The organism is Bacillus sp. FJAT-28004, from assembly GCF_001280845.1.
Lineage (GTDB): Bacteria > Bacillota > Bacilli > Paenibacillales > Paenibacillaceae > Pristimantibacillus.
The window spans coordinates 2,541,660-2,657,002 of the sequence record NZ_LGHP01000001.1 but is presented as its reverse complement, the minus strand read 5'-3'; the positions used below and the strand labels follow the sequence as shown (position 1 = coordinate 2,657,002).

At 41.4% G+C, this 115,343-nt stretch carries 117 protein-coding genes, 1 riboswitch and 1 other annotated feature (2 of these 119 cut by a window edge); of the genes, 34 read left to right on the top strand and 83 right to left on the bottom strand.

From position 1 onward, the window contains the following. The 19 genes from AC787_RS11460 to AC787_RS11375 all read left to right on the top strand — a co-directional run. Positions 1–1,003 carry the 3' portion of an NADH:flavin oxidoreductase gene (locus AC787_RS11460; RefSeq protein ID WP_054024906.1) on the top strand. It extends 107 nt beyond the left edge of the window, so the window shows 1,003 of its 1,110 coding nt (coding positions 108–1,110); the start codon falls outside the window, past its left edge; it ends in the stop codon at positions 1,001–1,003. Between the two features lie 219 nt (positions 1,004–1,222). Continuing rightward, positions 1,223–2,293, top strand: coding sequence for a hypothetical protein (locus AC787_RS11455; RefSeq protein WP_054024905.1), 1,071 nt, complete (start codon positions 1,223–1,225; stop codon positions 2,291–2,293). A gap of 165 nt (positions 2,294–2,458) precedes the next feature. Next, on the top strand, positions 2,459–2,974 hold the full coding sequence (locus AC787_RS11450) for an NUDIX domain-containing protein (RefSeq protein ID WP_054024904.1): 516 nt from the start codon (positions 2,459–2,461) through the stop codon (positions 2,972–2,974). Positions 2,975–3,151: 177 nt separating this feature from the next. Further along, the gene (locus tag AC787_RS11445; RefSeq protein ID WP_054024903.1) at positions 3,152–3,619 is read left to right on the top strand and encodes an NUDIX hydrolase; all 468 of its coding nucleotides are present in this window, start codon (positions 3,152–3,154) and stop codon (positions 3,617–3,619) included. 262 nt (positions 3,620–3,881) lie between these two features. Beyond that, a complete protein-coding gene (locus tag AC787_RS11440; RefSeq protein WP_054024902.1) occupies positions 3,882–4,277 on the top strand; it encodes a hypothetical protein in 396 nt (131 codons plus the stop codon). Between the two features lie 216 nt (positions 4,278–4,493). Further along, positions 4,494–4,756, top strand: a binding site (T-box leader). Between the two features lie 79 nt (positions 4,757–4,835). Further along, complete coding sequence (locus AC787_RS11435) at positions 4,836–5,642, top strand: class I SAM-dependent methyltransferase (protein WP_054024901.1); 807 nt, start codon at positions 4,836–4,838, stop codon at positions 5,640–5,642. Between the two features lie 156 nt (positions 5,643–5,798). Next, the gene (locus AC787_RS11430) at positions 5,799–6,215 is read left to right on the top strand and encodes a hypothetical protein (protein WP_054024900.1); all 417 of its coding nucleotides are present in this window, start codon (positions 5,799–5,801) and stop codon (positions 6,213–6,215) included. A 141-nt stretch (positions 6,216–6,356) separates the two neighbouring features. Continuing rightward, positions 6,357–8,465 carry a hypothetical protein gene (locus AC787_RS11425; RefSeq protein WP_054024899.1) on the top strand — a complete coding sequence of 703 codons (2,109 nt, stop codon included), beginning with the start codon at positions 6,357–6,359 and terminating at the stop codon, positions 8,463–8,465. A gap of 191 nt (positions 8,466–8,656) precedes the next feature. Further along, positions 8,657–9,109 (top strand): hypothetical protein, encoded by a 453-nt coding sequence (locus AC787_RS11420; RefSeq protein ID WP_054022911.1) that lies wholly within the window; start codon positions 8,657–8,659, stop codon positions 9,107–9,109. Between the two features lie 141 nt (positions 9,110–9,250). Beyond that, positions 9,251–9,490, top strand: a complete 240-nt coding sequence (locus AC787_RS11415) for a hypothetical protein (protein ID WP_054024898.1) — start codon at positions 9,251–9,253, stop codon at positions 9,488–9,490. A gap of 93 nt (positions 9,491–9,583) precedes the next feature. Next, the gene (locus AC787_RS11410) at positions 9,584–10,219 is read left to right on the top strand and encodes a hypothetical protein (RefSeq protein WP_235560953.1); all 636 of its coding nucleotides are present in this window, start codon (positions 9,584–9,586) and stop codon (positions 10,217–10,219) included. Then, entirely contained in the window at positions 10,216–10,389 is a 174-nt protein-coding gene (locus tag AC787_RS33210) for a WecB/TagA/CpsF family glycosyltransferase (protein WP_082360974.1), read from the top strand. Before AC787_RS11410 ends, AC787_RS33210 begins: the two co-directional genes overlap by 4 nt. Before the next feature lie 74 nt (positions 10,390–10,463). Beyond that, a complete protein-coding gene (locus AC787_RS11405; RefSeq protein ID WP_054024896.1) occupies positions 10,464–10,865 on the top strand; it encodes a hypothetical protein in 402 nt (133 codons plus the stop codon). Positions 10,866–11,065: 200 nt separating this feature from the next. Continuing rightward, positions 11,066–11,794 carry a hypothetical protein gene (locus tag AC787_RS11400; protein ID WP_054024895.1) on the top strand — a complete coding sequence of 243 codons (729 nt, stop codon included), beginning with the start codon at positions 11,066–11,068 and terminating at the stop codon, positions 11,792–11,794. Positions 11,795–11,926: 132 nt separating this feature from the next. After that, the gene (locus AC787_RS11395) at positions 11,927–12,193 is read left to right on the top strand and encodes a hypothetical protein (protein WP_054024894.1); all 267 of its coding nucleotides are present in this window, start codon (positions 11,927–11,929) and stop codon (positions 12,191–12,193) included. Positions 12,194–12,477: 284 nt separating this feature from the next. Next, positions 12,478–13,074 (top strand): hypothetical protein, encoded by a 597-nt coding sequence (locus tag AC787_RS11390; protein WP_054024893.1) that lies wholly within the window; start codon positions 12,478–12,480, stop codon positions 13,072–13,074. A 142-nt stretch (positions 13,075–13,216) separates the two neighbouring features. Beyond that, a complete protein-coding gene (locus AC787_RS11385; RefSeq protein WP_054022964.1) occupies positions 13,217–13,894 on the top strand; it encodes a helix-turn-helix domain-containing protein in 678 nt (225 codons plus the stop codon). Continuing rightward, positions 13,852–14,772: an IS3 family transposase gene (locus tag AC787_RS11380; protein ID WP_152970554.1), complete on the top strand. Its 921-nt coding sequence runs from the start codon at positions 13,852–13,854 to the stop codon at positions 14,770–14,772. The genes AC787_RS11385 and AC787_RS11380 overlap by 43 nt, the downstream gene beginning before the upstream one ends. A gap of 151 nt (positions 14,773–14,923) precedes the next feature. Next, on the top strand, positions 14,924–15,364 hold the full coding sequence (locus AC787_RS11375; protein ID WP_054024892.1) for an ATP-binding protein: 441 nt from the start codon (positions 14,924–14,926) through the stop codon (positions 15,362–15,364). 855 nt (positions 15,365–16,219) lie between these two features. Here AC787_RS11375 and AC787_RS11370 read toward each other — a convergent pair. The 4 genes from AC787_RS11370 to AC787_RS11360 form a co-directional block, all read right to left on the bottom strand. Beyond that, positions 16,220–17,161, bottom strand: a complete 942-nt coding sequence (locus AC787_RS11370; protein WP_054024891.1) for an alpha/beta fold hydrolase — start codon at positions 17,159–17,161, stop codon at positions 16,220–16,222. 463 nt (positions 17,162–17,624) lie between these two features. Continuing rightward, on the bottom strand, positions 17,625–17,921 hold the full coding sequence (locus AC787_RS11365; protein ID WP_054024890.1) for a hypothetical protein: 297 nt from the start codon (positions 17,919–17,921) through the stop codon (positions 17,625–17,627). 89 nt (positions 17,922–18,010) lie between these two features. Next, on the bottom strand, positions 18,011–18,130 hold the full coding sequence (locus tag AC787_RS33205; RefSeq protein WP_082360712.1) for a phosphatase PAP2 family protein: 120 nt from the start codon (positions 18,128–18,130) through the stop codon (positions 18,011–18,013). A gap of 7 nt (positions 18,131–18,137) precedes the next feature. Beyond that, positions 18,138–18,791: a phosphatase PAP2 family protein gene (locus AC787_RS11360; RefSeq protein WP_235560952.1), complete on the bottom strand. Its 654-nt coding sequence runs from the start codon at positions 18,789–18,791 to the stop codon at positions 18,138–18,140. Between the two features lie 162 nt (positions 18,792–18,953). On the opposite strand from AC787_RS11360, the gene AC787_RS35065 reads away from it, so the two are divergent. Continuing rightward, positions 18,954–19,082: a hypothetical protein gene (locus tag AC787_RS35065; protein WP_268760168.1), complete on the top strand. Its 129-nt coding sequence runs from the start codon at positions 18,954–18,956 to the stop codon at positions 19,080–19,082. Positions 19,083–19,546: 464 nt separating this feature from the next. On the opposite strand, the gene AC787_RS11355 is transcribed toward AC787_RS35065, so the two are convergent. The 14 genes from AC787_RS11355 to AC787_RS11290 all read right to left on the bottom strand — a co-directional run bounded on the left by AC787_RS11355 (position 19,547) and on the right by AC787_RS11290 (position 31,828). Then, positions 19,547–20,059, bottom strand: coding sequence for an acyl-CoA thioesterase (locus AC787_RS11355; protein ID WP_054024889.1), 513 nt, complete (start codon positions 20,057–20,059; stop codon positions 19,547–19,549). 3 nt (positions 20,060–20,062) lie between these two features. Next, the gene (locus AC787_RS11350; RefSeq protein ID WP_054024888.1) at positions 20,063–21,025 is read right to left on the bottom strand and encodes a nucleoside hydrolase; all 963 of its coding nucleotides are present in this window, start codon (positions 21,023–21,025) and stop codon (positions 20,063–20,065) included. Positions 21,026–21,136: 111 nt separating this feature from the next. Continuing rightward, entirely contained in the window at positions 21,137–21,868 is a 732-nt protein-coding gene (locus AC787_RS11345) for a ZIP family metal transporter (protein WP_054024887.1), read from the bottom strand. 81 nt (positions 21,869–21,949) lie between these two features. Then, the gene (locus tag AC787_RS11340; protein ID WP_054024886.1) at positions 21,950–22,753 is read right to left on the bottom strand and encodes an inositol monophosphatase family protein; all 804 of its coding nucleotides are present in this window, start codon (positions 22,751–22,753) and stop codon (positions 21,950–21,952) included. 38 nt (positions 22,754–22,791) lie between these two features. After that, positions 22,792–23,166, bottom strand: a complete 375-nt coding sequence (locus AC787_RS11335) for a glyoxalase superfamily protein (RefSeq protein WP_054024885.1) — start codon at positions 23,164–23,166, stop codon at positions 22,792–22,794. 146 nt (positions 23,167–23,312) lie between these two features. Continuing rightward, on the bottom strand, positions 23,313–24,281 hold the full coding sequence (locus AC787_RS11330) for an iron-hydroxamate ABC transporter substrate-binding protein (RefSeq protein ID WP_054024884.1): 969 nt from the start codon (positions 24,279–24,281) through the stop codon (positions 23,313–23,315). A gap of 221 nt (positions 24,282–24,502) precedes the next feature. Beyond that, on the bottom strand, positions 24,503–24,898 hold the full coding sequence (locus AC787_RS11325) for a GNAT family N-acetyltransferase (RefSeq protein WP_054024883.1): 396 nt from the start codon (positions 24,896–24,898) through the stop codon (positions 24,503–24,505). Between the two features lie 221 nt (positions 24,899–25,119). Further along, complete coding sequence (locus AC787_RS11320) at positions 25,120–25,542, bottom strand: hypothetical protein (RefSeq protein WP_054024882.1); 423 nt, start codon at positions 25,540–25,542, stop codon at positions 25,120–25,122. Next, positions 25,539–26,474, bottom strand: a complete 936-nt coding sequence (locus AC787_RS11315) for an aminoglycoside phosphotransferase family protein (protein WP_054024881.1) — start codon at positions 26,472–26,474, stop codon at positions 25,539–25,541. Before AC787_RS11315 ends, AC787_RS11320 begins: the two co-directional genes overlap by 4 nt. 41 nt (positions 26,475–26,515) lie before the next feature. Then, complete coding sequence (locus tag AC787_RS11310) at positions 26,516–28,303, bottom strand: SgrR family transcriptional regulator (RefSeq protein ID WP_054024880.1); 1,788 nt, start codon at positions 28,301–28,303, stop codon at positions 26,516–26,518. A gap of 58 nt (positions 28,304–28,361) precedes the next feature. Then, positions 28,362–29,111, bottom strand: a complete 750-nt coding sequence (gene hisA, locus AC787_RS11305) for a phosphoribosylformimino-5-aminoimidazole carboxamide ribotide isomerase (RefSeq protein WP_054024879.1) — start codon at positions 29,109–29,111, stop codon at positions 28,362–28,364. 108 nt (positions 29,112–29,219) lie between these two features. Further along, positions 29,220–29,906 carry an HAD family hydrolase gene (locus tag AC787_RS11300; RefSeq protein ID WP_054024878.1) on the bottom strand — a complete coding sequence of 229 codons (687 nt, stop codon included), beginning with the start codon at positions 29,904–29,906 and terminating at the stop codon, positions 29,220–29,222. A gap of 28 nt (positions 29,907–29,934) precedes the next feature. Beyond that, positions 29,935–30,483 carry an NUDIX hydrolase gene (locus AC787_RS11295; protein WP_054024877.1) on the bottom strand — a complete coding sequence of 183 codons (549 nt, stop codon included), beginning with the start codon at positions 30,481–30,483 and terminating at the stop codon, positions 29,935–29,937. 145 nt (positions 30,484–30,628) lie between these two features. Beyond that, complete coding sequence (locus AC787_RS11290; protein ID WP_054024876.1) at positions 30,629–31,828, bottom strand: oxalate decarboxylase family bicupin; 1,200 nt, start codon at positions 31,826–31,828, stop codon at positions 30,629–30,631. Positions 31,829–31,970: 142 nt separating this feature from the next. Between AC787_RS11290 and nagZ the strand changes: the two genes are divergently transcribed. Next, on the top strand, positions 31,971–33,227 hold the full coding sequence (gene nagZ, locus AC787_RS11285) for a beta-N-acetylhexosaminidase (protein WP_054024875.1): 1,257 nt from the start codon (positions 31,971–31,973) through the stop codon (positions 33,225–33,227). A gap of 77 nt (positions 33,228–33,304) precedes the next feature. On the opposite strand, the gene fabI is transcribed toward nagZ, so the two are convergent. From fabI to AC787_RS11255, 6 genes are all read right to left on the bottom strand, one after another. Then, positions 33,305–34,081 (bottom strand): enoyl-ACP reductase FabI, encoded by a 777-nt coding sequence (gene fabI / locus AC787_RS11280; protein ID WP_054024874.1) that lies wholly within the window; start codon positions 34,079–34,081, stop codon positions 33,305–33,307. A 34-nt stretch (positions 34,082–34,115) separates the two neighbouring features. After that, on the bottom strand, positions 34,116–34,706 hold the full coding sequence (locus AC787_RS11275) for an AAA family ATPase (RefSeq protein ID WP_054027027.1): 591 nt from the start codon (positions 34,704–34,706) through the stop codon (positions 34,116–34,118). 74 nt (positions 34,707–34,780) lie between these two features. Further along, the gene (locus AC787_RS33200; protein ID WP_054024873.1) at positions 34,781–35,668 is read right to left on the bottom strand and encodes a DinB family protein; all 888 of its coding nucleotides are present in this window, start codon (positions 35,666–35,668) and stop codon (positions 34,781–34,783) included. A 274-nt stretch (positions 35,669–35,942) separates the two neighbouring features. Further along, positions 35,943–36,218: a hypothetical protein gene (locus tag AC787_RS11265; RefSeq protein ID WP_054024872.1), complete on the bottom strand. Its 276-nt coding sequence runs from the start codon at positions 36,216–36,218 to the stop codon at positions 35,943–35,945. A gap of 19 nt (positions 36,219–36,237) precedes the next feature. After that, positions 36,238–36,777, bottom strand: coding sequence for a hypothetical protein (locus AC787_RS11260; RefSeq protein ID WP_054024871.1), 540 nt, complete (start codon positions 36,775–36,777; stop codon positions 36,238–36,240). A gap of 75 nt (positions 36,778–36,852) precedes the next feature. Next, complete coding sequence (locus AC787_RS11255) at positions 36,853–37,749, bottom strand: AraC family transcriptional regulator (RefSeq protein WP_054024870.1); 897 nt, start codon at positions 37,747–37,749, stop codon at positions 36,853–36,855. Positions 37,750–37,881: 132 nt separating this feature from the next. On the opposite strand from AC787_RS11255, the gene AC787_RS11250 reads away from it, so the two are divergent. Both AC787_RS11250 and AC787_RS11245 read left to right on the top strand, forming a co-directional pair. Then, on the top strand, positions 37,882–38,724 hold the full coding sequence (locus AC787_RS11250; RefSeq protein ID WP_054024869.1) for a phytanoyl-CoA dioxygenase family protein: 843 nt from the start codon (positions 37,882–37,884) through the stop codon (positions 38,722–38,724). Positions 38,725–39,390: 666 nt separating this feature from the next. Beyond that, positions 39,391–40,740 (top strand): lytic polysaccharide monooxygenase, encoded by a 1,350-nt coding sequence (locus AC787_RS11245; protein ID WP_054024868.1) that lies wholly within the window; start codon positions 39,391–39,393, stop codon positions 40,738–40,740. Positions 40,741–40,860: 120 nt separating this feature from the next. Here AC787_RS11245 and AC787_RS11240 read toward each other — a convergent pair whose 3' ends face one another. From AC787_RS11240 to AC787_RS11155, 18 genes are all read right to left on the bottom strand, one after another. Further along, the gene (locus AC787_RS11240) at positions 40,861–42,681 is read right to left on the bottom strand and encodes an ABC transporter ATP-binding protein (protein ID WP_268760167.1); all 1,821 of its coding nucleotides are present in this window, start codon (positions 42,679–42,681) and stop codon (positions 40,861–40,863) included. 307 nt (positions 42,682–42,988) lie between these two features. Further along, complete coding sequence (gene add, locus AC787_RS11235) at positions 42,989–44,050, bottom strand: adenosine deaminase (protein WP_235560951.1); 1,062 nt, start codon at positions 44,048–44,050, stop codon at positions 42,989–42,991. A gap of 66 nt (positions 44,051–44,116) precedes the next feature. After that, on the bottom strand, positions 44,117–44,500 hold the full coding sequence (gene uraH / locus AC787_RS11230; RefSeq protein WP_054024866.1) for a hydroxyisourate hydrolase: 384 nt from the start codon (positions 44,498–44,500) through the stop codon (positions 44,117–44,119). A gap of 6 nt (positions 44,501–44,506) precedes the next feature. Continuing rightward, positions 44,507–45,457, bottom strand: coding sequence for a factor-independent urate hydroxylase (gene pucL, locus AC787_RS11225; protein WP_054024865.1), 951 nt, complete (start codon positions 45,455–45,457; stop codon positions 44,507–44,509). A 17-nt stretch (positions 45,458–45,474) separates the two neighbouring features. Next, the gene (uraD, locus tag AC787_RS11220; RefSeq protein WP_054024864.1) at positions 45,475–45,975 is read right to left on the bottom strand and encodes a 2-oxo-4-hydroxy-4-carboxy-5-ureidoimidazoline decarboxylase; all 501 of its coding nucleotides are present in this window, start codon (positions 45,973–45,975) and stop codon (positions 45,475–45,477) included. Continuing rightward, on the bottom strand, positions 45,972–46,457 hold the full coding sequence (locus AC787_RS11215; RefSeq protein WP_054024863.1) for a nucleoside deaminase: 486 nt from the start codon (positions 46,455–46,457) through the stop codon (positions 45,972–45,974). Before AC787_RS11215 ends, uraD begins: the two co-directional genes overlap by 4 nt. Continuing rightward, positions 46,454–46,954: a (2Fe-2S)-binding protein gene (locus AC787_RS11210; protein ID WP_054024862.1), complete on the bottom strand. Its 501-nt coding sequence runs from the start codon at positions 46,952–46,954 to the stop codon at positions 46,454–46,456. Before AC787_RS11210 ends, AC787_RS11215 begins: the two co-directional genes overlap by 4 nt. Before the next feature lie 6 nt (positions 46,955–46,960). Next, entirely contained in the window at positions 46,961–49,237 is a 2,277-nt protein-coding gene (pucD, locus tag AC787_RS11205) for a xanthine dehydrogenase subunit D (RefSeq protein ID WP_054024861.1), read from the bottom strand. Positions 49,238–49,261: 24 nt separating this feature from the next. Then, positions 49,262–50,194 carry an FAD binding domain-containing protein gene (locus AC787_RS11200; RefSeq protein WP_054024860.1) on the bottom strand — a complete coding sequence of 311 codons (933 nt, stop codon included), beginning with the start codon at positions 50,192–50,194 and terminating at the stop codon, positions 49,262–49,264. 21 nt (positions 50,195–50,215) lie between these two features. Next, on the bottom strand, positions 50,216–51,145 hold the full coding sequence (locus AC787_RS11195; RefSeq protein WP_054024859.1) for an ABC transporter permease: 930 nt from the start codon (positions 51,143–51,145) through the stop codon (positions 50,216–50,218). Positions 51,146–51,162: 17 nt separating this feature from the next. Continuing rightward, positions 51,163–52,248 (bottom strand): ABC transporter permease, encoded by a 1,086-nt coding sequence (locus AC787_RS11190; protein WP_152970698.1) that lies wholly within the window; start codon positions 52,246–52,248, stop codon positions 51,163–51,165. A gap of 41 nt (positions 52,249–52,289) precedes the next feature. Beyond that, entirely contained in the window at positions 52,290–53,825 is a 1,536-nt protein-coding gene (locus AC787_RS11185) for an ABC transporter ATP-binding protein (protein WP_054024857.1), read from the bottom strand. 106 nt (positions 53,826–53,931) lie between these two features. Next, a complete protein-coding gene (locus tag AC787_RS11180) occupies positions 53,932–55,086 on the bottom strand; it encodes a BMP family ABC transporter substrate-binding protein (protein ID WP_054024856.1) in 1,155 nt (384 codons plus the stop codon). Positions 55,087–55,248: 162 nt separating this feature from the next. Next, entirely contained in the window at positions 55,249–55,866 is a 618-nt protein-coding gene (locus tag AC787_RS11175; RefSeq protein WP_161807528.1) for a nucleotidyltransferase family protein, read from the bottom strand. Beyond that, positions 55,784–56,881 carry an XdhC family protein gene (locus AC787_RS11170; RefSeq protein WP_054024854.1) on the bottom strand — a complete coding sequence of 366 codons (1,098 nt, stop codon included), beginning with the start codon at positions 56,879–56,881 and terminating at the stop codon, positions 55,784–55,786. Before AC787_RS11170 ends, AC787_RS11175 begins: the two co-directional genes overlap by 83 nt. Positions 56,882–56,957: 76 nt before the next feature. Then, positions 56,958–58,283 (bottom strand): 5'-deoxyadenosine deaminase, encoded by a 1,326-nt coding sequence (locus AC787_RS11165; RefSeq protein ID WP_054024853.1) that lies wholly within the window; start codon positions 58,281–58,283, stop codon positions 56,958–56,960. A gap of 344 nt (positions 58,284–58,627) precedes the next feature. Continuing rightward, a complete protein-coding gene (locus tag AC787_RS11160; RefSeq protein ID WP_054024852.1) occupies positions 58,628–59,566 on the bottom strand; it encodes a serine hydrolase domain-containing protein in 939 nt (312 codons plus the stop codon). Positions 59,567–59,583: 17 nt separating this feature from the next. Further along, complete coding sequence (locus AC787_RS11155; RefSeq protein WP_054024851.1) at positions 59,584–60,987, bottom strand: MDR family MFS transporter; 1,404 nt, start codon at positions 60,985–60,987, stop codon at positions 59,584–59,586. Positions 60,988–61,537: 550 nt separating this feature from the next. On the opposite strand from AC787_RS11155, the gene AC787_RS11150 reads away from it, so the two are divergent. Together AC787_RS11150 and AC787_RS11145 are read left to right on the top strand one after the other, a co-directional pair. After that, the gene (locus AC787_RS11150) at positions 61,538–62,155 is read left to right on the top strand and encodes a DedA family protein (RefSeq protein ID WP_054024850.1); all 618 of its coding nucleotides are present in this window, start codon (positions 61,538–61,540) and stop codon (positions 62,153–62,155) included. A 280-nt stretch (positions 62,156–62,435) separates the two neighbouring features. Next, positions 62,436–63,887: a SulP family inorganic anion transporter gene (locus tag AC787_RS11145; RefSeq protein ID WP_054024849.1), complete on the top strand. Its 1,452-nt coding sequence runs from the start codon at positions 62,436–62,438 to the stop codon at positions 63,885–63,887. 61 nt (positions 63,888–63,948) lie between these two features. Here the strand turns inward: AC787_RS11145 and AC787_RS11140 are convergent, their stop codons facing one another. Together AC787_RS11140 and AC787_RS11135 are read right to left on the bottom strand one after the other, a co-directional pair. Further along, positions 63,949–64,248 (bottom strand): hypothetical protein, encoded by a 300-nt coding sequence (locus tag AC787_RS11140; protein WP_321166114.1) that lies wholly within the window; start codon positions 64,246–64,248, stop codon positions 63,949–63,951. Between the two features lie 26 nt (positions 64,249–64,274). Continuing rightward, entirely contained in the window at positions 64,275–64,715 is a 441-nt protein-coding gene (locus AC787_RS11135) for a DUF6376 family protein (protein ID WP_054024848.1), read from the bottom strand. Positions 64,716–64,838: 123 nt separating this feature from the next. Between AC787_RS11135 and AC787_RS11130 the strand changes: the two genes are divergently transcribed. Beyond that, complete coding sequence (locus tag AC787_RS11130) at positions 64,839–66,251, top strand: hypothetical protein (protein WP_054024847.1); 1,413 nt, start codon at positions 64,839–64,841, stop codon at positions 66,249–66,251. Here AC787_RS11130 and AC787_RS11125 read toward each other — a convergent pair. Both AC787_RS11125 and AC787_RS11120 read right to left on the bottom strand, forming a co-directional pair. After that, positions 66,235–66,822 (bottom strand): hypothetical protein, encoded by a 588-nt coding sequence (locus tag AC787_RS11125; RefSeq protein WP_054024846.1) that lies wholly within the window; start codon positions 66,820–66,822, stop codon positions 66,235–66,237. The genes AC787_RS11130 and AC787_RS11125 overlap by 17 nt on opposite strands. Positions 66,823–66,961: 139 nt before the next feature. Then, complete coding sequence (locus AC787_RS11120) at positions 66,962–69,184, bottom strand: MMPL family transporter (RefSeq protein WP_054024845.1); 2,223 nt, start codon at positions 69,182–69,184, stop codon at positions 66,962–66,964. A 133-nt stretch (positions 69,185–69,317) separates the two neighbouring features. Here AC787_RS11120 and AC787_RS11115 point away from each other — a divergent pair, with 133 nt between their 5' ends. Then, positions 69,318–69,935: a TetR/AcrR family transcriptional regulator gene (locus tag AC787_RS11115; RefSeq protein WP_054024844.1), complete on the top strand. Its 618-nt coding sequence runs from the start codon at positions 69,318–69,320 to the stop codon at positions 69,933–69,935. A 23-nt stretch (positions 69,936–69,958) separates the two neighbouring features. Further along, positions 69,959–70,252 carry a DUF3817 domain-containing protein gene (locus AC787_RS11110; protein ID WP_054024843.1) on the top strand — a complete coding sequence of 98 codons (294 nt, stop codon included), beginning with the start codon at positions 69,959–69,961 and terminating at the stop codon, positions 70,250–70,252. A 253-nt stretch (positions 70,253–70,505) separates the two neighbouring features. Here the strand turns inward: AC787_RS11110 and AC787_RS11105 are convergent, their stop codons facing one another. The 5 genes from AC787_RS11105 to zwf all read right to left on the bottom strand — a co-directional run bounded on the left by AC787_RS11105 (position 70,506) and on the right by zwf (position 78,155). Next, positions 70,506–71,984 carry an Lsa family ABC-F type ribosomal protection protein gene (locus AC787_RS11105; protein WP_054024842.1) on the bottom strand — a complete coding sequence of 493 codons (1,479 nt, stop codon included), beginning with the start codon at positions 71,982–71,984 and terminating at the stop codon, positions 70,506–70,508. A gap of 290 nt (positions 71,985–72,274) precedes the next feature. Beyond that, complete coding sequence (gene gndA / locus AC787_RS11100; RefSeq protein ID WP_054024841.1) at positions 72,275–73,693, bottom strand: NADP-dependent phosphogluconate dehydrogenase; 1,419 nt, start codon at positions 73,691–73,693, stop codon at positions 72,275–72,277. Between the two features lie 183 nt (positions 73,694–73,876). Beyond that, positions 73,877–74,545 carry a fructose-6-phosphate aldolase gene (gene fsa, locus AC787_RS11095; protein ID WP_054024840.1) on the bottom strand — a complete coding sequence of 223 codons (669 nt, stop codon included), beginning with the start codon at positions 74,543–74,545 and terminating at the stop codon, positions 73,877–73,879. A 117-nt stretch (positions 74,546–74,662) separates the two neighbouring features. Beyond that, entirely contained in the window at positions 74,663–76,654 is a 1,992-nt protein-coding gene (tkt, locus tag AC787_RS11090; protein WP_054024839.1) for a transketolase, read from the bottom strand. Then, positions 76,647–78,155: a glucose-6-phosphate dehydrogenase gene (gene zwf / locus AC787_RS11085; protein ID WP_054024838.1), complete on the bottom strand. Its 1,509-nt coding sequence runs from the start codon at positions 78,153–78,155 to the stop codon at positions 76,647–76,649. Before zwf ends, tkt begins: the two co-directional genes overlap by 8 nt. Before the next feature lie 123 nt (positions 78,156–78,278). On the opposite strand from zwf, the gene AC787_RS11080 reads away from it, so the two are divergent. Next, positions 78,279–79,154 carry a LysR family transcriptional regulator gene (locus AC787_RS11080; RefSeq protein WP_054024837.1) on the top strand — a complete coding sequence of 292 codons (876 nt, stop codon included), beginning with the start codon at positions 78,279–78,281 and terminating at the stop codon, positions 79,152–79,154. Positions 79,155–79,292: 138 nt separating this feature from the next. Here the strand turns inward: AC787_RS11080 and AC787_RS11075 are convergent, their stop codons facing one another. From AC787_RS11075 to AC787_RS35060, 4 genes are all read right to left on the bottom strand, one after another. Then, the gene (locus tag AC787_RS11075; protein ID WP_054024836.1) at positions 79,293–81,677 is read right to left on the bottom strand and encodes a polyprenyl synthetase family protein; all 2,385 of its coding nucleotides are present in this window, start codon (positions 81,675–81,677) and stop codon (positions 79,293–79,295) included. Between the two features lie 432 nt (positions 81,678–82,109). Continuing rightward, on the bottom strand, positions 82,110–82,598 hold the full coding sequence (locus tag AC787_RS11070) for an SRPBCC family protein (RefSeq protein ID WP_054024835.1): 489 nt from the start codon (positions 82,596–82,598) through the stop codon (positions 82,110–82,112). 75 nt (positions 82,599–82,673) lie between these two features. Next, positions 82,674–83,216 carry a dihydrofolate reductase family protein gene (locus AC787_RS11065; RefSeq protein ID WP_054024834.1) on the bottom strand — a complete coding sequence of 181 codons (543 nt, stop codon included), beginning with the start codon at positions 83,214–83,216 and terminating at the stop codon, positions 82,674–82,676. Positions 83,217–83,707: 491 nt separating this feature from the next. Next, entirely contained in the window at positions 83,708–83,842 is a 135-nt protein-coding gene (locus AC787_RS35060) for a hypothetical protein (protein ID WP_268760166.1), read from the bottom strand. Positions 83,843–84,128: 286 nt separating this feature from the next. Between AC787_RS35060 and AC787_RS11055 the strand changes: the two genes are divergently transcribed. Beyond that, a complete protein-coding gene (locus tag AC787_RS11055) occupies positions 84,129–85,568 on the top strand; it encodes a PLP-dependent aminotransferase family protein (RefSeq protein ID WP_054024832.1) in 1,440 nt (479 codons plus the stop codon). A 108-nt stretch (positions 85,569–85,676) separates the two neighbouring features. Here the strand turns inward: AC787_RS11055 and AC787_RS11050 are convergent, their stop codons facing one another. Further along, a complete protein-coding gene (locus AC787_RS11050) occupies positions 85,677–86,321 on the bottom strand; it encodes a formylglycine-generating enzyme family protein (protein WP_414730979.1) in 645 nt (214 codons plus the stop codon). 447 nt (positions 86,322–86,768) lie between these two features. On the opposite strand from AC787_RS11050, the gene AC787_RS11045 reads away from it, so the two are divergent. Next, on the top strand, positions 86,769–87,206 hold the full coding sequence (locus AC787_RS11045) for a MarR family winged helix-turn-helix transcriptional regulator (RefSeq protein WP_200930740.1): 438 nt from the start codon (positions 86,769–86,771) through the stop codon (positions 87,204–87,206). 143 nt (positions 87,207–87,349) lie between these two features. Here AC787_RS11045 and AC787_RS11040 read toward each other — a convergent pair whose 3' ends face one another. The 13 genes from AC787_RS11040 to AC787_RS10980 form a co-directional block, all read right to left on the bottom strand. Next, positions 87,350–88,423, bottom strand: a complete 1,074-nt coding sequence (locus AC787_RS11040; RefSeq protein ID WP_054024829.1) for a Gfo/Idh/MocA family protein — start codon at positions 88,421–88,423, stop codon at positions 87,350–87,352. 4 nt (positions 88,424–88,427) lie between these two features. Beyond that, positions 88,428–89,426: a Gfo/Idh/MocA family protein gene (locus tag AC787_RS11035; RefSeq protein ID WP_054024828.1), complete on the bottom strand. Its 999-nt coding sequence runs from the start codon at positions 89,424–89,426 to the stop codon at positions 88,428–88,430. A gap of 44 nt (positions 89,427–89,470) precedes the next feature. Next, a complete protein-coding gene (locus AC787_RS11030; protein ID WP_054024827.1) occupies positions 89,471–90,277 on the bottom strand; it encodes a phytanoyl-CoA dioxygenase family protein in 807 nt (268 codons plus the stop codon). A 450-nt stretch (positions 90,278–90,727) separates the two neighbouring features. Beyond that, the gene (locus AC787_RS11025; protein WP_054024826.1) at positions 90,728–91,279 is read right to left on the bottom strand and encodes a YdhK family protein; all 552 of its coding nucleotides are present in this window, start codon (positions 91,277–91,279) and stop codon (positions 90,728–90,730) included. Positions 91,280–91,544: 265 nt separating this feature from the next. Then, positions 91,545–92,210, bottom strand: a complete 666-nt coding sequence (locus tag AC787_RS11020) for a FusB/FusC family EF-G-binding protein (protein ID WP_054024825.1) — start codon at positions 92,208–92,210, stop codon at positions 91,545–91,547. Positions 92,211–92,631: 421 nt separating this feature from the next. Next, on the bottom strand, positions 92,632–93,588 hold the full coding sequence (gene murB / locus AC787_RS11015; RefSeq protein ID WP_414730936.1) for a UDP-N-acetylmuramate dehydrogenase: 957 nt from the start codon (positions 93,586–93,588) through the stop codon (positions 92,632–92,634). Between the two features lie 282 nt (positions 93,589–93,870). Beyond that, complete coding sequence (locus AC787_RS11010; protein ID WP_054024824.1) at positions 93,871–94,332, bottom strand: putative immunity protein; 462 nt, start codon at positions 94,330–94,332, stop codon at positions 93,871–93,873. A gap of 47 nt (positions 94,333–94,379) precedes the next feature. Next, on the bottom strand, positions 94,380–95,492 hold the full coding sequence (locus tag AC787_RS11005; RefSeq protein ID WP_054027023.1) for a DUF4179 domain-containing protein: 1,113 nt from the start codon (positions 95,490–95,492) through the stop codon (positions 94,380–94,382). Next, positions 95,492–96,055: a sigma-70 family RNA polymerase sigma factor gene (locus AC787_RS11000; RefSeq protein ID WP_054024823.1), complete on the bottom strand. Its 564-nt coding sequence runs from the start codon at positions 96,053–96,055 to the stop codon at positions 95,492–95,494. The genes AC787_RS11005 and AC787_RS11000 overlap by 1 nt, the downstream gene beginning before the upstream one ends. Positions 96,056–96,219: 164 nt before the next feature. Then, positions 96,220–97,767 carry a hypothetical protein gene (locus AC787_RS10995; RefSeq protein ID WP_054024822.1) on the bottom strand — a complete coding sequence of 516 codons (1,548 nt, stop codon included), beginning with the start codon at positions 97,765–97,767 and terminating at the stop codon, positions 96,220–96,222. 27 nt (positions 97,768–97,794) lie between these two features. Next, positions 97,795–99,063, bottom strand: coding sequence for an AAA family ATPase (locus AC787_RS10990; RefSeq protein WP_054024821.1), 1,269 nt, complete (start codon positions 99,061–99,063; stop codon positions 97,795–97,797). Then, complete coding sequence (locus AC787_RS10985; protein ID WP_054024820.1) at positions 99,053–99,631, bottom strand: ABC-three component system middle component 1; 579 nt, start codon at positions 99,629–99,631, stop codon at positions 99,053–99,055. Before AC787_RS10985 ends, AC787_RS10990 begins: the two co-directional genes overlap by 11 nt. A gap of 2 nt (positions 99,632–99,633) precedes the next feature. Then, positions 99,634–101,271 carry an ABC-three component system protein gene (locus AC787_RS10980; RefSeq protein ID WP_054024819.1) on the bottom strand — a complete coding sequence of 546 codons (1,638 nt, stop codon included), beginning with the start codon at positions 101,269–101,271 and terminating at the stop codon, positions 99,634–99,636. A 165-nt stretch (positions 101,272–101,436) separates the two neighbouring features. Next, a riboswitch (guanidine-I (ykkC/yxkD leader) is annotated at positions 101,437–101,535 on the top strand. A gap of 73 nt (positions 101,536–101,608) precedes the next feature. Between AC787_RS10980 and AC787_RS10975 the strand changes: the two genes are divergently transcribed. Further along, positions 101,609–101,950: a DMT family transporter gene (locus tag AC787_RS10975; RefSeq protein WP_054024818.1), complete on the top strand. Its 342-nt coding sequence runs from the start codon at positions 101,609–101,611 to the stop codon at positions 101,948–101,950. Next, positions 101,950–102,264 (top strand): DMT family transporter, encoded by a 315-nt coding sequence (locus AC787_RS10970; protein ID WP_054024817.1) that lies wholly within the window; start codon positions 101,950–101,952, stop codon positions 102,262–102,264. Before AC787_RS10975 ends, AC787_RS10970 begins: the two co-directional genes overlap by 1 nt. A 70-nt stretch (positions 102,265–102,334) precedes the next feature. On the opposite strand, the gene AC787_RS10965 is transcribed toward AC787_RS10970, so the two are convergent. The 6 genes from AC787_RS10965 to AC787_RS10935 form a co-directional block, all read right to left on the bottom strand. Further along, the gene (locus AC787_RS10965; protein WP_054024816.1) at positions 102,335–103,495 is read right to left on the bottom strand and encodes an MFS transporter; all 1,161 of its coding nucleotides are present in this window, start codon (positions 103,493–103,495) and stop codon (positions 102,335–102,337) included. Between the two features lie 173 nt (positions 103,496–103,668). Beyond that, positions 103,669–103,980: an ArsR/SmtB family transcription factor gene (locus AC787_RS10960; protein ID WP_054024815.1), complete on the bottom strand. Its 312-nt coding sequence runs from the start codon at positions 103,978–103,980 to the stop codon at positions 103,669–103,671. Between the two features lie 437 nt (positions 103,981–104,417). Then, positions 104,418–104,984, bottom strand: coding sequence for an NADPH-dependent FMN reductase (locus AC787_RS10950; RefSeq protein WP_054024813.1), 567 nt, complete (start codon positions 104,982–104,984; stop codon positions 104,418–104,420). 12 nt (positions 104,985–104,996) lie between these two features. After that, the gene (locus AC787_RS10945) at positions 104,997–106,055 is read right to left on the bottom strand and encodes an LLM class flavin-dependent oxidoreductase (protein WP_054024812.1); all 1,059 of its coding nucleotides are present in this window, start codon (positions 106,053–106,055) and stop codon (positions 104,997–104,999) included. 21 nt (positions 106,056–106,076) lie between these two features. Further along, positions 106,077–107,018, bottom strand: a complete 942-nt coding sequence (locus AC787_RS10940) for a ring-cleaving dioxygenase (protein ID WP_054024811.1) — start codon at positions 107,016–107,018, stop codon at positions 106,077–106,079. A gap of 50 nt (positions 107,019–107,068) precedes the next feature. Continuing rightward, the gene (locus AC787_RS10935; protein WP_054024810.1) at positions 107,069–107,512 is read right to left on the bottom strand and encodes a MarR family winged helix-turn-helix transcriptional regulator; all 444 of its coding nucleotides are present in this window, start codon (positions 107,510–107,512) and stop codon (positions 107,069–107,071) included. Between the two features lie 383 nt (positions 107,513–107,895). Here AC787_RS10935 and AC787_RS10930 point away from each other — a divergent pair, with 383 nt between their 5' ends. Continuing rightward, complete coding sequence (locus AC787_RS10930; protein ID WP_054024809.1) at positions 107,896–108,435, top strand: NADPH-dependent FMN reductase; 540 nt, start codon at positions 107,896–107,898, stop codon at positions 108,433–108,435. A 48-nt stretch (positions 108,436–108,483) separates the two neighbouring features. On the opposite strand, the gene cdaS is transcribed toward AC787_RS10930, so the two are convergent. The 8 genes from cdaS to AC787_RS10890 form a co-directional block, all read right to left on the bottom strand. Then, complete coding sequence (cdaS, locus tag AC787_RS10925; RefSeq protein WP_054024808.1) at positions 108,484–109,113, bottom strand: sporulation-specific diadenylate cyclase CdaS; 630 nt, start codon at positions 109,111–109,113, stop codon at positions 108,484–108,486. 125 nt (positions 109,114–109,238) lie between these two features. Next, the gene (locus AC787_RS10920; RefSeq protein ID WP_054024807.1) at positions 109,239–110,360 is read right to left on the bottom strand and encodes a WD40/YVTN/BNR-like repeat-containing protein; all 1,122 of its coding nucleotides are present in this window, start codon (positions 110,358–110,360) and stop codon (positions 109,239–109,241) included. A gap of 94 nt (positions 110,361–110,454) precedes the next feature. Beyond that, positions 110,455–110,910, bottom strand: coding sequence for a DMT family transporter (locus AC787_RS10915; protein WP_054024806.1), 456 nt, complete (start codon positions 110,908–110,910; stop codon positions 110,455–110,457). A 52-nt stretch (positions 110,911–110,962) separates the two neighbouring features. Further along, positions 110,963–111,661 carry a Crp/Fnr family transcriptional regulator gene (locus AC787_RS10910; RefSeq protein ID WP_054024805.1) on the bottom strand — a complete coding sequence of 233 codons (699 nt, stop codon included), beginning with the start codon at positions 111,659–111,661 and terminating at the stop codon, positions 110,963–110,965. 54 nt (positions 111,662–111,715) lie between these two features. Beyond that, positions 111,716–112,141 carry a DMT family transporter gene (locus AC787_RS10905; protein WP_054024804.1) on the bottom strand — a complete coding sequence of 142 codons (426 nt, stop codon included), beginning with the start codon at positions 112,139–112,141 and terminating at the stop codon, positions 111,716–111,718. A 201-nt stretch (positions 112,142–112,342) separates the two neighbouring features. After that, positions 112,343–113,719: an ABC transporter substrate-binding protein gene (locus AC787_RS10900; RefSeq protein ID WP_054024803.1), complete on the bottom strand. Its 1,377-nt coding sequence runs from the start codon at positions 113,717–113,719 to the stop codon at positions 112,343–112,345. Positions 113,720–113,756: 37 nt separating this feature from the next. Beyond that, on the bottom strand, positions 113,757–114,920 hold the full coding sequence (locus AC787_RS10895; protein ID WP_054024802.1) for an efflux RND transporter periplasmic adaptor subunit: 1,164 nt from the start codon (positions 114,918–114,920) through the stop codon (positions 113,757–113,759). A 36-nt stretch (positions 114,921–114,956) separates the two neighbouring features. Continuing rightward, a protein-coding gene (locus AC787_RS10890) for a carbohydrate ABC transporter permease (protein ID WP_054027022.1) crosses the window boundary here: on the bottom strand, positions 114,957–115,343 show its 3' end. It continues 492 nt past the right edge of the window; only the last 387 of its 879 coding nucleotides appear in the window; its start codon lies off the right edge, out of view; the stop codon is at positions 114,957–114,959.

Below are 115,343 nucleotides of genomic sequence, written 5' to 3'. Positions count from 1 at the left end.
TAATGCAACTGATAAAATGGCGTCTTATTACTCTTCATTTGCTCGTGGCGGTTTTGGACTAATTATTACCGAAGGAACGTACACGGATGAATTATATAGTCAGTGCTATTTGAATCAAGTAGGGATAGCTAATGATGTACAGGCACAATCATGGAAGACGGTTGTAAATGCTGTGCATCAGGCAGGAGCGAAAATTATTGTGCAGCTCGAACATGCTGGAGCACTTTCTCAAGGCAATAGATTTGCGACACAAAACCTTGCTCCTTCGTCAGTAAAACCAATAGGAGACCCGCTAGCTTTCTATGGAGGTGAAACTGAATTCCCAACACCTAGAGAAGCGACAAAGAAAGATCTCCAAGAAGTTATCAATGGTTTTGTTTCTTCAGCTTTACGTGCAAAAGCCGTAGGGTTTGATGGAATCGAAATTCACGGAGCGAATGGTTATTTACTTGATCAGTTTCTAACTGAATACACCAACCAACGTAAAGATGAATACGGAGGGTCTTCGGTAAATCGTGTGCGCCTCTTAGTGGAAGTAGCTACTGCAGTTCGCCAAGTGGTCGGAGAAGAATTTACTGTCGGTATTCGTATCTCCCAAGGAAAAGTAAATGATTTCGCTCATAAGTGGGCTGGTAAAGAAGAAGATGCTAAAATGATTTTTGGTCAATTAGGACAAGCAGGACTTAATTATATTCATGTTACAGAGTATGAAGCGTGGCATCCAGCTTTTCCTCAACACGAAAGTGATAACGAAGGAGTATCGCTTGCTGCTCTAGCAAAAAAGTATGGCAAGCTTCCAGTGATCGCAAATGGACATTTAGAGGACCCAACAAAGGGAAGCGGAATGGTTGCAGATGGTATTGCAGATGTGATCACCCTTGGTAAAGGAGCTCTTGCCAACCACGATTGGGTTAACAAAGTCAAAAACGGTGATCCGTTGGCTACATTTGATCCTGAAAAAGTTTTAAGACCAGATGCAAGGATAAAAGATTTTGAGATCTGAAGTGAATCAATGATTGAACTAACGGGCAACGATAGTTGAATAACTCTGGATGTGCAGGTGCTTCGGTGGCCTGCTCTTTTTATTAAGCTAACGGGCAGGATAGCTTAATTCACTTCGAGAATACCTTAAATATGAAAAGTTCGGGAAGCTCGTAAATAAAACGTTAGCTGAAAGATCGTGAACAGAAAATGAAAAACTTCAAAAGGAGGGATTGATGAATTGATTCCAACAACTAAAAGACTAATAGATTTAATTAAATCATCTCCCAATATTGATTCGACTATTATTTCTTCATATACAAATGTGATAGGCAAGTACGGTGGACTTGAAGATTCCATTGGCCTCTTCAAGTTATTTATTGAAGCCCCCTCAGATTACAATAGAATTTTGCTTTTACAACCTATAATGAAGCATGGAGATTTACAATTAGCAGAAGAAATTTATGATTACTGTTTTTATCAAAAAGATCTAAGGGAAGGAATGCCATGTGAAGTCTTACATGTTTTAGGATATCTTGGATATACAAAGTGTACAGAAACCCTTGTATCACTAATTACATCAGATAACTGGCACATAGCTAAGGCTGCTATTTTAGGATTATTACATTTACCATGTAATGATTATGAAAGTCAGATAAAATCCATATTAGATTGCTCATTTGGAAAGAGTCTTTTTATGGAGTTCGTACCAGCACTAAGTTATAAAATTTCAAGCAGCAGTATGGTTTCAAGGTTATTTGAATGGGGAGATAGAAGTGCTTCAACTGATTGTAATTCAGGAATAATCTTAGGTATTGCTTTGTTTGGATCAGATCATAAATACATAATTAAGAATATTTTATGGAATCAGAATTGGGAAGCTCATGGAAGAGGTACAGGTACATGCATCTGGTCTTACATTGCAATGCAACACGTGGAATTAACCTTTAGGGAATTAATTCAAGATATCAAAATACTTCAGAATGAAGTTATTTCAAAGGAGGATCTCAGATACCGTCTAGATGTTTTATCTGAATTGTTAGAATGCAAGTTGACATTTAATGATCAACCAGTTCGGTTTACATTGACTAACAATGAATCATTAGTTGATATCTATAGAGATCTATTTGATTGGAGCAACGAAGACAAGGATGACTCAATCATTGGAATTATTTCAAATACACTAGAACAAGAAGTAGAATTATTGAATAAGTATTATCATTTAAGAGAGAAGTTAGAAATGAAAATTGAGCATAGTATTGAGGTAGCTCATTTAAAGGAGTATTCAGAGAAGTCACGCTCCATCAGCTAACACCGTATTCACGCTTCGGAGCAGTCGATCATTAAGCTAAGGGGTAACGATAGTTGAACAAACAATGAGCAGTTTGCTGCAGCAGCTGCTCCTTTTCTTTATTAAGCTAACGGGCAGGATAGTTTAGTCTCCATATGGAATATGTTGTGTTGGGGGTGGGGTTAAATGATTACTCTAAGGCAAATGTCAGTAGCTTTTCTCATTCATGGCAATAAGTTGTTGTTGATGGAGAAACCAAAAAACGCAAGTTTTGTTTCAGGTATGGTTGTACCTATTGGAGGGCATCTAGAGCAACATGAAATTAATAATCCGAGTGAAGCATGTTTGAGGGAAGTTGAGGAAGAAACAGGGCTGACAACCGATGACCTTACAGGATTGGAACTTAGATATATAATTTTACGGATTAAAGAAACAGAAATAAGAATTCAATATGTATATTTTTCAAATGCAAAGCACATAGATGTACGTGAGAGTGAAGAAGGTAAGCTCTTATGGGTTGATATAGGCTTAGTTGATAAATTAAATGTAACTGCCACAACGAAATACATAATCGAGCATTATTCTAAGAATAAAAATTCATCCGATATTTTTGTGGGTACGATGAAATCAGTTGAAAGTGAGCCCGAAATAACCTGGGCATTATTAGAAGATTGGGAAAAACTCAAGGTAGCATTAAGCTAACGGGACACGATAGATGAACAATCAAGGAGCAGTTTGCTGGGGCAACTGCTCCATTTCTTTGTTAAGGTAACGTGCAGTTATGCGTAATAAACCCTTGCCGTTATGGACAAGCATGGAATACAACAAAAGGAACGTTCGTTCTATTTTTGGTGTAAAATCAATATTAAAGGGGCTTATATGATAACGATTAAGAATCATCAGGGCGAATATTTATTTAGAGTTGCAGGAGTTTTGCGAATCGGTGATAAAATTCTATTTCAAAGAAACAAAAATGGAGATGCTTGGGTATTACCTGGGGGAAAAGCTGAAATTAATGAACCGACTGAAAAAACCATCGTTCGTGAGTTCATGGAGGAGGTAGGATTTCAAGTCGAAGTCCAACGACTAATTGCAATTATAGAGAATTTTAATGCGTACGGGTATGAGGCACTTCATGAATTTGGAATGTACTACGAGGTTAGCTTACTAGGGCAATTACCTCATGACCTCATTCAGTTTGAAGGTATAGAAGAGACAGTTAGACTGACTTTTAGATGGATTAGTGTCTATGAGATAAAGCAAATGAAAGTATTTCCAAAAGCGTTAAACCAGTATTTATCGGATATCCCAATGGATTTTAAGCATTTAGTAAATTCCGATGATTAAGCTAACGGGCAGTTTAGCGTGGAATTGACCAAATTGAAAACATGAAAATAGAACACTTGAAAGTTACACTTTTTGGATAAAAGTAAATGAATTATAATGTCCTAGGAACCTCCTAAGAGAAGCAAATGCTGAAGTAAGGAGATAGCGTGCTTTAAGAGAGCTTATTTGAAGGTAATCTTCTTCGGAGTTGTTTTGCTTGTGTACTCCTTCTTCAGCATACGAAGCAAAACAAAATCTTAGTGATAGTGGGATGGTGCATTATATGGCGGATAGAAAAGAAGAACGAAAAAGAACTTACCGTGCTTTGGCTATAGTCCTCTGTATCATTACCATACCTATTGCAATTTTGTACTACGGATATTTCCAAATTGTATATGCAGAAAAAGTAATTCTCACTCAAAACTCCCCTAACAAAAAAAATCAACTTGAAATTAGGGTTCGAGGACAGAATGCTTTTTTTTCGAATGCACCGATACGAATACACTATGGAAAAATTGGACATCTACGAACTTATATCGAAGAAAGAATTAACAATGATGGCAAGACTCTTTTTGCCGAAAATTTCGAGTTTACTTGGATTACAGAAGACGTCGTTTCAATTATTCTTAAAGGGGAAGAGCAAAAAGATAAGACATTAGAAATTACTTTTCCTGATTGATTTAGGTGGGATAAGAAATTCTGCATTTTTTCAAAAATAATCAGAAAATCTATTAAGCTAACGGGTAACGATAGTTGAATAACACACATGATGAGCAGACACTACTGTGGCCTGCTCATTTTATTAAGCTAACGGGCAGTTATGCTCAATCTTTTTTGATTATTCTAAAAATATATATACAACACTGAGATATCTTGGTATCATAATTTCAATATTTGAAAAGCGATGATGAGGGAAGTAAATAAATGAATTCTTTCACAGAGAGCTCCGACAGCTGAAAAGGAGCAAAGAGTTCCTTATTGAAGAAAGCCTCTAAGCAGCACATCGGAACCAAACAAAGGGGATGGTGTGACAGGAGCTCCTGTTATAGAGCTAGAGTATAAGCATTTTTTAGTGATGCCCGTACTTGAAGAGGCTTATATGGTGACATATTAGCGAATCCTGGGCGGTACCACGAGTATACAAATCTCGTCCCTGAGACTATGGTCTTGGGGGTGGGATTTTTTTGTTTCCGAATAGTCCGATGAATTTTATAATTTCTTAATGAGGAGCGATTCTATGGATATGGACAATCTGGAAGTCGTCAGAAGATTTTATGATGAAACAGTACAATATGAATGGAATCGGCTCGATCGGCACAAAGTCGAGTTTGAACTAAACAAACGCTTTATGAAACGTTATATTAAGTCGAATGACAGAGTATTGGATCTTGGTGGTGGTCCAGGAAAGTATTCACTATACCTCTCGGAGCATGGCTGCAATGTAACACTTGCCGACCTTTCACAAAACAACGTAGATTTTGCGATGAATAAGGCAAAAGAACTATGCCTTCCACTTAGTGGAATTTGTGCTGATAGCCGTGATTTATCATCTTTCGAAGACGGACAATTTGATCATGTGCTATGTATGGGACCGATGTATCATCTGAAAGACGAGAACGACAGGGTAAAAACGATAAACGAATGTTTGAAAAAATTAAAGCCTAACGGAACTCTTTTTGTGGCATTCGTCTCGTCATATTCATTCGTTTGGGATTACCTCATCCGCGATCCAGGTTTGATTCTCACAAATGAAAGAAGAAGTGAACTCAACTTCATCCTAGACGATACAAATTTTGCTGGAATGGGTTTTACGGATAATTTTTTCATTCGACCGAAGGATGTTCTGCCATTTTTCAAATCATTTGAGCTTGAGAAACTGCATGTGGTTAATTGCGAAAGTTTTTTATATTTGCGTGAACCTGAACTCCTTAGGCAATCACCTGAAGTGGTAAATGCTTGGTTGGACTTGGCAGAACAAGTGTGTGAACGTGAAGATTTGTTGAGTTTAGCAGAACATATCATGTACATTGGTAGAAAAATATAAGGTTCATGAACCAGTCATACCTTTGTGTAAAAAGATATTACGCTAACGGGGAACGAGAGCTCAATAATTACAACCACGAGGTTGCCGTGGGATCGACCGAGTAGCCTCGTTAAGCTATTTGGAAGTTTTCTACAAAATCCTCATAGGGGTGATTTCGTGACAGAACTAGAGGTGCTTATTCAAGAGATTTACGAGATACGGCAATTAAACTGGCTGAATTACAACGAGCAAGAACAAGAAACGTTAAATGAGAAGTTCATGACCTTTAAGCATGATGCTGAAAACGCAATATCTATGGTTACTGAATTAAACGAATTGGAGAGAATTATTAATTTTGAGCAAGAAAAATTCTTTATGCCGATTGATACTATGTTTAAGGTTCATCAAAAACGTATCGAGCTTTCACCAAAACAGTTACAATCATATGAACAGTTCGCACACTATTTGTTATGGTATGGCCCTGACTGGGAAATCAAAGCAACTCAAATTTTGAAATGCGTCGAAATTAAAGATTTTAATCAAGCTCAACACTTCTCCAAAGGCATTACTTATGAAACTAACGGGAAACTATAGCTCAATAACTATCGGGGGAGGACAACAATGTCCTCCCCTTATTTGGATTAAAAAGGTATCATTGAGCTAACGGGCAGGATTCTAGATTTGCACCTGAAATGATAATGTTGTGATCCTATTTAACTGAAAGGAGCGAAAGAAGTGAACACCAAGGATAACGCGGATTTCATCGAACAGATCATTCACCACGCGGAAAATTGTTTGGAGTTTTATTCTGTCAGTGGTGAGATCATTGATCTATATACTTATTTTCGTATACAACCTGAGAGTCAATATCATAAGTCACTTAAGGAGATCGAAGATGCACTCGAACAAAGATTGGTTAAGCGAATGAGTTTCGTTGACACCATAATGTTCCGCGAAAAAATCGATGAAATAAGAAGGTATTATGTATACCATCACTTGAAGTTCAATACTAATGTAGAACGAATTTGGAACTACATTGATGCAATTTTAGACTACGTTCGTCCAGCCAAAGATGTTGACACAAACAGAGGCAAGGAATTAACAGCATTTTCACTCTCAAAAATCATCATGCTATGCGTTTGGATTACGCTATTAAGAAGTAGACGTTTAGATTACGGGGACCGCTTAGAAGCGAGCAAAAAATTGCACCCTGAGGTATGGCGATATGCGCATACAGTCATGTATGTAGAAACACATGTCAAGGAGGCTTGTATAAAAGACGGCTTGCTACAAAATCGCGAAGAAGTAGCTGCTATCTTATTCTCACGCATTGAATCAAGAATCCACAGTTACGGACCCGTGCGATTCATGGATCACGTGCTGGCCGAGTACAAAAGAACGTTCGACGCTTCTACAGAGATGTTTAACCGTTCAAATAATACTACGCGCAAGTTTCTCTATCACGTTGCGCTGAAGATTGTAACTTCGACCGATGTACCAGAAGGAAAGGGTTACCCCGAAACCTTAATGGCAATCGAGAGAATCTCGAGCGTGTTATTGGATTTGTATGATTACCGTATAGAAAATCAATTTCAGCTCATGTTCATTGGCGACCCAATTCCATATTTCCAGCAAGCCGTGTTTCATGATGCCCTGTACAAGGATTATCAATATCCACCAGAAAGCACAATCATCATGTTGGATTCGATACTGGACTCATATCGTGAAAACATTGTAGAGGCTTTCGGAATGGATAAAGAGGCCATCATTCTTATTTCAAGCGAAATCTTATCGATCGCTACTTTAGCTCTAAAAACCGAAGGACCTTTGCTGCGGTTAACTGCATCTAGGTTGTACAGGAGGCTCCGTAAGCAGGTTACTTGGGATGTCATAATCACTTATTTAAATCGACTTTCGAGCAGTACCAGCTTAAACAGCAACTTCAACCACCCGCTGGAGGTTGTTGGAATTGATGCTGACTCCGAGTGGCTTGTACCTATTCCTGCTAAAGAGTATGAGTATTTTATGCCGCTTCCATCGATTGATTGCTTTGGTCTTTATGATAAAATGAAAGGGCTCTTGGGCCATCCAAGAAGCTGGGGTACAGTTTTCGAGCAATTTATTCAACAATGGATGGCCACTCATTTGGGCGAGCCAGTATATTCGGGTGATTATGTTCATGAAGGGGAAAAAGGGGAATCTGACGGTATCTGTATCGTTTGTAATCAGGTTATCGTGTTGGAAAGCAAAATCAAGCCGCTGACTCGCGATGCTCGATCTGGGCATATAGGTAAACTACTTCTTGATCTAGGCGGGTCGTTTATTCATAGTCAACTGCAAGCGTTTCGGACCGAGTCCGCTTTACGTTCTGAACCACCTTTAGAGTTGTTTCAACAAGGATCCGATAAGAGGGCAATGATAAATGGGAAGTTAACTCCAATTGCGAGAGTCGAGGCTCCTCAAAACGCAAACTATATTCGCATTTCATGTACGCCGTTCCATTTCGGCGTGTTTAATGAGAATATAGTTTGCCATAATATTTTCGAGGCACTAATAAAATATTCATTTGGTACAGATGATGAGTCGATTAAAGACAGGTTTGTTGATTTCGAAAAGAAACGCAGGTCACTTCTGGAGATTTTAGGGACGCTTCAAAAGCGGGCTTATAAAAAAGAACGTATTTTCGAGATGACACATGGTTCTTACTTTTTGTCATTTGGTCTAATCTATTTGCTAACTAGTCCAAGAACATCTAAGAAAAACGCTATTGATCGTCTTCGGATGTTCGGAAGCATTCAATCGGGTGATTATGATTCATATTTGATATTAAAACACATTCTTTAGTTTTCAGACGACCCTGGAGTACATAAGCTGCCTTTCTCAACTAACGGGGAACGATAGTTCAACATCGAGAGGACTGCCACTTGGCAGCCCTTCGCTCAACTAACGGGCAGGATACGATAAAGCACCAGGTCAAAAAAGAGTGTTATAATTTTGGRCGGAAATATTAGTTTGTYCAGTAAGTGGGGGGTAAAATGATAATAATAAATCACTTAGACACTAAACTATCAAGCCGATATGAGGAGCTTGACTCAAATCAAGATGGGAATAAGAATACTCAATTTGCTGACATTATTGTTGATGGCAAATCGATATACAATAGGCTCAGGAAATATGACATGGTCCCCGCATTAGGCTGGGGCACAAGTGATAATCAACGGCAAATGATTGATTATTTTCTTTTAAGGCAACCCCACGAATATTTGTACTACAGGTATCCCATTTTAGTTTGTCCTTTATGTGGAGATGAGGAATGTGGATTTATTTCAGTTAAGATTGATAAAGAGGGGGATATTGTCATCWGGAGAGATTTTATATTAGAAGGTGAGAATAAAAAAATAGACATAGGCCCTTTCTACTTTAATTGGGATAATTATTCCACGGCAATTAACAATACTTATGGCCTTACGGACGATAATTCTAATTAATCATTTAGCTAACGGGACACTATAGCTTAATAATCAAAGAACGAGGCTGCCGGCATAAATCGGCAGCCTCGTTGAGCTAACGGGCAGGATAGTTGACTACTTATAGAGGTTTTAGGGTGTACTAATACAGGAGGTGCAATTATGGATGGGAAATCTTTTTCAGAAATTTTAAAGTATCCTTACGTAATTATATTTGATAATGCAAACGGTAATAAACTTCACAGGACAAGTTGTCCTTTTGTTAAAGAGGAAGGTTATAATTTAAAAGTTAATAAAAATCACAGCAAAAATGGGCATTATGTTCCATTAGAGTACTACGAAGATACTAGAGATGCTTCTGTTATGCCGTGTAAAGTGTGTAAACCGACTCAAAAAGCATAAATCTCATTAGCTGAACGGGTAACGAGAACACAAGAAGGTGGAACCTAAACGAATTAGCAGTCCTTATATAATTCTAATAAGTATAAAAAAGGGGTGATATTATTGCGGCTCTTAATAAGAGTTATATGGATATTAGCTATTTTAATTAATCTATCCGCCGTTATGTGGTTTATCTTTGGAACGACAGCAAGTTTCCAAAGAGGAATGGATTTAATATCAACCATAATTTTTTCCTATTTTGGAATACCATCAATAATGTTAATTACTTTATCAATAATTTTACTTTTCAAAGGATGGATTCCTTCATCTCCATGGAGAATAGTTGCTGTTTCTATAATGATTTTATGTATGCTATCCTTAAGTCCAACATTGTTTAAGTACGTAGACACTAATGGATGGTTAGAAGAGGAGGTTACAACTGACACATTACAAATTACATCGGATAATACATATGAATATCAACTTGAGCTAATTAATTTATTTCAAAAGAATAGTTATGCTCGTCTATATCTTAAAAGTACTTCAACGGATGAAGAAATACGTATTCCATTAGACATACCTCTGAAAGAGATTGTTGTACTGTTCGTAGAGAAGAATAATCATTGGATTATGTTGGAAGCGACATCAGAGGCAGATATATATATATTGCACACGTCATCCAAATTCCCCTTTCCGGATGAAAAGTTTGAAGTTGATGTAAAGAAAAGAGAGGCAGTGAAGGTGCAATAAAATCGATTTACGATGTAGTTACCGGAAAAGTAAAGGAAACTCCTGAAAGTTGGAAAAGACTGAATGTTAAATGGCTGTATAGATTAATCCAACAGCCATCAAGATGGAAAAGACAATTGATTTTACCTCGCTTTGCTATAAGAGCACTGTTATATAGAGAGCGAAGATAATTTTAAACGTTGTATGTTGAACTAACGGGAAACGATAGTTGAGAAAAAATTGATAACTATAGAGGTTAAAACATATGGATGAAATAGTCGGAGCATGGTCTGCAGATGCTTTATTTGCACCAGGAACAAGTGATGAGATAATTTACTTTCTTGAATCCGGAGAAGGGTGGATAGAATACCTAAATTGGTCACTCTCCGAAATCGAAACATTTAAATGGTGGCGTAATGAAGCAGGGAGAATTAATATTAAAGGAGAAACCATTCATTCAAACTCTGAACCTCTGAAAAAGTCAAACAAAGTACATTCAAATTTAATAATAAGTATCCAACAAGGAACTACGACAACAGATAAACCCATAACTATCCTGTCAGTAGAAAACGATAACCTATTCGAAACAAATAAATATGGTTTAGTGAAAAGAATAATTGAAAAAAATTATTTTGCTAAAAGACTGATACTTTTAAATAAAAGTTAATTTTAACTGTGCACTATTTTTTAAGCTAATGGCTAATGATAGTTGAACATACAAAGAGCAGTTTGCTACGGCAGCTGCTCATTTCTTTGTTAAGCTAACGGGCAGAATAGTTCCAATATGTGGTATTGTATGCATTAGGTGTGAGTATCGTTTTTGGTGATTATAATATCTTACTAAGATACTATTTCGAGGGGGTTCAGATGAAAACAAAAGATGTCATTTACATGATTTATTATGAGGATGAACAGTCTGTTTCATCAATGGGAATTGAGTTCAATGATTTTATAAGTTGTCTTACTTTTGACTTAGAAAATATCTTGCTCCTTGCATCTGAGTATGCAGGTGAAGACTTTCATTCTGGTCTCGGATTAGAATTTGTTATTAATGAAAATTTAAATGAACTTTACAATGAAAATGTACATTCTTATGGTGATTTTTGTTGGGTAGATTTTAATGATGTCAGTGCCCTGGATAATCTGGAACCACAGGAGAAAGCAGAGTTGTTGTATTTGGGTCACTATAAACAACCACTAGCAAGCCCCTTTTTCGATAAACTTGATAATAAAATTGTATATTTGGCACATGATGATGGTTGGTTCAACAAAGTTTTTTACAAAGATATAAATCATTACATTGATGTATTGCGGCAGTTGATTTCATTTAGATTGAAGTCATATAAGAAGAATGTATTACCCCTTAGTTTAGAGGTTGGAAAGGAACTGGCTCTATTAGCTAAAGATGGAGTATTGATTGATTTATATAGAATTATCAAATCTCGAAACGGTGTTGAAATTCCATTTAACGTTATTGGTAAGATTAACGACTTTGATGATGTTTATAATAACATGGAAAGACATAAAGCAAAGGCTAGGTCGGAATATTGGCTCGTATATAAAAACAATGAATGGACCATTAAATCTTATAAATAAAAATATAAGGGTTTAATTAGGAAACTTGGGAATTGAACTAACGGGACACGATAGTTGAATACCACACATGATGAGCAGGCGCTACGGTGGCCTGCTCATTTTATTAAGCTAACGGGCAGGATAGTTTAAAGAATGACTTCTATGACAGATAGGATGATTAGTATTAATTACTACAAAAACAAAGTAAAATGGTGTGTGATTTGTGATCAGGGCTGGGTTGAAATTTTAAAAGAAGCTAAATCAAACAAGTTAATTCTATGTTGTAGTGAATGTGAATCAACTTGGGAACATCCTAATTATGTTCATAATGCTGAAAAAGCATCTTCAAGTGATGAACTACTGATCGAACCTGATGATGACGAAATCAAACACTGGGAGAAGTATATAATCGAACGTTGATGGGACCGATAAACACATAACAGGTGGTTCAACTAACGGGTAACGATAGTGCAGGAGCTTCTTTGTAGCGACTCCTTTTTATTTCCGTTGAAGTAACGGGCAGGATATCTTAATCAAGTCGTGAATATTTCAAATTAGGAACATTTGCAAAGACATTAAGCATGGTTCAATAAAAAGAGGCTTTATATGCAATTCTGAAACTTTTGAGCTACAGCAGGATGAATAGTGGAGGAAAGGACACCGCAGAAAGGCTGATTCTTCTTTCTGGCAGGTAAATCTAAATAATGGAAGCGAAAATTTATCTTGCAAAAATGAGAGCAAGCATAGAAAAAGAATACGGTGCTCGTTGGGGAGAAATATATACCCATTTTCCCGAGCATACCTACATAGACCCAGATAATGTGGAGGCAGTTCGGGAACTCTTGAATGGTAAGAACTTCACTCCGATACATATACAAATGACCTTGATTTTGAAGGATGGCAACGAAACCGTGTTGGGCTTTAATGTCCCAAGTGCTCTTGATCTGTGGAACGATTATCTACACGCTATCGACGCGATAATCCATGATGGATGCGTGCAGCGGATGTACGGGATTGATCCTGTTATTATGGAGATGGAGCTGCTGAGTGAAGGGCTTGTTCAATTTAAAGTAGGCAACGAGTATCCTGATCACGTATTTGTGAATGCCAAACTGCCAGCTGTACCGTTCTTTCTGGCGATTCTGAATGCTGTTCGTATTTTTTGGCGCAAGTTGAAGTGTTTACTGGTGAACGAAAAGAACCTCCCTCCAAATAACGTGATTGATTTTGATCGGCTGATGGAATGGATCGATTCCCTCATCAGCAAAGTGAGGGCTTTATCACAGGATAAGGATAAGTAGGAAATGGATCAAGTTTTTGTCCGACAGTTACGCTAACGGGTAACGATAGTTAAACAAATAAGGAGTAGTTTGCTGATGATATGCTCCCCCTACGGTAGACAGGTAAAAAAATAAAACCTGTAACTGTAAGGGGAGCTTTTTCATGGTCGGAGGGAAATATAATGCGCTAGAAAAACTCAATATCATTGAAGAAGTTTCTAGTGGAGAGATTGGTTTTCTAGCTGCTGCTAAGAAATATAAGATTAACAATACAACATTGATGAAATGGCAACGTCGCTATAAGCTGTACGGTTATGAAGGGCTGGAGCGCCATACACATAACCGAAGTTATAGTGCTGAACTCAAGCTTCAAGCAGTGAAAGATTACCTTGAGGGGAAATTGTCTAAGTACCAGATCATCGATAAATACAAGATCTCCAGCACAACACAGCTCTCCGAATGGATAAAGAAGTATAATGGTCATAGCAGCTTAAAAACCTACAAAGGGGAAGCAAAAGCTATGACAAAAGGTCGCTCTACAACATGGCAGGAACGGATAGAGATCGTCCAGTATTGCCTAACRAATCAGCATGACTACCAAAAGACAGCGGGACAATTTCAGGTCTCTTACCAGCAAGTATATCAATGGGTGAAGAAGTTTGAAGATGGTGATCAGGAAGCATTAAAAGATGGCCGTGGGAGAAAGAAAGCTCTAGAAGAGTTAACGGAGGCCGATCAACAGAAACTCAAGATGAAGCAAATGGAGCACGAAATTGAACGCCTTCGGGCCGAAAATGCATTCTTAAAAAAGTTAGAGGAACTCGAAAGAAGGCGACGCTAGGACATATTCGACAGGAAACGGTCTATCTCGCCATTCAAGCGCTTCATAAGGATGAGTCATTAAGTATACAGCTTCTCTGTGAAATTGCGGGAATTGCACGCTCGAGCTATTACAAATGGCTAAATCGCAAACCCAGCGCTTGCGAGCTGGAGAATGAGCAGTTGACACAGGTAATGCTATCCATCTACGAGAAAGTGGAGCGTACCTTCGGATACCGCCAATTGACTCTGCATATGCGCAAGCAAACCGGAAAAACGATCAACCATAAACGTGTATACCGGTTGATGAAGCTAAGGGGTATTCAGTCTGTAATTCGCAGGAAGAGAGCGAAATATGTGCGCTCCACTCCGCAGCAAGTGGCGGAGAATATGTTAAACCGTAAGTTTGAGGCTACAGCACCAAATGAGAAGTGGGTCACGGATGTGACCGAATTCAAATATGGACATGGTCAAAAAGCGTATTTAAGCGCTATTCTAGATCTCCATGATAAATCCATCGTCTCCTATGTTCTGGGACATTCCAATAACAATCCGTTAGTATTTCAGACGTTGAAGCAAGCCTTGCAAGCAGCTCCAGGAAGCAAACCAATGCTTCACAGTGATCGTGGATTTCAATACACATCGTTGGACTTCAAAAAGCTCTTGGACAAAAATGAGCTGTTTCAGAGCATGTCTCGAGTTGGTCGATGCATCGATAACGGCCCAATGGAATCCTTCTGGGGGACTCTAAAATGTGAGAAGTACTATTTACACAAGTACGAAACCTTTCAGGATCTCAAGAAGGACGTCGAGAACTACATCCATTTTTACAATAACGAACGATTACAAGCAAAATTAAACGGCCTTAGTCCAATGGAATTTAGGAACAAGGCCGCTTAACTGATTTTTATTATTTGTACTGTCTACTTGACGGGGTGCAGTTCAGAATAGTGATACTGTTATATTCAGACAAATTGAGAGGAGAGGGACTAGGAGGTGTGTCTAGAAGTGTTGGATCTTATCGAAGACAAAAGAAAGAGAGGGAAATGATATGCCTAAGTTAATCATGTTAGTTGGCTTGCCCGGAGCAGGGAAATCTACATTCGCAAAGGAATTAGCTATTAAAGAAACTGCGGTAATACTGTCTTCGGATGCATTAAAAGAAGAGTTATTTCCCGGTGGTTATGAAGAAAAGAATGATCCTATTGTATTTAATGAATTATATTCTAGGGCATTTAATAATATAACAAAGGGAATTAGTGTCATACTTGATGCTACAAATGTTGCATCAGTAACAAGAGTAGCTGCTTTAAAGAGATATTCTAACTGTGAAAAAATTAGCTATTACATAAACACACCGATTGAGGTTTGCCGTAAAAGAAACAGTCTAAGAGATAAGCCAGTTTCTGATACTGCTATAATGAAAATGCACAATAGTCTGGAAATTCCAACGGTGTCTGAAGGGTTTCATAAAGTATGTATAGTTGATTGATTGAAGCAAAGATTATGAAATAATGTACTTAAACTAACGGGTAACATTAACTTAATAAAACACTTAATAAAACACGACGGCAGCCGGATAAAAAAATTCCATTTCAATGGTAAGTATTTTTTTCAATTCGAATCGTTCCATCGATCCTACAACTGAAACAATTGGTTTCTAACTTCCAATAACGAAACATCCATTGAAGTACAAATCAATAACTGATTCCAATAAATATAATAAGTTTTAAAAATGCTGAGTCCAGGTAGGGTATGGATTCAGCTTTTTTATTAGAAGAGGTTTAATCAAATGCCAAAATCACTAACTTAAGAGGAAGTGACAAAATAACAATGCTGAGAATACAAGATAGATTGTGACACAAGCCATGTAAATCTATATAGGATAAGGCCTAAAGCCAATACAGTGACATATGTATAAAATACGAGTTTTGTGAAGAAGTATTAAAGAAACCACATACAGACTCGGGTTTATCAATCCATGTAAACCCTTTTTAACTTTGTAACTATGTTTGTTTAAGTGTCTTCTATTCATGCAGTCATGCAGCTCATAACGATCTGAATATGAATTGTTTCATAACTCTTTTGCATAATTGTCTTATTGAACTTTCTTAATCGTTTAATCGTTTATTTGATGATCTATCCGTGAAATGTTTATTTCATTGTCGTTTGAATTAATGAATACTTAAGTGTTTCATTAATTTGAGCACGTCATTGATTCGTTTATCAATTCAACTAATAGTTATCCTTGTATAAAGTTTTATCCCCAAATATTGGATAATATACATATAAAGAGTCGAACGATCCACAATATCCTGTGAATCATCCAACCCTTTATATACTTATTTTATTTTAAATTTCCCATAAAGCTCCTAAAGTTTTCCACGATCTCTTTGGATCGGGTATGGTGTAGATAATGTGTGCCTTCAAAGGTCATCATTTTTCCATTAACTAAATCTTTTATCTGCTCTTCATGCTTTTCTTCCCAACCTTCAACATCCGTATTATTCTCTTCTAAAAAGAAAATAACTGGAAGGTTTTTCGGGAATTTCAATTCTTCGGCAGCTTTAAAATTAGATTGGAAATTTTCCCCTTCACTGATGATATTGGGATTCATCATATTTTTGAGTAAGATTATTCTAATTTGCTCTCTTGTTTCATCATCAACTTTGGGTGCAATAAGCTGATCCTCAGTTAGTTTCATTTGCAATCGCAAGAAACCAGATTTTTTGAGTACTTTATAGATATCTGATGGAAATGGTTCGTCCAAACCGCCTTGTGTTGGAACGCTGCTATCTATGCCAACAAATGCACTAACTTCATTCTCATATTTGTTTACATAATCTAGACCGTAAATACCGGAAATGGAGTGACCCATCAACGTGTATCGGTCAATATTTAACTGGTGTAAAGTCTCATGAATTTCATTCACTATATTTTCAGTAGTACGTTCTTTTTCAGTAACATCACTTAAGCCATACCCAAATGGCTCAATCACGACTACTTTGTAATATGGAGCTAGCTCTTCCACTAATGGTTTAAAATCAAGGGCCGGCGCTCCTGTTCCATAACCTGGCAGCAGCACGACCGTTTCTGTGCCTTTACCTTGAATCATAACATTTATATTTTTCCCATCTACAGGTACAAGTTGACCATAGGATTCAATTTTCCCTTTCTCCACTTTATTGCTGATTATATTAACGATAAAAACAACAGCTAGAAAAACTACAATGCCTAAAAGAATAACAATGATTGATTTAAGTATAAATCTAAGTATCTTTTTCATCATTCAATATCTCCCCTAATGTCACATATAATCTAATGGCTTTCGATTTATCAGCGGATCTTCCGTATAAGAATGTCCTCTTTTCGGATTCTAGATTGTTAACTTCCATGCATGTTGCGTAACTGGCATTTCCTCGGGCCTCCCTGTTTTCACCTCTACATTCTTTGTTTCAGCCGGTTTGTCAGGTGACATTACCGAATATCAAACTACAAATTTATATAACTTCGCTTTTGTCTCCCTCATTCTAACAAATCAGTCTTAGATCCTGTATAACGCAGCTTTAACTAGACCTTAACTCTCATCCGATACTGGAGGCAACAATTAAGCATCCATTAAGATTACGGAAGGTTCGTTCTTCTTCATAAACCGTTGTAAAAAATACCGCTCTAAACGTTTAGAGACCGCCCTTTATCAAGGACGGTCTCTTCATGGGATAGAACGCTATTAGGTTCATGATAAACATGAATCATTCTTTTGAAAAAGAGTCGGCTAAACCCTTATATGCTGCTATAAAAAACGCGGGATCTGCGGATATCATATACGAAAATACACCTTGCAGCGTATGCAAATAAAGAATACCGCCAGTCCCACCGATCGGTTTATAAGATAAATCGAATACTTCCGCTATGGGAAACTCTCGGTACTTAGTAACAATCTTCTCCTTGTACAAATACATAAGACGTTCATCCACAACCGTTTTTTGTTCTGAATTTGTGATTTCTCTCTCCACTTTATAATAATGCTGGATAGCAATACAATTCATATTTACTCCTCAATGCTTCGTCATTAACGTCTACTATAACAAATAGTCTTTATACTTTACAAAAAATACCACTTAACCATTCGATTATATCAAGTAAATAACAAATGTACACTTGCTGTTGACCCTATTCCAATTATTACGCCCGTGATAACATCACCTGGATAATGAACCCCTGTCCAAATGCGTGAAAAGGCAATAATCGAAGCCATAGTTGGTTCACATCAATTTCAACTTACGACTTCGTCTCTCAAGTACATACTGGTACAATCCGATTGATATTGCCAGCCATGTTCCACTAGCCAAATATCCGCCAACGATATCACTTGGATAATGGACGCCCAAATAAATTCGGCTAATCCCTATTGCAAGTATCATAACTGAACCAATTGCAATCATAACCATACGTGAATGAGCGTTTGGGATATGCTTCCAAAGAAGAAATACGATTATTCCGTAGAAAGTGAATGCACCCATCGAATGTCCACTTGGAAAACTATAACCGTTTACTTCAACAATTCGATGTATCGTTGGCCGGGCACGCTGAAAGATCAACTTCAATACCGTATTCAAAATAGTCGATCCAAGCAAGATTCCTACATAGAAGAGCAGTTCCCTTCTGTATTGTAATTTTGCTAAAACAACCAGCATAATGACTGCAAGAATGGAAACGACTAGTCCCGAACCGATCATTGAGAAAAACTTCATGATAGCTGTAAGATTAGCAGATTCTGTTCCTTGAATTTTACTGATAATGATCTGATCAAACTTAGCAATACGCTGATCTCCAATCCAAATCGATATCCAAATGAATCCTATTGCACCCATTAGACTTAACAAAAATGCACGTGTAAAAACGAAAGTAAAATTCACCCTGCAACACTCTCCATACTCTGATTAATATAAACGAGGCTAAAATAATGATGTATATACACTACTACGTCTAATTGGACAAACAAGCTCCAGTTCGCAGCTTTTTTGTGGGTATGAAATAAGCCAATCCTGCTCACCCTATAATGGCTGGAGGTGATGATATTGACAGGTAGAAACAATAAGCCGGACAACGATGGACCTGCTGCAAGTCCATCTCGACTTGATCAATTTGGTGATAAGCAAAGCAGAAACAACGGAATTATTCCGAAGAAAAAGAACAAAAGCTGCTAATCTAATGTTAAGGCAGCCCCCATAAAAGGAGCTGCCTTAACTATTCTTGAACCAGTAAAAGATCATTTACGTTTCAAGATCAACCAGAGGATTTTATAATTTTCAACAAATGAGAACAATTGTTCCCCACCAGCGAAATGAGCATATCGGGGATAAAAACCACTTATTTTAGTCAATTTAACCAAAATTTAAGGTAATATCTATGATCACACCTGCGATTAAGTGAATTTTGCCCATAATCACGAAAATTATGATGCATTTCACGCTCCCTCTGATAAGAACATTTGTTCTACACCCGTATATTCGACCACTTTTATACATAAACCGCTATCAAGAATCCGCTTTGCTCTCGTTTTCCCAAAAAAGAAAGCAATCGATTTAAGATAAATACTAAGCGTTAAAACACAAAAAAAAGACCACGACAGCAATTATTTATGCTGACGTAGTCTTTTATCGACAGGATTTTAGTCCCAAGGATGTTTAACCGTTAAAAATCCAGCGAATTTCTTACTTTCATCTCTTCTTATTTTTCGCATGTCCGCACGGTGCGGAGCAGTCTCGAACAATTTTAGCTCTTCTTCCGATTCGGGTACGACTAGCGGTACAGGAACAGGCTTACGGTTCTCGTCCAGTGCAACAAAGGTTAAAAAAGAAGTAGCAGCAATCTTACGTTCACCGCTTAACAAATCTTCCTTGATCACCTTCACAAACACTTCTACTGAGGTTCGGCCTGTCCAAGTCACGAATGCTTCTAAGCATACCGAATCTGAAGGTCTAATGGGATGCAAAAAATCAACAGAGTCCGTTGAGGCCGTCACGACTGAACGTCGGCAATGCTTGGTTGCTGCAATCGAAGCAATATCATCGATATAAGCCATTAGTTTCCCGCCAAACAATGTATTGTGATTGTTGACGTCCGTGGGAAATATTCTTGCCGTTTTATAACATCTGGACTCGCGTGAATGCCTCTGCTCCATTGATTATTCCCCTTTTTTAAATACGGATAATAGTTGTGAGATCGCTATCTCCTGCTCAACTTCTAAACAGAAATCAACAGGACGGCCTACAACTGAACGTACTCTGCGATCAGTAATAATCATCCCAGCCGTTAAGCCTTCTCCACAGTCAATAACTGCGTTCATCGTTTCTATTTTGACGAGTGATGGATTAATAGCAACGATTACAGCTAACGGATCATGCATGGCGCATTCTCCTTCAAAGTGATTAGAAAATGCATAAAATTCAAAATAACGCTCTAAAGCGACATTCAAGAAATCAAGGATTTCATGCTTATCATCTGCAATTTCCCGAGATAATTGCTCCATATGTGCTTTTGTTAGTCGTGTCTGCTGTGTCACATCTAAGCCGACAATTGTAATTGGAAGCTCCGACTCAAATACGAGTGCTACCGCTTCTGGATCACCGTACAGATTCGCTTCGCTTACCGGAGTAATATTACCTGGTGCGAATACCGTTCCACCCATAATAACGACCTTTTTGAATTTTGTTACAATCGAAGGATCAAGCTGTAAAGCTAGGGCTAGATTCGTTTGTCTGCCTACGGTCACAAGGATAAGCTCTCCCGGATTTTCATTCACTTTCTGAACGATGAATTCCGCAGCAGATACATCCAAAGGCTTCTGAAGCGTTGGAGGCAATATCGCATCTCCTATTCCATTATGTCCGTGAATATGCGCAACAGCGCCTGGGAACACACGCTTGAGCGGACCTGATGCGCCTTTTGCAACCGGAACCTCATAACCGCAATTTGCAACTTGAATGACGCGCAGCGTGTTTTCAGTAGCTTGTTCGACATCGATATTCCCAAATCCAGTCGTAATACCCTCTACTTTAATCTCAGGTGAAAGCAGTGCATATAAAATAGCTAAAGCATCATCAATGCCTGTATCAACGTCAAGCAACATCCTGTTTATCTTCGACATAATATGATACCTCCCTTTTCTATCGTTCATTGTAAACGAATAACACCCCAAAAACCAATAAAAAAAAGAGTTTGTGCTTTCTGTTAAAAAAAGAATATGATTTTGGGATGATTAACCAAAGAAATGACTTATATACACCATCACGAGAAGACCTATAATAAATGAATAGGTCGCTGAACGTTCATAACCATGTCCATGTGTCTCTGGAATCAGTTCCTTATAGACGATGAACAGCATGGCGCCAGAAGCGAACGCAAGCCCGTAACCAATTAGACCAGCCACATAACTAGCGGCAAAATAACCGACTATCGCTGATACTACCTCCATCAGTCCAGTCAACGTAACGATGAGCATAAGTTTCAGCTTGCTCACCTTGGAATGAATTAGGAATATGGCAAGGACAAGCCCTTCTGGCATGTTCTGGGCTCCAATTGCAATGGCTACCATCGGTCCAAGACCGCCATTCGCACTCGCATAACTAAAGCCAGTGCTTAAGCCCTCCGGAATGTTGTGGATGATTAAAGCAAATATGACGAGCAGCGACTTGCTATCGAAGGATGAGATGCCTCTCTTTTGCTCAATATCGATATGGGGAAGGTTCTTTTCTATCAGGTCAAGTGCGATTACCCCAATTAACAATCCTAACGTCAGTGGAATAAGACCAGATTCCTTGAGAGCTTGCGGCAGCAAGCCAAAGGTTGACGCAGAAACCATAATTCCAGCTGTAAAAGCGATCAATATGTCTTTCCATTTTTCTGAAAGACTTTTGACAAAGAGTAGCGGAACCGCGCCTAGCACGGTAGCCATTGCAGAGATAAAGCTTCCTATGAGTGCTTCTACCATGTTGTGTCTCCTTAGCGGGCCGTTCACTACCCAAAAACTGTTTCCTTATTTTGTACGATTAATGCAAATTCCATCCTTTTCTTACTTTGCCAATCCATCTTTAACAAGGTTCATGAAGTACGATTGATGATCAGGGTGACATGCAATTAAATATGGCTTTTTATTTACACCCTTAAACGGGTTGCCCTCATAATCAATAACAACACCACCTGCTTCCTGAACCATTAGAATGCCTGAATATAGATCCTCGCCTTCCGAATTATAAACGATAATCGCATCCAAATCCCCTCTGGCGAGCATTGTCCATTGCAGCGTAGGAGCCCAAAGCCGCATCATCCGTTTCGTATTAACGTCTATGTAATGTCTAAGTGTAACTGCACGCTGTTCATTTTGTACTGCATGTCCTTGTATCCAGCCGACTCTTGCTTTAGTAAAAGCTTTTGCCTCATTAACACTTATAGGCTTAGCATTGCATAAACTACCTTCGCCTGCGGAGGCAACATATAAACGATCCGTCATCGGCTCATAAATGACCGCTAATACCGTATTAAAGTTGTAAGAGAGCGTAATCGAGATACCGAACAAAGGCAGTCCTACCGCAAAATTATTTGTTCCATCAAGGGGATCGACCAACCACATCCATTCGCTAATAAGATCATTTTCGCCATACTCCTCTGAACGAATTCGGTGATCTGGAAATACGCGTCTAATTTTATTTAGGATGATGCTCTCAGCCAAATAATCGACTTCCGTAACAATATCGCCATGATCACCCTTTTCTTCATAATGATCCAACGTCCCGAATTTCTCGCGAGTAAGCCGGCCCGCTTCATAAGCTGCAGCAATGGCGACCTCTCTAGCTATATTAATAATCATTTGATCCATGATTTAGGCCCCTTCACTTGTTTGACTTTCAACAGAACTTAACTAATGTCCTCAGACTTTGTAGTATAGAAGTGTAGACGATTGCCAAAAGGATCTGTAATGCTCACTTGATTCCATTCACCATCAAATCCAGGTCTAGCAAAATTATATTTTTTGGCTAATAAATGTTCTTGCAGTGCCTTGGCATTATCAACCTCGATGCGTATTGCTGAGCCAGGCGTACAATCGCCGTAATGCTCAGATAAATGGATTACACAATCCCCATTGGAGATTTGCATATAAAGGGGCAAGTCTGGTTCAAAACGATGCTCCCAATCGCATTTAAAATCCAAGAAATTGAAATAAAAGTCTCGTGCTTTTGCTTCATCAAATATACGAAGAATTGGAACGATTGGCTTCATATGAAAAGTCATTGGTTTACACATCCTTTTCCAGTGTCCTATCTTCCACGATTATACATGGATTTCAAAGGGTACGGAAGGCTTACAATAGAGAAAAGGACTGTAACCTAATGCACATTGTGCATGTAGGTACAGTCCTTTTCTCATTTTAACTGCTATTATTTCACAATGCTTTCCAATACATCATCAATGACTTGCGAGTAAGCAATCGTACCTGCGTACAACCAGCTTGATGTGCCTGGGTACTCATAAATTTTACCGTTTTTCACTGCAGGTATGTTCTGCCAGATAGGATCGCTCAGTGCTTTAGAATCCGCTTCTGTTCCACTGTTGACGAGGAACAAATGATCAGCATCAAGTTCAGCTAATTTTTCGAGAGAAATCGGATTCCAGTTTCCAGTTCCTGATGCAGAAACTTCTTTCACAACATCTGGAACCGTCAAACCTAATTGATTATAAAGAAGATCACCGCTCGATAGTTTTTCACTTACGATATAAAAGTTTCCTTGTACAAACCAAAGGGCTGCAGCTGATTCACCTGGTATTGCACCTTGCAATTTTTCTTTAGCAGCTTTTGCTTTTGTATCATAATCATCCAAAGCTTTTTGTGCTTCTGTGCTCTTTCCAAAAACCTCACCGATTTTCAGCAAAGTAGCACGCCAGTCAGCAATCAATTTATCTCCAATTGTAAAGGTTGGAGCAATTTTTGAATATTGCGCGAATTTATCGCCTTCAACATTCGCATCATATGCCATAAGGATAAGGTCTGGTTCAAAGCTTGTAACTGCTTCGAATGGAAGATCATACGGAATGGTAGGTACATCAGCAAGCGTGTCATGCAGGTAATCTTGAATACCATTTGGAACCGACCATTGTGCCACTGGCTTAATGCCTAATGCGACCAAGTGATCTTCTAAATAAGGAGCAATGATACGCTGCGGATTAGCAGGGATCGTTACTTCGTTGCCTAGCGCATCCGTTAGTTTTCTTTCTGATGGTGCTTCAGTTGGAGCTTCTGTAGCAGCAGGAGCATTATTTGTTTTATTGCCTCCACAAGCTGCTAGTGAAAAAGATAGGACGATCAAACTCATAAGTACGAGTACAAATCTCTTGTTGCGATTTATCACGATACTTCCCCCTGTAGACGGTATATGGCCATGAAGTAAAAATAGTTTCACCTCAAAAGTCACCTAATGATAACAATTATCATTTTCATTGTCAACTAGGTTAGCAGCGTTCATCGTTTATCGTCCCTGTCCTACATTCTCTAACGTATGTGATCCTTCAAATCGTATTTCGTTAACGGCGTATCGCTTTGCCCTCTCCCCCTATCTAATCTGCAACACAACTATCTTTCTCTTGCTATGACAAATCCTTTATCTGTTGCAGTAAATCCAATTCTTGGATAATAGTCAACAGCTGATGGTGCAGACAATAAGACGAGTGATACTTCCGCACCAAGTGTTTGTCTTAAACGCTCTACCAACTCCTTGCCGATGCCTAATCTTTGGTAGTCGTGGTCAATAGCCAAATCAGACAGATAGCAGCAATAGGAATAGTCAGTAATCGCCCGAGCTATTCCGACTAGTTTATGGCTATCCCATGCACTAATAATAATATCTGCATGATCGATCATTTTTTGCAGACGTTCTAAATCCTGGTATGGCCTTTTTATGCCTGAGTTTGCAAAAACTTGCGATAGGTCCTGTGCGGACAAGTTTTTATCGTTTTGATAATGAATCATTGTTTTTCCCCTCTCCCTCATATACGCTTGTTGATTTCCATGATTATACATCTTAATGCGTTTATCGGATAGATAGTTTTTTTGACAAATCAATAGCCCGTCACATCAAACCCGTTTACTTTATAAAACTCACTAGGGTCCCCCGAACCTTAAAAAAAAGCTGCCCAAAGGGTCATTGACCTTCAGGACAGCCTCAAGCTATAACACAGATTCACATTTACTTATTCCATTGCATGATGAGCAATCGCATTCAAAATAACGTCAAACATCTCTTCTCGTTCCCAAATCACTTTAAAGCCTTGTACTAACAAGTCACCCAGTTCTTGCTCCAATGGCCTTCGTAGCCACTCCGAGTCTGCAACGCCAAAATCCGCTTCCAATCCACTCGCATACTCGACTTTTAAAGAGGTTAGCAAAGCATATTCCTCTTTCGTTGCTTGCTCTATAGCGTCGTACTGGAACTGATAGAGAATAGCTTCAACTGTTTTTTGCTTCTTATCAGAAACAATGAGGAAGCTTAAATTCGAATCCTCTTCACTCTCATCGTCTGCACATGGCCCAACCAAGGCGATGCCTGCAATATGAGATTGTCCGCCTGCCCATTTTACAAAGTCGTACATAAGTTTATAATAATCCGGCCTCATACCCTTGAACCCTCCAAATACCATCGTGGAACAATGCTGTTAAAATGATTATGGTCCTCTAGCACTCTCTCAAGCTTCTCCATCATAATGGGGAGCTCGACTGGTCTCACTTTCAATATCCAAACGATTGAAGAGATAATCGTCATTGCAAGGTAAAGAGAGTATAAGGTCCAGAACTTATCGTCAGGCTCTTGTTTGCCATGATAACCTTTAAAATTTCCAATCGTAAACGGGATGCTGATTTCACTGCTGAACATCCCCGCCTTCAAAAATTCATGAACGGGGTCACCCCAGTCCCATCGATCAAAATCGATGACGCCAGCCAAGCTGCCATCCTTTATGATTAAATTGCCCACATGGAAATCATCGTGCTGAAAAACGTTGGGCCGATCCTTCATCAGATGCAAATTCCGATCAATGAAGGAGAGAAACTGTGCATCATCCTTCATTCGAGCCCCACTAGACATATATTGCTCAATATAGCGTTTATGCTTCTCAAGCTTGCGATCATACCAAGGAGTTACGGAAGCAGGAGCATGCCACCTATGCATCTTAGCAAGCTCTTGTCCTGCTTCCAAACCAATCTTGTACTGAACCTCCTCTGAATAAGCAGAAATAGCTTCTGTCGCTTCATGGCCATCGATATACGTTAATAGCATGTATCCCCTATCCGTATTTGGCAGAGTACTCATTTCTAATGGCTTAGAGCAATTGACATCATACTTCTGCATGTTCAGTATGACTTCATATTCAGCTTGCTTAGCTGCAAGCTCATCCAAGGCGAAACATTTCAACAAATAGAGCTGACCATTCTTCTCTATCCGAAACTTTTGATCATTCGAATAACCTTTATTTATTTTCGAAATTCGACTGCTCCCTTGAAGTGTCTCTATACCATTGACGATGTTGTCTATTAGCTCCTGCTCATTCATAATCTCACCTCGTCATTCCAAATAGAAAAACGATCTAAAAATCAAGTATTTCTTAACCAGACGTTTTTATAGTCAATTTTACCCCATGCATTTAATGAAATCCCTTGCAGCGTTTGATGATGCCCTACAACCTGCAGGCTATGATATAAGAACAATAAGCTGTAATTTCGTTTGAGCTCCTCTTGTATGCTTATTAAATAACCCATTCTAATATCCGAATTCTCAAATCTTAAACAATTCGAAATTTGTTGATAGATATTCGATTTGTCGACAGTTCCCAGATGATTCGTAATAAAACTGTCCTTTGACATATACATCTCAATAAGCGAAATATCGGGCTGCTCACCGAGTACTTCCCCGCTTAGTATCATATCTGCTTGAATGATGGTTTCGGGATTAGCAAGCTCTTCGAGCGAAAGCTTTACGATTTCTAGTGAAATGCCTAAAAGTCTGCATACTTTTTGCAGCCATTTCGAAGTTTGATCATTCGCAGGCATTTCATATGTGTATAAAGTGATAGTCTCGCCCTTGTAACCCGATTCTTCGAGCAATTTTATCGCTAGTTGTATGTCATAAGCGTTGAAGAAAGCCTTATCTGTTTCCTCTAAATTAAAGCCGCTTGAAGGCTGGTGCCTGATACCGCCTAATTCGCGGATCATTTGCTGTCTGTCTATTCCGTAGTGCAAAGCTTGGCGGAACTTCATTTGCTGAGTTATGCCGTTTTTAGCTGTATTAATAGTAATAAAAGTGCTGCCTTTTTCCAACTGCGCCAGCGCTGGTCTTAAACTCTCTTTGATTTGCGCTTCAAAATAAACCAGCTGATCTTCCCGATCTGCCTGCAGCTGCTCTTGATTTTCCTCATAGTTTGGCCACACCCACATTTCAATGCGATCCAGATGCGGACAACCTTCCAAATAATACTCATTCGCCTCTGCAACGAGCATAGACTCATTGTTTTTTGTAATTTTGAATGGTCCAGTCCCAATGGGCATTACCGCAAAATGATGATCAGAGCCAGTACCATCCAGCATTTCAGGTACAATGGAATATCGTTCCGTACAAAGAAAATGAAGAAATAGCGCGTTAGGCTCGTTTAGCTCAAAGCTAATGCTGTACTTGCTCGTTTCTCTTATTTCCTTAATCTTGGACGTTAGCCACTCTGAAGGCGATCTTGCTAACAGTCTTTGAAAAGTAAATGCGACGTCTCGCGAGGTCATTAGCTTATCATTGTGAAAACGAACACCTTTACGCAAAAAAAACGTCCAACTCGTTTTCATATCGTTGCTTTCCCAGAAATGAGCTAGCTGAGGGTGGAATTTCCCATCCTGATTTGAATACCTGACCAATGTATTAAAAATCTGTTCTATCCAATGCGTCTCCATGCGACGAGTGACGAAAGCAGGATCTAAACGAAGGAGAGGACGATAAAATGGGAACCTCAGTACATCCTTCTCCTCCATATCCCGCTTCACTCCAAATAACTCAGACAACCATGTCATGATTTCGGATTTTACAGCTGGATCCTGCAGCATCTCAAGCATACTCCAAGCCTCGTTGATCTTGCCCTTCTCTACTAGACTCTTCGCTTTGGCGAGAATGATATCCCGGTAAGAAACAAGAAAAACAATTTGGGATAGATTGCCGCGGCCACGTCCAGGCAACCATTCGATATAACTTTTTTCAATCATTTTTGTCAAAAGGATTTGTACATTTCTGCGTGTGCAGGACAATATGTCGCAGATTCGTTCCATAGATAAAAAAATTGGCTCGCGTTCTGGGTTGGCCGGAAATGTGTTTCTTAACCTGCAATAATAATCTTCCACATCCATCCTTAACACCACCTAGGAAACGAAGCTCCAGCATACATGCTTCGTTGCTGTTTTCTCTCTAAGCTTTTTTACTGTAAGCAACAACTTCCTCATAGGATAAATTCCCGCCAAAAATATCAAGCGCGCTGCCGATCGTAATATCCAGCTTGCCGTGTGAAAGCTCATTAAATTGATCCATATCCGCAATCGATCTCGCCCCGCCGGCATAGGTTGTCGGAATGGTTACCCAATCAGCTAATGAGCTTACAAGACTTTGCTGAATGCCGCTCTGCTTGCCTTCTACATCCACAGCATGAACAAGAAACTCGTTGCAATACTGCTCGAGAAACGAGATGTTTTGTTTGTTCACTACGAATTCGCTGAATTGCTTCCATTGATTCGTCACAACAAACCATTGCCCGTCCTTCTCCTTGCAGCTAAGATCGATGACTAATCGGTCTTTCCCAACTTCAGCGACGATTTTTGCAAGATGATCCTCATTAAGCTGACCATCTTTGAAAATATAGGAAGTAACAATAATATGCGATGCGCCCTTCTCCAAATAAAAAGCTGCATTATCCGCAGTAATGCCACCGCCAATTTGCAAGCCACCGGGATATTGCTCAAGGGCACGAACTGCAGCTTCCTCATTACCGCCGCCAAGCATGATGACGTGGCCGCCCGTGAGCGCGTCCTTCTGAAACAGCTCTGCATAATAAGCAGAATCTTGTTTGGATACAAAGTTTTCTATTATTTCGGCATTCAGTGTCTCTCCGACAATTTGTTTCACTTTACCGTCATGCAAATCGATGCAAGGTCTAAATTTCAATTTCATTCCTCAATTCTGTATGTTCTAAGTATGAATATCCTTATATGAAAAATAACCTAATGGTCTATGTAAATCAACTATATTACGTAATCTTGGTGTATAAACCATTTACCGCTTTTCAACTGTATGTTGTGACTTTAATTGGATCGTTTCAATAACCTCAGATAAGCTTCTATCCGCCATTGAAGGAATGCGTAAATCATAATCGCTGAAAGCAAAATCCTTCGTTAGCTCGTTCGGAACGATGACTGTACAAAGTCCCGCTGCTTTTGCTGCTAAATAGCCGTTTAGAGAATCCTCGAATGAAATGGTTTCTTTGGCTTCAACACCAAGTTTTTGCAAGGCCAGCAGATACAGCTCTGGATCTGGTTTAACCTTTTCGACCTCATCAGCCGTACTAAAGCTGTCAAAATAATCGCCTAATTGATGTTTAATCAAATAAGGCTTTATCCATGCAAGCTGTGAGCTGGATGCTAGCGCGATCTTGAGGTTCAATCGCTTTGCCTCATCCAGGTAGTCTATAACGCCAGGGCGAATCTCTGCTGACTTAAGAAGCTCTGCATATATCGCTTTAAATTTGGTTTTTACAACTTGTAAATCTATTGTTTCAGTAACACAATCCGCAATATAAGTATAAGGGTTAAAATGATCCAAGGACGTCCCAACACATTTGGCATACAACGTCACAGGAAGTTCTACCCCATACTCCTCATAAACTTGACGAAAAGCATAATAGGATGGTGTTTCTGTATCAACAATAAGACCGTCAAAATCAAAAACTAACGCTTTAATCAACCGACTCATCCTCTCTAGAATTAATCCTTCAGCTAAGCGCCTCTTGCTTCGTCGCGTAATTGCTCAAATATAGCTCTCTACAAATAGAGTCCGATTCGATGCTTGAAGAAACCTCTTTATGAATCAAGTCAATTAATTTCCCGTTTTTATAAACACAATGATGATCATAGCTAGCAGCTTCATTCAGCATCATAGGCAGCGTCAATGGGATATTGGACACGATGCCGACATTGTTATTGTCCATAATCCAATCGATTGTTTTCCAATCTAAAATACCTTCATCTGTTTTCTTAGGTGTCTCATAATCGAAGCTTGCTGGTACTTCTGCAATATACGCATACATACCGCCAAAATCAAAATCATCGCCAGTCCACGTAACTAATCCTTTAAATTGCAAATCATACTGACTAATCCCTGTTTCTTCTTCGATCTCTCTAATCATTGCATCTCGCGGAGTCTCCTGTGGTTCAAGCTTCCCGCCAATCCCATTCCAGCAGCCCATCCAACTGGCCTTCTCTCGATTAAGCAATAATATTTCATTCCCGCGCTTGATAAAGCAAATATTATATTTCAGCATCTTATCGTTCTCCTATGAAAGTGTCGTTCTCGTATGAATATACTTTACCACATTGCTGATTTAGAAGAGAACCAGTCCGCAAAATTAAGAAGACTTCCCAAAAAGCCCTAATGCACTTTTTTGAAAATCTTCTTTGTCTTATCATCTATTTATTTGGTTTATATGAATAACCTGGATATTTCACGACAGGCCACTTCTCTTTGCGAAGAGCATCAAGCAGCTCAGGTCCAACATTCAAATTATGCTCAACCAGCTCACGCGGAGTTAAAGCCATCCACTGGTTTAACGACACATCTACAAAACGATCACTCTTGAACATCTCCAAAAACCATAATGATTGACTGCCCGTATTTTGGATATAATGTCCATTAGCAAATGGTACATAACCAACGTCGCCTGCACGATAATCAAAAGTACGAGCGATCCCGTTTCCAGCAAATACGGTCATACGCCCCTGTCCAGCAAGGTAATATTGCCACTCATCATTGTTAGGATGCCAGTGAAGCTCTCTCATTCCCCCTGGCAGCACCTCTACAAGGGCGGCAGCAATCGTTTTCGAAATGGGAAAGTTCGATGAATCCACAATCCGCACACTTCCACCAGACGTCTTAATCGGAGGCTGAGCTAGCAAGCGATGTGTAAAGCTAACAGGAATCGTACCATATGGAGATTGAACCTTTTGACTCTCAAGTGACCCGGGCACCTTATCTTGATAAATATAAACCTGATCGGAAGGAATATGTTGAAACGCACTTTCCGGAACGCCAAAATTCGCTGACAATACGTCCTTTGGCGTATGTGCAAACCAATCTGATATTGATAATGTACTAAGATCTGAGAAACTCCCGTCATCAAAAACAAGCAAAAATTCGCAGCCGCCCTCAAGCCCCTGTATGGAATGAGGAATACCAGCTGGAAAATACCATAGATCTCCCTCACCGATGTCAGCAATCATATTGCGCCCAGCTTGATCGACAGATGTAATTCGCGCATGGCCGAGCAGCATATAGGCCCATTCTGCTTGCTGATGCCAGTGCATTTCTCGAACGCCGCCTGCTGTTAGGCTCATGTTGACACCCGCGAGAGTTGTTGCGATCGGTAAATCTCGAACAGTAATCTCGCGAGACCAGCCGCCTTTATTTAATTGCATATGTGTATCCGAAAAAGAAAATTTCAAATTAGGAAGCAAACCCGAATCGGTAACAGGGGGCACGAGCATATTCGGATTTTCAATATCACGCATGATGTCACGAGGACCTTTGTCAACATTTCCCGCTCCATCACTTTGTCTTATTGGCTGTGGGATAATTGCGCTGCTCATTGGATCTTGAGGCCGATCCTCCATAATTGTCCTCCTCGACATTATCATTTGTCTAGTAGCTTTCATAACCTATACAGCTTATGATGGGAAAATGAGGAATATTCAATTATTCAGCAGGCATATATGGCTCCAAAATAGGTGATCATGCAACGAGGAGGAATTTACGATGATAAAAAAAGCAGTTACGATACTAACACTTTTAATCATTTGTTCAAGTTGCGGCACGAATAACACAGCAGTAACTCCGTCACCAAGCCCGGCTATAAGTCCCAGTGTACAGCCATCAATTAAGCCTAGCCCAATGCCAACAGACGAATCACCTGAACATAGTGATTCGCTCAAACAACAAATTGCAAACATGACTTTAGATGAGAAGATCGGCCAAATGGTGATCGTAGGTATTGAAGGAATCTCGGTGCAAAAGCAGGCAAAAGAACTGATTGAAAAATATCGGGTTGGCGGGTTTATTTTGTATAAGGATAATATGAACGATGCAGCGCAAATCTTAAAACTGCTAAATCAGCTTAAAGAAACAAATCAACAAAATCAAACACCGCTATGGCTGAGTCTCGATCAAGAGGGCGGTAAAGTCAATCGTATGCCTGCGGAATTCATTAAGCTTCCACCCGCTTCTGAAGTTGGTAAAGTAGGCAATACAGATTACACGAATCAAATTGGACAAGCTCTAGGTGAAGAAGTACGCTCACTCGGATTTAATATGGATTTTGCTCCTGTATTAGATATTAACAGCAATGCAAAAAATCCAGTCATCGGCAATCGCTCCTACGGCACAGACGCAGAAACAGTCATCAAACACGGCATTGAAACGATGAAAGCCATTCAGTCTAAGCAGGTGGCTGCAGTCGTTAAGCATTTTCCTGGTCATGGCGATACTTCGGTCGATTCTCATCTTGATTTGCCAGTCGTGAACAAATCCTTGGAAGAGCTAAAGGCGTTTGAGCTGCTTCCTTTCGAAGAAGCGATCCAACAGGATACCGATGCGATTATGATTGCCCATTTGTTAATTCCAAAGATTGATAAAGACTACCCAGCATCCCTTTCCAAAAAGCTAATTACAAAGTTGCTGCGTGAGGAACTGGGCTATGAGGGAGTCGTGATGACGGATGATATGACCATGGGAGGCATAACAGAGCATTTTGATGTCGGGAAAGCCGCGGTCACATCGATACTGGCTGGAAGTGATATTATCCTCATCGGACATGATTATAAAACGCAAATATCAGTCCTCCAAGCTCTGAAAAAAAATGTGCGAGACGGAGTCATTTCGAGGGATATGCTGGATAATAGCGTTTATCGTATTTTACGATTAAAAGAAAAATATAAGCTTGAAGATAAAATTTTGCCATCCATTGATGTAAAAGCTGTTAATCTTCAAATAGAAGCCGCTCTCCAAAGAAATTAAGTTTATAAGACTAATCTACCCAATTAAAAAAGCTCAGACCTCGTTGAGAGATCTGAGCCCTTTTCATTTTCAGCTAATTACAAAGCAAGAATGTGATAACCGGCATCAACATGGAGCACTTCCCCTGTGATTCCTCTGGACAACTGGCTAAGCAGGAACATTGTTGCATCGCCAACTTCATCCTGATCAATATTACGACGAAGCGGCGCTCTATCTTCGATCGTAGACATAATGTCATTAAAGCCCGAAACGCCTTTTGCAGCAAGCGTCCGGATAGGGCCTGCAGATACCGCGTTCACGCGAATGCCGTATTTGCCCAGATCCTCAGCAAGATACATGACGCTGGCTTCAAGAGCTGCTTTCGCGACGCCCATTACATTATAGTTTTTCACCACTCGCTCAGCACCGATATACGTTTGAGTAACGATACTGCCGCCTTCGGTCATAAGCTTCTTCGCTTCACGCGCAACGGCTACTAGCGAATAGGAGCTAGAGTTTTGCGCAAGCAGATAACCCTCTCTCGTCGTATCCAAATATTCCCCTTGCAGCTCATCCTTATCGGCAAACGCGACGGAATGCACCACTCCATGAATTACGCCAACCTGCTGCTCCAATTGTTTAAACGCCTCGATAACACTGTTGTCATCAAGCACATCGCAGGAAACGGTTTGCAAAGCTTCCATTTGATGCTGCTCCAATAGTTTTTTGAGTTTCTCCAAAGATCTTTCTTTACGATACGTGAAGATTAGCTTTGCCCCTTGGTTATGCAGCGATTTGGCCACTCCCCAAGCAATACTGCGTTCATTGGCTACACCCATAATAACGATTACCTTGTTGTTCATTAAGTTAGACATGATGTTCCTCCTAGTTAATCCTGAGTTCTTTTTTTCAAAATCGAATTTGCTTCACCTGCGTGATAACACGGTCAAACGATCTTTTTAATGAGCTTCTATGGTCCGGCAACAATTTGATATTCGACAGCGAAGCAATTTGCTCCACATTATCCAGGATGGACGAATGTTCTGTTTGCAAATGGTGGCCAAACCTTTCATCCGAAAGAGCTGCCACACATCTTGTTATTTGCTGCTCCGGCCATGAGTTTTTTCGCTCGCCTCTGCCTCGAAGTCGTTTTATTAATGTTTCTTCCGTTGCACACAGAGCATAATGAAGTACAGCTACCCCGTCACTTCGCAGGCGACCAACGATTTCCTCAAAATATTGAGGATTTACGACTGTCATCGGTACGATAATGATGCCTTCATAGGTTTCATCAAGATGCTTCAGCATCGCATAATTAAAGTCACGCCACATCGGATTATCTTGAAAATCACTCGTATGAGTCGAACGCGGTGTGTTTTTCCTAATAAAATAACCAGCGTTCTCCGGATCGTATAGAAATGAATGTTCCGCTCTTTTATGCAAATCATACGCAGTCTGAGTCTTTCCTGCGCCAAAAGCGCCATTAATCCATATAATCATGACTGTCACCTCGACATCAATCTCATATCTTTGTTCTATACTAACGATTCGCTTAGCCATATTCAACTTCTATTTCAAAATTGGGACTCTTTTTCGTTCAAAGCTACCTGTCTCTCGTATGTAATGTAATCTGTATTTATTGGTTCTGCTCCTGCTTGTCTAAGCAATAAAGCAATTTGTCCGCGATGGTAGCTGCCATGCAAAAAAACTTGCGTAAGTATATCACTTATTTTTGTGTTGAACGGGTTTCCTTTACTGTCTGAATAGGATACTTCGTTCTCATAATCCACTTCACCTAGCTTTGAAAACAATGTTTCATAATCCAGTTTATTTAGCTCAGCAATGCGTTCACATTGTTCAAGGGTGTGCGTCGGCCAAATCGGAATCGCAGCACTATCATTTCCATTTATACGGGTCAGCCATACCTTCTCTGCGGCAAGTACATGACTAAGCAAGGTTAATGGTTTCTCCAAAGGAAGCTCACTCATCTTCAACGCTTTAATAACTTGAACGTTAGCCCAAGCGATATGATGATAGCTTTTGACGAATTGGTTTTTCAAATGCTCGTCAATAGATCTGTCTACCGTATTAATATGAAGGGGTATCGAGAGGACGGATGACAATGTGATTTCGAGCTGCTGCCCAGGTACTAACTCATTTAAAATCTCAGGAAAGATGATTCTAATTCGCTTAACCTTGCCATTCTCACATAATACATAAATGATATTTTTATGCTTACTAATCATTTTTGTGCGGATAATTTGATGATTTTTATTGAATATATCAACGATGTATACAATAAAGAAAACAATCATTACAAATGCTGCAAGGAAGAAAAAGAATCCTAAAGCCTCAGGGCCATCATTCACATAAATGTTTATAAATTGAATAACGGCATTCATAAAAAATACGAAGCTTGTCAGAAGCCCCATATAAATGGACTTGATTGGTTTTAGATTCATTTGTTCAACTCCTCTATTTTGTTGTCAGAGCACAACTTATCCTATCTTTAGGACGACAAATGTGATGCAATCGCTTCTCAGCAAAATATGTCATTCATAAATTACCCCTCTCTCGCTCTTTTAACTGGGAAATAAAGATAGGTCTCTATGAATCGTGACATAAACCACACGATCAATGCAACAAAATTTTACAGCAGCAAAACAATCTCAATGAACAAATAAAAAAGGATTGCTGGCAAGTAGCGAGCAATCCATCTAATATTATCGTGCTGTATTAAGGCTCAATGGAAACAAGTGTGGGCCTTTCCCATTTTCGATGTTCGTAATTAACATAATATTCATGATCCACTTCAATTAACTTATGGATGCCTTTAGGAATTTGAATCGTGTCCTGTTTTCCACCAGCATCCTGAATTTTGATTTCAGTCTCGTGAACCTCAATCACCTTTACCTGCGCTCCTGTTAAATGCGAGTAGGAATTCCATAATGCTAATGCAAACAGAAGCAATATTACGATTCCGAAGGGCGCCAGCCATTTATTCTTTTTCATCTCTACCTCCAAATATAGCTTATTGATCCGCAGCAAGCATTTCCCTTATGGTGTCAATATTTTTTGCTGCTCTATGATTCATAGACTTTTTGTCCTTTACGTTTAACAACTTTAGATCATGGCCTGGATCGATAATTAATGGGCTCGACATGACGTCATCCAAAAGTTGAGCGGCTGATTTATAGGCTTGATGAAGAAGATCGGTACTCGCTTTACTTCTAACTAGTTTTATCATTTCAATCATATTTTCAGCATACATCAGCTTTACGATACTATCGGACGACTTGACATGGCGATTAGCGAAAGCAATGACATGATCTAATATTATCGTATCTGAATAGTTTTTGGCTATCGACAACAGCACAAGAACAGCGTCCCAATTTCTTATCGACAACTCACTTGCGGTTTTGGCAATCATAGCCTCGTACCATTCTGTTTCGGTTTCTTTCGTAATCTCGTAGGACTTGTACTCCTCTAATTTACAATCGCGATGCATTTGAAAATAATTGCCGTAGTAGGCAGTGAATAACTCTTGTGCACGACTATTCGTGTCTACCATTCTATCTCCACCTTCACATTGTACGTAAAAATAAATATCCAACCAGTATAACAACAATAGGGTTATTTCGAAACATCAATCTTCCTTCTCGTAATTAGATGTCATCTTAGACTGTCCATTCATGCGATATTGTGACGGTGTAAGTCCAGTTACTTCCTTGAACTGATGGCTGAAATAATGAATGCTCTTGAAACCAAGCCTTATAGAAAGCGACTCCATTTTTTCCCCCAGAAGAAGTGCCTGCTTCGCTCGCTTAATCCGTTCTCTAATAATGAAATGCTTAGGCGTAAGGCCCGCCTCTTCTTTGAACAATTTAGAGAAATGAATGGGATGATAACCGCATAATGCGGCAAGCTCCGCGACCGACCAATTGTAATCAGGCTGCAGCTGCATCGCTTGAATGGCAGCTTCTATTTTTCGATTAACGTTCGTAGTCAGACTTCCTTCAAGCATATGTCGGTAGATAACGGTGATTGCCTGCATCATTAAGGCACGAAGAGCCATCGTATAGCCAGGCTGCTCCCCTTTATATTCCTTGACCATTCTTGTCCATATCGCTTCCAGCCCAGGTACTTCAAACAATGTTGGCATAAGCAGCTGGGTTGCCGTACCGCTAACCAGTACCGGGTTGTTTGAAACGCCAAGTGGCGGCCATGAATTGAAAAATCGTATACCAAGACTAGGATGCACAGGCTCGGGAGAGATTTGCTGCCAGTTGAAATGAATGCTGTAGAAGTCTGTTTTCTCCGTTGCTTTCAAATAGGTTTGACAATCGGGTCCGTAGTAGACACATTCTCCTGGCCTTATCGTATACGTTTCATTATTTATATATAGCTCGGCACTACCCGTAATAACGTTCATGATTTGGCAGTCGGGAATAACTCGAATTCCCCAGTTCTCGCCTGCTTCCGCCGTCTGCCTAACGGCAAAGTTAACAGTAGGTGCAATTTTTTCAAGCTCGATAATAGACATATGCCCTCCTTCTCACCTGATTATAAGAAAAACACAAATGATTCATTGATTTAGGAAAATACAATGTTCCACGCTTTCATTATGATTAGGTTATCAACAATCATAATCAAGCTTGAGGAGAGGTGCAAGAACATGTTGAATGCTGCGCAGTTGTCTGAGTTCGAGAAAAATGGTTTTTTAAAAGGTAATGTCATTTTAAACGATGCTGAGGTAGAACGATTACGCGAGGAACTAGATTTGGTTATGGAAGGAAAAGCGGTCAAGAAACCGGTTCTAAACCATAATATGCGTCAAGAAGAAGCTGAATCCTTATACAAAGGCATGAAAATGAGCGTCAGTGAAAAGGTTGTCCAAATCGTAAATATATGGATGGCAAGTGATGCTTATTTGCAGCATGCCGGACATTCGGTCATATGCGAAGAGGTAGCACAATTATGCAAAACCGATACGCTGCGCGTCTGGCATGATCAGATTCAGTATAAACCGCCAGTAACAGGTGGACCGACGCCATGGCATCAAGATCATCCGTTATGGCCGGTTATCCAGCCTGCTGATCTCGTTAGCGCCTGGGTTGCTCTTGACGATGCTGTCATCGAAAACGGCTGCATGTGGATGGTTCCTGGCAGTCATAAGTGGGGAGACCATCAAAAATATTTGGCAAGTACACCTGACTTCAAGCCATACCATCGCAAGCCCGAATTGCTGCCGGAAGGCGCAGTCGTAGAAGCTGTACCGTTCGAGATCAAAAAAGGGCAGGTCGGATACCATCACAGCCTCACTTGGCATGGCAGCCCAAACAATCGTTCCGAGCTTAAACGAAGAGCCATCGCCGTTCATTACATGCCTGGCCACACCATCTATTCCCCAACAAACAACCATCCCATGGTACCTTATGTAACGGTCAATGAGGGTGACATTCTAGCTGGAGAGCATTTCCCTGTTGTTTATAGCACAGCTAATACAGCTATAAAATAAACTGTTTTTACAAATAGAATAGATGTAAACTGAACAAAACCCCGATGAAGGATCATCGGGGTTTCTTCGTAGTGCTCCTTTTAGCCTCCATTCCATTCCCCATTTATAACTCTTTATTTTCGTATTCAGTCCTCATTATCCATATTTTTCAGTAAAAGAGATTTTTATCCTATCAAAAGTCCTATAACTTCTTTCAAAATCAACTCAAAAATGATAATAATACCTTGCATAAATCATTTGAAAAGCCTTTAAACACGCGGTATAAGCGTCATTTTATCATTGTTTTAATCCTTTATTTGTGAGATTTAATCAAAAGTTTGATTAAATGCTCCAAAATACACTCATAATTGTCGCAATAATGTAGTACACTGAGTTCAGCCCAATAGAAATTATACATTTGTCCCCCTAAACACCCGTAATAACCTCCTAAAACGATTTAGCCTTTCATCAGACGGTTTGATCCATTTACCCTTTTGGTCATCGCAGATTACACAAAATAATCTGGATATGAACTCTTCGGAGTTTATATATAAAATCTCTAAGAAAAGGAGGTTTTGTTCTCACGCGTTTACTCAAATGTAACACGAAGCGAATAAGAGTTGCTCATTCAAACTCTTAGACGTGACGGCAATACTATCTCCCCCAAATTTGAAGGAGGCTACTGCATTGTCTACTATTCGTTTATCACATTTAACGGTGAAACATCTGCGTACTTACATCGGAATTCTACTTATTACTGCTCTAGGTTTGACGCTTTTCTCGCAACAGCTTTTTGCACATGGTTATGTTGAAGGGCCCGCAAGCCGCGCTGCGCTCTGTAAGTCTGGTCAGAATACGGATTGTGGTCCAATCGTTTATGAGCCTCAAAGTCTTGAAGCACCAAAGGGTTTCCCAGCAGCAGGGCCTGCTGACGGTAAAATAGCTAGCGCAAATGGCGCTTTTCCTAAGCTTGATGAACAATCAGCGACTCGCTGGTCGAAAGTGAATATGTCTTCCGGTCCAAATACATTTACTTGGAAGCTGACTGCTAATCATGCAACAGCTAGCTGGAAATACTATATAACGAAACCAAATTGGAATCCAAATGCAGCACTTACTCGCGATTCTTTCGACTTAACGCCATTTTGCTCTGTTAATTATGGCGGCGCGCAGCCTCCATTCTCCTATTCGAACAGTTGCAACGTACCTGAACGCAGCGGGTATCATATCATTTTGGCTGTTTGGGAAGTCGCTGACACGGTAAACGCTTTCTACAATGTCATTGACGTAAACTTCAGCGGTAGTAATCCTGTTGACACTCAAGCGCCAACTGCACCTTCCACTCTTATCTCTACAGCAAAAACAACAAACAGCGTCTCCTTGGCATGGAATGCTTCGACAGACAATGTAGGTGTTACCGGATACCGGATATATAATGGAACTACATTAGCGGGATCCGTATCTGGAACTACTCCCGCTTACAATGTAACCGGATTAGCAGCGAACACTGCTTACACGTTCAACGTCAAGGCGATCGACAATGCCGGCAATGAATCGAGTGCAAGCAACTCCCTATCGGTTACGACGAACGCCCCTATCGGCAATGATACACAAGCACCGACTGCACCAGGTTCGCTTCACGTTATGGGTGCGCCAACGGCCAGCAGCTTAATGCTCATGTGGAATGCATCAACCGATAATGTAGGTGTAACAGGCTACCGTATTTATAACGGCACAACATTAGTAACGACTGTAGCCGGCACTGCCACTTCCTACACGGTTACAGGACTTAGCGCAAGCACAGCTTATACATTCAATGTTCAAGCAATCGACGCTGCCGGCAATGTTTCCGCTGCAAGCTCGATTACTGGAACGACTGCTGCCGCTTCGTCAGCTACTCCTTGGACAGCCAATACAGCTTACACTACAGGTACACTCGTTTCATACAATGGCTCCACATATGAGTGTCGTCAGTCTCATACCTCGCTTGTAGGCTGGGAGCCTGCAAATGTTCCTGCTCTCTGGCTTTTGAAATAGTACGAGCCTCTTGAGCATCGTTGTTTCATACCAAGAATTAGAAAAATAGAAACCTCAAAATAATAAGGCTGTCCCTCAAGGTCAATTAGACCTTGTGTGACAGCCCCATCTTACTTTTCTTTATTGAGCCAAACCTGTCATTTCTTCAGGCTTCATCGCTTTCAATTGCTGTTCATACAATTTGCGATAAAGTCCACCTTCGCGAAGCAGCGTGCGATGGCTTCCTCTTTGCACGATTTCTCCATCATCAATGACCAATATCTGATTGGCGCGAACAACGGTAGCTAAACGGTGGGCAATTACGAATGTTGTTCTACCAACCATGAGGCGCTCGAGCGCCTCTGTTACCATAGCTTCCGATTCGGAATCAAGGGCGGATGTTGCTTCGTCCAAAATTAATATTTTGGGATCCTTAAGAATCGCTCTCGCTATCGCCAGCCTTTGCTTCTGCCCGCCAGATAATCGCATTCCTCTTTCGCCGATTACCGCTTCATATCCGTCCTTAAACGTGATGATAAAATCATGAGCGTTTGCTGCCTTTGCGGCTTCAATCACGTCACTATCCGTCGCATCTGGACGTCCATAAACCAGATTATCCCTGATCGTTCCGGAGAAAAGAATGTTTTCCTGCAATACCAAAGCAATATGCTTTCGCAAATCATCCAAGTTGTATTCGCGTATATCGATGCCGTCAATAAAAACCGCACCTTCGACCGGTTCATAAAATCGCGGGATTAGGTTGATCAACGTCGATTTGCCCGCGCCGCTCGGTCCTACAAGGGCAATAACTTCGCCAGATCGCGCTTCAAACGTAATATCCTTAATGCCTTGTCGTTCTTCAATCGTTACTTCCGGCGGGAATGGATGTACATTCGTCGGCTTCCAGTAGAACCGTTTTGTTGCTTTTTCACGTTCAATGATATCCGTGTCCTCGGTACCGTTAACGGTCTGCGCCGGAATCACATTTCGCGTTTTATAGTTATAAGAAACATTAACAAAAACGACATGCCCTGCACAAGTTGGCATAGGAAGCGCATTATCGGCCTCCTTGATCGACGGTTTCTCATCAAGCATTTCAAATACCCGTTCTATATTCGTAATCGAGTTTTGAATGGTGACATTGACATCCGCGAATCGTTGTATGGGTCCATAGAGATTACCCAGCAGCAACTGAAAAGCGATTATTTCACCTGCTGTCATTTTACCGGCAAGCACTAAACTTCCCCCGCCAAGCCAAATGATAATCCCACCTATGTGGGCAAACGATTCACTAAGCCTTCCAAGTACGTTTGAGAATAAATGGGCGTACACCGTATGGTTATAATGCTGTTTTGTCTGCTTGCCAAACCGGGCCCGCTCCTGTCTTTCGCCGTTAAATGCTTGCACGATCCGAATTCCCGCCATGCGCTCTACAAGCGTACCCGAGATTCGCTCCATCTGCCGATGGACTGAACGCCATGCTAGTCGAATATGCACATTCATGTTCGTAAAGGACAGGTAATAGAAAGGCAAGATGATAAGAGAAAGCGTTGCTAAGTAAACATTCATCCGAAATAACAGAAATCCAGCGAAAAGCACCATAAACAAATCGAGAACAAGATTAATGATGCCCCCGCCAATCAAGTTTTGAGCCCCCCCGATGTCATGAATGACTCTAGAGGAAATACCCCCCACCTGTCTCTGGTCATAGAAGCTTACGGGCATTTTTTGCAAATGATGATACAACTGCTCACGAAGATCCTTCATCATGCGATTGCCCAGCATCGCTGAGAAGTAATTTCTAAAAAAACTGACAATAACTCCGAAAAATAAAATAATAGCCATGATGCCTACAATTTGATAAAGCCCCCAGTCGCCTTTACCTGCAAGTACATCGTCGAGTAAAATTTGCGTATAAATGGGTGTTGAAAGAGGTGCGACAAATTGAACCATGCCTAACAAAATGATAAGTCCTATCGACCACCAGTATGGTTTTGCCCATAGCAAATATCGTTTAACTGGACTAATGTGAATCCCTCCCGATCACACAATTAATAACTTTTTCCATCTTAGTTCATGATGTAAGGGATTACAAAGACCAAGGTGCACAGGATATAGCAGAAAATGGTTGGGATCGGGAGTAATAACTATCTGCTTATGCTCAGATGAAACATTTTCAATAAATTCAAGGATTTAGGAACAAAAATGAAGGCTCCACGTCTCTATCCAACGTGAAGCCTTCGTCCTTACAATATACACACCCATTACGCTAAACAAGAAACCCCTTTGCTGCCCATTCCGTTTCCATATTGGCGATCAGTAAACGTTTTTCCGCTTCCTCTAGAAAGGCAGCCTTTGCGCCGTTCATCACGATTTTGGCGATATCATTCATCGTTAAGCCACAATGCTCAGCTAGCAGCACGTATTCCTTTTGAATCGTCGTATCCGAAACGGTCCTGTTGTCTGTATTTACAGTAACAACGATACCATCGTCCAAATAACGGCGAATAGGATACGCGTCCCAGCTTGCAACAGCTTTCGTCTGTATGTTGCTCAGAGGGCACATCTCCAAAGGTATTTGCCTTTCCCGAACGAGCGCAACTACCTCTGGGTCCTCCAGCATTCGAACGCCGTGACCGATACGTACAGCACCTAAACCCGTAATCGCGACTCGGACGTTTTCCGCACCAGCCGCTTCTCCCGCATGGATCGTAATCGGCAGCCTAAGCTGCTGTGCCTCCTCAAAAAGCTGCAGGAACAGCTTGGCGGGAAATCCTGCCTCGTCACCAGCCAAATCGACAGCAACGACTCCTTTTTTATAAAATCGCGCTGCTTCTTGAACAACGTCCGTATTCAACGCATAGGAATGATGCCTCATACAAATAATGATCGCTCTAGCAATGGTACCAAATGCTTGCTCGCCGCGCTTCAATCCATTTAACACATGCTCTATGACATCATGATTGGATAAACCTTGCATGCGATGCAGCTGGGGAGCAAAACGCACCTCGATATAGCTTACCTTTTCGTTTGCAGCTTGCTCAACTAACTCATAAGCGACTCGCTCTAATGCTGCCCCTGTTTGCAAATAAGGCAAAACAAAGCCAAACTTATCCAAATACTCCTTCAAGCTCTCGCAAGTTTCTCCCACCTGCATGTGAGATAGAAGTTCTGGCTCCGAGTCTATCTGCAATGGATTTCCTTGTTCAATAGCCAGCTCTCTAATGGTCTCAGGTTTTATACTCCCATCTAGATGAACATGTAAATCGACCTTTGGCAGCTGCGACAATAACGTTGTCATAGCTGCAGATTGTTCATTCATTAACGCCATCGTCAAATCCCCTTTCGGTATATTCATACACTTTCCTGATCGTTTGTATACATGCCTGAAATACTTCTAGCTTCCGCGATACGTGCTGTAACCACCAGGAGCAACTAATAATGGAACGTGATAGTGCGAGCTCTTATCGTGAATACGGAACCGGATCGGAATCTTATCGAATATACTCTCTGATATCGCTGACAAATATGCCGTTCTCCGAAAGAATTCACCGGCTGCAAATATGATCTCATATATTCCGCTTTGAATATTTTCTCCCTCTAACAATGGCTCATCTACACGTCCGTCTTCATTCGTCCGATAAGCGCCGATGAACCTCGGTTCATGCGCCGCTTCCGCTCTCACGCACTCCTCACCCAGATACCATAGCTCAATCGATATGCCTACTACAGGTTTGCCTGCAGCAAGATCTAGAACATGCGTCGTAACTTTTCCGCTCACGAAGACTCACTCCCCCTCAATCAGATCCGCCCTCGTAAGGGTAAATCCTTGGAAGCCATAAGGCGGACGAGGCTCAGTAAACACGCCAGCAGCTGCTGAATGCTCAGGCTCCATTACAGTCTCCCATGTCCGATTGTTCGATTCGAAGCGAACCTCAGACAGCTGCGGGAAGGTCGTAAGAATGCTTTTTCCAATTTGACAGATTAAATATTGAATGGAAGGTGAGTTTGCAAGGTGGAACAACGTATGGGCTAGATCATGAACCTGCTCAGATGGAACATAATTTCCGCGCTTACTGTCCAATGCATCCTCTGCATGTTCATAAGTCCAAAAAATATGAAGGAAAATAAATAAAGGACGATCATAGCTTTCGGGCAAAGTCGTATATTCATCACGAACAAATCCGTAGAACGAGCTGCCCCTCACCTTAATAAGCTGAATATGGGACAAAGTGCTTTCTTGTTCAGCGAGTTCTAAGCTATTAGCTGTACGTATCCATTTTTGCGAAGCGCTGGCATGCTCGTTGTGCGACCTTCGAAAGACAAGCTGGCTATCATTCCAACTGCTGCCTTCGGCAATCGTAACAGCATTAAAAGGCAGCCGATCAGCACTAATCTCAATCGCATCGACATGTGAATAACGCTCCATAAATCGCTCGCTTATGAAGGCTAGCAGTCCCTCTGTCGTACTTCCTTCATAATTTGCAGTTTGCCGTAAAATAAAATTTTTCATGGAGTCCGTAGCTACGACCTGCGTATTGTCCCCTTCAGTAAAGGAGGTAAGCAGTACCTCGCTGCTCACAGAGAAGGTAATGTTATGAGCAAAAATAACATTGGGATCACCCGTATATGTGGATTGCGGGATCGATTTGACAGAGAGCGGTGTCGCGTATGTCCGATAGCTCAGCACATCGCCTTTGCCATAATATAATGTTCGTCCGCTGCGTAATTTTAGCATAATGATCGGTCCTTTCTCTACTCCATGATGAGATCTCTCAAACGAAATTCGGAAATTCTCTCAATTTCTCGCAATGCCTGCTCCATTTCCTCACTAGCTGTATGCCATAATCTCGATTCCATCGAAGCGAGTATATCCTCCTTTTTCTTTCCTCTCACCGCGAGTATAAAGGGAAAACCAAAGGATTTCACATACGTTTGATTTAATCCATGAAAGAGCTCATATTCATCTGCCGTTAATTGATCTAATCCAGCTCCCTGCTGCTCGAGCGCGGAATATTCAGCAACCGCAAGGCGGGTTCCAAGATCTGGATGAGCGCGGAATAAATCAATAATCGTCTCTACTGTTGATTCCCGCACGACATTAATCATGGCATCATGAAGCGCTTCGACTGAAGCAAATGGACGAGCGCCGCTTGCGGATGCAGCCACCCATGGCGAATGCTCAAAAATCGTTCCAAGCAGTTCAACAAACTGCTCACGTGTGCATGCATTTATTTGATCCATGTTTAATTTCATTTCCAGTACCCCTCGTGAATCGTAATCACTGCATCCTCCACTTCAGGGAAAGGACCAACAACTTGAATGGGCTTGCGTCCCTGTGCGAATACGACCCGACAAGGTAAATCCAGCGTCAAGTTTTGTTCATCATCCCCAGTCAGTTCTGCCAAACGTTTCTCTGAAATGCCGAAAACGACTGTTCCTACATTCCCCCAATAGATCGAACCTGCACACATCGCACAAGGCTCTGCCGTCGTATAGAGGGTATAATGCCAAAGCTCATTTTTATTGAATCGTTTGGAGGCTGCTTCCATCAACGTTCGCTCAGCGTGCCCTGTGCAGTTCGATTGCGTGATCTCCACATTCCCTTGCTCAAGGACGATCTCGCCTTCTGAATTAACTAGAATTGCGCCAAATGGTGTATTGCCGGATTCTCTGGCCTTCCTAGATACTTCAATACTCTCTAACAAATAATAGATATGCTTATGCCACTCTTTCATATCGCTTGTCGCCTCCCTTCAATGGCTCGTTTCACAGCTCTCCATATTCCGCCATAGCCGGTACAACGGCATAAATTACCGGATAAGGCTTCCGCAATTTCATCATCCGACGGCTCTGGATGGTGGTCGAGCAGTGCTTTAACTGAAACGATCATTCCCGGTGTACAATAGCCGCATTGAAAACCGCCTTCCTCTAGAAATGCTTGCCCAATCGGATCGATCCCGTCTGCTGAAACACCTTCTATCGTCATGATTCGTTTACCTGTGCATTGATAAGCCATCGCTAAACAAGAATTGACTGCCTGACCATCTATCAGCACCATACATGCACCACATCTGCCGATATCACAAGAACGCTTCGTCCCAGTGAGCGCCAAGTCATCACGCAAAATGTTCAGCAATCTGGTTGAAGCTGCCGTTTCAATCTTAAGCTCCTGTTCATTAATGAAGCATTGGAGTGCAAACGGCGTTTGAACTTTAGCTGTTTGATCGCTCATCTCCGTTCACTCCTTCATTAGAAAAAATGGTGTTTCTTGCAAAAAAGCGGGTTCTACCGGCAGCTTCGTTACCCACTTGCCACAAGCCTGCCGTATAGCAGCTGCGATAGCTGGCGCCAGTGTAACCGATCCAACCTCCCCTATACCTCGTGGACCATAATCGTCGCCCTCGGGCAAATGCTCAATGGCCTCGACCTCCACTAACCCGTTTTGATCGATGATCGTTGGAACAAGATACGTATCCAAATTTCGAGTGATATAATGACCTTTTTCCATAATCGCATCTTCCATTAGCGTAAAACCAAGTGCCATACTGCTGCCGCCTTCGATTTGACCGAGGAAGCCTTGTGGATTTATGACAGGTCCAGCGGCTACGACGTGATATTGCTGCAGCACCTTGACTCGCCCAGTCAACGTATTAAGCTCTACCTTAACGGCAACGGCCGAGTAGGTATACATGAAATGAGCGCCTACTCGTTCAGTTGGTGATGTGGGAAATGAAAAAGAGGTTTCACAGTGAATAAGGGAATCATCAGCCTTTGCCAGTTCTTCATAAGGAAGCAGCAAAGCTTCACCTGAAATCTCTCTTATGCCGCCCTCGCTGATTCGCAGCTCTTCAGCCGGACGACTTAGCACTGCTCCTGCCCGCTTTAGCATCTGCTCTGTAAATGGCTTCTTTAACTTTTGCAGCGATTTCCACATCATAGCCGTTGCACGCGAAGCCGTAGTTGAGCCGCTGTTTGGCACTATGTCGGTATCGCCGATAATAATCCGTATATCATCCGCACCAAACTTGAACTGCTCGATTAGCATTTGCTCCAGTGATGCAATGAGGCCTTGCCCAAATTCCTCATAACCGAATACCGCTTCGATTTTACCGTCCGCTGCAAGTTCCAAGCGCCCTCCTGCCGGATCAGGAATTCCAACGCCAAGACCTGCGCCATGCATCGTAAAAGCAGCTCCGATCCCCGTTTTCACCCAAGGTTCTTCACCATCTTCACTGAGTGACTTATATTGCGATTTCTCCTGCATCAATGCACTTTTTTCTAGCGCTTTCCATACTCGCTCGGCCCCTTCTGTCATCGCAATAGGTTGATCAAATGGCCCAAGATCCTCTAATTGGCGCATATTTAATTCGCGAAATGCCCAAGGCTCTATGCCAAGCTGATCAGCTAATCGATCCATTTGTCCCTCAAGCGCGAAGATCGCTTGATTGCCGCCAAAACCTCGAAATTCCCCGGACATGCCATTGTTCGTAAATACCGATGTGCCCTCAACGTTCAAATGCTCGTATTTATAAGGACCGACGACATGCTCAACTGCAAAATTAAGCACCTCCGCTCCAAGTGTTGAATAGGGGCCAGTATCTGAAATGATACGGACTTGATGGGCGAGTAATTTGCCTGCCGCGTCTGTTCCCGTTTTCATCGTAATTTTCATCGGATGCCGCTTTAAGCCTGCGCGAACCGATTCCTGCCTGGTATTATGCATCTTAACGGGCTTCCCTGTGTAGGTCGCGAGCAATGCCCCGTAAGGCTGTACATTCAGCTCATCTTTTCCGCCAAATGAGCCGCCGATGGGACTGGAAACGATTCGAATATCCTCTTGCGGTATAGATAAAATACGTGATAATTGCATACGATCCATAAATCCGTGCTGGGTTGGTGAATACACCGTTAATCGATTATTCGCCTCCGGCACAAACAAGCCGCCTTCCGTTTCCATATACGTGTGCATTTGGCGCGGCGTGTAATAGGTTTCCTCTACAATACAAGCACATTGCTTGAACCCAATTTCGGTATTCCCTTTGTGGAAGGATGTCCGGTGCATCGCGTTTCCTTTTGGATGCAGAAGCGGGGCATCTTCGAGAAGGGCTTGTTCGGGATCATCCACCAACTGCAAAACTTCGTATTCTACTTCGATAAGCCCAATGGCTATCTGTGCAATTGCAAGGGTTTCAGCAGCTACTGTCGCTATCGCATCTCCCACATATCTCACCCGCTCCTCGCATAAAACGGGCTGGTCGGGATGCGCAATGCCAAAAGCATTTAATCCGGGGACATCTTGATAGGTAAGCACGGCATGGACGCCTGACAATTGCCTGGCTTTATCCGTATGAATGGAAAGAATACGTGCATGAGGATACCTACTACGCAGAACAAGGCCATAAAGCATATGTTCCCTTGTCATGTCGGTTAAATAAGCAAGACTGCCTGTTACTTTACCCGGTCCATCAGGACGGATTCGCCATCTTCCTCCACTGCTTGTGCGGTTTAAGAGCATAAGCTCACTCCTTCCTGTCATTCCTTAATCTCTAGCTGCCTTCCAAAGCTCCGCTGTGATAACGTTAGCTGCTGTAATCTTCCTATATGACGCTGTTGCGAACAGATCTTCCCTAGGTTCATACACTTGCAAAATGCGGTCATATACACGCTGAAGGAGCTTATTATCCACGGCCGTACCAACGATTTCTTCCTCTAATGGTTCGAGCCTTTGCGGAACCATCTGTCCGCCTCCAAGCGCGATCCGAAGTTCCGTGAGCACGCCAGTAGGCGAAATGGCACCATTTATGGCCGCTGTTACGATAGAAGGAGTAAATGCTTCACGACGTCCTACTTTATGGTAAGCGCCAAAACGCTTGATTTTCGAAATGGCACTATCTTCTTCATCCTTACATACTGAGCTCTCTTCCATTAATTTCGTGAAAGGTAGGATAATGCTGAGAAGCAATCTCTCATTTCCTTGATTCGGATCGTTTGTTAGAAGCAGATAGTCGGATAATGGAACTTGTTGCTCTATTAGTCCGTTATACCAAATGACTTCAGCGTCATAAGCAAGGAGCGCGGGGATAGAATCTCCAATCATGGAAGAAACATTGCCGCCGACCGTTGCTAAATGCCGAATGGATGGCGCTGCTATCACACGTAAAGCATCGGTGAATAGTGGAAAGTTTCGCCGCAGAAATGCATTCGTCCGACAAGCCTGCAAGCTCACTTGGCCGCCAATGATAACGTCTGATTCGCCGATTTTAACCTCGTTTAATCCACGAATAGCACTCAAATCGATCAAATGTTTCGGGACAGCAGAAATGCCTGATTCCCACTGTGTTCGAAGTAAGGTTCCGCCTGAAATATATACACCTTCCAGCCCATAGCTTTGTTTGAGCAGCCAAGCCTCCGCGGCCGACTGAGGATGCCATACAAGAGGAGTCAATATGATCTCCTGTACATTCATGCTCATTGTTCTCCCCCCCAATTATCGTTAGAATCGTTGCTCCCGAATGTAAGGTACGCCCAGCGCCTCGGGTGAGCCGGATGGTTTATTGCGATTGCGCCAGCCAAGAAACATGAGAATGAATATGGTTACGACATATGGAATCATTTTTAAAAAGTAGGATGGAATTTCACTGCCTAATAATTGGATGCGGAAGCCTAACATGTCTAACGCTCCAAAGAAATAAGCGCATAAGAGAGCTCTTATCGGATTCCATCTAGCAAAGATAACTAATGCTACTGCAATCCAGCCGCGTCCTGTTGTCATCCCCTCGGTCCATGTTGGCGAGTAAACAAGGAGCAAATCCGCTCCCGCCAATCCGATTAATACAGAACCAACGATAATATAACCATAACGAAATCCTTGAACACGAATCCCCATGACATCCGCTGTTGCCGGATTATCGCCCATCGCCCGTAGATGCAATCCCCATGAGGTTCGGTGAATAAATATATGAAGCACGATGACCAGCAGGAAGCTAAACCAAGTCAGCAGATCAAGATGAGCAAAGATGCGGCCAATAAACGGAACACCTTCAAGCCAAGGCATATCAAGCTTTGGCACTGCTCTCGGTACAGGAAGTCCACTAACGGATTTGCCTAGATAAGCGCTTAAACCAGCTCCAAACAATGTCATTGCAAGGCCGCATACGATTTGATTAGCCCGAAGCGATACACTAAGAAAAGCATGAATACCGCCTAACAACACACTGATTCCGCAAACGGCGAGCAATGTGACCGTCAAGCTGCCAGTTTGCAGAAAGGTCAGACATGCCGTAACAGCGCCCATCAACATAAGGCCCTCAGCGCCTAATTGGATAATGCCTGATCTCTCAATCAATATCCCGCCTAGTGTTGCGAACAATAACGGAGTACCAGAGGAGATGGCGGCAAGCAGCATTTGATACATCATTTCCATCGCTCAGCTTCTCCTTTTCAGCGGATTTTACGAAGGCGAAATTTGCTGATTGTGCCGCCTGCAATTAGAAAAAACAAAATCGCACCCTGCAGCATTTCTGATATAGAGGAAGGAAGCCCAATCGTCTGCACGCTGTACCCTCCTACGATAAGTCCTCCAAACAAGAACGAGGAGACGACCAGTCCGATTGGATGTAATTTAGCAAGCCATGCTACAATGATTGCCGTGTAGCCGTAACCTGGCGATATGCCATACATAAGACGATGCGTTACACCCGATACCTCGGCCATTCCAGCAAGTCCGGCCAGACCTCCGCTTATGAGCATGACGAGTAAAATATGTCTGCTAAGCCTGATGCCCGCATTTTTGGCAGCTTCGGGATTAGCACCAATCAGCCTGAGCTCATAACCCCAGCGCGTGTATTTGATGAAGAATCCATACAGCACAATGGCGATTATGCCGAACAATAAACCGAGATGCAGCCTTGTATCACCAAGAACCGGCAACGACTGTGCTTCTGTAAACATCGGTGTTCCTGGGAAATTCATGCCCTTCGGATCTTTCCAAGGTCCGAACACAAAATAATCCATGGCAAGCAGCGCAACGTAATTGAGCATTAGCGAAGTAACCAGCTCATTTACTTGAAAATAAGTGCGAGGAATGGCCGTTAACAGCCCCCAAATACCACCAGCAACGATGCTGAATACGATCATAACGGGAATAACGAGGATACTTGGCATATTCGGAAAATAAATCGTGACCGCAGTAGCGGCCATTGCCCCTGCAGCGAATTGTCCTTCTGCGCCGATATTCCATACAGATATACGGTAAGCTATCGCTACGCCAAGCCCGCATAGCAGTAGAGGGATGGTTTTGACGAGCGTTTCAGTCAAGCCGTATGAGGTGCCGAAAGCTCCAGTAAACATTTTTTTGTATACAGGAAGCGGGTTCATCCCATTTGCTGCAATGAAAATGCCGCATACCACTAAAGCTAGCAGCACTGACACGAGTGGGATCCACCATGAGCCCCCTTTTTTGGTGCTGTCAATCTCAATGCGATATGAGCGAAATCTCCATCTGTTTGGCTCACGAACAGCTTCGATCGTTAGTGCTCCGTCTTTGGCTAAACTTGTTTTTTGTTCACTCACCCAGCTTCCTCCTCTGCATCAAGGAGTCCCGCCATATACATGCCAATTTTTTCTCGATCCGCTGCATCGCGTGCCATTTCGCCAATGATTTGTCCGTTATAAATGACGAGAATACGATCAGAGAGCAGCATAACCTCGTCTAAATCCTCTGAAATGAGCAATACACTTTTGCCATCATCCCGCATTTCAGATAACAGTCGATGAACGCCTTCCGTGGCGCCAACGTCGAGTCCTTGTGTCGGATGGACAGCTACCATTAGCAGCGGTTGTTGATGTACCTCTCGCGCAAATAGCAGTTTTTGCTGATTGCCGCCTGACAAATGCTGAACCGGCGTATCGAGACCAGGCGTCCTGACATCAAATTGCTCGACCAAATCTTGCGACCACGTTCGATTCACACCTATACGTAGAAATCCGAAGCGAGAGCGCTCCTTCGTTCGGTACGATTTGAACAGCAAATTATCAACGATGCCAAGGCTGCCGGCCAGACCGCTTTTCATACGATTCTCCGGTACGTGAGCGATTCCCGATTCGATCGCTCCTCTGACTGACCCATTTTGCAATTCTTTACCGTTAAAATAGATCATTCCGCGCTTCCACGCTCTAAGACCGGTAAGCATCTCGGCAATCTCCTTCTGACCATTTCCAGCAACGCCTGCTACTCCAACAATTTCTCCTTCATTGACATGAAGCTTAATATGATCAAGCACTTTTTTGCCATGATCTCCATATACGTCTACCTGCTGTACGTCAAGCAATCGTTTTCCTAGCGACCTAGGAAGGAAAGGACGGCTTTCGCGGATTTCTTTTCCGACCATAAGTTTTGCGAGCTCACGCTCATTCGTCGCTGATGTTTCCATCGTATGAATGAGCTTGCCTTTACGCATAACCGATATATGGTCAGAAGCAGCCATAACCTCTTTCAGTTTGTGGGTGGTCAATATGACCGTTTTCCCTTTAGCTTTCATATGCTCCAGCGTTGCAAACAGCTGCTCCGCCTCACCGGGCGTCAGCACCGAGGTTGGTTCATCCAAAATAATTAGGTTTGCGCCGCGATAAAGCGTCTTAACGATTTCGACCCTTTGCTGCTCGCCAACGGATAGCTGCCAGATTGGGCGATTAACCGGAAATGACAATCCAAATTGCGCTGCAATCGCTTCGATTTCTTGCTGTTTTGCGTTCATCCATTTGTTGCCTCTCCAAAACGATGAGCTCTCTCCCAAAATGATGTTTTCAGCAGCAGTCAGTGTTTGAACGAGGCGAAAGTTTTGAAATACCATACCTACGCCAAGCTTCATCGCATCCTTAGGTGAACGAATCCTCGCGAGCTCTCCGTTTATGAAGATGTCTCCGCTAGTCGGCCTATATACACCCGAGAGCATGCACATCATCGTGCTTTTGCCCGCACCGTTCTCACCTAGCAGCGCATGAATTTGTCCCGGCTTTGCACGAAAATCAACAAAATCATTCGCTACGACGGTACCAAAATGCTTCACGATTTGGTGCATCTCCACCGAATACTTCTTATGCATAACATCACTTCCTTCAACGTTTGTGAAGCAAACTTGAAAAGCTTTGAATAATCAACAAATCCCTATATTCAGGGATTTGTTGACTTATTCATATAAGCAAAGCCGTTTATTTCGGGATCGTGCCGTCGACGCCTTTTACGAACCAATCCATCACCAAAATGTCATCAAGCGTCAGCGTCTTGCCAGCCTCAACCTTTACTGTGCCGGCAGCATCCGTAATCGGACCTGTAAAGATGTTAAACTCACCGCTTATCAACTTTGTTTTCGTATCATTCACTAGCGTTTTCACATCCTCTGGCACACTTGGACCAAGCGGTGCAATGTCGACCATACCGTCAGCTAGAGATCCAGAATATTGCTCACTTTTCCAAGTGCCATCGATAATGGATTGAACCGTTTTGGTATAATAAGGTCCCCAGTTCCAAATCGGATTGGTCAAATACGCTTCTGGAGCAAACCTTGTCATATCGGAATCATTGCCTCCAGCCATAGCACCGCGTTCAGCTGCTGCTTGCAATGTTGCCGGCGAATCTTGATAAGCGAGCAGAACATCTGCGCCTTTATCAAGAAGACTCACTGCTGCTTGTCGCTCCGTTGTTGGATCAAACCAAGTATTCGTCCATACGACGCTCACTTTGGCTTCTGGATTTACGCTTTGCACGCCTAGCGTGAAGGCGTTTATGTTATAAATGACTTCTGGAATCGGGAATGCGCCAACATATCCGATTACATTTTTTTTCGTCATTTTGCCTGCTGCTATACCGCTTAAGTAACTGGCATCGAAATTTTTGCCGAAAAATGTGCCCATATTTTCATTGGTTTTGTAGCCGGCGGTATGAAGGAACTTCACGTTCGGAAATTTCTTCGCTACATTTAATGTGTAGTCCATATATCCAAAGCTAGTCGTAAAGATGACATCATGGTTTTGCGCAAGCTCAGTAATGATTCGTTCCGCATCCGCGCTCTCAGGTACGTTCTCAACCGTATCTGCTTTTATGCCAAGCTTTTCCTCCATGTACAATCTTCCTTTGTCATGCTCGAAAGTCCAACCGCCATCTCCTGGAGGCCCGATATAAACGAACGCCACACGCGGCAGCTTAGCAGACTCATCCGTAGCCGCCTCACTCTTTGGGGCTTCCGTCGCTTTTCCTGCACCCTCATCAACCTTGTTCGACTTGTTGCTTGAACAACCACTACTGACCATTACTAGCGTTATAAGAAGTGCTAAGCTTGCGGAAAATGCTTTTTTGTACGATTTCATACCGTTCCTCCCCGACTCTCTATTTTTTTCAAAAGATGATAAGGTACCTTATTGATTCTGTACATTATCGCCTCTTGTCGCATAAGACTCCTGGAAGCTGCCGTGATCAGCTCCAATCGTTATCGCTCGTTTTGGTTGAGACCAATAACCTAAACACTCCATTCACGAGCCCAAATACCATTTTTGTGCCAAATCAAAGTCAGCTGGGGTATCAACGTCAAATAGCGACTGACGATCCACAGCTAACAGTCCAAATCCCTGAAAATCAGTTGATTCGAACAGCTTGCGAGCTCCAGCATCCCCCCTTAATTGAAGTAGCGAGTCGAACATGGAGCGGGATAATATCGCCGGTGGCATTAACACAATTTCTCCTCCTTCTGATTCATGCACTGCGGTTGCGACAAAATCCAGCTCCGGACGTTCACTCCAGCAGCGTATAAGGCCATCAATCATTCCAGAAGTAATAAAGGGTTGGTCAGCGAGCGCAACAACAACAGCATTTAAAGCAGGTTCCTCTCTCAAAAGCGCTTCAAGGCCGCAGCGGATCGAATAAGACATTCCCTTCGACGCTTCCGTACATACGATTACACTGACGGCATCAGGTAGATTACGATTAGAAGTACATAAAGCACTTCCTTCTGTGCCAATCCAAACTTTTGAATCATCAGGATGCACTACAACGTTTACCCTATGAAGATCACTGGATAAAAGAGCAAGCAGTCCCATTCGCGCCAGCGGCTTGTTCTTCGACAGCTCGAGCGATTGCTTTCGAACTCCCATACGCTTGCTCTGCCCTGCTGCTAAATAAAGGGCTGAAATTCGCATATTTGCTACCCTCCCTTCGCGAACCGCCTTCCCTTCCAGCACGAATCGCAATCAATTCTGCAGCAATGCTGACCGCTATTTCATACGGTCCGTCCGCATTAATGGAAAGACCGATCGGAGCGTGAACATTCGATGGAATTAGAAAGGTCTCAAACAGCATCCGAATCCGCTTCTTCGAGCCTAAAACACCGATGTAAACAAGCTTCATCGGCAATGCAAGCCGAATCATGTCCTTATCCTGTTGCAAGTTATGACTGCACACGATTAAATAATCATCTGGACAGAATTGTATTTGATCCATAATTTGCACGGGCGATCCAACCGCAAACTCAGCTTGCGGAAAACGTTCCATCGTACATAATGCTGGCCGCCAATCTGTCATCACAACACGAAAGCCAATTTGTATCGCTAACGAATAAATAGCCTCCGCATCTTTCCCTACCCCGAATAACACCAGACGAGGCCTAGGCGTAATTACAATCGACATTTGATTAGAATTACTATCCAGTTCATCTCCATATTTAACCGCAGATTGATCGCCAATGTTATCAATAAGAACGTAGTTAATATCTTTTTCATTCCAGCTTCGCTCAAGCCTAACGGAAATGCCTGCATCGTTTTTCATTTTCGCTTCAAGCAAAATCGTCCGCAATCGCCCTTCCACAGGCTCAAGCAATAAACGAATTTCGCCACCGCAGCCGACATTCTCGCCCCATATGGCATCCTCTTCGGGTTTCATGTTGTAATCAATGCAAATGAACTGACTGGAATCCCATACGCCCGCTGCCCTCTCCAATAAATCTTGTTCTAAGCAACCTGGACTAATCGAACCAATCTGCTCACCGCAGAAGTTGAACAACATCGATGCTCCGACCTTACGATAGGAATGTCCCTCTACACATACAATTGTAGCGAGCACACTCGGCTCGTCGCTTGCCTTCAGCGATTCCAATACATCGTGCATATCCATCCGCTATCCCTCCATAAGCATTAGCGCTATTAGCCCTCGCAGGGTAACCATGCAGCCTAGAGTTACAACCTAACAACTACAATCGAGCGATCAATTTTTTGAGCGAGCGATCCGCTTCTTTTAAGACGACTTTTTTATCGACAGTTCTCACCATTTTGTTCTCCATCACCACTTGCCCATTAATAATAACCGTATCGACATCACCTCTTGTTGCCGCATAAACGACTCTAGAATACCAATCCGCATCGAATGATGGATACACATGGAAATCCTCCAAATCAAGCAGTTGCAAATCAGCGAGCTTCCCAATCTCGATGCTGCCGATCTCCTTTTCAAGGCCAAGCACCTTCGCACCACCCATCGTCGCCATCCGCAGCACCGTTTTTGCATTCATAATCGTCGGACCATGTTTCACCTTTTGCATATAGGCGGTTAAGCGCATCTCCTGAAACATATCCAAATTGTTGTTGCAAGGCGCACCATCCGCACCAATACCAATGTCTATACCTTGTTCAAGAAGATGTGGAATCTCAGCAATGCCTGATGCCAGCTTCATATTAGAGCCCGGACAATGGGTAAGTTTCACTCCCCTCTCCCGAATGATTTGTTTCTCTTCATCATCAAGCCAAATGCTATGAGCCAAAATTAGATTCGGTTTCGCAAGTCCAATATGATCGAGATAGACGACATTCCTCATCCCGCGTTCCGCTTCGACCATCGCAATTTCACCCAGGTTTTCCGATGCATGCGTATGCACCTTTACACCATACTCCGCAGATAGGTCACGAACGCCAATAAGCAATTCCTCGGTACATGAAACAACAAAGCGCGGACAAAAGGCGTATTGAATTCTCCCATTTTCGGCACCATGCCATTTTTCCAATAGATCCACGCTGTCTTGAAGTGATTTTTGTGTATTTTCTTGTAGAGCAAGCGGCACCTCTGTACCATGATCCATCATGACTTTTCCAGAAAGAGCTCGAATACCGCTTTCTTTAATAGCCTGAAAAGCCGATTCCGTATAGTGGACCGTCTCCATATCCAAAATCGTCGTTGTACCGCTGCGAATCAATTCACCAATCCCGAGCATGGCTGAGTAATAAACAGAATCCTCACTGTGGGCAGCCTCGAGCGGCCAAATCTTTTCCTTCAGCCACTCAATAAGCGATAAATCATCGGCTCTCCCTCGAAATAATGTTTGGCATAGATGGATATGCGTTTGTACAAACCCGGGCAGCAGCACTTTCCCGCCCGCATCAATAATACGATCCACATCCTGCGTTTCCAGTCGTTCAGCGATTTGCGTAATTCGATTTCCTTCTATTAACACATCGCCTGTGAAAATCTGATCATCATTGTTCATCGTCATCACAACAGCGTTCCGAATTAGCATTGTTGTCATTTATAAATCCCCCTCAAGCCTCAAATACCAGTACGTTTAATTCGCAGAATATTCAGATATTAATAACTACAGCATGACGATCATCCTGCAAACAGAAAGAAAATATTGTCTTCCACTTTCGATGTGTAAGCTTATCTAACATATTAAAGCAGAATCGATTGTCTGGCAATACATTTCATTAAATATTTATATGCTTTTTAACGGATTCACGCCACAATATAACACGTATGTAACACGTTATTTACTAGAACAAATTCAATTCAGCGAAAAGAGCAAAAAAACCGTTTCAAGCACGAAAATATCGTGTTAGAAACGGTTTATGTCTACTTCAATTCATATTGTGATTACCTTGTACTTAAATATGCCGGAATAATATGTTCAAATATGAGGTTTCTTGACCATATTGCTTCATTCCGCTTCGTTATTTGTTTCCGAACTACAATTACGAGCTCATACTCCGGTGCGATTAGCAAATATTGACCGCCATGGCCAAAAGCAAAATAACAATCGCAATGCCCGTTATGATTCTCAGGTGAATGCCACCAGTGATAGCCATAGCCGCCATATATCGGCGGTTCGTATTGCATCAATCCACGGTGATGGAGCTGTGTCGATTCTGCCACCCATGAAGCTGATATCAATTGCTCGTTGTTCAACTGTCCATTTGAAGCAAATAAACTGCCTATCTTCGCAAGATCTCTGCCATATAAGTGAAGTCCGGTTCCACCTTCATTAACACCGGCTCGTTCCATCCATCTCGCACTGCGAAAGCCAAGTGGACCAAACAAATAGTCTTTGGCAAACGAAAGAGCAGGCATGCCGGTTGCTTTCGTCAATATCGCCGATAACAGATGTGATCCGCCTGAATTATAGGCAAAGGCCGTTCCTGACTCTGAGATCAACGGCTGATTAAATACGAATTGTATCGGATCCTTCGCTGCTTTCAACGCTTTATAGGGCTTGTCAAAGTCAGGCCAATCAAATCCAGGCGTCATAGTCAGCAAATGCTTTATCGAGATTTGGCTGAGCGCATCGCTTATTTCTGGGGGATGATCCAAGTAATCGGTAATAGGCTCTTCCACGCTCTTCAAAAACCGTTTATCAATCGCGATTCCAATTAATGCGGATAAGACGCTTTTCGTGCAAGAATAGAGCGGACCGATTGAATCCTGTCCGCTCTCATACCATTCCCCTAACAGCCTTTGTCCTTGAAGCACGATGACAGATTTCATTTTCCATTCGGCAAGCAGCTTGCTATAAGCTTCCAAATCTATTGATTTCATCTGTTTAATCGACCTTTCTAAGAAGCATTTCTTTGCTGCTGTTCAGCTTGCTTAAACTTAGGCATGCCAATTGAAACAAATACAACAAAAACCGACAATACGGCTACCCAAACAAATATCGTATGTAAGCTTCCAGCTAGAACCGTTGATTCAATTCGATCTGCCTGTCCGGTATGAAGCAGCAAGCCAAAAACAGTGATCCCGATCGTCTGACCGAGTGTACGAATGAAATTGTTGCTGGCTACAGCAGATCCACGAAGCTCCCAGCCGACAGCTGATGATACGGCTACCGTTATGGATGTAAGTGATAAGCCAAACGAAAGTCCTGCCAAAAACGTATAAATGATAAATAATACAATGGATGTTGAGGCTGTCATAAACGCGAAACCGATGCTGCTGACGAACAAGAAGCAAGAGCCCGCAACGCTAATAAAGCGCAAACCTTTTTTAGCTATCCAAGTCCCGGCTAATATGGAGCCTAGCGGCCATGCTACCGAAAGTGGAATCATGGCAAGTCCCGAATACGTTGCCGGTTTGCCGTAAACGCCTTGAATCCATAAAGGCAAATAAAATATAATGACGACATTGATTACACATAATAAAAAACTGCTCAGATTCGCCATACTAATTATCGGATTCCGAAATAGCTGGAAAGGAATGATTGGTTCTGGAGAACGTTTTTCGATACGGGCAAATACGAAGAAAAATAGTACAGCTATTCCGAATAATACGCTAATGGTCATCGCATTGCTGTTTCCGCCCTCGGCATCCCGGATTAGCGTCATCGCATACAAGAAGCTGAACATTGCGATGGTAAAGGTGATGATGCCTGGATAATCGATATGCCTCTTTTTCTTCTCCAATGTCTCCCGAAGCGAGGTGGAGAGCAAATAAATAGCAACGATACCAAACGGAAGATTCATATAAAAGATTGCCCGCCAGGATACGTAATCGACCAATAAGCCGCCAAACAACGGACCTGAAATGCCCGCTATCCCCCAAATGCTTGACATCCAACCCTGAACCTTCGCACGCTGTTCATAGGGATATAAATCACCAATGATCGTATAAGGAATCGTCGTGAGCGCCCCAGCTCCTAATCCTTGCAGAGCACGAAACATAATAAGCTGATTCATCGTTTGTGCTACACCTGAAAGCATGGAGCCAGCAAGAAAAATTAAAGCCCCGATAATAAATATTTTCTTTCGTCCGTAAAGATCGGATAATTTGCCGTAGACAGGGGTAGTGATAACGGTTGCCAGCAAATAAATCGAAATGATCCAGCTATACTGCTGTATACCTTGAAGTTCACCTGTAATGCTTGGCATGGCTGTACTGACGATCGTCCCCTCAATTGCGGCAAGAAATGTGGCGACGAATAATGCAATGGTTACTTTTTTCCGAGTCTGATTAGCTTTCATTGTTCATCCTTTCTGTGAACAGCATTGTAACTTAAAAAAAATTCATATGACCTTTCTATTATGGTCGCTGGAAGCATGAAATATCAACAGTATTTATTTAAATCATGACGTTCGCGATAAACGAATCTCTCTCTTTTTCATACATAATTTGGTACAGACCTTCAATATGTATTGCGATCGATCACTTTCAGCTGTGAGCCAAAATTCACGATCGCCAAAAAGCTGACACAAAACCTGTTCAGCTGTTTTATAAGAAGCATGTTCTTCTACTAAGATTCTGACACATAACGTAAAACATAGCGATTCATATCGCCGTAAAGCATCCACCTTTTTTTGGAAATCTAGCATGAGAATAGTCGCCCCTTCATACATATAAAACCTATTCCCTATTGTAACTGCTTGTTTTAAGCAATTAGTTACGAAATGGTTAAATTTGAATCCTTTCCTTTCGCCATTCGTATGAATGGTATCCTTTCGGATTCGGATATGTTAACATATTTGAAGTGAAATAATAAAAATTCTATTTTTTGGCAGGTAAGGATGTTGATCAATGTATGATTTGTTATTGAACATAATAGATGATTTTGGTTATTTCGCTTTATTCCTTGTTTTATGTCTCGGCTTAATTGGATTACCAATACCTAATGAAGCAGTCGTGATGACAGGCGGAGCCTTAGCGGAGTCCGGTGTTTTATCGCCGATACCTGCTTTTATTATGACATGCCTCGGAATTTGCTCTGCTATGACCTTTGGTTACAGCATTGGTAGATTTGCAGGAAGTAAGTTGTCCAACTGGTTTAGCCAAAAGAAGAACATAAGTAAATTCGTTGCTAAATCCGAGCAGTTAAGTGAAAAGTACGGCGGCTACGCGATCAGCCTTAGCCTCTGCCTTCCTTTTTTAAGACATGTCACGCCTTATGTTATGGGAATGAACCGCATGCCTTATAAAAGATTCGCCATCTTCGCTTATCCATCCGCATTTGTATGGACACTCCTGTACTTTATTATCGGTACTTTCGTTGGAGATCAAGTGCAAGACCTCTCTGATCATATTTATAAATACGGTATATGGATCATTTATGCCATTATTATCGTCGTTGTTGGCTTTATTGTTTATAAATATTATAAAAGTAAACAACAAAAGAATCATATCGAGCGGCCAATGTAGCCTATTCAAGTTCAAGAGCCATCGCAAAAGCGGTGGTTCTTTTCTATTCAGAGCCTATTGTCGAAAAATAAGATAATCTATGATAACTGGCGTATTCACTCGATGTAATCGCTTTCTCAGCAAATCGAACCACATTGTTTTCATTTCATTTGTTGTATAATAACGATCAGTGTGCAACGGCCCCGGCTTTTCTGCGAGAGGAAAGTCAACCATTAACGATTCTACGTTGGTAGTTTCAGTAAAATGGACTAATCACTGCAATTTAGGAGGTTTATTTGCTTTGCTTGAACAACTAAAAAAATCTTGGTTTTCTAATGTTCGCGGTGATATTTTGGCGGGTATTACGGTGGCGTTAGCGCTCATCCCGGAGTCTATCTCTTTTTCTTTGATGGTGGGTGTTGGACCAATGGTCGGATTGTACGCCTCCTTCTGTATCGCAGTCATTATTTCCATCGTCGGAGGAAGACCGGGGATGATCTCCGCTGCCACAGGTGCGATGGCGTTATTGATGGTTTCGCTAGTGAAAGACCATGGAATGGAGTACTTATTCGCTGCTACGATATTGGCAGGTGTATTGCAGTATATCATGGGTGTACTCAAGCTGGGGCAGCTCATTCAATTCGTTCCGCAATCCGTTATGCTTGGCTTTGTCAACGCTCTAGGCATACTCATCTTTACCACACAGCTAGTTCATTTTGTCGGCGCTTCCTGGGTCATGTATGCGCTTGTTGCATTAACATTAGTCATTATCTATACGCTGCCTAAATTCACAAAGATTATACCTTCTCCACTAGCTGCAATTATCATCGTATCCATTATCGCTGTAGCAATAGGAGCGGATCTCAAAACCGTTGGCGACAGAGGTTTAATCGAAAGTACGCTGCCGCTGTTTCATATCCCGGATACGTTATTTTCACTCCATACGTTGTGGATCATATTGCCATACTCCTTCTCACTCTCCATCGTAGGTATTTTGGAGTCGCTTTTAACTGCTTCGGTCCTTGATGAAATGACAGATACGACAAGCAACAAAAACAAAGAGGTACGCGGGCAAGGCATTGCAAATATTGTGACAGGTTTCTTCGGCGGAATGGCAGGCTGTGCATTAATTGGACAATCAGTCATTAATGTGAAGTCTGGCGGTCGGACAAGACTTTCCACCTTAGTAGCCGGATTATTTCTACTGTTTCTTATTATGGCATTAAGCGACGTTGTCAATAAAATTCCGATGGCTGCTTTAGTCGGCGTCATGATTATGGTATCCATTAGCACGTTTGATTGGAAATCAGTTTTCCACATTCATAAGGTTCCACGCACCGATGCGCTAATCATGATCGTTACTGTAGTCATTGTTCTTATCACACATGACTTGTCAAAAGGCGTGTTTGCCGGAGTTGTGCTTAGTGCATTTGTATTCGTCGGTAAAATGGCAAAAATCCGCGTTTCCACCGCGGCTGAGAGTACGAAGGCTCGTACTTATCAAGTAACCGGACAGTTGTTTTTCGGTACGACCAGCCGTTTTGTAACGCTGTTTAATTACAAAGATGATCCATCACACGTGACCATTGACTTTAGCGGCTCGCATGTATGGGATCAATCAGCAGTAACCGCAATATCGAAGGTCAAGAGCAAATATGAGCAATTAGACAAGCAAGTGTCCTTTACCGGGCTCAATGAAGAAAGCAAATTGATCATACGTCATTTGGGCTTATCTTCATCTGGCGGACATTAACAAATAAAGCTCATGCAAACGCACCTTTAAGTGTGCTTGCATGAGCTTTTCTTATGAATCATTATTCTTGTTGTTCTTCCTTAACCAGCTCTTCCTTAACCAGCTTTTCCTTGGCAGTATCCACAAAGAAATCAAACAACTCATCATCTTCTTCTAACAAATCCTCGAGTGCTAGCAGTTCTTCTTCTTTGCCTGATTCATGAAGGAAAAACAAGCCATAACCCCACTCTTTGCCTCTCTTGCTGTGCAATGCAATTTCATACTCATTTTTATGGCCTTCTACCCCGAATTGAACATTCCCTACATAGCCGTCTTCTTTCGAGTACGTCATTGTGGCTTGCAATACATTGATGTTAATCACTTCTGTTCTTCCTTTCTAATCGTTCATTACGGCGCGAGCTGATTGATTTGATTTAACAGCTCGTTAATTTTGTTGATCGTATCTGGAATACCCGTCGATTCAAAAGCGGCTCTACCCTGCTCGATATTCGTTAGAGCTTGATCGATTCCCTGCTGCAGCGTCGCATTGTAATCGGCAATCGATTGGTGGATATCTTTTGCATAATCCGGGACCTGCAGACCTTCATAATGGACAACCTGTTCCTTCAGTGCAAGAAGCTTCTCCTTTAAATCGGTCCTTTTGTCTAGATCCGTCACAGCTTGCTCCGCAAGTGTATTCATATCTTGTCCGAAATCCGTTAACGATTGTAAGTAATCCGTCGTTTCTGTTGCAAAATTTACCGTTTGACCTACTTCTTCAATAATACCACAGCCAGCTGTCATTAGCATTATGGAGAGCAATATTATCGAAACGCCTCGCTTAATCATAAGCAACCTCCTTGTCATAATCATCCTACTACCGAGATGAACGCCTATACGAGTAGATGCATACATTACTGTACGATTATCAGCTCATGCTGGTTTCGTGTATGTCACAAGGAGATGATCGAGATGGACATTCATTTGTCGGCGATTCACTGGGTTTATTTGACCTTCATTGTCGCAATCATTGGATTTATGCTGATGCGCCGCGATACAACGCTTATATGTATTGTGGGAATCTTAGGAATCGGCATACTAGCAACCACTTCGGCAAGCGGTTCTGTAAGCGGTATTTTTAACAGCTTTATTTTCGCCATAAAAGAACTGCTAGGAACGATTTTAATTATTTCCATCATCGTCGCCATGAGTCGTATTCTTATTCGAACCGGTATAAACGAGATTATGATATCTCCGTTTACCCGTTTTCTTAGAACTCCCGCGCTTGCCTTCTGGGGAATTGGTTTAATTATGATGGTTACTTCCTTTTTCTTCTGGCCTTCACCAGCGGTTGCGCTCATCGGTGCCGTCTTGCTCCCTGTAGCTTTACGCGTTGGCTTGCCTGCCCTTGGAGCAGCTGTTGCCATGAACTTATTCGGTCATGGCATCGCCTTGTCAGGTGATTATATCATCCAAGGTGCACCGAAGCTTACAGCAGATGCTGCAGGCATTCCAGTGAGTGCCGTCATGCAGGCCAGCATTCCGCTAGTCATTGTTATGGGGGTTGTCACGACGATCGTTGCCTACTGGATGATGCGGCGTGATATGAAACTAGGTACTTGGCGTGATGGTCTCGTCCTATCAGCAGCGGAGACTAATCAGTCATCTGACTCTACCTCCAAAGCCGACCGCAATGCTCTTTCACTTCGCACAAAGCGCTGGCTCGCAGCTCTTATTCCATTGTTATTCGCTCTTGATATCCTCGCCATGTTCGTGCTTAATCTTCAAGGCGGCGATGCGACTGCGCTTATTGGCGGTACAGCTATACTCATCATGCTCTTTATTACCATGTTAACGCATCGAGGCAAAGGCTTAGAGAAAACAACCAGTTATTTAATTGAAGGGTTCTTGTTCGGATTCAAAGTATTTGGTCCGGTTATACCGATTGCAGCATTCTTTTATTTGGGCGACTCTGGGTTTCTTGCCATGTTCGGCGACAAGCTGCCCGAAGCATCGCACGGAATTGTCAATGACCTAGGTAATGCGCTTGCTCACGTCGTGCCTGTTAATGGTGTAGTTGGTTCCATCACGTTAACAGTAGTGGGAGCGGTAACCGGCCTAGACGGTTCAGGATTCTCCGGCATTTCGCTTGCAGGCTCCATCGCACAGCTATTTGGCCATGCTATTGGCTCAGGGATTGCCACATTGACTGCTCTCGGTCAAGTTGCTGCGATCTGGGTTGGCGGCGGTACAATCATTCCTTGGGCGCTAATTCCTGCTGCGGCTATTTGCGGCGTAGATCCTTTTGAACTTGCTCGTCGTAATTTAAAACCAGTGCTCATTGGTCTCTGTGTGACAACAATCGTTGCTATGTTCTTGATTTAGATTGCTTACGTTTACTGAACAATAATGAAACAAGTGAAATGACAGCAACACCGCTGAGTGCTATGTACCAGCTTAGTGAAAATGAGCTATCCGTTTGCTGAACAGTGATGCCGGGCTGCGGCGGCAATGAACCCATGCCTAGCTGCTTAATATGTTCATTAGCTTCACTATGCAGTAATGTTGCACTACAGAGTGCTTCTAGAGATTTACCTGTTGTTGTAGCATAAACCAGATACCGCTCTCCTTCTTTAAACGCATAACCACAGCTTTCTTCGCTTTCAGCCGTTTTCACTTCAATCGTTGGAGCAACATGACCTTTCCATACTTCATTGACTTGAAAGCTGGCTTTGACCGCTTTCTCAGAGGAGCGAAATAATGTTATGGAGGAAGTTTTTACGGAGGTTGCCGTTCCTTCAAATACAGCGTCGCTTTTAATTTTACTTTCCTCAACCGAACCTGCTTTTACACATGAACATGCTTGGACAGTCGATGGGATAAAAAACAAGCTGCCGACAAATAGTGCCAAAACTAACCCAACTGAGATCCACTGCTTTTTAATAATGATATCCACTCCCCCAACCTTTTCTCTATAACAGGCATTTATGCCTTTAAGATAAGACGGTATAATTTGGGAAAATGTTTCAATTATAGGAATGAAAAAGCTGTTTCCTCCGTAGTCGAAGCTACGATCGAAACAGCTTTTCCAGTTGTTATCCTTTTACTTTCTGTTTCTGCTCCTCAACAAGTGTTGCTCTAGCTGGCCAGAAAGCTTTCTTACCAAGCAAAGTTGTAATAGCCGGTACAAGGAAAGGACGAACGATAAAGGTATCCATTAACACGCCGATCGCCGTTATTAGTCCAAACTGGACAAGCACTTGGATTGGAAGCGTTGCAAGTACAGCGAACGTAGCGGCAAGAATAAGTCCTGCTGACGTAATGACGCCGCCCGTTTCACTAACTCCTTCTTTGATGGCTTGCTTCAGCGGTATCGTTTTGCTCTTTTTCCAAATGCTTGAGATCATGAAAATATTGTAGTCTTCACCAAGCGCGATAAGGAAAACAAAAGCATATAGCGGAATCGCACCTTGAATGGCGTCGACTCCCATGAAGTAATGCAGGATTATCCATCCTAATCCTAGTGCCGCTGCATATGACAGCAATACGGTGCCAATTAAGTATAGTGTTGCGGTAATAGATCTTAAATAAGCCAATAGCAGAATCATTATGAGTCCGATAACTAAAGGGATAATGACATTATTATCATGATCCGTTAGCACCTTGGAATCATATTGAGTTGCCGTCTGGCCAGCAATCCATACCTTTTGATCAGCTTCCGCAACGTTTGCATTTGTAAGCGCTGCTTCTGTTGCTGCATGGAGTAATGGGATGGTTTCCATCGCTTCCTGCGAATACGGATTCGTATTCAGGATGACTGTATATGAAAGCAAATTCGGGTCATTAACGCTTTGCTGTGGTTCCTGAACATGGTCAACAAGCGGCACAGCAGCAAGCTTTTCCGCTAAATCGGGTACAGCACCTTCCGTCTCAGCAACCACTGTAATCGGAGCTAAATCTCCAGGCGTAAACGTCTTTGAGATGACTTCAAAGCCTTCTCTTGATGGCATATCCTTAGGGAAAGAAGACAGCAAATCATAGGTGAATTTAATTTGACTTGAGAAGCTGGCGAAAATTCCTAATATCAAAACAGACGAGATAACGACCATCCATGGCTTGGTAATTACGAGATTGCCAATTTTGGAACCGAGATTCTTCTCTGGATTTGGCTTGCGGTACACTTTTCCTTTCTTGTCTGCGCGTGCTTGTTCCATTACATCCGTACGCGGAATAAATGGGTAGAATGAGGCTCTTCCAATAATCGAAAGCAATGCAGGGACTAACGTTAAACTTGCAATCCCCATAATAAGTATCGATAAACTGAACGGAACTGCGAATCGATCGTATGCACCATACTTAGCTGCAAGCAAAGCCAGCAAGGAAAGAACTACGGTAAATCCGCTCATTGCTATTGCACCCGAGGCGTCCTTGAACGATCGTTTTAGTGCTTTCATTTTGTCACTTTCGCGTGTGAGCTCTTGACGGAAATGCGAAATAAAAAATAAACAATAATCGGTACCAGCCCCGAACAAGAGCACGGTCATAATGGATATGGCCTGGCCATCCACCGTTATCCAGCCTTCATCAGCCATCCATCCGAGTAAAGGTCCCGTAACGGCATAAGCAAATCCAACACCAATAAGCGGAATAATGGCAAGAATCGGTGAACGATAAATGAGGAGCAACAAGAACAGTACGATAAGTACCGTTGCAATCATCAGCGATACATCTGCTCCTTTGAACAAATCGGTTGCATCTACCGAAATACCAACCGGACCGCTAACCCGTACGCTTAATTCAGTATCATCATTAATAGGTACGGAAAAGGGATCTTTACCTGAAGCTTCTCCGATAACCACTTTGATTGCCTCGATGTTTTCCTTTAAAATTTCGGTTTCAGTTTGCTCTCCGAATAGGATTGGCTGAACAAGTGTCGTCCCATCCTCAGAAGAGAATTTCTGCAAAGCAGGCAAAGGCATTTGATGCAATGGTATAACCTCACCCTGCTCTTTCAAAGGATTTTCAATTAACTTCTGCGTCGTTTTTTGAACAAGCGTATAATCCTCTTCCGATAAGCCGCCTTCACGATGCCAGACGACCAATGCAGGGATTCCAGATGAGCTTGGGAACTTTTCCTTTATTAACTGATCAGCGACAACCGATGGGCTGTCAGCCTCAAGGTTCGGAGCATTACTCTCTTCTTTGTCGCCCACAGCTGGCAGAAATACGGTAAGAAGTGCGGCTAATACAATCCAAACAACTAGCGTTACCCACCTTGTACGTGGTCCAGCGACCATTGCTGCTAATCTTTCGATCATTTGTCAAATCCTCCATTTCACATCGTGACTAATATCGTTTAAAATTAACTCATGCGATAAATTAATTATATATACCGAAAGGTTAATTAATCAATTCATATTTATTACAATTTGATGAATGGAGGGCATGTCGATGAGCGAGGACCAAATAAAACGCAAACCAGGCCGGCCCAAAGGCACAGGTTCAATTCAGACGATGCAGCAGATTTTGCGCACAGCCGCCTATTTATTTATGGATCAAGGGTTCGAAAAAGTTTCATTAGAAAGTGTAGCGCAAGCATGCGGGATTACAAAAGCGAGTGTTTATTATTATTTTAATAATAAAGGCGTGTTGTTCACCGAATGTCTCCAATTTATTCTGAAGATGGCTTATGATCAAACTTCAAAGCTTGTTAGCAGCCCCGGTACGCTGAAAGAAAGAATGCTTGTTGTTGCGGAGCGGCATATGAACAATGCACATGTTGAGTTCGAGACGATGATGAGGGAAGCATCCAGCGGTCTGACGGAGGAGCAAATTACGAGTATTCGCACGAGCGAGCAAGCTATACACGAATTAATTGGGAGTGTATTTCAGAAGGCAATGGACAAGGGTGAGATTAAGCGAGGTGACTCCATGCTGCTTGCTCATGTCTTTACAGCCATGTTGACCGTTCGAAATCGTAAAGAAATTATAAATAATGAAAAAACTGTGGAACAAGCAGCGTTCGAAATCGTAGAACTACTGTGGGCAGGATTAGAGCCTCGCTCGTAATTATATTAATTGGAGGTTTTCAAATGCTTAAAACCGCAATCGGTCGTCTGCGGGTCGTTGGTTTCATCGAAGGGTTGTCCTTTCTATTATTGCTGTTAATTGCAATGCCTCTCAAATATTGGGCTGATATTCCACAACCCGTGACTATTGTAGGCGGACTTCATGGTCTCTTATTCGTTCTTTATATTTTTGCTGTCTTCCACGTATGGATTAAACACCGCTGGTCGATTTTCAAGGCAGCAGCAGCGTTTATTGCAGCCTTTCTTCCCTTCGGCACTTTTATTCTCGATAAGAAGCTGCTTCGCGATCAAGAATAAACTGAACTGCACCCCGTCAAGTAGACAGTATAAATAATAAAAACCGTTAAGCGGCCTTAGTCCTGAATTCCATTGGACTGAGGCCGTCCTGCAAATCCCGCAAAATCATGCGCTTAGAGACAAAAAATGGCCGTCAGATTAAATCTGACAGCCATTTCCTTTATCAACATTATTGAATAGCTAAAGCTCTGACTTCATTAATGTTCGATTAATATGAATGGTCTTTTCATTCCCTTAATTGTATTTTTTAAGATTAGAGTTCAATAACCTTTGTAGCAACATTTTTGCAAAATTCTCTGTCATGCTCCACAAAAAGAATGGTTGGTGAGTATTCAAGCAGTAACTCTTCAATTTGCATGCGAGATATAATATCAATAAAATTAAGCGGTTCATCCCAAATATGCAAATGAACGTTCTCACTAAGACTTTTTGCAATCAACACTTTCTTTTTTTGTCCTCCGCTAAACGCGGATATATCCTTTTCAAACTGAACTCTGGAAAAATCAAGCTTCCTTAAAATCGATTTAAAAAGGCTCTCATCGATCCCATTGTTTGCTGCATAGTCCGACAAATTGCCTTGAAGATGAGATGTGTCTTGAGATACATAGGATATTTCCAACTGATTATCTTTCCTGTAAGTGCCTGTATAGTTTATATCCTCACCGCAAATTAATTTGATAATACTTGATTTTCCGGATCCGTTTTTACCCGTAAGAGCAATTCGCTCACCTTGCTCAATTGTAAAATTCAAAACCTCACTAACCTGTTTCTCACCGTAAAAAATCGAAACATTTTCAAGCTCAACAAGTTGGTTTTTATGATAAGCAAGTTGCGATATCTCTAAGCTCTCAGCGTTTTCAATATTTTTAAGGAGCTTAGATTTTTCATTAATAGCAGAGTGCTGCCTTTGCTCAATTGATTTTGAACGTTTCATCATTTTGGCAGCCTTATGGCCAATATATCCTTTATCTACCTTAGAGCCGGAATTTCTTGTTCCGTTTTTTGTTTTTTCCACTTCATTTGACCAATTTCCTGTCCGTTTAGAAGAATCTGACAAACGTTTGATGTCTCTTCTAAGTTTTTCGTTTTCTGCTAACTCAAAGTTATCTTGTCTCTTTTTATTTTCCCACCAACCTGAAAAATTACCTTTTTGGATTTCTATGTTGGTTTTATTGATTGAAAGGATGTGGTCTACACAGTTATCAAGAAATGATCTATCGTGTGACACCAATATAAATCCACTTTTGGTGTTGAGATAATCACTAACAAGTTTTCTTGCATGCATATCGAGATGGTTGGTTGGTTCATCAATCAACAGAAAACTATTTTCTTTAATAAATAATGTAGCCAGCAGCACTTTCGTCTGCTCCCCATTTGATAATGAATCAAAGGGCCGATACAAAACATCTTCAGAAACCTTTAGCAACGAAAGTTCTCGTAACAATTTCCAGTGAATATAGTCTGGGAAAATGTCATTGATTACATCAAGCGTATTATCTCCTTTGTTTTCAATATGAAAAGGGAAATATTCAAAACTGACATTAGCAGAGATGTTTCCGCTGTATTCATGTTTGCCTAGCAACAAGCTCAGAAATGTTGTCTTTCCTCTACCGTTTCTTCCTGTAAATCCTAATTTCCAATCGGTGTCTATTTGAAAACTTACGTTTTCGAATATGTTATCGTAGCTGCCTTCATAGGCAAACGTTAGGTTTGTTACATTTATTAATGACATGAAATCATCCTCCTGTATAAATATAAAGAGCTACAAGAAAGTTACTTTCTTGTAGCTCAAATAAATACAGCAAATCCAACCCTCAATATAGAGTTAGACAAGGATATATTGATTGAGTGAAAAGAATTAGTAACTTTCTTGCATATAAAAAATAAAACATGCGAAAAATCGCACTTATCGTTTTATTATTTTTTATTAGCAAGAAATATTACATTATTCTTTTCAACTCCAATCATTAAATTAGAAGTATCATATCATGCCTTTTTTTAGAATTCAACAATTTTTGTACTTTATTCGTTATTATTCATCCATTGGTAATGGAAGCTTCCCTCTTTATCAAGACGCTGGAAAGTATGTGCTCCAAAATAATCCCTTTGCGCTTGCAATAAATTAGCTGGCAGCCTCTCCGACCGATAGCTGTCATAATAGGCTAAAGCAGATGAAAAAGCAGGTACAGGAATTCCTCTATTTACGGCAATCGAAATGACGTTTCTCCAAGCATCCTGATAGTTATCAACGATCTCGCTGAAGTACTCGTCCAAGAACAAGTTGTTCAGCTCCGGATTCCGATCATAAGCATCCTTAATATTTTGCAAAAATCTTGCACGAATTATGCATCCTCCGCGGAATATCATCGCAATTTTGCCATAGTTTAAATCCCAGTTGTAAGCGTCAGAAGCAGCTCTCATTTGCGCAAAGCCTTGTGCATAGGAAGCTATTTTGCTAGTATACAAAGCTTTACGAACAGCCTCAATGAATTCTTTAGGATCGCCATCATAGCTGGATACCGAAGGACCATTCAGCTGCTTGCTTGCGGTTACGCGTTCTTCTTTCATCGCGGACATAAACCGTGCAAACACGGACTCTGTTATGATGGACAATGGAACACCTAAATCCAATGCGCTTTGGCTTGTCCATTTGCCAGTGCCTTTTTGCCCCGCTGAATCGAGAATGACATCGACCATCGGTTTGCCGGTATCTGGATCTATTTTTTTGAAAATATCAGCAGTGATCTCGATCAAATAACTATCCAACTCACCGTTGTTCCATTCTGTGAAAATGTCATGCAGCTGGTTTGTGTTCAAGTTCAGTACATCCTTGAGTAGATGATACGCTTCGCCGATGAGCTGCATATCGCCATATTCGATGCCGTTGTGTACCATTTTGACATAATGGCCAGCGCCATCTCCTCCAATATAAGTCGAGCAAGGCTCGCCATTCACTTTGGCGGAAATGGCTGTGAGGATGGGCTCAACCAACTCATACGCATCTTTTTGTCCACCAGGCATAATCGCAGGGCCGTTTAATGCCCCCTCTTCTCCCCCAGAAACGCCTGCGCCAATGAAGCGGAAGCCTTGAGCCTGAAGATCTTTGTTTCTACGCTGTGTATCAGGGAAATATGCATTCCCACCGTCAATCAGAATATCTCCTTGATCAAGGTAAGGAACAAGCTGATTAATCGTATCGTCAGTCGGTTCGCCGGCTTTGACCATAATAAGAATTTTGCGCGGCGTCTCAAGCGATTGGACGAATTGTTCAACGTTGTACGTACCAACAAAATCTTTCCCTTGCGCTTCTGCCAATAGTTCATTGGTTTTCTCGGCTGAGCGGTTATATACCGAAACCGAGAACCCTTTGCTTTCGATATTCAAGGCCAGATTTTTACCCATAACGGCTAAACCGACCACGCCAATTTGTTGTTTTTTCATTTATTGCTACCTCCCACTTAATACTGCCCCGTTGTAGAAAACGTTTTTAAAGCGTCACTTCATCTAGATTGCTGAAAACTCTTAAATGTTGAAATCGATTTTCCTTTACATAGCGATTTATAACTCGTTGGAAGAGGCATTTGAATGCCTCTTCGCGAGAACCGGTGTATAGCATAGCGCTAATTAAACTTGTGATGTTTTTTTCCAATCGGCAGCGAATTTCTCCATGCCTTGATCCGTTAGAGGATGTTTGGAAATTTGCTCGATGACTGAGAAAGGAATGGTTGCGATATGCGCGCCAGCCATTGCTACTCGTGTCACGTGATCCGGATGACGTACCGATGCTGCGATGATTTGCGCATCCAAGTTATGCGTACGGAACAATTCTGCGATTTTTGAGACGAGAAGTACGCCGTCTTCCGAAATATCATCCAAACGGCCAAGAAATGGAGAGACATACGTCGCGCCAGCGCGGGCAGCCAAGAGTGCTTGGTTTACGGTGAAGATCAGTGTTACGTTTGTTTTTACACCTTTCTTCGTCAGGTAGCGGCATGCTTCCAAACCTGCTAGCGTCATCGGAAGCTTAATGGTGATGTTTTTGTCATTGTTGTTAATTTTGATTAGTTCATTCGCTTGTGCGATCATGTCTTCAGCTGTTTCGGCATCAGGAGTTACTTCGGCAGATACGGATTCAACCTCAGGCACTTCGCGTAAAATCTCAGCGATACGATCTTCGAATTTAACGCCTTCTTTGGCAACCAGAGATGGATTAGTTGTAACACCAGACAAGACGCCGATTTTATAAGCCTTTTTGATATCTACCAGATTCGCTGTGTCGATAAAGAATTTCATAGTTATTACCTCCATTTTTTTGTGGTTATAATTTAAATTACTTTTTATAAACCTTCCAGCCTCAATAGAACAATCTGACTAAACTACGGCGCTCCTGTCTTCATCTCTTTTACTTTACTACAGTAATTCTTTCGTCAAACGAACTACATTATCCACGGAGAAGCCAAAGTATTCCAAGACCTCTGTTCCTGGTCCAGAAGCTCCGAACGTATCAATAGACAATACGTTGCCGCTTGGTCCAGTGTAACGTTCCCACCCGAGCGAAATTCCAGCTTCAATAGCTAAGCGCTTCGTGACTGCAGCAGGCAGTACTGACAACTTGTAAGCTTCAGATTGGCGGTCGAACAGCTCACGACTCGGCATCGCAACTACTCGTACCGAGATATTTTCCTTCTCGAGCTCAGCTTTGGCACTTACGGCTAGGGAAACTTCAGAACCGGTTCCGATTAGGATAACATCCGGCTGATTGTTGGTTTCCGTAAGGACATATGCTCCTTTGGTTATCCCATCCACATTGCCTTTTGTTGCTTCATATATAGGAAGATTCTGTCTGCTTAGCACAAGAGCCACTGGGCCTTCATTTTGCTGCAAGGCATAAGCCCATGCGTTCGCTGTTTCATTGGCATCGGTTGGCCGAATGACCGTAAGACCCGGAATGGTGCGCAGCGCAGTTAAGTGCTCCACTGGCTCATGCGTAGGTCCATCTTCGCCGACAGCAACTGAATCATGAGTAAATACGTAAGTTACAGGAAGCTTCTGCAGTGCAGCCAGTCGAATCGACGGACGCAGATAATCACTGAATACAAAGAACGTGCTTACGAATGGTTTTACGCCGCCGTGCAGCGCCATCCCGTTTCCAGCAGCGCCCATTGCATGCTCACGGACGCCGAAGTAGATATTGCGTCCTGCATAGGATTCAATAGCAAATACTTGCTCTCCGCTAATATCAGTCATCGTCGAATGGGACAAATCCGCGCTGCCGCCGAAAATCGAAGGAACTGATTTAACGAAATGATTGATCGCTTGACCGCTCGCTACACGAGTTGAAAGCGTCTTGGACGAATCGAAAGTTAGAATATCAGCAGCTTCGATGACAACAGAACCTTCGATAATTTGTTCAAATTCCGTTCCAAGCGCTGGATGCTGCTGTTTATAGGAGGCGATCAGTTCATTCCACGCTGCTTCTTTAGCCTCACCATTTTGTTTAAGCTGTGCAAAATGTGCTTTAACTTCTGCTGGAACAGTGAACTCTTCCTCATATTCCCAGCCGTATGCTGCCTTAGTTGCCTTTGCTTCTTCTTTGCCAAGCGGAGCGCCATGCGCTTTATTCGTTCCAGCTACTTTGCTTCCATAACCAATAATCGTCCGAATTTCGATAATTGTCGGTTGGGATTCATTTTGCTTAGCTGCTTCGATCGCTTTAGTAATTTGCTCAATATCGTTGCCATCTTCTACTCTCAAATACTGCCAATTAGCAGATTCTGCTCTTTTTTGCATGTTCTCTCCGAAGGAAAGATTGAGATCTCCGTCTAAAGAGATGTCGTTGGAATCGTACAATACAATTAATTTGTCCAGTTTCATATGTCCCGCCATCGACATGGCCTCGTATGAGATCCCTTCCATCAAGCAGCCATCTCCAACAAGCGCATACGTATAATGATCGACGACTGGGAACCCAGTTTGATTGAATTTCGAAGCTAAATGCGCTTCAGCCATTGCCATGCCTACAGCCATCGCAACACCTTGACCAAGCGGACCCGTTGTTGCATCTACGCCATCCGTGTGGCCAAATTCAGGATGTCCTGGCGTTTTGCTGTTCAGCTTGCGGAACTGCTTTAAATCTTCAATAGAAACGTTATAACCAGATAAATGAAGCAGGCTGTAAAGTAAAGCCGATCCGTGGCCTGCGGATAATACGAAACGATCGCGATTGAACCATTTTGCATGGGCCGGATTGTGATTGAGTTGATTGCTCCAAAGTGCATACGCCATAGGCGCAGCACCCATTGGAAGTCCCGGATGTCCTGAATTGGCAGCGTTGATGGCATCAATAGATAAAGTACGGATCGTGTCGATAGCGAGTTGATCAATTGTTTTTGTGTTAAGCATATTGTTCTCCTTTTATGGATTCGATTTTTTGTTCCAACTTGTCATCGAACCACCAATGATTGCCGTCTTGCATTAATAGCTCATCGGACTCGGCAGGTCCGTTTGTGCCAGCTGAATAGATATGAAGTGGAACTAAGTTTTCTTCGTATGCATCTAAAATTGGTTGAACCCATTGCCATGACAATTCGACTTCGTCCCAATGCGCGAAGAACGTAGAATCTCCGTGCAAAGCGTCGTAAATCAAATTCTCGTAAGCCTCAGGCACATTGTCACGGCTCTCATGAAAGTCAATGTGCATCGGCTTGAAATCACCTTTGTGCAGCGAATCTCTTGTATTTAATTGGAGCATAATCCCTTCGTTAGGACTGATTTCAAATACAAGAAGATTTGGTGTTTTATTATCTTCATTTGCTCCGGACTGCTTTAATGGTTCTTTGAACTCGATCACGATTCGTGTCGATTTGTCCTTCATTCTTTTGCCAGTGCGAATATAAAATGGAACGCCCCGCCAAAAATAATCATCGATCTGCAGCTTAGCTGCAATAAATGTGTCATTTGTTGAGGTTGCAGGAATGTTTGGTTCGGATTTATAACCGACCACCGGATTTCCTTCTATCGTTCCTGCTCCATACTGGCCCCGAACAACATGAGTTTTGACATTCTCTTTTTGCAGCGGCTCCAGGGAATCCATGACCAGTTTCTTTTTGAACCTTACATTCTCTGAAGTACTGTTGTTCGGGAGATGGATCGTCAGCATCATGAGCAATTGCAGCATGTGGTTTTGGAACATGTCTCTTACTGCACCAACATGATCGTAATAGCCAGCGCGTTCCTCAACGCCGACGATTTCATTAGCTGTTATTTGAACGTTAGCAATGTAACGGTTATCCCAAAGTGCCTGAAGGACTGGATTGCTCTGCTGCAAAACCTCAAGCTTCTGTACCATCGGCTTGCCAAGATAGTGATCGATTCGAAAAATTTCATCTTCCGTAAAAGCTTTGCTCAGATTTTTATTCAAATCACGAGCAGACTGTAAATCATGACCGAACGGCTTCTCGATCACTAGACGCTTCCAGCCATTCGCGGAGCCAAGTCCGCTCTCATGGATGTTTTCTGTGATCGTTTCAAAAAACTCAGGTCCTACGGACATATAAAACATGCGATTCGGCACAATGCGAAGCTCTTCTTCTTGCTTTTCTATGAGCTGCAGCAGCTTCTGGTAATCTTCTTTGCGGCCTACATCGAGAACGCTGTAGCGGAAAGCTTGCAAGAAATTATTTAATAAAACGGGATCTACCGCTTCGCGCCTGGAAAACTTACGGAGAGATTGCTCGATATTTGCTTGAAAAGCAGCATCGGTTAATTCTCTTCTTCCAAGGCCGATCACGGAGAAGGATTGAGGTAGTTTCTGATCGACGAATAAATTATATAATGCAGGGTATATTTTTCTTTTTGCTAAATCCCCTGTCGCTCCAAACAAGACAAACGTGGTTGCTTCCATTTTCCTTCTCCTTCCAGCAGGGCTACTTAGTTAGCTCTGGTTTCTACTTCATAAATCCACTATAATACGAATATCACCTATACTGGTAATTAATATATTTCACAGGAGCTATAGACCACGTCTATGATCAATTACGAACTATACAAGGTTTTCTATTGGGCTGCGAAGACGGGAAGCTTGTCTAACGCTGCCAAATCGTTGTTCATCACTCAGCCAAGCGTCAGCCACGCCATCAAGCAGCTGGAAGACAGCTTTGGTATCATCTTGTTTTACCGCAATTCCAAAGGCGTTGCCTTAACCCAAGAGGGCGCCACCCTTTACTCCTATATCGAGAAGTCTCAGATCCTGATCTCGTTAGCAGAAGAAAAGATGGCGGCACTTAAAAATCTGGACAGCGGCGAACTGCGGATCGGCGGCAGCGATTCGTTGTTCAAGCACTATATGCTGCCTTACCTGGAAAGCTATCTTCAGAAGTATCCCGGCATCAAATTGCATTTGAATCATGGGACGACGCCAGAAACCATCTCCTTCTTGAAAGAAGGCAAAATCGATTTAGGCGTCGTCCGTATGCCCATCGTCGATTCCCAGCTTGAGGTGTTGAGGGGAATAGAGCTGCAGGATTGTTTTGTTGCGGGGGCACGTTATATCGAGCTTAAGGACAGAGTGCTCTCACTGGAGCAGCTGCTCCAGTACCCCATCATTCTTTTCTCGCGTAATAGCCGGGTACGGATGGCCATCACGGAATTATTTGAAAACTACGGTTATCAAATAAAACCTGAAATTGAGGTGGGAAGCGTAGATCTTCTTATCGAGTTCGCGCGGAAGGGTCTTGGGATCTCTTATGTAACGAAAGAATTCATTTCCAAGGAACTGGAAGAAGGCTCCCTCTTTGAAATTCAATTAGATATCAAAATGCCACCGTCACAGGTTGGGTTCATGATCATGCGCAACTTGCCGCTTTCCAATGCTGCAAGCAAGTTTATTGAGCTGGTGAAATAGCTTTTTAGAAATCAAATCAAGTACAAATAACCCAATATTTCTATCAAGAAACGTATTAAATAGCTACCCTTTACGACAACAAAGGGCTGCCCGAATGGCAGCCCTTATATCATTAAACTATTGTGTTTAATAAACATTTTAATAATCTCGGCCAATCATATAATTCAATAGATGCTTCAGAAAAACGGTATTTCGAGGCATATCCTTTAGGGCTTCCATTGCAAGGCAATAGTGTTCCCACATCTCTTTCCTAGCGCCTTCCTGACCAAGAATGGTCACAAAAGTGGAGTTGTTGTTTTCCACATCCTTGCCAATGGGTTTGCCCAGTAAGTTCAAATCACCTTCCATATCAAGCAAATCATCCTTAATCTGAAAGGCAATCCCCGCATGATAGGCAAATTTCTTCAAAACTTCTATTTCTGTTGTCTTTACCTGAGCGAGAATGGCCGGCATAACAAGAGAAGCCTCAAAAGCAATTCCGGTTTTGTAAAAGCACATCATATTCAATTGTTCCAGAGTTAAAACTTTTCCCTTGGAATGCAAATCCATCGCCTGACCCATACACATATCACTTGCCCTTTGGGATGAATATCGCATTAAGGCAAGCACGGTTTTAGCATCGAACTGGTCTAGTGAAGATTGTTCTTCAATCGCCTTCTGGGTTAAGAACAGACCAGTTAATTCCGCAGTAGCGCTATTATGCACCTGATGCAGGGTTGGTCGCCCTCTTCGAGTAGACGCATTATCCTGTGATGGCAGATCATCGAAGATCAAGGATGCGGTATGCATATATTCCAGTGATTTTAAAAGCGGCATGATTGCCGATGCATGCAGTCCATATTCAGTAACACCCATAACCCAAGCCAATATAGGCCTTAAACGTTTGCCATCCCCTATGAGACTGTAATTTGCAGCATCTATAAGCAGCTCTTTCATCGGTTGAATCTCGTCATTTTTCTGTATTTGCAATAGGTTGTTGATCTCATCGCGAGCTGTTTTGATCGTATGAAGAAACTCTTCCTTTTCTTCCCGATTGTTTTTTAACGCGGTAACTAACTGGTCTCGAAGCAGTTTATCAAAGAAGTCTACATCATCTGCTTTTTGGACCATATGCTGGATAAGAAGATTGAATTCCGGATTTCCTGAGGAAAAAATCGCCATAATTTCGTTATACTTTTCAATACCGTTGCGTTCTTTAAAACGTTTTAAACCGTTGAAGACACGATCCAATATGACCTCTCTGGTCATGGCATCAGAGCGATACACATTATGGATCAAATTGGAGATAACCACCCAGTATAATTCAAAGGGATTGATAAGATCCGGACGTTGTTTATGATATTTTAAATAGTAGGTATAAGGTGTTACTGCTCCATCTCTCATATCGTCAAACATATCAGCTAAATCATCAGCCAGCTGGTTGTAGATACCATAAAAGAATGTTCGATTATTAAAGCCTTCGTCCTCGGAAGCACTTATGACAGAACGGACAATCAACCTTGATGAAGAGGATTTTAAGATAATTGGAAGATAAAGCTCTTCGTTGGAATAATTCGCATTCGAAAGATCTTTAACACGGTCAATATCTTGGGAATGAAAAAATACATAGGACTGCTCGAAAAAGGTATTCTGTGTTTCCGGTCGCTGATATTTTTTAATATACTCAAAGGCATCCCGGAGCTCCGTGTGTACGTAATGGATCAACTCCATATTATTTCCGGACAACTCTCCAAGTTCCGGCACAGTACCATTTAGAAGCGCTGAACGTATCATATTGGAATATTGTTCTTTCTCTTGTGCTGCTAATACTCCGGAATCGAGCAGATCATCTATAAAAGGATAGGTCAAACCATAGGAATACCCTAGCCTGATAGCTTCATCAAGTCTTCGAGCACGTTCTGCAGGCAATATTTTTTCGTCCATCTCTTCAATTACGTGCAGAATTACCCCGATAATGATTTTAATTAGCTTGCGTACGGCATGTTCTGCATTCATTTCCTTCGGAATACGCGATGAAACGGTTTTAAGCTTATTTATTACCCAAATAATGGCGCTTTCTATGTCTTCCTTTTGTGCCCATCGGTACAATCCGGCCAAGCTCATAAATTCTGGCTGGTCTCCCCCGTTTGTTGAAGCAGGGTTAATAAAGTGGTTTTTCACGTCGGTGATTACTCGTTGAATCCTGTTCTGTGTGTCTGGAGAATCAAGGGCTTTACCTAGATCCCGCATGTAAATATAGGAAACACTTCGATTCAAGTAATTATCTAATTTACCTGAATAGTTCATCCACCTTATATATCTATGATAATCCCGAGAATCAGGTTTTTTCTTCCCTCGCGAAAAAAAGGATAGCAATGAATGATGCTGTATATGATTCTTTTTCCACAATTGAATATCTTCGGTAAGGGAAGATAAATAGGTTTTGTTCTTAACTTCCACATTTAATGATGCAAAATACTGGGCTGCCTTCTGCTCAGCAAACTGGTACCATGTATTGGCTTGATCTGTAAACTTATCATTCATACGACGGATTACCTCGACTTATAGTTTTGATAAAAAAGACTGGGAAATGTAACAAAATAACTGATTTGATGTCTTAGTATAGTATCCTGAATTATATAAGACTAAATATAATGTTTACTCACTTCCTCCGAGGAATTTAGAACTATAAGCGTCGAGCAAATAAGTTATATTTTACACGATTCTTGGTGGTTCAACAATTTTTCGGTAAAAATATGTAACCGTAATTACAGGTTGGACATGAGCACAGAGTACTGAGATACATTACGCAAAAAGGCTCGGACCCGTTCCATTTGAAAAACATAACTCCACTTTGCAGACTGGTGGGACGAAGAAAACCCTTATCTGTGTAACCTTGCCATGGTAGCTGGATTCATCTCCTAAAACACAAAGAGGCAAGGGAATAAATCCCTTACCTCTGTCCGTGTGAACGGTTTATTTCATTACCAAATAATCGGCTAGCTGATCAAACGTTACTTCATATCCCTCATAAACCATCTCTTGTGATTCCTCTAGGGTTTTGCTTTCCTCCGCAGTCGGAGATACGGCTTCCCCTATCATTGAAAGAATGGTTTTGTCATCGTGTTCTGTGAACGTAAAAGTAACTGAAAATTCCAAAGGCCAATTCGCGTCAAAGGGCGCACGGACTGTGTTTCCTTCCTCATCGGAAAAGGAACTAGTATAAACAAGTTTCTCTGGGGAATTAACTTCACTATAAACAAACTTGACCCACATTTGAGTACCATCAGGTGATGTCTGTCTGTAATGAAATACACCACCAGGTCGGAGATCGAATTTCCTAATATCAAAAGCCCATCCTTTAGGCCCCCACCAATTCAATAAATGTTCTGATTCAGTAAAAGCCTTAAATACAAGCTCACGTGGAGCATTGAACGTGCGGGTGATTTCAATTTTTTTAGACATGTGTATCCTCCGCTGCGATTATTTATAGTTCTTATTTTGCAATTCCTGCATACCTGCCGATATTCCATTAGTGAATTAAACTTTTTGATAGGTGAGTACTACAACACCAGATTCGAACGTATTCGTATTCACTAATTTCAACGTCGTATTATCTATTCCGTCTTCGAATAGGCGCTTTCCGCTGCCTACAACGACAGGGAACACCATTAACCGATACTCGTCAATCAAGTCTAGTTTCATGAGCGATGCCACAAGGGTGCTGCTGCCAAACACCAATATGTCTTTACCCGGCTGGTTTTTCAGATTGGTGATTTCTTCTGCAAGATCCCCTTTGATCACGCTTGAATTATTCCATTCTAATTGATCTAGTGTAGTGCTCACTACATGTTTAGCATTCCCGTTCATCCACTGGCCATATTCCCCTGTTTCCTCGATCATATTCGGCCAAGCGGCTGCAAATCCCTCATAGGTTACGCGTCCAAGCAGCAGTGCGTCACTCGCTTTCATTTCTTCGAATTTGAATCTATCCTGTTCGTCGCCGCCAAACTGAAACGTCCAGCGTGGATCCTCCATGACACCATCCAAAGATAAAAACTCCGATACAACTACTTTCCTCATAATCATTCCCCTTCGCGTTATATATTATTGACAGTGAATGACTTCCTGAAATCAATATACCATACAAGGAATATTCCTGTAAAGGAATATTTAAAACATACTTTAATCGGCTTCTTGAATTATGGTTCAAATCCAAAGCTGTTTTTTTTGAAAAGCAGCTTATGAATGAAGCCCATAATGAGCTGACTCATTACAGGCTTGTGATCAACATAATGGATGGCAGATATCAAATAGGATTGGAGGGTCACAATGTATGAGGGGCGCTGTACGATATATGTATTCATAATTAGAAAGGGTGACAACTTATGATTTCCTTCTTAACATTATGTGCATGCTTCTTCGGCGGCATTATTTATATTTTATATGCTGGAAAGGGTATCATTAGAGATGACGAGTTTCTAGTAGACCAACAAATGAAGGACATGAAAATATTTCACTAATAAAAAAAAGCAAGAGCTAGGTGATCAACCTAAAGCTTGCTTTTTTTTTATTTAATTATTTAAGTGACTATCGTCATGGTCTTCCCAACGTCTTGAATATGCTTTATTCGTTATCCAGAATGTAATCCAAGAAAGAATGGCTACAATAACGAAAGAAACGATCCATACACCCATAGGTACTTGCATATGAATTCCTCCTATATATTAGTTGAATACATTTGATTCTAACTAGCTTAGTTCATTGAAATTCGAATTAACCTCTATCATAAAAGAAAAAGCAATAAAACAAACCATCCAAATCGGATGAATTGCAACCATCCAATTCATTTTTCTTCATCCCTTACTCCCTTGTTCCAAAAAAGGTTATAGAACTGTCATAGTTAACATGAAAACAGCATCTTACTGTTTGAAAATCAGTGGTATGATTAACTACACAATGATGTTTTATTTACAACCAAGGGAAGTGAAAATGATGTGGGAACTCGATCGGAAAAGTAAAATTCCTATATATAAACAAATTACTGATCATCTGGAACGGCGAATTTCGTACGGTGAATTCCCCCCCGGAAGCTTGCTTCCATCCGAAAGGAAATTAGCTGAACAACTTGGCGTAAACCGAAGTACAGTCATTTTGGCTTTCGCGGAACTTCGATCGATGGGTATTATTGAAAGCCAGACAGGCAGCGGAACACGAGTATCCAAAACAAAATGGGGAGCCACTCCCAAGCATACTCCGAATTGGAGTAGGTATGCTGAAGGTGGGAGTTTTTTGCCAAACTTACCCTTTATGCGAAGGATTCGTGAAGCGCTTAGTCAAAACCCATCTCTGATTGATTTTGCAAGCGGCGAGCTGTCGGCTGATTTGGCTCCTAACGATGAAATTACAACGTTAATGAGCGAGAATCAATATACTTCATACCTGGGCTATGACAATCCACAAGGGTATATTCCGCTTAGACAAGCGCTGGTTTCATATCTTGATCAACATCGGGATATCAAGACGACTGAATCATCTATTTTGATCACGTCGGGATCTCAACAGTCGTTATATTTGATAACGCAGTGTTTATTGTCACCTGGGGACGCTGTTGCCATTGAAGATCCTTCTTACTGCTATTCACTGCCTATGTTTCAATCGGCGGGACTGCGGTTGTTCCGGCTTCCTGTTGACAGTGATGGGGTGCGTCCTGAGGATATTCGTGCCTTATACAAAAAGCATCGGATCAAAATGGTGTTTATGAACCCCAACTATCAAAACCCGACAGGTACAGTGTTTGGTACCAAGCGGCGCAAACAATTGTTAGAAGTTGCAAGTGAATTGGCGTTGCCGATTGTCGAGGATGATCCTTTTAGCTTAACTGACTATGAGGGGGCACCTCCATCACCTCTCAAATCAATGGATGCGATGGGTTCTATTCTTTATATCGGTTCATTTTCCAAAATTGCCGCATCTGGCATGCGTATAGGCTGGATGGTTGCACCTAAATCCATTGTAGAGAGATTGGCTGATGCAAGGCAGCAAATGGATTTTGGGCTAAGTGTTATTCCACAACAGGTAGCCGCACAGTTTCTGAAGTCCAGTTACTTTGAACCTCATCTGGACCGTTTGCGTATGCAGCTGCAATATAAACGAGACTTGCTTATTGAATCTTTGCAGAAGGAACTACCTGGTTTGGTTACGTTCACGGTTCCCCAAGGGGGACTTCATCTTTGGTGCAAGCTTGTTCCAGAAGTAAATGACAGCAAGCTGCTGGAAGAATCAATTAAAAGAGGAGTTGTTTTCGTTCCGGGAAGTGTGTACGGATCGGATTCTGGTTTTGTAAGGTTTACTTATGCAAGAGCAAAGGCAGATGACATTGGTTTAGGGATTTCCAAATTTGCTGAAGCGCTGCGAGAACTGATTGGTAAATAGCTAGTTATCTAAACGAATAACCGCCGAGGCTATATACCTCCGCGGTTTTTTATATTAATGCTTGCCGAACATTGTGTTCATAACTAAGTAAACTCCTCTTCAAACCCATTAACAAGATTTGGCTAGGCGGAAACCAAGGTCATCAATGCAAAATGACGGATGACTGCGACGACGACAGGAAGCTCCGCAGCCTCTCGCCTCTTCCGCAAAGCTCCCGCCCCTAAAAATGCGGTATGAGCCATATACTTGCTCATCATATAAGTCCCAGCACCATTCCCAAACGTTTCCTAACATATCATACAAGCCCCACTCATTTGGTTCTTTTTTTCCTACCTCATGAATTTTATCTTCCGAATTCTCATTGTACCAGGCGATCTTCTCAATCTCCCCATATCGATATCCAGTTGTTCCTGCTTTACAAGCATATTGCCACTCTGCTTCTGTTGGAAGGCGATAGCCGTTTGATTCCCAATCACATATGATATCACCGCTATCATGACTTATCGTATAATACTCCTTCAATCCAGCTTTCTGAGAAAGTAAATTACAGAAATAAATGGCTTCATTCCAAGAAATGTTCACTACAGGCTTCTGATTACGATCAAAAGAAAGGGGTGTTTTTTTTGTTGTTGCTAAATATAATTCCATAGTTACAGGAAAAGGGGCTAGAAGAAAAGGTTTAATCTCGGACTTCCATTTCCTCTTTGTCCGATCATCTCTTAATTCTATTTCTCCACCTGGAATTTTTACCATTGGATAATCAACATCACTCGTTATTACATCTGACACGCTGTCTTCCTCCTCATCACAGTATTTGATCTTACACGTGATACAAGGCTCATATGCCTCCATCATAGGATGGTTTATCCATTACCTCTCAATATTTTACTATAATATGGATATTTATTAAAATAAAAAAAGTACTGCCAAAATGGCAGTACTACGTACTAAATCACATCCGGCGTACTACCTCTCGGAGTTCTACAACAAAAAAATGTATCTTAAATCATTCTCATGTAAACCTTTTGCAAATTACATATGATTTCGATAAAATGAACTTGATTAATATTAGATTCATCTAATATCTTAATAAAAAAGTATCTTGATATAGGAGATAATATATCTTATAAGGAGGTTTGTCCTTTGTCAAACCAGCATCAGGTTCAAGCAACAGATCAGCAGGAACAATTCGTCCTACGGATGCGTGGACTAGGAACCCGAACGGTAGTTTACCAACAAAATGTTGCCGCATCTCTTGGCTTATACAATAATGATTTTATATCTGTGGATATTTTGCGTGAAAAAGGCCCGATCACTGCCGGTGAGTTGTCAAAACTAACAGGACTTGCGACCGGGAGTGTTACTGCATTAATTGACCGCCTTGAAAAATCTGGTTATGTTCGCAGACAAAATGACCCCAATGACCGTCGCAAGGTGATTATTGTCCCATTGTATGAACAAAAAGAAGATGTAAGCAATACCTACATCCCACTTCACAACGAAATGGTAAAACTAGCTTCAACGTATACAGAAGAAGAGCTTGAGCTTATTACGCAGTTTTTGAATAAAGCAAGTACAGTACTGGACGATCAAATCGATCGTCTCAGCTCGACTCCACGCATCAAATCTTCCACCTAATGATTAGACAAAGAAACGAAAAAGGACGATATCCAAAAGTCATATGACTCCGGGTATCATCCTTTAACGGCTTACCTCCGCAAACAAGTAAAAGACGGACATTATGGATTGTCCGCCCCTTACGCAATTCCATTATTTTTCGTTTAATCGAAGTAGACTGTTTTCCCAGTTTCGGCCGATAAATATACAGCTTCTAGTATAGCCGATACCACCATCGCCTCTTCGGGCTTAACCAATGGCTCTGTGTCATTTACGATGCAACTGATCCACTGCTTGGCTTCATACTCGAAATCAGTCAGGTTTTCTCCTCTGAATTGTTCTCTCTCGCTTGGTTTCACATCGATGACATTTAAGAATAAGCTGCCGTTCCTTTCACCGTTGATGCGCAGACCGTCGCTAAAATCTGCACCGCCCTTGGTGCCGCACAAATAAGATCCTTCAGACTTTGCAATATTAAGCGCCCAGCTGGTTTCGATTGAGACGACAGCGCCGTTTTTGAATTTCACATAACCAAAAGCGGAATCCTCCACTTCAAACTCCTTCGGATCCCATGAACCCCATTCATTAGCTGCATTTTCTGTATCCTTCAATTTCTGGAATACGCTGCCTACTACGCTGTGTGGCTCATAATTGTTCATCAGCCAAAGGATGAGATCTAGCGAATGGGTACCGATGTCGATCAATGGACCCCCGCCTTGTTTCTCTTTATCCAGAAACACGCCCCATGTGGGAACTCCTCTTCTTCTAGTTGCAATCGCTTTGGCATAATAGATTTCACCGAGCTCATCATTCTCGATCATCTTCTTTAACAACAGCGACTGGGCTTTGCTTCGGTTCTGGTAGCCAACCGTCAGCTTCTTCCCAGTTCTAACATGAGCTTCGTACATCGCTTTCGCTTCGGCACTGGTCTTAGCCATCGGTTTTTCGCACATGACGTGCTTGCCAGCTTCCAACGCGTCTATTGAAATGGAGGCATGTGAAATATTCGGAGTCAAGACATGGATGACTTCTATATCTTCCATGGCTAAAAGCTGTTTGTAATCCGTAAATACCTTCGCTCCAGGTACTCCATATTTCTCAGCACCTTCACGCGCTCTTTCCTCAATTAGATCACAGAAAGCAACCATCTCCACATTGTCCACCTTGGCTAAGCTTGGCATGTGCTTGCCGTTTGCAATCATTCCGCATCCGATGATTCCTACCTTAACTGTCCGCATCTGATTATTTCCCTCCCTGCTGTTTAAAATCAACTGTTCTTCTTTCGCGATGAGCGATATAAGCCGTTTCAAGCAGTTCCGTCAGCTTCGTTCCATCCTCCAACCCGAATGGCATCGGCTTGTCATTCAGAATGCCGTCCACCCACTGTGTTAGTGGAAGCGGCTGCTCCTTAGGAAGCTGACGAGGTGAAATCCAACCCTGCAGGGGTGAATCTGTATGCTTGGAAGCGAATTTGACGTTTTCACCGGATATGATCAATGTTCCTTCTGTACCGTATAGTTCAAACGCAGACGGTGTCGAGTAAGTGACGAGGCTTGTTTCCAGCAGCGCTACCGCGTTGTTTGCAAACTCAATCGAGCATTGCGCATTATCTTCAACGGCCCGACCTGTAAAATAATTAAACATGGATGTAATGCGTTTGGGTTGACCGAGCAGCCAACTAGCCAGATACATCGGATGACAACCCAGATCCATCATTGCTCCTCCGCCTGCCTGTTTCTCATCGTACCAGTATCCAGGCAGCCAATTATTTAATGCACCGTCGTGGCCGTTTCGAATACGCAACAGTGTAATGGCTCCAAGCAGTCCATCATCAAGAAGCTGCTTTGCGAATAAATGATGCGGTCTTGTTCGAGCTGGAAAAGAAATACAAAACTTGACGCCTGCTCTTTGCACGGCTGCCGTAATTTTGTCGCACTCCGACACGGTAAGTGCCATCGATTTCTCTGTGAAAATATGCTTTCCCGCATTGGCAGCAGCAATCATGACTTCCGCGTGCATGCTGGTAGGTGCATCTATGACAACAGCATCCACATCTTCCCTTTGAAGCAGCGCATCCAGATCGGATTCAAAATCAGCTCCGAGCTCTGCTGCCCAGGTTCGTCCTCTTTCTGTAACTTCATCCCATACTGCTGTTATGTTTACGTTTCCAAGTGATTGCAAGTGTTTGGCATATCCGTCGGCATGAACATGCCATTTACTAATCATCGCTACATTTAACATTTAAATATCCCCCATTACGATTATTGGATTTATGCGTCATTTATTTAATCCTTGAATGCCGTTGTCGGGTACCCTGCACCAAATGGAGCGTCAGGTCGCTCATATTCTCCTGCCAAATAACGGCGCATAGGCGTAGTACGTTCCAAATAGTCCTTGTCGTTCACAAACCGATCGGAGAATCGAACCCAAGGAGGACTGTATATATAATGTGCGGTATATCGATCGTAGTCTCCGTCATGATAATATGTACGATGCCAAACGGCGTTATGGAAAAGCAATACAGATCCGGCAGTCGCACAAATGACATGTCCAACAGGCAAATCCCCTTTGTCACGGCGAATGTCTGCTGGGAGTGGAACCTGAGCTCTATGGCTGCCTGGAATCATCTCCATGTTGCCCATCCTCGGCAAAGATTGATCCGTTAGCAGATACGAAGCTCGCAGCTGCAGTAAAGGAATCGGATAAGCTAGTTGTTTGAAATCATAGGCACCAGAGCCATCTTGATGCCATCCTCCCGCACCTCCAAATGCCGGCTGCTTCGTGCACCAAGCGGATTGAAGAATGAAACGGTCGCCATATAATGCTCTTACTTTTGGGAGCACCGCAGGGTGATCAATTAAATTGTCCAGTGTAGGTTCGGTTTCAAACCCACGGCCAACTTGAGCCCATCCCGTTGTTCCTTCTCGCTCATGTAAGCGAATAGATGCCTCCAAACATTGCTGCGCTTCATCTTTCGACAATACATTTGGAATGATCAGATAACCCCATGATTCAAACATGAAACGGTCAAGCTCTGTGAATTCACCGGGCTCTGAAATAGCATTAAGCCCTTGGTTCTGCTCAGCATTCATGTGATAACCCCCAGCCTTGTGAAATGGATAATATAAAGTGACTACCATATATATAAAATATGAACAGTAACTAATTTAATGCATAAAGAGCTCGTATTATTACAATTATTTTTTGTTGAATCATGAACATTTGGGTTAACTATCTACCTTTTGTAAACCATCAACAAGCTATATCACAGAATGATTATGTATTAGTTAAATTTTCTAGTTCATTTTTTTGAAATTGTATATATTAAATATGTATTAACTAATCGCGTGGAGATCGATGAGTGGACATTGCTTGTCGTTAGGTTATTAGACAATAAGGGGAATCTGAGCTTCTTTTAAAAAATACAAAAACCAGTCTAACACTTTACGATGTGTTTTGACTGGTTTTGTTTAAAGCTTTGTTTTGAAACTTATTCGCTGCTCATGTAATGTCAAATGTACTTCCTGATGTTTTCCATTTGATCATTTCGGTAAAAGTTCGCTTTCCGTTACCCATTTATGATTTTTCATTTTTTCTCCACCAGAAGTTGGAACATAGTCAAACATGTAAACCGTAGTTTGCTCTGCGGAATCAATCGTAGCGGTTGCGCCGTTCATACCCTCCATATGGTCTGCCTGCAAGACAACTTCTGCACCCGATTTATAAGGTTTGTCGCCTGCATCTTTAATTTCTTCATGAATAACCCATTTGTGATTGGTCACTCTTTCGCCACCTGTTGTTGGGGTATAAGATACGGCATAGGCTGTAGTCGTATATGCGCCTCCAATTGTTGCAATAGCTCCATTCATACCAGTCATGTGGTCAGCTTTTATAATAGCTTCACTCCCAACCTTGAATGTTGGACTCGTTGCTTCTTTTAATCCTTTAGGAAGTTGACCGCTATTGGAGTGATCCATTTGTGAGTGGTTATCACCTTGATTGTTGTTTACAGGGATGTCCGTGGTAGTATTTTTTCCGCATCCACTTAAAGCAATCACCGCAGCAACACTTAGTAAAGCCAATTGTTTTTTCATCTTTTACAACACTCCTCTGTTTTTTGGTTCAGTATGCTACTCTCATTATACCCCCTATGGGTATTAGTGAAACGTCATCTTGCTTGCTTATTTTAGTTGGAATATGATCTTATTTCCCCCTAACCAACGTTACTTATAATAATTGTAAACCATACATTTGAAGATAATGTGTAGACTGCACTCCGTTTCGCGAGAGATTAATGATGGTTTCAGCAACTTTAAATAAAAAAAGAAGCATCAGAATTTTCTGATGCCTCTTTTCATTTTATGATTCGTACTTTCCTATTAAGTTGCTGATGAATTTCTCTAAAATAGTGACATCCGTTATATTTGTGTTACATGCTTCGCTGTTCACGCACATATAATTTCCAATTGCTTTGTAGTAATCCGGTGAAGCATTAGCTGGCTTTGATTTCGTAATAGCCGTGAATAACGCAACCTCTTCATGTCGATTACACAAAAAACAGGTGCTTTTCTTATTTGTAGGCGTAAACTTTCCTTCAATGCCAATAAGCTGTCCATCTAGATGATACATAAGAAACAACCTATTTGTCGCGATATCGGTCCAGCCCATGTACGTAACATAACGGTAGTCAATGTCAGCTAAATCGGGTACCTTTAGCTTTTTAACTTTTGGAAACAGCTTCTTGATTTGAGCAGCCGTTACTTGTGTGAATTCCAACATCAAAGGTTGCAGTGATTGCAAATAATGCTGAAATTCTTCCGTCCTATTTAACGTCGCAAGTTTCTCTAAATCATGTTTTTGAAGATCAGTTGCGTCCGGTAAAGCTTCGATAATTTTTGTTTGCGTACTATACCTAACCGCTTCCACTACTTTCGGATCGGAGACCGTGTTGCATGCAGTTTGAAGCAGGTTTGCCTGTTTCTTTATCAAGTTATATTGATGGTTTCTAATAAATGGTTTATTCATAGCTTTTCAGCCCCTTATTTTTATTGGAAAAAATATAAGGTGCGAAGCCTTTTATTAGAAACGATATTAGCTCAATTGGGCGAATATATTTCAGTCCGGCCCCACGCAAAGTATCGCCCTAATATTAGGCTTTGCATGAGCAGCTACTTCTTCCGGCAATTTGATTTGCCATTCCTATCAACTCCCTCTCCTTTTTATTATAAAATGAAACGTGATGTTGTTACAACTTTTTAAAACCATCTGAAACTACAATTTTATGAAGAACGCCACTTTTTCCGGATTTCCTCGACCGTTTAGCCAATACCAATGACCCATGCAGTTTTGAAGCCAAACTTGATACAATTTAAAGATAAATATTGTAAAAAAATCAAAGACCCTCTCCAAATGAAATGGAAGGATCTTTGATTATTAATAGTCCGATTTAGTTTGTACTATCTTCCCCAATGACAATAACTTCTGTCTCTAAGTCGATATCATAATTTTGTTTAACCGTCGTTTTAATCATTTCTATCAAGTCAATGTAATCCTTTGACGTAGCATGATCAACATTCACAATAAAACCTGCATGTTTCGTGGATACCTCTGCTCCTCCAATACGTTTCCCTTGCAGACCGCTGTCTTGTATCAGTTTTCCAGCAAAGTACCCAGGCGGACGTTTGAAAACACTGCCACATGAAGGATATTCCAAAGGCTGTTTACTTTCTCTAGCATAGGTGAACTCATCCATTTTTTCTTTTATAGCTGCATAATCAGCTTGTTTAAGATTAAATACAGCTTCCAGTACGACATATTTTTTTGCAGAAATATTACTCTTCCGATAACTCAACGACAGATCTTCATTTGATAAAGTTAGAAGTTCACCTGCTTCGTTCATCACTAATGCGTTTACCAGTACATCTGAAATTTGTCCGCCATAGGCTCCAGCATTCATAAATAACGCACCGCCAACCGTACCTGGGATGCCACATGCAAACTCAAGTCCAGACAGATGCTGTTCTAATGCTTGCCTAGAAACATCTATAATAGAAGCTCCGGCTTGCGCAATAAGCGTACAATTCTCGGTACGAACTTCATTCAAATTTTTTAAATGCATCGTAATCCCGCGAAGTCCACCATCTTTTACGATAAGATTGGAGCCATGTCCCAATAGAGTGACCGGAACATTTTCATCTTTCGCAATCTGAAAAACAGTGCTTATTTCATCATATTGGGTTGGAGTAATGAATACATCAGCATTCCCCCCCAATTTTGTATATGCGTGATTTTTAACCGGTTCAGCGAGTTTAACATCCAAGTGAGGCAGTTTATTTAATATGCGTTTATAAAGGTTAGATTCGTTATTCATATAAATAGTTCCCATTCGTTCATTATCATTCATTTCACCTTTTCTTGTTGTTGTTAAAGCTTTGAAATTTCAACTTTAAATTATAGCACATTTTCTCGTCTAATATTACACTGACAATGAAAAGTTTCAATTTATGAGTTTAATCAAGCAAATTTAACCGTTCCTTCGCACTCTGTTCTACTTCGCTATGCTTATCGGATTTACTTCGCCTCATGTCATTAAATTATCGTTTCTTCACCAGAAATATGCAACAAAAAAAGAGCAGTACATTGTCTCTGCTCTTACTTGTATATCTATATGATATTGATTTCAATCTTATTTAACGTATCTTTTTAATTCAAATAATTGCCATTCTCTTTCTTCGCTAATCCTATTCATGTCTTCCCTAGAATCAAGTCCGATCGCTTTAATCGCGTAATCTGAAGAAACCATTGCATGCCCTCTCATATGCCCTACGCCAACAGCCTGTCCAACAGCTCGTGCCGCTGCTTTAGCCGTTTCACTTTTACATTCTCTGGCTACTTCATGGACCTGAAACCCAGCTTGTCTAACTTGATGGACAGTAGCCTCCCCTTTTTGCCACCTTTCGTTAACTTTAAATCCATTTAATATTTTTTCGTTTTCAGGAAACTCTTTCTCTAGATACGGCAGCACATGTTTCGCGACACTAATCGCCCATTTAGCCAAATCAATTTGACTAACAAGTTCGGTATTTTTATCTATTTCAAGTCTTAATTCAGAATGATCAACAATTTTAATTTTTGGTGTACTTGCCATATATCGACACCCTTCCATTATAGTTTTACAACTTAGCTAATATTACGTTATTTCTTTAGTTCAATTACAATATCATCTAATGTGAATTTTTCTCTACCTCTACCTGATTTTTTTGGCAATAAAATTTCTTTTGAACCCTCTTTCGTTATTTCTAATGATCCATGATTTTCAGAAGTGTATTCATACAAGTTCAAATGAGTTGTTAGGATAAGCTTGGTAGCATTTGGGTTTAGTTTTTCGAATGTTTTACTCCAGTGCATGTTATAGCCGTCTCTCTCCCCTGCTCCTCCATTGCCTTTACCTAAATAATTATTTCCTAAGTCGTCTTTAATTTCGATTTCCATATCTACCGCATCCCATTTATTTCTTACTTCGTCCGAAATTACTTGATTGTAATACACGATAAAGCTCATAGGTGTGAAGGATATTTTTTCTATATTTACTTTTACACCTTCTTGCTGAGCACTTTGGTTTATAATTTGTGTTTGATTCTCCGTTGCGTCTAAAGAAAGAGCAAAGCTCCATTTACCTTTTATTTTCTCTTCGTTATTTTGATTAGTTATATTTTCAATAGTCCAGTTTATATTAACATGATCCAATTCCATTTGATTACGAAATTCGATATTGCTTTGAACTAAACCTACATAACTATTTTCATCCACTTTTGTAATTTGAGAGCTTTGACTCCCGCCGAGTGAACCTTTTGCATCTAATAATCCATGTAAGTTAGGATCGTCACCCAAGTCTTGATTGCTTTCTAATGCATAGGTTAATGTAACAGATTTTCCATCAAAAATTGCCTCTTTTATCGTGATTTTAATGCCACTGCTTTCCTCTGTCATGTTTATTTCACTGGAATATTTCTTATAGTCTTCATAAAATCCGATCCTTCCAGTATCCAATAATCGGAAAATATTTCGTATAACGGGGATATCGCTAGCGTAAGCAGGAAACGTTAGTCCAAATGTTGTTGCTGATAATCCAACTATAATGACAGCCGCGGCAATATTCTTTTTCCAGCTCCATATTTTTCTCTTCTGATTTAATGATTCTTTTAATGCTTTTTTTACTTTAGCTTTTTCAAATTCAGTGACTTCGATTTCTTCGAATTGTTTATCATCTAGATCAATTTCATTTAATAATTCATAAATATCCTTCATCATACACTACCTCTCCAATTAAGATGCATCGCTTTGTTATAAAGCTTCTTTTTCCCTCTATAAATCCGATTATCGATCGAAGCTTTGGTCAAATCGAGCTTGGTGGAAATATCCTCTGTGTTTAATCCTAAAAAGTACTTCATGATAAAAATATCCCGGTCTACAGGCTCTAATAAATTGATTAACGCAATGAGTTCCGTTTTGTCTTCCATTATGATGAGTTCATCTTCTGCTGATCTTTCAGCATTCAAATCCGCTTGAATTGCCGCGAATTCGATCTTTTTACTATTTTTTCTGTAGTAGTCAATAGCTTTGAACTTAGCAATGGCACAAATCCATTTTCTGAAATCGGTTGTATCACCATGAAATTTATTCGAATGGTTCCATATGGAGAGTAAAATATCATTCATACATTCTTCTATGACTCCATCATTCTCGAGAGGAGATAACACTTTATAAGTTACACCCTTTATTAAGGGCAAATAGGTATCTACGATATATTCTAATGCGTCTTCTTTTTGTCGCTGTAATCGGTGAATAAAGTTATTTTCATTAGACCTCATGAGTGACTCTCCTTATTTTTTTGTAAAAGCTTTTACACTATATACAACGTAATAAAAAAATTAATTTCTCACATTTAAAATAAAATATATAAATAAGTTTGTAATAAAAAAAGTCGATTCCTTAATCGTACAGGAAATCGACTTTTTTGGGTTGAATTTTATGATTAATCCGCTTTGGAGAATATGGCTATTGGCTGCTTAACCGTCGCTTCTACAACACGCTGCTCAAAAGTTGGACCTGCCTCAGAGTATGAATCAAACTCGATGATCCCGACATTCAGCATTCTGAACTTCTTGCGCATAATCTGATAGAACGTTGAATCGTGTGTAGAGATAATGAATTGTTTATGGTACTGCAATCTAGAATCGGCTAAATTACGAATAAGATCAATTAATGCAGCAACATTCATATCGTCCATGTTCTGTACCGGGTCATCCATAGCCACAATTGACAGTGGAGACCATGATTGCGTAAGCGCCATTGCAAGAAAAAATGAAATCGCAGTGGCATTCACCTGGGCTGCGCTAAATATGTAAGAGGGATTTGCTTCTTGGTGACCAAGTGACGTATTCTCTCTCGTCATAACTTTTAGAAACAGACGATTGCTTTTGAATTTTTTTCCGGTATCGTAATCGATATGGGTAAATATCGGGTGAGAGTTGATTCTGACGAAAATGGAACGCATCGTATCGAACATTTGATCCATAACTCGCTCATTCAAACCACTGATTGCATCTGGAACGGTCTGCTCGGCATCCTTTAGAGCAGTAACCATTTCTTCAATGCTTCGAAGACCTTCTTCAACTCGCTCAATGACCTTGTGTTTGGAAGCTTTCTGTTGCTGCAATTGTTCAAGTAGCGCAAGATCGGTATTTGCTCGGAACGCATCTAGCAATTGTGCTGCTACTCCGTGCTTACGAGCATTTTCAATCATCGATTCCTCAATCAAACTAGCCTTGGAGTCTAACTGCTGTGTAATTTCGAACCATTCCGTTGTATGGGTATCCGCGCCTATAATTTCTGCTGCTGTTAGTTTTCCAAGCCACACAACGACATCATCTCGTAGATGCTGCAACTTGTTCTCTCTTTCTGCGCTTGGCATAGATGAATACTCCGAAGCTACTGAGATAAGTAGTTTTCGCAAGTCACTGATTTGAATTTTCGTTTCATTCAGCTTAGTCAGTAACCGTTCGCTCAGAGAAGATGCATGGATATCGATATCCAGTCCACTTGCTTGCTTCCTGAACTCTTCGTATCGTTGATCAACTAGCAGCATACTTCTTTGTAAGTTGTTACACTCCGTTTGCAAATTCGCTACCTGATCGAGTAAGTCACTATGTTGATCCTTCCACTCTTCCATTACTCTCCGAACAGCCGTTAAACTCTCCTTCGAATTCGTTTGAGCTTCTAGGAGCTGGTCAGAATAGGCTTGCCGCTGTTGTTCAAGCTCAAGGCTCCTTTTCTCGGCGATCGCAAGATCAGGATGAATCGAATCCATCTGGCCGCTTACATATTGCTGCAAGTATGAGGAATCGATATGATCCGTGCCACAAGCAGGACAACCCTCTATCTCTGGCTGTTCAATTGCAACCTGCAGAACGTGTTTGAGAAAAGCTTTATGTTTCTTTTCATGTCGCACAAGCTGCTGAACAAAGTCCGATTGTTGATTATATAACTGGTCAACTTCATTTAAAGTTTTTTCTAGTTCCACTTGTTTTCGATATTGAAGCTCGAACTCTTAAAGCGCATGGTACAACGCTAAGCGAGGTGTTTCTTCCAAATGCGGATAAGCAAGTGCAAAAGCCCCACTCAACCCATCGATTTGTTTACGGTTTCGGGCCGTGATTAAGAGATTTTTCACTTCATTCAATGCTTCAAATAACCGATCAGCTTTGAGCTGGAGTTCCATTGATTGTTTAAGCAACTCCTTATTCAGCTGCTCATTTTGCATTTTGGTCTGTTCACTTTGCAGAAAAATAGTTGTATTATCATACAGCATTTGCAATTTATATAGCCTAATTTCATGTTCATCGAGCGTTTGAGCAAGCTTGTTTTCTTGTTCCCATTGAATCAGCAGCGGAAGCTTGTCCTGTAAGGAAGTTGATGCATCCTTTGCCAGCTCTAATCGTCGAAACGTATCTTCTTCCAAATAAATACGCTCTTGCTCCAACAATTCCACTTGCGCCTCAGCTATTTTGATAAAATTAGTAACCTGATCTTGATCTTCTGATACAGGTGATATTTGGAATTCATCTACAAAATGATGAAATGCCGATAACCATTGATTATTTCGCGATGCAGGCGAGGTATCGGTTAAATCCATCCTTATCCCTCGAATTCGATCCTCTAGCATCTCTTCTTCTGTAGTCAACTGACCTAACTTCTGACTAAATGCTAATCGCCTTTCTTCGAGCTCTATCCTAGCCTTATGAACGATATCACCGTAGACTGCAAATTGCTCCGTGCCGAAGATTCGGGATACTGAATTGTAACGTTCCTTCTCTTTCATCCCGCGAAGGATGCCATTCATACGTTCTTGGCACAGCAGATGGGTCAGGAACAAGCTTTTATTTAAATCCACTTTGTCCAGCCATTCCGCATGCACGAGCTTCTCTTTTAAAACAATTTCCGCCTTATAATCAGGAACCTTCTCACCGTTAATCTCAACCTCAAGGAAGTTAGCACCGCCGTCTGTCTTCACGCTGGTACCGGCAGCACCCGTCCTCGTAACTGTTATTCTTGTGTCCGAATTAACCAGCTCTATCGTTACTTTAGGAGGTTTATCCATAGCGAAATGGTTACCGATGTACCGATATAATTTCCGCTCGGGATCCTGCTCATAACGATAAATGACACCGGTTAACCCCCATTCGATCGCGTCAAAAAAAGAGGTTTTGCCATATCCATTTGGTCCATGCAAAATGACAATGCTTGTATTTGGAAACTCGAATCTTCGTTTCTCATTAAATCCGCGGAATGCTTCAATCGTGATTGCATTAATCCTCATGATCCAGCACCTCAGCTAACACTGGAATATTTAAAGATGACAATAGTTTGTCCACAGAGTCGGCACCGCCTTGGAATAACGCTTGATTTAATCGTTGATTTGTCGTTTCTTGAACACAGGATTGCCATTGCTGGAGAAAATGCCGATCATGAAACCAGAGGCGCTCGAGCTGGTGCTCAGGCAAAGCAGTTTGAAAACCTAATGGGAGTTTCTCAGATAACCGATCGAGATCAGACCTCGTGATGATAATTTTCCGAAAGAAAAACCGATTTGACTCGATACGCTTCTTGAGCGCATTGCTTACCTCCTGAGTATCTACAAAAAGGACTAAGTACATGTCCCAGCGAAGATCATCGAGTTCTCCAGGAATCTGATTTTGTACCCGATATGCAAATTGATAAGCAGCTCGCTCCCAATGGTTCTCGAGTAATGATTGAGCGGCATAGGACGCTACAGCAAATATTTGCTGCGCGGAAAAGTAAAGAGCATCTATATGCCTAATCGTTATTCCCGTAAGCTTCTCAAGGTCAGGTTGTCGATCGAAAAATTCAAATAACTGCTGTTTCATTTTCAAATCACACTCCTTAGTCGCGTGCAAATCTCTTCATAGCTCACTTCATTTCTAACTTGACGCAAGCAAGAGGAGCAACTGATGCTCACGGTTCCGGTTAAGCTATTAGACTCTAAACCATCGAAGATCGTTATTTTCGAGTCTTGGGCGAATTGCAGCAAAATTTTGGAGAAATCGGCTTTATGACCATTATTGCAATGCTCGCATAAGTTTTCCGGGTTGTCTTTTCCAAGTGAATCCGAGTTGATATTTTCCAATAACAAGCGATACGGGAACAAATCTGGATTTGCTCTTGACGACATGTACGGTTGAAATGAGCTGGCATACAGTCTGGAAATAAATCCGATCACGACCTCCGGCATCGTTTCTTTGTCCTGCGAATAAAGCATACGCACCCAGCGATTGGAATCCAGCTGAAGATTTGACAGATGTACCCACTCGTCAGGATCAATAAAGTTCCAATCTGGATACACCAAATTCACCAGAGCAAGGAGCTCCCACAGTTCGCGCAGGCCGGGATCCCCGCCGGGCAACCGATTGTTTGCGAATCGATATAGCTTAAGAAACAGCTGTACTCTGCTTTCTTCCATTTCCTTAAGTTTTCGAAGCACATCGTTCATAGAAGCAATAAGTTTTGCTCTAATTTCGTCATCATTTTTGAAACGTTTTATGAAAATGGTATCAAGCGCTTGTCGGTGAAGCTCAATCTCATTAATTAATCGCGACTGAGTCAATGAAGCTTTTGAGTCTGCGGCGGGCTTGTCCCTTTGGACTGAAGAATGGGTTGTCTCTTGTAGGCTGTCTCGGGTTCCAAATGGCGGAGGATCGAAAGTCGAAAGCACGTCTAGCAGAAGTCCTTTCAGTAAATCGTAGTTCGTAGAAAGAAGCCCTTGCGGCACATCTAGAATAGTCCCATGGTCACCTGGTAGAGACTCTGCTTGCGCATAAGTGCTTGAATGTCCCATATTGGGAACGGCGCTCCCCTGTTCCACTACTGTGTCTCGATCACCATAACAGTAAATCGAAGTGAAGCAGCTCTTAAGCTCTTGCTGGGCACTAAAAAAGCTGCGGTTCATCTCATCTAAAAAAGCATTATTTGAACGTAATTGTTCGATTTGTTTATGTTTCTGAAAGCGCTTTATTAATTGATGGAATTCAGCGAACTTAGATCCGTTATATGGCGTGGCATAGCTGATAAAGCCACCGATTCGTTTTAATCCTTCCTTGCGATGCAAATACTCGTTTAGTATGAATCTTTTCCCAATCAAACCTCCCATGCTGTGGCCAACGATTACGATCTTCTCATATTTTCTATATGTAGTTGTATTCAAAATGGTTTTCAATTGAATGGCAAGCTGGTCTATGGAAAGTGGACTTGTTTTGCTGACACTAATTCGACGACCCAAAACTTCAAAATTCCCTTCGATTCCAAAAAGGCTGCTGATGAGCTTAGAGGTATCATAAGTAACGATACCAATATCCGTATCCGTTATTTGCGGATCAGAAGTAATAAGCTTCGCCCAGTCTCTACCTGGCTCTACCCACGTTTCAGGAGCGCCCAAGCCATGAATCAACAATACGAGCATCTTGCCTTTGCTTCCCGTTTCCCCATGTTTCAAATCAATCTGCATCGACATGTTCAGCTTCCCCTTTCTGTTAACGCTTCCATTTTATTTTATATCAAGCAAGTATAGTTTCCAAGTGTTGATACAAATTGTCTGGCTGTTCTTTTTCAACTATTTCCCATGTTAAGAGTATTGTAATAGTTTCAAATTTGTGTATAATACTAGGTAATTGAATACAAGAATGTTTTCTAGGGTTCCGCAACATGATATGTTGGTCTGGTCCGAGAGAAAACTCACAGCAATGCTGTGTCACGGAAGGATAAAAGCCTGGGAGAAACTGTTTAACAGTTTACTCTTGGGCTTTTTTTTTATGTTTATTTGGTAACAATAAAACTGGAGGTGTATTTAAATGAATTCAAATTGGATTAAGGTATTTATTGCCGCTTTTTTCGAAGTTTTTTGGGTTATTGGCTTGAAACACGCTGATGACTTCTGGACTTGGACAGGAACTGTCATTTCTATTATTATCAGCTTCTATTTAATGATTGTTGCAGGAAAGAAACTACCTGTAGGAACGGTATACGCCGTTTTTGTAGGAATGGGTACAGCAGGTACTGTTTTCTCCGAAATTATATTTTTTGGAGAACCATTCAAATGGAGTAAAATGTTATTGATTTTACTTTTATTAGCGGGTGTAATGGGCTTGAAATTAGTTACGAAGGATAAAGATAAACAAGGAGCTGAGTCCTAATGGCATGGGTATCTTTAATATTTGCAGGATTATTTGAAATGTTTGGTGTTGCTATGATAAATAAATTGCATAAGGACCGCAATTGGCAATCTGTTGTATTATTAACTCTTGGATTTTTAGCAAGTTTTCTATTTCTTGCTTATTCAATGAAAACACTGCCCATGGGAACAACGTATGCCATTTGGACAGGAATTGGAGCATCAGGCGGAGCTATATTAGGAATGCTTTTATATGGGGAATCCAAAGACTGGAAAAGAGTTGTTTTTATAGCAATGGTTTTAGGTTCTGCAGTTGGATTAAAGCTTGTCTCTTAAAAAATGCAACAAACAAGGAGCAGACTGCTTTGAAGCCTGCTCCCTACCAAAGTCACTCGAAAAAGGCGCTTTAAGCGGCACTCGAGCTAAATAATTTTATTTTCATGATTATGGATATAAAAGAAAGCAAAGAGAACATGATGCCACTCCAGATGAGCTGGTGTATCCCCCATTGCGAAATAAACCATCCACCAATTGAGGCTCCCACTGTAATACCAAGATTTGAAAATGAGATAAACAAGCTGTTTCCAAACTCAGGAGCTTCTTTCGCTTCCGATATAAGCCATGTTTGACTTACGATTAAACCGCCAGAATGAACGATCCCCCATATCAGTACAATGACAATCATCGGAATATAAGAAGATCCGAAAAAATAAACGAGTAAATAACATAAAATATAGGCAAGTGGGAACAACATAACGGTTTTAGAAATACTTTTTTGCAGAAAAAAGCCAAATAAAAAATTACCAACGATCATGACTAAACCAAATGCCATTAACAATAAACTAACCCAGGAACTATTCATACTTGATACGCTTACGAGATATTCGGCAAAATAGCTGTATACAGAAAACATAGCTGCAAAAGTAAACATAACCGTCGCGATATTAACCCACAATTGTGGTTTTCTTAAAATACGAAGCTGCATGCCATATGACATTTTTTCCTTAACGGGCATAGAAGGAAGCAAAAATAATATCCCTGCGAAAGCGATCAAGCTAACAATACCGCTAAATAGAAATCCAGCAGTCAGGGAAATATGCTCTGTTAAATAAGATGTTAATGGAACGCCAAACGCAAACCCAATCGTAATTCCGGCAAAAACTTGCATGACTGCTTTGCTGCTTTTTTCTGGTGGTACAAGTTGGCTAGCAGTTACAATCGCTACAGAAAAGAATACAGGATGAAAAATGGCAGGTATTATACGGAAAATCAACATCACATTGAATATCGTTGTATAGGCATAGACGATATTAGATATCGCGAACATAAAAACTGCGATTAATAAAATGATCTTACGATTCATTCTGGATGCAAGCAAAGTTATAAATGGACCTGAAATCGCAACGACAAGAGCAAATATACTTACTAGAGAACCGGCCTGTGAAGTCGAAATTTGGAATTTTCGAGATACCTCGGGTAGAACACCTACGATCCCCATTTCAGTAGTAATAATGCCGAACACACCTAACGCTAGTATAAAAACAAGCAAGGGATTAAACTTTTTCAAAATAATTCAGTCTCCATTTCTGACTGTAGATTTAAACTACATATTTAGAATTATAGATATATAGAGCCATCAAAATACGTAAAACAAATAATCAATAGATCACGCCGCAAATCGATAAATGTAGCCACATATCTATATAATTAGATTCGTTGAATCAAAAAAAGCTCCTTTCTTTAGAGTTCATTTCGGATGTAATCTGAAAATTGTTGTATCGTTTTCTCGTTCCGGCGATAATAGGTCCATTTCCCGATTCGTTCAGATTGGAGCAGCCCTGCTTGCTGCATCGTTAACAAATAACTAGATATAACCGATTGCGCTAGTCCAGATTTAGCCTGAATTTCCGCAACGCATACACCTATTCGAAATGTAAGTCCCTGCTCTAAATATTTTTTTTCTTCAAAATAATCCTCTGGCTTTTTTAACCATAACATAATTTGACGGCGTGTCTCGTTCGACAATGCTTTATAAATCAATGAAGGTTCCATATATATGATTATATCTATAAATATAGATTTGTAAACAAGAAATAAATCTGTACTGATTAGAATAGTTCAGTTACAAAACTAAATGTGCAAAAAAAATTATGTCCAAAAAAAAGAGTTTAATTTATCTATACATTTCTCAAATATTTCAATCTCCTGCACGTTCAACAGAGTACGTAATTGGTTGTAAAATTGGAGATGAACTTCTTCGTGGGCTGCATTAGCTTCCTTTCCTTTTTCGTTAAGTGAGATCATGATTGCTCTTGAATCATTTGGATGTGGTGAGCGCAAGACAAGTTCCTTCTTTTCTAAGCGATTAATAAACTAAACTTATTATTTGTCAATGGCTAGATCTAATGCTCCTTATTCAACCCGCGAAAATAAAGAAACCCCATCTGCTGGGCAGATGAGGCGTACATATATATTGTATTAGCGTTCTCTTAAAAAAGATACTCCGCATCTTTTGCTTGGCGAATTTCTGAATATGCTTCCACAAGCTGCATAGTGTCTTCTACTAAACGCTCCATGCGGAAAAGAACATCGTCATTAATAATCTCTTTTCTGTTGAAATCCTTTTCTTCAATAAATACGTAAGTTGGCACGATATGTGCTTTCATATAGGACAGAATAGGTTTTAATTGTTGTTCCACCATCAAATAATGTTTCGCTGTACCCGCAGTAACGAGGATGCTCACTACCTTATCACGGAAAGCGCTGACTGGTAAAAGATCAAAAATATTTTTTAGCGTAGCTGGAATGGATGCTTGGAAAGTAGGAGTGCCGATAATGATAGCATCTGCTGCCATGATTGTTTCCGTTACATATTTAGTATCCCCGTCATATTCCATATAATTGCGCCCATCGCTAAACACCATTTCATATTCTGCGAGGTCCAGTAAGGTGATTTCTGCATTAGGGTATTTTTCATTTGCGATTTTTAATGTGTAGTCCATTGCTGTCCGTGTCTTAGAGCCTACATTTGAGCCAGAGATTGCAACAATATTCATCCTAATCACTCCTTAGTTTTTAGCGGTATGCTTCTTAATCGCGGGCATAATTTCCGTTGCTATAAGTTCTATATTTTTCGCAATCTTATCGAATGGGACACCGCCAAAATCGATTTGAGCCATAAAGCGCTGATGACCAAATAATTCGTATTGATAAAGCATCTTTTCAATGATTTGTTGCGGGCTGCCAACCATTAAAGCATCACGATAGTCGGTAGATTGCGCAAATTGTTGTTTTGGATATCCGCCGCCACGCAGTGCTTGCATACCAGAATTAAGATGCGGATAGTATTCACGAAGAGCATCTTGTGTAGTGTCTGCTGTATAAAATAAACTCGTCGTTGCAACCGGTAATGCTGCCGGATCAAAACCACTGCTCGCTGCTGCTTCACGGTAAGCATCTACCGAAATTTTAAAGTTGCTCGCTGGACCGCCAAGCGTCGTCAACATCATCGGCACACCGACATAACCTGCCTTAATAGCACTAGCGGGAGGTCCACCTACTGCTCTCCAAATAGGCATATGACCACTTTGGGGCTGCGGTAAAATGGATGCTTGCTTAAGCGGTGGACGGAACTGACCTTCCCATGTTATCGTTTCTTCATTATTTAATTTTATTAGAAGCTCTAGTTTCTCTTCAAATAGTTCTTCGTAATCTCGGACATCAAAGCCAAGCAAACTATAAGCTCCAACGCGTGAGCCGCGTCCAGCGACAATTTCCGCGCGTCCATTTGAAATTAAATCGATGGTAGCAAAGTCTTCATACACACGCACGGGATCGGATGTACTTAGCACCGTTGCCGAACTGGCAATTTTGATGTTTTTTGTTGCCTGAGCGATCGCTCCTAAAATAACCGTATGCGCCTGTGTTGTAAAATACGTTTGATGGCTCTCACCGACTGCGAATACATCAAGTCCTGCCTCGTCAGCAAGCTTACTTGCCTCAATTAATTCTTGAATGCGCTGTTTTGCACTAATCATTGAGCCTGTATGTGGATTTGGCAAATGATCACCAATCGAATATAACCCGAATTCTAGTCCTTTATTTGTATCGATTCGATATTTCTCCATGTTACTCTCCCCTTTTTCTTATTAATCAAGCGGTATTAATTTTGCTTCAATATCTGCTCGTCTTTCTTCTAAAAATGGTGGTAAATCTAGCGCTTTACCGAGTTCTGCTATGCTTGAATCTTTGGTGAAACCAGGACCATCTGTCGCAATTTCGAATAAAATACCATTAGATTCACGGAAATATAAGCTTTGGAAATAATAACGATCCACTATGCCTGAGGAGTGGAAACCGCGTTTTTTGACGACTTCGTCCCAGTAACGCAGCTCATCTTCGTTATCAACACGGATCGCTAAATGATGAATGCTTCCTCTTCCAGGCTTCTCGATTGCTCCTTCTACTTGTTTGACCAAAATCTCGCCATAGGTACGACCAGCAACGGACTGATAAATGGCTTCATTATCCGAACGAGACACTTCGATATAACCGAACATGCTCGTCAATGTTGTTGCTAGGTGTTCCAGAGAACGAACGGTTATTTCGACTGTTCCCATTCCGAGTATACGATGATCTTGCTCGACGACGGAGTCTTTCCATGTTTCCCATTTCTCTGGAACTTCCTCGCCGTTATTGTTTATCAGAACCATTCGCAAACCTTCCGTATCTTCAAAATGCAAAGCGTCTCGGCCAGCATATTTTGTGATTTCACCATGTTCTACATTTAGCGATTCAAAACGTTTTTTCCAATAAACCAGACTCTCAAATGAAGGAACGAGTAAACCAATTTGGGTGATTGCATTGGTGCCTCGAACAGTTCTCCCCGCATTTGTCATTTCAAAAAAGGACAGCTCTGTTCCCGCACTGCCTGTTAAATCTCCGTAAAATAAGTGATACATGGATGGGTCATCTTGATTGACCGTCTTTTTCACTCTGCGTAGACCTAATATTTCTTGATAAAAATGATTATTTATTTTCGCGTTTTTTGTAATCATCGAAATATGATGATGTCCTGGGATTGTATACATAATTGTTCCTCCTTTTATTACTTGACTAATCAATTGATAGTACAAAAAAATTACTCAATCGGTAATTTCTTTTTTTGGCTATGTTTATGGATGCGCGTCATCAATGAGTATAGTGTTTTTTGTTCGTCTTCATTTAATACATCATCAAAAAATGAAGTTTGAAAAGCGAGCTGCTTTGGCATTGCTATTTCCAAAATAGCTTCGGCTTTCTCTGTGAGACTAATGGTTTTGGTTTTCCAGTCTTGTTTTCGCACAATATAGCCCTCATTCTCAAGACGGACGAGCATGCGTGAAATACCGCCTTGTGTAACCGTTACTTTCTCAGCTAATACCATTTGCGTTAAAGGTTGATAGATACGAATTTGCATAAGGACATCAAATTGAGCGGTCGTAAGATCAAATTGTTTTAAAAAGTCATTCGACATCTGGTTACTTTGGTTCGTAAAACGCATTAACCGCAACCAGATTAACGACCCGATCGTATTATTTCGCATTTCGTATCCCCCTCTCGAATATCTATGCCATCACTTTACTACTCAATTGATAATTTTGCAAGTACAATTGATTAGATTAAAAAGGCTACATTATATAGGAAAATTAATCGAACTAAAATAAATATAGTTACTTGACATAGTACTGGTAATTCGTTATTATTATCTCATATTAAAGATACTCAACGTAAAGAAAGTTGGAGTGTTCTTTATATTCATTAATAGTTGAGAATAACCTATCCTTGTTTAAGAAATAATGATTATTGGGTATTTGTTATTCTAAGGGACGGATCTATTCTAAAGATCTACAAATTTTATTGGTGGTGTCGGTAATGGGTTTTCTAGACAAATTGTTTGGTAGAACAACTACTGAGGAGGAAAAAACAATGTCAAAATTAAATATCGGAATTATTTTAGGAAGCACTCGTCAAGGTCGTCTTAGTCCACAAGTTGGTGAATGGGTGAAGAAAGTCGCTGATCAACGTGGAGATGCTAATTATGAAATCGTAGATATCGCTGATTTCAAGCTTCCGCTCTTGGGAGAAAGTGATGCTACGGAGCAAGCTACAGCTTGGAATACTAAGCTTGCAAGCTTGGATGGCTTCGTATTTATCGTTCAAGAGTACAACCACAGTATTTCTGCTTCATTGAAAAATGCGCTTGATTATGCTCGTGAAGCTTGGAACGATAAAGCAGCTGGTATCGTAAGTTACGGTTCTGTAGGCGGTGCTCGTGCAGCTGAGCATTTGCGTGGAATCTTGGGCGAATTGTCAGTAGCTGACGTTCGTGTACATCCTGCATTGTCGCTCTTCACTGATTTTGAGAACGGTTCTGTTTTCAAACCAGCTGATCTTCATCTTACAAATGTTAACGGAATGCTCGATCAAGTGCTCGCTTGGAGCGGCGCATTGAAAACATTGCGTTAATAACTACCACCACCTCTTTTACGAAGAGGTGGTTTTTCTTTGTTTAGATTAGTTTAGGAGATTATTCCCAGGAGAAAAAGGATATAAATTCCCTTCCAAGCTGAAGGAAGCTTGTCCGGTTTCTTCCGATACGATGATAACAAGAGCATCGCTGACTTCAGATAAACCAAGCCCTGCACGATGTCTTGTTCCAAGCTTCTTCTCCTCGCTTTCTCTCTGCGTTAACGGCAGGACGTTTCCTGCGGAAATAATTTTATCATTTTGAATTAAGACTGCGCCGTCATGCAGCGGACCACCGGGCGTGAAAATAGATTCTAGCAACGAATGTGTCAACATTGCAGAAACCAATACGCCATGTGTAATATATCTATCGATTGAATCTGATCTTTGCACGACGAGAAGCGCCCCATGGCGACGCTTCGATAAATGGGAAATTGCATTGGATAACTCGTCATATTTAGCGGTATAAGGTGCAAGATAACATTTCAAATAAAAGGTAGTTGCAATGGATTCGGTTTCTACAACTTGTTCTTTCATAGAATGGAACTCGTTCAACAAACAATTGCCAGCTTCATGATCCAAATCCTTTATCAAAGCTTCGAGGGATACACGCAATTGTAGCAGTTTACTTTTCACTTCAACTTTCATTGGAGAAAAATCACATTTTATTTCATCCATACGTCCACCCCACTCTAGTGACTGCCGCTAATTGAAGAAGAATACTACCTTTATTTTGCTTACATAATCGGTATTGATAACAAAAGACTGGCCCTTTATAGGTACCAGTCTTTTTAAAGTCTTTTTTAAGGAATGCTTATTTTATTTGACCAACTTTTGCCGCCATCGGTTGTTCTGTACACTGCAGCATTAGATTTGCTTGTATCCGCCATCCAGCCTAACTCCTTGCTTGTAAACGAAATGATGTTCTCCAACCCTGCGATAGGTGTGAGATTAGACCATGATTTTCCTGAATCGATTGAACGACCAACACCAATGACTTCAGCTGCTGGAGAGTATCCTCCGAGAATGGCCGCTCCATCAACAAGCTGCATATTGCTGGGGTGCCCGCCTGGCGAAGCTGGGCCTTCTTTAACAACACCAGCAGCACCTCCAGGTGCAGATCCACCGCCTGCTGTCTCCTGACTAATCACTTTCCGCCAGCTTGATCCATCATCAGCAGAGGCATAGAGGGAATAAGATTGCTGGGACATCCCAACGCCTCCGTAAAATTGAGCCCATACTTGGCTTCCCTTTGTGTAGATCTTTCCGCCTAAGCTCTCCTCTGATTTAACCGTTAGTTTTGTTGACCAATTCGCGCCACCATCTGTTGTTCTTGACAGTCGATAACCAAAACCAGGTACTACGATAAGAGTCCATCCATGCTTCGTATCTGCAAATTCTGCATAACGGGTATTGGCAGGAGTAGAGATTTTGGACCAAGTTTTACCACCATTTGATGTTTTATAGGCAAAAGCCCTTGTATAGCCAAATCCGTTCTTAGCATCTGTAAAATGGATGCGTTCTAGAGCCAGCGATCCGGTTATTATTTTTGTAAAGCTTTTCCCACCGTCTGTTGTATGAATAAGGGCATTTGTTCCGGTTGCTGAAGATTTCGCGAGCGCCCATCCGGTAGTATTGGATATGAAATCAAGCTGTGTGAATTGCCACGTTCCCTTATAGATCGATTGCCAAGTTGAGCCTGCATCAGAAGTTCCGATAAGAATTCCATTACCAGCAACGCGTCCGGTTGTACCGTTTAAAAATTGAATATCGCTGAAATGGTATGCTGTATCACCCGCTGGCGTACCGCTGAAAATATCCTTTGCTGTCGATCCGCCTGCTGCCTGTGTTAATGGTACAGCTGATGTAAGCCCAATCATCAGAGCAGCTGTTACAAGTCCAGATTTAAGTTTAACTGAGATCATGTTTTTCCTCCTCCTGCCACTAGGTTAGTATTAGTGCCTTTATAGAAGAAAATACCCTACTTTGATCAAAATGAATCTTAAGGATTGTAAAATGTTATGCCACTGCTTTCTCACGTTCACCGCTTATTTTAAATACAATGATGCCACTGACTATAACCAGAACGCCTAACCATTTATTCGTTGTGAAAGCTACTTTTTCGACTCCTAACCAGCCTTGTGAATCCCACAATAAAGCAAATCCAAGCTGTGAGGTTAGAACGATAGAGATGGCATAAGTAGGACCAAGCCGCTTAATACCCTGTACCAGACAAGTAACGACGCCAACTCCGATCAAACCGCTGAACCAGTACCAGGGCTTCATATTTTGTAATGCAAATAGTTGCTCCCCTTCGAAGACAATTCCGATCGTAAATGACGCAAGGAATCCCATACCTAATACTAAGGTTGTGGTCGTCCATGTACCTACGCGTTCATTGACCTTGCTATTGAAAATGTTTTGCAAACTGACCAAAGAACCAGTGAGAACTGCAAATAAAAGTCCGAGAATCATAATTTCTACTCTCCCATTGGGTGATGGTAATCATTCACTTCATGATACTGTTTTATTCATAGATATTATGGCTAGCCAGAGCGCTTAATCCATTTTTACTCTTAACAAGAATGCCGCCATTTTTACGCTCAATCAGACCTTTAGCACAGAACTGCTGGACAACTCGATTTAGATGTCTATAGCTCGTTCCGATCAAATTAGCAGTATCCTTTAAACTGATTGCATTCCGTTGACCTTTAAATAGAAGATCTGATTCATCATAAGAGACGGACAATAGATAACTAGCCAATCGAACTTCCACCGGATGCAGGATATTGAAGCTTAACGCATTCGAGTTTTTTAGAAACTTCCGAGAAATAATATTCAGTAAAAAATGCAGCAGCGGTGAATGATCTCTTCCGTATTTATTCAACCACTGATGATGAACACCAATCATGTAAACAGTAGAAACTGCCTCAACGGTATTGATAATGTCAATGCCTTGAACGTATTCAATATCACCAACTACATCTAAAGATGTTTTAAACGTAAGAATTAGTGTTTTACCCTCCGTAGAGGTAGTGTAGATCTTTATCTTTCCTTTTACTAGGAAGTAGAGATACTTTGAAGATTCTCCTTGGGAACAAATAAACTCTTCATGATCAAAGCAGAACAGCGACAAATGCGGTATTAGCTGCTCACCGAATGTTGATCCTAACTGATGCGTGCTCAAATAATACTGGAGTTGCTCGCGATCTTTAATTTCTTGCATTCGTCCGAATCACCTCCATTTGAATTCAGGTTGCACTCTGGAATATTTTATCTATTATAACCTTAGTATCACCACACCAGCTATCATCAACCCGATGCCGATGAACTGAGGCAGTCTCATTTTCTGCTTCATAACGCCGAACCAACCTTTACTATCGATAATAAAGGCCAGACATAACTGAGCGATCAACATGGCAGATATACTAAGCGTAACACCGATCTGTTGAATAGCTGTGACATTGCTGAAAATAATAATAGCCGCAAAGGAACCACCTGCTAGATATAATGGTTTCACCTGATTAAACGCTGACCAACGTCCATCTCTCACAAACAACAGAATAATGAAGGCCATGATGAAGCCAGTTAGCTGGGTTATCGTAGCTGCTTGCCAAGCGCCAATATCTTGACTAATCCGCGAATTAGCAACGCCTTGCAGAGTAATAAAGGCTCCGCCTAAAAACGCAAAAATGCTCCCTTTCATTCTTTTGCTCTCCTCCAAATCAATCTTTCCATCATTAAACGATAAATTTATGGATTTAGGAAAGGACATATGTCCTACTTGATTTGAAAAAGCTGTAATGAGGAAAGAATGGTCAGCGACCTCAGCAACACATATCCTTCAACAAAAACACGTACCTCTGATCCGAAAAGCATCAACGGTACGTGTTTTTTATTTTTTCTGCTATTCATTAATATAAGTAGTTACTCGGTTCTGAATCAGCTCAGCAACAGCTTCAGCGGTTTTTTGCCCTGTGAAGTAAGCCTTGGCTTCCTCAGCAATAATCGATTGTACCTTATTCATTAAGGTGATCGGCAGGCTTGCTTCAGTGATCATCGTCTTGATGGCTTGCAAATCCTGTTCTGATACTTTGACGTTCCCGCCCTTCGGAACATTGATCATTCCATTTTTAGCTTCAATCATGATTGATTTAAACATTTTTTCATTAACAGATTTATTGATGGAGAACTCATTTTGTTGAGAAGTATTTTGCATTTCCTCTGACATTAGAAATTTTATGAAATCCCAAGCTGTCCCTTTGATTTCTGAATTGGAATTCAAAGCAATATTTTTAATCCCGCCAAATGCAACTCCGGATTTTTGCTCAGCTGCATGCGGTTTCTGATAAACCTTGGTGTTTGTGTAGTACAACCCAAGGCGGGCAAGGTAATCTTGTGGGGAATATATTTCAGAAAGAATGAAATGACTAGGTACGCTTTCAGCGGATAAGATTTTATCGTTGTACAGGCTATTCACTTGTTTAAGCAGATCAATAAAGAATGCTGATTCAAAATTCGCCTTTTTCTTTTCACCATACATCAATTGGGCATAGTTGTCAGAGATCAAAGAGTTCAGCATATTTTCAGGGGATAACATTCCTAAAGAATAGTTGGTGTCTCCAGTAGCAGCAAGTTGTTTTCCTATATCTGCAAATTGACTCCATGTCCAATTTTTATCATCGATGTTGACGCCAGCATTCGCAATGCCATCCGCATCTCCAAATAACATTTGCAAATAAAAGGAGATTGGCAGGACATATAGGCCGTCATTCATTTTTGAATTTTCGAGAATGTTCATATGATAAAGGCTTTGGTCAAAATTTGTATCTTTTTTTATAAATTCATCCAAATTAATGAACGCTTTTTTGCTAACGTACCGATCTATCGGTAGGACGACTGTGTCCAGAGAAAATAAATCCGCGCCCTTACCTGATAAAATTTCAGTAGTGGTCGTTTTAATGTATTTTTCCACATCTGCAGAGCTCATTACGCCTCCACTTGTAGCAAATTCATTAAATTGAATCGTTATATTTGGATGTTGCGCTTCATATTTCTGCTTCGCCTCTTTATAGAAATCATTTAATCCAAGGACGGAAACAACAATGGTCTTCTTATCATCCTTATTATCATCCGCTATGCTGGAATGCTCTTCGATAGGACGATTCGTATTAACGGGAATTACGTTATTTACATGATTGCTGTTTTTTGTTTCACTGCCACTGCATGCTGTCAAACTCACAGCGAAAACCAAACTCATGAGTATACTTATCCACTTTTTCATTGCTAAAAATCACTCCTAATCATGTTTATTGAATTTTTTATCTCAGTCTAACCCTGCTGCCATCTTGCAGCGGTTCACTGCTTTCTATAATGATTAACTGACCGGGATAAGCACCCGTAAGAGCAATCGCTGCATCATCATTGGCATCGCCTACTCCAATGGTAACTTGGCGAGCATGATATGTGTTTCCGAGCGGACCTTTCTTTTCTTCTATAATAAAAATATATTTATGGGATCCCTCACCGTGAATAGCTTTTGTAGGCAGAAGCACTCCTTCTCCAACCGTAGAAGTCTTGCTCAGCTTCACACTAGCCTGTTCTCCACCCTGTAATGCTGTATTTTGCATCAAAATTAGGACTCGTTTCAAGTCGTTTCGTTTAGGCGAGTTACTCTCTCCTCCACCATCGTCAGGCGCAGCTGAATGAACGGTCTCGACATTTTCAATCGCTGTCACGTGACCTTCCAGCGATTTGCCTATTCCCTTGCTCTTGACCTCAACTTCAAGTTTGGAGCCGATATCGAGCTGGCCTGCAAATGTTTCTGGAATATCCAAGCTCAATTGATAACCTCGACTTGCATTAGATATAATTATATCTAGCCCTGCACTCCCAGATGGGAGCCCTTTTACAGCACCTACTTGAGTAATAACTCCGTTGAACGGAGCCGCGATCTGCTTAAGGGTTTCCAACTCCTCTTTCATATTTTGCAGTTTTCGTTCCTGTACGCCCATTTCCAGACGCGCGATCTCCATATCTCGTTTTGTTACACGAATCCTACCTTCATCTCCGCTTTGCTGAGCTTCAATGTATTGATCCTGTAATCCCTCCATCAATAATTGCTGGCGAGTGAGATTATCTTGCTCATCTTGTTTACGATGTTCAGCCTCTCGATTATTATAGGTGACGAGGGTTTGTCCCTTTGTAACGCGATCACCGACCTTTATCTTTACATCCTTCACAATCCAGCCTGCTTGGTTGGTTATTTCTACTTCGCTGAGCGGCTGCAGCACACCGGTTCCGTCGTAACTTTGTATAAGCGGATCCATGCTGCCTTCTTCTGCCCAAACCTGAGGCAGGTTCATCGTGAGCAGCGTATTGCTGTAAAGTGTAAAGATAAGTAGTGCAGCTATAAAGAGAATAATGACGAGCCTAATCCTTTTCTTGGGATGAGTTTTAGATTGTTCAACGCTACGTTCATCCATGGGGTTTTATCACCTCCTTTGTGTCGGTTAGACGTACTAACCCTTAATACCAGACATTTGAACGCCTTCAATAAAATAAGACTCTGCATACAAAAATAAAAGGAGCATGGGTGTCATATAAAGCATGGATGCGGCAAATCCGATACCTCGCGCTTCCTCTTGGATGCGTGATAGGTAGAGGGATAACGGCTGTTTGAAAACATCATCCAAGAAAATCAGTGGCTGCTCTACCATATTCCAATAATCTACAAAGAGCAGTACAACTAGCGCTGCTAGTCCAGGTTTTATTAATGGAACGATAATTCGATAAAAAATTGTAATATGTCCTGCCCCATCCATGATCGCAGCTTCAATAAAGGCATAAGGGATCGATAACATAAACTGCCTAAGCATAAAGACGCCAAAAGCAGCAAAAACACCGGG

Excerpts from the sequence above, each read along its gene's own strand:
- AC787_RS11450 (WP_054024904.1), top strand. The coding sequence starts at position 2,459 with ATGATTACTCTAAGGCAAATGTCAGTAGCTTTTCTCATTCATGGCAAT.
- AC787_RS11445 (WP_054024903.1), top strand. The coding sequence starts at position 3,152 with ATGATAACGATTAAGAATCATCAGGGCGAATATTTATTTAGAGTTGCA.
- AC787_RS11440 (WP_054024902.1), top strand. The coding sequence starts at position 3,882 with ATGGCGGATAGAAAAGAAGAACGAAAAAGAACTTACCGTGCTTTGGCT.
- AC787_RS11435 (WP_054024901.1), top strand. The coding sequence starts at position 4,836 with ATGGATATGGACAATCTGGAAGTCGTCAGAAGATTTTATGATGAAACA.
- AC787_RS11415 (WP_054024898.1), top strand. The coding sequence starts at position 9,251 with ATGGATGGGAAATCTTTTTCAGAAATTTTAAAGTATCCTTACGTAATT.
- AC787_RS11405 (WP_054024896.1), top strand. The coding sequence starts at position 10,464 with ATGGATGAAATAGTCGGAGCATGGTCTGCAGATGCTTTATTTGCACCA.
- AC787_RS11400 (WP_054024895.1), top strand. The coding sequence starts at position 11,066 with ATGAAAACAAAAGATGTCATTTACATGATTTATTATGAGGATGAACAG.
- AC787_RS11395 (WP_054024894.1), top strand. The coding sequence starts at position 11,927 with ATGACTTCTATGACAGATAGGATGATTAGTATTAATTACTACAAAAAC.
- AC787_RS11390 (WP_054024893.1), top strand. The coding sequence starts at position 12,478 with ATGGAAGCGAAAATTTATCTTGCAAAAATGAGAGCAAGCATAGAAAAA.
- AC787_RS11375 (WP_054024892.1), top strand. The coding sequence starts at position 14,924 with ATGCCTAAGTTAATCATGTTAGTTGGCTTGCCCGGAGCAGGGAAATCT.
- AC787_RS11370 (WP_054024891.1), bottom strand. The coding sequence starts at position 17,161 with ATGATGAAAAAGATACTTAGATTTATACTTAAATCAATCATTGTTATT.
- AC787_RS11365 (WP_054024890.1), bottom strand. The coding sequence starts at position 17,921 with ATGAATTGTATTGCTATCCAGCATTATTATAAAGTGGAGAGAGAAATC.
- AC787_RS33205 (WP_082360712.1), bottom strand. The coding sequence starts at position 18,130 with ATGGCTTCGATTATTGCCTTTTCACGCATTTGGACAGGGGTTCATTAT.
- AC787_RS11355 (WP_054024889.1), bottom strand. The coding sequence starts at position 20,059 with ATGGAGCAGAGGCATTCACGCGAGTCCAGATGTTATAAAACGGCAAGA.
- AC787_RS11350 (WP_054024888.1), bottom strand. The coding sequence starts at position 21,025 with ATGTCGAAGATAAACAGGATGTTGCTTGACGTTGATACAGGCATTGAT.
- AC787_RS11345 (WP_054024887.1), bottom strand. The coding sequence starts at position 21,868 with ATGGTAGAAGCACTCATAGGAAGCTTTATCTCTGCAATGGCTACCGTG.
- AC787_RS11340 (WP_054024886.1), bottom strand. The coding sequence starts at position 22,753 with ATGGATCAAATGATTATTAATATAGCTAGAGAGGTCGCCATTGCTGCA.
- AC787_RS11335 (WP_054024885.1), bottom strand. The coding sequence starts at position 23,166 with ATGACTTTTCATATGAAGCCAATCGTTCCAATTCTTCGTATATTTGAT.
- AC787_RS11325 (WP_054024883.1), bottom strand. The coding sequence starts at position 24,898 with ATGATTCATTATCAAAACGATAAAAACTTGTCCGCACAGGACCTATCG.
- AC787_RS11320 (WP_054024882.1), bottom strand. The coding sequence starts at position 25,542 with ATGAGGCCGGATTATTATAAACTTATGTACGACTTTGTAAAATGGGCA.
- AC787_RS11315 (WP_054024881.1), bottom strand. The coding sequence starts at position 26,474 with ATGAATGAGCAGGAGCTAATAGACAACATCGTCAATGGTATAGAGACA.
- AC787_RS11310 (WP_054024880.1), bottom strand. The coding sequence starts at position 28,303 with ATGGATGTGGAAGATTATTATTGCAGGTTAAGAAACACATTTCCGGCC.
- AC787_RS11295 (WP_054024877.1), bottom strand. The coding sequence starts at position 30,483 with ATGCTGAAATATAATATTTGCTTTATCAAGCGCGGGAATGAAATATTA.
- AC787_RS11290 (WP_054024876.1), bottom strand. The coding sequence starts at position 31,828 with ATGGAGGATCGGCCTCAAGATCCAATGAGCAGCGCAATTATCCCACAG.
- nagZ (WP_054024875.1), top strand. The coding sequence starts at position 31,971 with ATGATAAAAAAAGCAGTTACGATACTAACACTTTTAATCATTTGTTCA.
- fabI (WP_054024874.1), bottom strand. The coding sequence starts at position 34,081 with ATGTCTAACTTAATGAACAACAAGGTAATCGTTATTATGGGTGTAGCC.
- AC787_RS11275 (WP_054027027.1), bottom strand. The coding sequence starts at position 34,706 with ATGATTATATGGATTAATGGCGCTTTTGGCGCAGGAAAGACTCAGACT.
- AC787_RS33200 (WP_054024873.1), bottom strand. The coding sequence starts at position 35,668 with ATGAATCTAAAACCAATCAAGTCCATTTATATGGGGCTTCTGACAAGC.
- AC787_RS11265 (WP_054024872.1), bottom strand. The coding sequence starts at position 36,218 with ATGAAAAAGAATAAATGGCTGGCGCCCTTCGGAATCGTAATATTGCTT.
- AC787_RS11260 (WP_054024871.1), bottom strand. The coding sequence starts at position 36,777 with ATGGTAGACACGAATAGTCGTGCACAAGAGTTATTCACTGCCTACTAC.
- AC787_RS11255 (WP_054024870.1), bottom strand. The coding sequence starts at position 37,749 with ATGTCTATTATCGAGCTTGAAAAAATTGCACCTACTGTTAACTTTGCC.
- AC787_RS11250 (WP_054024869.1), top strand. The coding sequence starts at position 37,882 with ATGTTGAATGCTGCGCAGTTGTCTGAGTTCGAGAAAAATGGTTTTTTA.
- add (WP_235560951.1), bottom strand. The coding sequence starts at position 44,050 with ATGGCGTTAATGAATGAACAATCTGCAGCTATGACAACGTTATTGTCG.
- pucL (WP_054024865.1), bottom strand. The coding sequence starts at position 45,457 with ATGCTAAAATTACGCAGCGGACGAACATTATATTATGGCAAAGGCGAT.
- uraD (WP_054024864.1), bottom strand. The coding sequence starts at position 45,975 with ATGAAATTAAACATGGATCAAATAAATGCATGCACACGTGAGCAGTTT.
- AC787_RS11215 (WP_054024863.1), bottom strand. The coding sequence starts at position 46,457 with ATGAAAGAGTGGCATAAGCATATCTATTATTTGTTAGAGAGTATTGAA.
- AC787_RS11210 (WP_054024862.1), bottom strand. The coding sequence starts at position 46,954 with ATGAGCGATCAAACAGCTAAAGTTCAAACGCCGTTTGCACTCCAATGC.
- pucD (WP_054024861.1), bottom strand. The coding sequence starts at position 49,237 with ATGCTCTTAAACCGCACAAGCAGTGGAGGAAGATGGCGAATCCGTCCT.
- AC787_RS11200 (WP_054024860.1), bottom strand. The coding sequence starts at position 50,194 with ATGAGCATGAATGTACAGGAGATCATATTGACTCCTCTTGTATGGCAT.
- AC787_RS11195 (WP_054024859.1), bottom strand. The coding sequence starts at position 51,145 with ATGGAAATGATGTATCAAATGCTGCTTGCCGCCATCTCCTCTGGTACT.
- AC787_RS11185 (WP_054024857.1), bottom strand. The coding sequence starts at position 53,825 with ATGCATAAGAAGTATTCGGTGGAGATGCACCAAATCGTGAAGCATTTT.
- AC787_RS11180 (WP_054024856.1), bottom strand. The coding sequence starts at position 55,086 with ATGAAATCGTACAAAAAAGCATTTTCCGCAAGCTTAGCACTTCTTATA.
- AC787_RS11175 (WP_161807528.1), bottom strand. The coding sequence starts at position 55,866 with ATGGGAGTTCGAAAGCAATCGCTCGAGCTGTCGAAGAACAAGCCGCTG.
- AC787_RS11170 (WP_054024854.1), bottom strand. The coding sequence starts at position 56,881 with ATGGATATGCACGATGTATTGGAATCGCTGAAGGCAAGCGACGAGCCG.
- AC787_RS11165 (WP_054024853.1), bottom strand. The coding sequence starts at position 58,283 with ATGACAACAATGCTAATTCGGAACGCTGTTGTGATGACGATGAACAAT.
- AC787_RS11160 (WP_054024852.1), bottom strand. The coding sequence starts at position 59,566 with ATGAAATCAATAGATTTGGAAGCTTATAGCAAGCTGCTTGCCGAATGG.
- AC787_RS11155 (WP_054024851.1), bottom strand. The coding sequence starts at position 60,987 with ATGAAAGCTAATCAGACTCGGAAAAAAGTAACCATTGCATTATTCGTC.
- AC787_RS11150 (WP_054024850.1), top strand. The coding sequence starts at position 61,538 with ATGTATGATTTGTTATTGAACATAATAGATGATTTTGGTTATTTCGCT.
- AC787_RS11135 (WP_054024848.1), bottom strand. The coding sequence starts at position 64,715 with ATGATTAAGCGAGGCGTTTCGATAATATTGCTCTCCATAATGCTAATG.
- AC787_RS11130 (WP_054024847.1), top strand. The coding sequence starts at position 64,839 with ATGGACATTCATTTGTCGGCGATTCACTGGGTTTATTTGACCTTCATT.
- AC787_RS11120 (WP_054024845.1), bottom strand. The coding sequence starts at position 69,184 with ATGATCGAAAGATTAGCAGCAATGGTCGCTGGACCACGTACAAGGTGG.
- AC787_RS11115 (WP_054024844.1), top strand. The coding sequence starts at position 69,318 with ATGAGCGAGGACCAAATAAAACGCAAACCAGGCCGGCCCAAAGGCACA.
- AC787_RS11110 (WP_054024843.1), top strand. The coding sequence starts at position 69,959 with ATGCTTAAAACCGCAATCGGTCGTCTGCGGGTCGTTGGTTTCATCGAA.
- AC787_RS11105 (WP_054024842.1), bottom strand. The coding sequence starts at position 71,984 with ATGTCATTAATAAATGTAACAAACCTAACGTTTGCCTATGAAGGCAGC.
- gndA (WP_054024841.1), bottom strand. The coding sequence starts at position 73,693 with ATGAAAAAACAACAAATTGGCGTGGTCGGTTTAGCCGTTATGGGTAAA.
- fsa (WP_054024840.1), bottom strand. The coding sequence starts at position 74,545 with ATGAAATTCTTTATCGACACAGCGAATCTGGTAGATATCAAAAAGGCT.
- tkt (WP_054024839.1), bottom strand. The coding sequence starts at position 76,654 with ATGCTTAACACAAAAACAATTGATCAACTCGCTATCGACACGATCCGT.
- zwf (WP_054024838.1), bottom strand. The coding sequence starts at position 78,155 with ATGGAAGCAACCACGTTTGTCTTGTTTGGAGCGACAGGGGATTTAGCA.
- AC787_RS11080 (WP_054024837.1), top strand. The coding sequence starts at position 78,279 with ATGATCAATTACGAACTATACAAGGTTTTCTATTGGGCTGCGAAGACG.
- AC787_RS11075 (WP_054024836.1), bottom strand. The coding sequence starts at position 81,677 with ATGAATGATAAGTTTACAGATCAAGCCAATACATGGTACCAGTTTGCT.
- AC787_RS11070 (WP_054024835.1), bottom strand. The coding sequence starts at position 82,598 with ATGTCTAAAAAAATTGAAATCACCCGCACGTTCAATGCTCCACGTGAG.
- AC787_RS11065 (WP_054024834.1), bottom strand. The coding sequence starts at position 83,216 with ATGAGGAAAGTAGTTGTATCGGAGTTTTTATCTTTGGATGGTGTCATG.
- AC787_RS35060 (WP_268760166.1), bottom strand. The coding sequence starts at position 83,842 with ATGCAAGTACCTATGGGTGTATGGATCGTTTCTTTCGTTATTGTAGCC.
- AC787_RS11055 (WP_054024832.1), top strand. The coding sequence starts at position 84,129 with ATGTGGGAACTCGATCGGAAAAGTAAAATTCCTATATATAAACAAATT.
- AC787_RS11050 (WP_414730979.1), bottom strand. The coding sequence starts at position 86,321 with ATGGTAAAAATTCCAGGTGGAGAAATAGAATTAAGAGATGATCGGACA.
- AC787_RS11045 (WP_200930740.1), top strand. The coding sequence starts at position 86,769 with ATGCGTGGACTAGGAACCCGAACGGTAGTTTACCAACAAAATGTTGCC.
- AC787_RS11040 (WP_054024829.1), bottom strand. The coding sequence starts at position 88,423 with ATGCGGACAGTTAAGGTAGGAATCATCGGATGCGGAATGATTGCAAAC.
- AC787_RS11035 (WP_054024828.1), bottom strand. The coding sequence starts at position 89,426 with ATGTTAAATGTAGCGATGATTAGTAAATGGCATGTTCATGCCGACGGA.
- AC787_RS11030 (WP_054024827.1), bottom strand. The coding sequence starts at position 90,277 with ATGAATGCTGAGCAGAACCAAGGGCTTAATGCTATTTCAGAGCCCGGT.
- AC787_RS11025 (WP_054024826.1), bottom strand. The coding sequence starts at position 91,279 with ATGAAAAAACAATTGGCTTTACTAAGTGTTGCTGCGGTGATTGCTTTA.
- AC787_RS11020 (WP_054024825.1), bottom strand. The coding sequence starts at position 92,210 with ATGAATAAACCATTTATTAGAAACCATCAATATAACTTGATAAAGAAA.
- murB (WP_414730936.1), bottom strand. The coding sequence starts at position 93,588 with ATGAATGATAATGAACGAATGGGAACTATTTATATGAATAACGAATCT.
- AC787_RS11010 (WP_054024824.1), bottom strand. The coding sequence starts at position 94,332 with ATGGCAAGTACACCAAAAATTAAAATTGTTGATCATTCTGAATTAAGA.
- AC787_RS11005 (WP_054027023.1), bottom strand. The coding sequence starts at position 95,492 with ATGAAGGATATTTATGAATTATTAAATGAAATTGATCTAGATGATAAA.
- AC787_RS11000 (WP_054024823.1), bottom strand. The coding sequence starts at position 96,055 with ATGAGGTCTAATGAAAATAACTTTATTCACCGATTACAGCGACAAAAA.
- AC787_RS10990 (WP_054024821.1), bottom strand. The coding sequence starts at position 99,063 with ATGAGGATTAATGCAATCACGATTGAAGCATTCCGCGGATTTAATGAG.
- AC787_RS10985 (WP_054024820.1), bottom strand. The coding sequence starts at position 99,631 with ATGAAACAGCAGTTATTTGAATTTTTCGATCGACAACCTGACCTTGAG.
- AC787_RS10980 (WP_054024819.1), bottom strand. The coding sequence starts at position 101,271 with ATGTCGATGCAGATTGATTTGAAACATGGGGAAACGGGAAGCAAAGGC.
- AC787_RS10975 (WP_054024818.1), top strand. The coding sequence starts at position 101,609 with ATGAATTCAAATTGGATTAAGGTATTTATTGCCGCTTTTTTCGAAGTT.
- AC787_RS10970 (WP_054024817.1), top strand. The coding sequence starts at position 101,950 with ATGGCATGGGTATCTTTAATATTTGCAGGATTATTTGAAATGTTTGGT.
- AC787_RS10960 (WP_054024815.1), bottom strand. The coding sequence starts at position 103,980 with ATGGAACCTTCATTGATTTATAAAGCATTGTCGAACGAGACACGCCGT.
- AC787_RS10950 (WP_054024813.1), bottom strand. The coding sequence starts at position 104,984 with ATGAATATTGTTGCAATCTCTGGCTCAAATGTAGGCTCTAAGACACGG.
- AC787_RS10945 (WP_054024812.1), bottom strand. The coding sequence starts at position 106,055 with ATGGAGAAATATCGAATCGATACAAATAAAGGACTAGAATTCGGGTTA.
- AC787_RS10940 (WP_054024811.1), bottom strand. The coding sequence starts at position 107,018 with ATGTATACAATCCCAGGACATCATCATATTTCGATGATTACAAAAAAC.
- AC787_RS10935 (WP_054024810.1), bottom strand. The coding sequence starts at position 107,512 with ATGCGAAATAATACGATCGGGTCGTTAATCTGGTTGCGGTTAATGCGT.
- AC787_RS10930 (WP_054024809.1), top strand. The coding sequence starts at position 107,896 with ATGTCAAAATTAAATATCGGAATTATTTTAGGAAGCACTCGTCAAGGT.
- cdaS (WP_054024808.1), bottom strand. The coding sequence starts at position 109,113 with ATGGATGAAATAAAATGTGATTTTTCTCCAATGAAAGTTGAAGTGAAA.
- AC787_RS10920 (WP_054024807.1), bottom strand. The coding sequence starts at position 110,360 with ATGATCTCAGTTAAACTTAAATCTGGACTTGTAACAGCTGCTCTGATG.
- AC787_RS10915 (WP_054024806.1), bottom strand. The coding sequence starts at position 110,910 with ATGATTCTCGGACTTTTATTTGCAGTTCTCACTGGTTCTTTGGTCAGT.
- AC787_RS10910 (WP_054024805.1), bottom strand. The coding sequence starts at position 111,661 with ATGCAAGAAATTAAAGATCGCGAGCAACTCCAGTATTATTTGAGCACG.
- AC787_RS10905 (WP_054024804.1), bottom strand. The coding sequence starts at position 112,141 with ATGAAAGGGAGCATTTTTGCGTTTTTAGGCGGAGCCTTTATTACTCTG.
- AC787_RS10900 (WP_054024803.1), bottom strand. The coding sequence starts at position 113,719 with ATGAAAAAGTGGATAAGTATACTCATGAGTTTGGTTTTCGCTGTGAGT.
- AC787_RS10895 (WP_054024802.1), bottom strand. The coding sequence starts at position 114,920 with ATGGATGAACGTAGCGTTGAACAATCTAAAACTCATCCCAAGAAAAGG.